This is a genomic window from Rhodomicrobium sp. R_RK_3, assembly GCF_002198715.1.
Taxonomy (GTDB): domain Bacteria; phylum Pseudomonadota; class Alphaproteobacteria; order Rhizobiales; family Rhodomicrobiaceae; genus R-RK-3.
Genome location: NZ_MWLK01000006.1, coordinates 1 through 112,605, shown reverse-complemented (window position 1 = coordinate 112,605; position 112,605 = coordinate 1). Strand labels below are relative to the sequence as shown.

Here is a 112,605-nt window from a genome sequence, read left to right as displayed (position 1 = left end):
AGGCGGTGGTCATCCATCAGGTGCTGCATTTCCTGGAGGAGCCGGCCAAGGCCGTGGCGGAGGCGGCGCGGCTGCTGAAGCCGGGCGGGCGGCTGCTGATCGTCGATTTCGCGCCGCATGACCTTGAGTCCATGCGCGAAGATTACGCCCATCGCCGCCTCGGCTTCGAGCGCGAACTGGTCGAGGACTGGCTGAAGCGCGAGGGGCTGACATCGGGCCATTACGAGGCGATCCGGCCCGCCAAGAAGGCGGAGGGCAAGCTGACGGTGTCGCTCTGGATGGCGGTCAAGCCGCCGGAGCGGTCGAGGAAAAAGCGCGAAGCGGCGGAAACGGTTTTGGAAGGCTAGAGCCTATGAACGGCGATGATGAAAAGGCTGAAGGCGCGGGCAGGAAAGCGGCGCCGATGCGGGTGTCCTTCGAATTCTTTCCGCCGAAGACGCCCAAGATGGAGGCCAGCCTCTGGGAGGCCGTGCGCCGCCTCGAGCCGCTAAACCCGGAATTCGTCTCGGTCACCTATGGCGCGGGCGGCTCGACCCGCGAGCGCACCCATGCGACCGTCGCCCGCCTCGCGCGGGAGACCGATCTGCGCCCGGCCGCCCATCTGACCTGCGTCGGGGCGACGCGCGCGGAGGTGGACGAGGTGGTGCGGTCCTATTCGGCCGCCGGCATCCGCCACATCGTCGCGCTGAGGGGCGATGCGGCCAGCGGCGCGGGCGAGCCCTATGCGCCGCATCCCGGCGGCTATGCCAATGCGGCGGCGCTGGTCGCGGGCATCGAGGCCATCGGCGGCTTCGAAATCTCCGTCGCCGCCTATCCGGAAAAGCATCCGGATTCGCCGAGCATCGCCGCCGACATTGCCATGCTGAAGGCCAAGGTCGATGCCGGCGCCAACCGGGCCATCACCCAGTTCTTCTTCGACAACGAGCATTTTTACCGCTATCTCGACGCCGTCCGCGCCGCCGGCATCGAGGTGCCGATCGTGCCCGGCATCATCCCGGTGCACAATTTCGCGCAGGTCGCGCGCTTCGCAGCCCAATGCGGCGCGACCATCCCGGCCCGCATGGCCGAGCGTTTTGAGGGGCTGGACCAGGACGCCGAGACCACCCATCTGATGGCCGCGACCGTCGCGGCGGAACAGGTTCTGGGCCTTGCCGAGCAGGGCGTGCGCGAATTCCACTTCTACACGCTGAACCGCGCCAATCTCGTCTACGCCATCTGCCATCTGCTCGGCATCCGGCCGGCGGGGGAGAACGGCTCGCATATCGCCGCTTCGATCAGCCCGGCGCTCGCATAGTTTGGAGACTATCATGACACGCGAAACCCGTATCGAGGCCCTGAAGGCCGCCGCCGCCGAGCGCATCCTGATCCTCGACGGCGCGATGGGCACCGAGATCCAGGGCTACCGGCTCGGCGAGGCCGATTATCGCGGCGCACGCTTCGCCGACTGGCCCTCCGACATCAAGGGCAATAACGATCTGCTGGTGCTGACCCAGCCGGAGATCATCCGTTCGATCCACGAGGCCTATCTGGAAGCCGGCGCCGACATCATCGAGACCAACACTTTTAATGCGCAGGCGATTTCCATGGCCGATTACGGCATGGAAAGCCTGAGCTACGAGATCAATCTGGAAGCGGCGAGGATCGCCCGCGCGGCGGCCGACGCCTGGACCGCCAAGACGCCCGACCGTCCGCGCTTCGTCGCCGGCGCCATCGGCCCGACCAACCGCACCGCATCGCTCTCGCCCGACGTCAACAATCCCGGCTTCCGCAACGTCACCTTCGACGCGCTGGTCGCCGCCTATTCCGAGCAGACCCGCGCGCTGATCGAGGGCGGGGTCGATGCCGTCATGATCGAGACGGTGTTCGACACGCTGAACGCCAAGGCGGCGGGCTTTGCCGTTCTGGAAACGTTCGAGGCGACCGGCGTGACGCTGCCGATCATGATCTCCGGCACGATCACGGATCTGTCCGGCCGCAACCTCTCCGGCCAGACGCCGGAAGCTTTCTGGTATTCGATGCGCCATCTGCGGCCGTTCTCGGTCGGGCTGAACTGCTCCTTCGGCGCGGAAGCCCTGCGCCCGGCCGTGGCCGAGATCGCGGCGGTGGCGAGCTGCTACGTCTCGGCCTATCCCAATGCCGGCCTGCCCAACGCCATGGGCGAGTACGACGAAACGCCCCACGAAATGGCCTGCAAGATGGAGGACTGGGCCCGCGACGGGTTGCTGAACATCGTCGGCGGCTGCTGCGGTTCGACGCCGGCGCACATCGCGCATATCCGCGAGCATGTGGAGAAATATGCCCCGCGCAAGCTGGCAAGAGTCGAGCCGAAAATGCGGCTGTCGGGGCTGGAGCCGTTCGTGCACGCCTGAGGCTCAGCCAAGTTGGGAGAGCGTTTCAGTGCATCGCTAATGTTTTGCCGCGAAGATCGAAGGCTTAGGGCCGTCTTCTTCGTGATGAGCAATGCGTACCCTTTGTTTTGTCCTCTTGTGTCTTTGCACGATCTCTGACGCGAATGCGGCGCGAAAGAAAATCGCCTATAGCGACATAGAGGGGACCTGGATTTACGTCGGACCAAACGTAAGGTCGATAAAAGCGCCCGCGCACGATGCGTGCAATGGTTTTGCCCGCAAAGGGGATGATTGGCAAATTGGTGAGGAGACCGGGATATTCATTAAAGGGCGCCGGCTAAGCGGGTATGAGTTTAGCTGCTATATCGATAGCGGTGTTATCCGGCGCGGAGAGAGCATCGTGTTGCGCACGAGTTGCGGCATTCAAGGCGATCAAATGCACCGAACCTACTCGTTTTCGCGCTTTGGAGATTTACTCGTTGCGGACGTCCGAGAGACATCTATGGCGCGCCCTCGGAAGAAGCCGACGCGCTTTACCGAGGTTTATCAAAGGATTGATTGTGCCCCTCAAATCCGCCAACAAAATATAGGCCAAGAAACCAAGTCGAAACTGCGTTGCGATTGGACAGCCGCATCATTTCGCTCAAGTGCTCATGAAGGTATGTACACGGAGGTGCAGTTCTCGGCGATTGACTCTCCCGATGGCGTAACCTTGCGCAGTTTCGGACGAGACGGGGCCTTGGAATGGACACATCAGGCGCAATTCACCTGCGGCAACGGCATAGCTCTTTGCTGGCTAATACATCCAAGAGCGAGCGGAGCAAATGCTTCAGATGAGGATGATTCTGCCCCGACCACCGAGATCATTCCAGTAAACATCGCCGCCGATGATACCGATCGAGGGCAGGCAACTATAATCGTGTTGGCTGGTATTCCACTCCTGTTCCGGGGGCCTATAGAAGGGATAACTGTGGATATTAAGTTTGCGGACCCGTTCGGCGCGCTTAACAGGACGGGTTATATCTACGTCCCGGAGATCTACTACTTCCATCGATGTAACTGAATTTAGACGTCGTTCCCTACGCCACCCATATTTTCACCGCAATCGCCGCCAGCGCCACCGCGCCAAGCCAGAGCGCCGCGCGGGCGGGCCAGCTTCCGGCGGTCTGCGCCGCAGCCATCCGCTCGACCGTCGAATCATCCAGCCGGAACCCCGTTTCGCCGGCCTCGGTCAGCGCCGCGCTCACGCGCCGGGCCTGCTCGGCCAGTTTCGGCGCCTCGGCGACCAGCCCGGCGAGCGCGCCGACCCCCTCGACCGCCTCGGCGATCCGCGCGCGCGGGCCGATCTGGTCCTCCATCCAGCCCTTCACCACCGGCTCGGCGGCGGTCCAGATGTTCAGCCGCGGGTCGAGCGAGCGGGCGACGCCCTCGACCACCACCATTGTCTTTTGCAAAAGCAGCAATTCCGGCCGCGTGCGCATGTCGAACAGCTCGGTCACTTCGAAGAGCTGCGACAAAAGCCGGGCCATCGAGATTTCCTCGGCGGTGCGGTCCATCAAAGGCTCGCCGATGGAGCGCAGCGCCTGGGCAAAGCTTTCGACGCTGTGATGCGGGGGCACGTAGCCGGCCTCCAGATGCATGCGCGCGGTGCGCCGGTAATCGCGGGTCAGGAAGCCGTAGAGGATCTCGGCGAGGAAGCGTTTTTCCGGCGGCCCGAGCCGTCCCATGATGCCGAAATCGACCGGCACCAGCGTGCCGTCCGGCTCGACGAAGAGATTGCCCTGATGCATGTCGGCGTGGAAGAAGCCGTCACGCATGGCGTGACGCAGGAAGGAGCGGATGACGTGATTGCCGAGCGTTTCGCGGTCGATGCCGGCGCGGTCGATGGCGGCGAGATCGGCGATCGGGATGGCGTTGACCCATTCGATGGTCATGACGCGGGCGGAGGTGCGGGTCCAGTCGACCTTGGGCACGCGAAAGCCCTTGTCGCCGGCGCGGGCGATGTTTTCGGCCATCTCCGACATGGCGGCCGCTTCCAGCCGCAAATCCATCTCGAGCCGCGTCCATTCCGCGAGCGTATCGACCACGGCGACCGGGCGCAGGCGGCGCGAGGGCGCATGGAAGCGCTCGATCAGCCGGGCGGCGAAATAGAAGCTGTCGAGGTCGCTGCGGAAGCGCCTTTCGATGCCCGGCCGCAGGATTTTGACCGCGACCGCGCGCGCGCTGCCGTCAGGCTGGCGGACGCTGGCCTTATGGACCTGGGCGATGGATGCGGCGGCGACCGGCGGTCCGAAAGTGGCGTAGAGCGTGCCGGCATCGGCGCCGAGCGAGTCGCGGATGGTCTGGCGCGCTTCTTCCATCGAGAAGGGCGGCAGCCGGTCCTGCAGGCTGGCGAGATCGCCGGCGAGTTCCGGGCCGATCACGTCGCGGCGCGTGGCGAGGAACTGGCCGAGCTTGATGTAGCTCGGCCCGAGCGTCGTCAGCGCCTTGGACAGCCGCGCCGATTTGCCCGCCCGCTTGTCGCGAAAGGGCGCCGTGAGCCGCTGCAGCAGGCGCGCGGGCGCCGGCGCGTCGATGCCCTCGGGCACCACATGCACGCCATGCCAGACGAGGACGGTGCCCGCACGCGCGAGCCTGAAGAGATTGACGAGGCCGTTTACCATGCGCGCTATATAGCAAGGCGCGCGTAAATAGAGAGCCTCATTCTTCGCCGAGGGCGAAACGCCACGGGATTTTATCCGGGTTGGATGGCCCTATCGGTGCCTCGCGGCTCCTCTTTCGTCGTCCCGGACGACGCGAAGCGGCGAGCCGGGATCCAATCATATATCCGCGAGCGCTGCGGCAAGGGGTGAAGCTAGTAGGCCCCGGCTCTTCGGCCGGGGCGACGAGGAATGTATGCGGTGTTTTGAAAAGCAGATTGCCCGCTGAAGCCGCCCCGTCCCGCTAAATCCGCCAGCCCGAATGCAGCGCGGCGATGCCGCCAGTGAGGTTGCGGTATTGCACCCGCTCGAAGCCTGCCGCCCGGATCATGCCGGCGAAGCGCTCCTGGTCGGGGAAGCGGCGGATGCTTTCGACCAGATAGCGATAGGCCTCGCCGTCCTTGGCAACGAGTTCGCCTAGGCGCGGGATGACGTGGAAGGAATAGCTGTCATAGACGCGGTCGAGCATCGGCGTCTGCACCTCGGAGAATTCCAGGCACAGGAAACGGCCGCCGCGCTTCAGCACGCGGAAGGCTTCGGCGAGCGCGGCCTCGATATGGGTGACGTTACGGATGCCGAAGGCGATGGTGTAGGCGTCGAAGCTGCGGTCGGGGAAGGGCAGGATCTCGGCATTGCCCTGAACGAAGCGCAGCCGCTGTCCGTAACGCGAGGCCAGTTTGCCGCGCCCGGCCTCGAGCATTTCGGCGCTGATATCGCAGATGGTCGCCGTCGATTGCGGGCCGGTTGCGTCGAGGAAGCGGCGGGCGATGTCGCCGGTGCCGCCGGCCACGTCCAGCAGCGCCAGCGGCGCGACCTTGGACGGCGCCAGCCAGTTGATCATGTCGCGCTTCCACAGCCGGTGCAGGCCGCCCGACATCAGATCGTTCATGACGTCATAGCGGTTGGCGACGCGCGAAAACACGTCGTTGACGAGGCTTTGCCGCTCGTTCTGGTCGATCTTGCGGAAACCGAAGCTGGTTTGTGGCGTGTCGTTCATGGCGCGAACCTATCGCGTTTGCATGACCGCCGCCATAAGCCTGTGGCCCTTTGCCAGCGCGACTATGGATTTAGCCGAGAGGAGCCGTCAGTTCACGGCGCCGGTTCGTCTTGGAGCCTTTGACAGCTCGCCGTGGTTCTGGGTCCGCAGGCACTGGATTTTAACATAATCATTCGCGCTTTGCGGCGCGATCGAGGTTTGGGCCAGATAGGCTTGGCCGTCGCGCCCGCACAGCATTTCATTGGCGACTACGGGGCCGCGAACCACGTCGAGCGCCGTGTCGGATTGGCAATCCGGCTGTGCGGTGCCTATAGAGCAAACAAGGATCAGAATCTGAAACACAATAAGTCTCCGCTTAATGGCGCGCAGGGGCAACGCGTCCACGCTAATCAAAGCAAGTGGCATGCCATTATGCGGCGGTGCAATATAAGCGCGACGTTATGCTGCAGCGCAGCATGTCTAAGGGTGGGCGACAGCCAAGTTTCGGTTTCGCGCGAGGGGGCAGGGGGCTATGGTCCGCCCGCATAGAGCGGATGATGAGTGCCGATGCCCGAATTGCCCGAAGTCGAAACCGTGCGGCGCGGCCTTGCGCCGGTGCTCGAAGGGGCAAGTTTTGCCCGCGTCGAGCAGCGCCGGGCCGATCTGCGCTTCCCGCTTCCGGCCAATTTCGCCAAGCGCCTCGAAGGCCGCCGAGTCGAGCACCTGACCCGCCGCGCCAAATATCTGCTCGCCGAGCTCGATGACGGGCAGATCCTGACCATGCATCTGGGCATGACCGGGCGCTTTCTGATCGGCGGTCTGGTCAAAACCGAAGCGGGCGGCAATGCCGTGGTCGGCGATTTCCTCCACGAAACCGGTGGCGACGACAAGCACGACCACGTCATCTTCGAGATGAGCAACCTCGCCGTCATCCGCTACAATGACGCGCGCCGCTTCGGCTACATGGCGCTGCTCGCGCCCGGCGAGATAGAGACCCATCCGCATTTCCGCGATCTGGGCCTGGAGCCGCTGGGGCCGGAGATGAACCCGGTCTTCCTCGCCGCCAAGGCCAAGGGGCGCAAGACGCCGCTGAAAGCCTTTCTGCTCGACCAGCATGTGATCGCCGGGCTCGGCAATATCTATGTCTGCGAAGCGCTCTACCGCGCCAAGCTCTTGCCCGACCGTCCCGCCTCCATCCTCACCTTGGCCAGCGGTGCGCCCTCGGCGGCGGCGAAACGGCTCGCGCCCGCCATCCGCGCCACGCTCGAAGACGCCATCGAGGCGGGCGGCTCATCGCTACGCGACTATCGCCAGGCGGACGGCTCGCTCGGCTATTTCCAGCACCGCTTCTGCGTCTATGGTCGCGAGGGCGAGCCTTGCCTCCGGGCCGGATGCAAGGGCATCATCGCCCGCAAGGTGCAAAGCGGCCGCTCGACATTTTTCTGTCCCGTCTGTCAGACATAAGCGGTCCATAAGGGAGAACCCCATGGCTTACGCCACCATCAACGTCGAAACGCGCGGCCGCGTCGGCCTCATCACGCTGAACCGGCCCGAGGCGCTGAACGCGCTGAACGCCGCGCTGGTCGCCGAGGTGAACGCCGCGCTGGACGGTTTCGAGGCCGATGAGGGCATCGGCTGTATCGTGCTGACCGGCTCCGACCGCGCCTTCGCCGCCGGCGCCGACATCAAGGAGATGGAGTCGAAAAGCTTCATCGACGTGACCAACAAAGATTTCATCGCCCCCTGGGAGCGGCTGAGCCGCTGCCGCAAGCCGGTCATTGCGGCAGTGCGCGGCTTTGCGCTCGGCGGCGGCTGCGAGATCGCCATGATGTGCGACATCATCCTAGCCGGCGAGAGCGCCAAATTCGGCCAGCCGGAGATCAAGCTCGGCGTCATCCCCGGCGCGGGCGGCACCCAGCGCCTGACCCGTGCCGTCGGCAAGGCCAAGGCGATGGATCTGGTGCTGACCGGCCGCATGATGGGCGCCGAAGAGGCCGAGCGCTGCGGTCTGGTCGCCCGCGTGCTGCCGGATGCCGAGGTTCTGCCCGAGGCGATGAAGGCGGCCGAGCAAATCGCCGGACTGTCGCTCCCCGCCGTGATGACCGCCAAGGAAGCCATCAACCGCGCCTTCGAGACGACGCTGGCGGAAGGCGTGCGCTTCGAGCGGCGCGTGTTCCAGTCGCTCTTCGCGACCGAAGACCAGAAAGAGGGCATGGCCGCCTTCGTCGCCAAGCGCCCGCCCAATTTCAAGCACCGCTAGGGTTTCATGGACGAAAAACGCAAAGAGTTGACGGCGCTCGCCTATGAGCTGGCGCGGGCCCGCCTCACCGCCGCCCGCGACCCGCGCGAATTGTGCCTGTTCACGGCGCAATGCTTCAGCCAGGGTCCGGAGGATGGCGTCATCGCCGAGATCTTCCGGCGCATCGGAGTGCGCGACCGCTTCTTCGTCGAGATCGGCGCGGGGGACGGGCGCGAGAACACCACGCGGCTGCTGCTGACGCTCGGCTGGTCCGGCATCTGGATCGAGGGCAGCCCGGCAAGCTGCACCGCCATCCGCCGCGATTTCGCCGGTCCGATCGCCGCGGGCCGGCTGCGGCTGATCGAGGCCATGGTGACGGCGGAAAATATCGAGGCGCTGCTGGTCGAGGCCGGCGCGCCGGAGCGCTTCGACTATCTCAGCATCGACCTCGACATGAACACATATTATGTCTGGCAGGCGCTCGGCCGCTACCGTGCGCGGACGGCCTGCATCGAATATAACGCCTCGATCCCGCCGAGTTGGGAGTTCGTCGTGCCCTATGACCCGTGGGCGGTCTGGGACGGCTCGACCTGGTATGGCGCGGGGCTGAAATCGCTGGAACTGCTGGGCAAGAGCCAGGGCTACGAACTGGTCGGCTGCGATTTCTACGGCGTGAACGCCTTCTTCGCCGCCGCCGACGAGCCGTTAACCGAGTTCGTCGCTCCCTTCACCGCCGAAAAGCACTACCAGCCCCCCAACTATTTCGCCCCCTTCCGCCACGGCCACTGGCCTGCATCGCCGAAGCTGACCAATCCGGCCGGGGCTTAAAAGCCTCGTCGTGCCGGACGCCGCGAAGCGGCGAGCCGGGACCCAATGGCCGATCCGCGAATGCTGCGGCAAGATGAGATGCGACTGGGCCCCGGCGCTTACGGCCGGGGCGACGGGGGGATACGAATTCCCTGCCCCGCCTCTCAGACTCCGTAATAGTCCCGATACCATTCCACGAATTTCCCGATGCCCTCTTCGATCGGCGTATTCGGGGCGAACCCTACGTCGCGGGCGAGATCGTCGACATCGGCATAGGTGGCCAGCACGTCGCCCGGCTGCATCGGCAAAAAGTTCTTCTCAGCCGTCCGCCCGGTCGCCTTTTCGATGGCGGCGATGAAGTCCAGCAGCGCCACCGGATTGTGATTGCCGATATTATAAAGCCGGTACGGTCCGGGCGAGGTCCCCGGATCGGGCGCCGCGCCGTCCCAGGCCGGGTTCGGCTCCGGCACGCGGTCGAGCACACGGACGATGCCCTCGACGATATCGTCGATATAGGTAAAATCGCGGGCGTGATTGCCCTGATTGAAGACGTCGATCGGCTCGCTGGCCAGGATGCGCTTGGTGAAGGTGAACAGCGCCATGTCCGGCCGGCCCCACGGACCATAGACCGTGAAGAAGCGGAGCCCCGTCACCGGCATCCGGTAGAGATGGGCGTAGCTATGCGCCATCAGCTCGTTGGACTTCTTGGTCGCCGCGTAAAGGCTCAAGGGGTGGTCGACATTTTGATGCACGCTGAACGGCATCGCGCTGTTGGCGCCGTAAACGGATGAGGACGAGGCGTAAACCAGGTGTTCGACGCCGTAATGGCGGCAGCCTTCGAGGATGTGCAGGAATCCGGTGATGTTCGACGCGATATAGGCGTGCGGATCGGTCAGCGAATAGCGCACGCCGGCCTGCGCGCCCAGATTGACGACGCGGTTTGGACGCTCGGCGGCGAACAGCGCCTCGATGGTGGCGCGGTCGGCGAGATCGGCTTCGATGAAGTGAAAGCCGTTGCGGCCCTGAAGCTGGGCGAGGCGGTCTTTCTTCAGCGACGGGTCGTAATAATGATTGAGATTATCGAGACCGACCACTTCGGCGCCGAGGTCGAGCAGCTTTTTCGCGGTAAAGAAGCCGATGAATCCGGCGGCGCCCGTCACCAGAACCTTCATGGGCGGGCTCCAAGATTTAGGCAGGAAGATGAGGGTGAGGCCATGGGGCCGGGCGCTCTCTGATTGACGTCTACCGCGACCGGGATTATACACGCGATCACGTTTCCAATCCCCCGCCGTAGCGCCGCTATCTTGTCGGGCACGCTTTCGCGGCCGGCACGGGACGAGCTGAAGATCCGTTTTTCTAAGGTTTTAGGGACAAATGGCCAATACCAAATCTGCCAAAAAGGCGGTTCGTGTGATCGAAAGACGCACCGCCATGAACAAGAACCGCCGCAGCCGCATGCGCACCTTCATCCGCAAGGTCGAGGAAGCGATTGCGACCGGCGACAAGTCCGCGGCCGCGACCGCTCTGCAGAACGCACAGCCCGAGATCATGCGCGGTGCGCAGAAGGGCATCATCCATAAGAACACCGCGAGCCGCAAAATCTCGCGTCTTTCGGCCCGGATTCGCGTCCTCGGGGCCTGACGCGCGGCCCAATCGCGACTCGCGCGCACGCTGTGATTTTTCTGCAACGCCCAGCATTTGCTGGGCGTTTTTCGTTTTTGCGCTTGCTTCTAACTTCGCGTTTTGAATCAAGGAATTAACGGTTCATTAACCGTTTTCAATCTATGGTTGCGACAGTTAAGATTGTGCAATCAAGTAAAAAATTGGGCATCAGCGCCGGATTCGTGTTGACCCCTACCCCAAGATTGCCGACTCACACTGTCGTTGTTTTGTAGAATGAAATCAAAGACTTACTTGTCAGTCGCTGAGTCGGATGCAATGGGCGCTCTCGCCGGGCAGCGTGGCCGATCGGCCCCTCTCCGGCCCCTTCCGCGGGCGGGCAGATTGCAAGCCATGGGCCGCGCGTGTATAGTTCTGGCTATCCGAACGGGGACAGTTTCCCCTCCTGATATATTCTTCCTTTGTAATGCGTACCGCCATTCTCAACGTTTGCAAAATGGCATTTGCGAGCGCGCGGAATGAATTTGTCGAAGGTTTTTGTGGTTCATAAGGAGACTGCTTTCACGCCTGGACTGAGCTTCGAATTGTGCGGCGTAAAATAAAGAAGCCATGAAGCGCGAATGCGGTCGGCGAGCAGGAGGTATTTATGTTTAGCGGGTTAGAGCGAGAGCGAGCGGCTTTGCGCCGTCAGCGAAGTGTCGCATGGGCCTGGATCAAGGCTCGCGGCATCATCAATAACCGGCCTACGCCCTCACATGCGAAGCTGACGACCAGCGTTCTATTAACGAGCGACTGCAGCTCGGGCGAAGAGACCGCCAATTGGCGGGACAGTTTGGCCGCAATCACCCACCGTGACCTGGCGCGACAAGTTTGCGACCAGTTCTACGACCTTTCCATCCTTTACGCCTGGCAAAGCCGGAGCGCGCAAGCCATTGCCGAGAGATCGGCGAGCCCGGCCTTGCCGTCCTATTGCACGGCGCAAGCCAAGGATGCAGGTCCGCCGCGGGTCGACAAAGCGCGGATTTTGAAAGCGATACTCGCGGATCAGCCCGAGCGTCGCAGCGCGGTCCTTCTCTCCATAAAGTCAAAGGCGGCCTAAGTCCGTCGACGCTGATTTCAAAGCATGCATGACGACCGTCCATCAGAGACGGCGTGAACGATTTCGCGCGGCTTCTAGCTGTCGCGGAGCTCAACAGCGGGGTATTCCAGTGACGACATTAGAACTGAGCGCCAATGCTATCGAAGGCAAGTGGCGGCGGGTCCAGGCGAGGCTGCGCGCCGAGCTGGGCGAAGACGTATTCACGAGTTGGTTCGGACGGGTGGAACTCGAAGCCTGCGATGACGGTCTCGTTCAGGTCTCCGTACCGACCAAATTCCTGCGCAATTGGCTGCAGTCGCATTATTCCGAGCGGCTTTTGGCCTGCTGCAGCGCCGAGCTGGCCGGGGTCGAGCGCCTGGAATTCCGGGTTCGCCAGCCGCATGACGCGGCGGTCGCCGAACGCCGCGCCGCCGAGCGGCCCGCGCCCAAGCTCGACGCGCCGAAACCGGGCTCGACGCGCCATGACGAACCCGCAAGCCGGGACAGCCGCACGGGCTGGGACGGGTTCGAAGGCTCGCCGCTCGAAGCGCGCTTCACCTTCTCGTCCTTCATCGTCGGCGCCTCGAACCGGCTCGCCCATGCGGCCGCGCTGCAAGTGACCGAGGCGGTCGCCGATCATCCGCTGCGCTACAACCCGCTCTATCTCCATGCCAAGGTCGGGCTCGGCAAGACCCATCTGCTGCATGCGATTGCCTGGGAAGTCCGGCGGCGCAAGCCGAAGGCCAAGCTGCTTTATTTGACGGCCGAGCGCTTCATGTACAGCTTCGCCGAGGCGCTGCAGACGCGTGACGCGGTGGCTTACAAGGACATGATCCGCGCCATCGACATCCTCTTGATCGACGACATCGAGTTTTTGCAGGGCCGCACCTTCCAGCAGGAATTCTGCCACACGCTGAACTCGCTGATCGACGGCGGCAAGCAGGTGGTCGTCGCCGCCGATTGCCCCCCCATGCAGCTCGAAAGCTTCGATGCGCGCATGCGGTCGCGGCTGTCCGGCGGTCTCGTCGCCGAAGTCGGCGCGCTGGATTATGATCTGCGCTGCAAGGTGCTGAAGCGGCGCGCGGCGGAAAAGGCCGAGCAGGAGCGCGGCTTCGGCATCCCCGAGCCGGTGATCGAATTCCTCGCCTCGCAGCTCACCGAGAGCGGGCGCGAGCTCGAAGGCGCCATCACCCGCATCCATGCGGCCTTCCAGCTCACCGCGCAGCCGATCACCGTCGAGAGCGCCGAGCAGATCATCGGCGATCTGATCCGCGGCAAGGAGCCGCGCCGGGTCAAGATCGACGACATCCTGCGCGTCGTCATGAAGCATTTCGGCGTCAATCGCGGCGATCTGCTGTCCTCGCGGCGCAACCGCTCGATCGTCCGGCCGCGCCAGATCGGCATGTATCTGGCCAAGTCCCTGACCGCGCGCTCGCTGCCCGAGATCGGCCGGCGCTTTGGCGGGCGGGACCACACCACGGTGCTGCACGCCATCCGCAAGATCGAGTCGCTGCTGGCCGCCGACGCCGTGCTGAAGGACGAGATCGAAGTCTTGAAGCGGCTTCTGAAAGAGTAGTCGCGTGCGGCGGCTTGTCGCCTCCGTGCCGCGAGCCGCCTTACGCCATGCCAGGTCCGGGCCAAATCGAGCCGGGCCTGGCATCTCCATTCAAGGCACTGGAATGGCAAGGAAAATGCGCGCCCGCTCCTGCGTGGGAGGAAGCGCTTGTCAAACGGGCTTCACCAAGCGAAATTGCCGGATTGCAAATTCGCCTTGCGTGTAAGGCCGAATCGGCTGCGATCAGCATATGACAAGCTTTTCACGCCCATCAGGGCATCGCAGCGGTCAGGGGCAGCGCAGTAAGGGGATGTACCGATGCGATTGTTGATCGAGAAAAGTGCCTTGCTCAAGGCATTGCAGCATGTGACCAGCGTGGTCGAGCGGCGCAACACCATACCGATCCTTGCCAATGTCTCGCTCCGTGCCGACGGCGAGAGCCTGCATCTGAAAGCCACCGACCTCGATATCGAAGTCACCGAGACCGCCAGGGCCGAGACCACGGCGCCCGGCGGCACCACCGTTCCGGCCCATACGCTGCACGATATCGTCCGTAAGCTGCCCGACGGCTCACAGATCGAGCTCGCCAGCAAGGGCGATGAGGGCCGGCTCGCCATCACCGCCGGGCCGTCGCGCTTCCTGCTGGCCTGCCTGCCGGCCGATGATTTCCCCGATCTCGGGCTCGACGGCATGTCGCACAGCTTCCAGCTTGCCTCGCGCGATCTCGCCCGGCTGATCGAAAAGACCCGTTTCGCCATCTCGACCGACGAAACCCGCTATTATCTCAATGGCATCTACCTGCACGCCACCGAAACCGACGAAGGCTGGCGCCTGCGTGCCGTCGCCACCGACGGCCACCGCCTCGCCCGCATGGATGTGGCGCTCCCCGATGGCGGCATGGGCATGCCCGGCATCATCCTGCCGCGCAAGACGGTGCAGGAAGTGGCCAAGCTTCTCGCCGACCATTCCGACGAGGTTTTTGTCCATCTCTCGCCCAACAAGATCCGGTTCACCGCCGGCAATGTCGTGCTGACGTCCAAGCTGATCGACGGCACCTTTCCCGACTATCAGCGCGTGGTTCCGCAAAACAACGACAAGAACATGCGCGTCGGCAATGCGGCATTCACGAAGGCCGTCGACCGCGTTTCGACCCTCTCAAGCGAAAAGGGCAGGGCGGTCAAACTGAATATTTCAGACGGCAAGCTGGTTTTGTCGGTCAACAACCCCGAATCGGGCTCGGCGACCGAGGAATTGGAGACGGAATATAGCGGCGAACCCCTGGAAATTGGCTTCAACGCTCGCTATCTATTGGATATCTCGGCGCATATCGAAGGGGACCGGTCGGTCTTCAGCCTCTCCGATCCCAGCGCGCCGACGGTGCTTCAAGACGAAAACGACGCTTCTGCCCTCTTCGTCCTGATGCCGATGCGTGTCTGAGCCGCGCCGCTTGGCCGGTTGCATGCATTGTCCGGCAAAGCGAGGCGCGCTTTGCCCTTGCGACACGAAATGAAGTGACGATCCGGAGCATGCGGGAACCGGCTTTTGGGTGACGGGAGATGCCTTGGCGGTTCTGAATACACATGGGCTTTGCGCCATCGACGGTGATTTGGCGGCCAGAAATGTCTGGCTCGCCCGGATTGCGCTGTCCAATTACCGTAATTATACGCAGGTCGCGCTGCCGCTCGATCAGCGGCCGGTGGTACTGACCGGGCACAATGGCTCCGGCAAGACCAATATTCTCGAGGCGGTTTCGCTGCTGACGCCGGGCCGCGGGTTGCGCGGCGCGCCTTTCGCGGAACTCGCCCGCATGAAGGGCGATGGTGGCTGGGCCGTCTCCGCTCGCGCCTCGATCGACGGCAATGAGATCGCCATTGGCACCGGCCAGCAGCCGCTCAGCTCGGGCGCTGTGTCGAACCGGGTCGTCAAGATCGACGGCGAGGATGCCGGCGGCTCCGGCGCGCTCGCCGAATATCTGCAAGTGGTCTGGCTGATCCCGGCCATGGACGGGCTGTACACCGGCCCGGCCTCCGATCGCCGCCGCTTTCTCGACCGCATGGTCGCCAGCTTCGACGGCGCCCATCGCGGTCGCCTCAATCATTTCGAGCGGGCCATGCGCCAGCGCAACCGCCTTTTGGACATGGGTGAGCGCTCCGCGCGGCTTTTCGACGCCGTCGAAAGCCAGATGGCCGAGACCGGCACCGCCATTGCCGCCGGCCGCATCGAAGCCGTCGACCGGCTCGCGAGCGCCGCCAGCCGTCCCGGTTCCGCCGAGACCGGCGCCTTTCCGCACGCCCTTCTTGCCTTGGAGGGCACGCTGGAAGCCGGGCTTCAGCACAAGCCGGCCGTCGATGTCGAGGACGACTTCCTGCGAGAGCTGGCCGTCACCCGGGACCGCGACCGCGCGGCGGGGCGCACGTTGTCGGGGCCGCATCGCAGCGACCTTCTCGTCAGGCATGGGCCGAAGGACATGCCGGCGGGCCTCTGTTCGACCGGTGAGCAGAAAGCTTTGCTGATCGGGCTCATCCTCGCCCACGCGAAAGCGGTGAAGGACGCACGCGGCGGACTTGCGCCGCTCCTTCTTTTAGACGAAATTGCGGCTCATCTGGACGAACCACGCCGCGAAGCGCTGTTCGTCGAAATTGAACGGCTGGGCGCGCAGGCCTGGCTCACGGGTACGGATAAAGACGTATTCGGGCCGCTTCAGCACAAGGCACAATTTTTTACGGTCGCTGACGGGTCACTAAGCCGTCAGGGCCATGACGACGGGCGGATCGATGCCCGGCAGATTAGAGTGAGTTAAGGATTTGGACCCGATGAGCGCCCATGCCGCCCGCAAAATAGCCAATGAAGACGAATACGGCGCCGATTCGATCAAGGTCTTAAAGGGCCTCGATGCGGTGCGCAAGCGTCCCGGCATGTATATCGGCGACACCGACGACGGCTCCGGCCTGCACCACATGGTCTATGAAGTCGTCGACAACGCCATCGACGAAGCCCTTGCCGGCTATTGCGACCGCGTGCTCGTGGCGCTGAACGCCGACGGCTCGGTGACGGTCGAGGACAACGGCCGCGGCATCCCCACCCAGATGCATGAGGAAGGCGTCTCCGCCGCCGAGGTCATCATGACCCAGCTCCATGCCGGCGGCAAATTCGACCAGAATTCCTATAAGGTCTCCGGCGGCCTGCACGGCGTCGGCGTGTCGGTGGTGAATGCCTTATCCTCCCGGCTCGACCTAACCATCTGGCGCGGCGGCAAGGAACACGCGCTCTCCTTCGAGCATGGCGTACCGACCGAGCCCTTGAAGATCGTCGGCGATGCGCCGGACCGCTCCGGCACCCGCGTCACCTTCACGCCCTCGACCGAGACCTTCACCCAGGTCGAATTCGACTACGCAACGCTGGAACACCGGCTGCGCGAACTCGCCTTCCTGAATTCCGGCGTGCGCATTGTGCTGAGCGACATGCGCGGCGTCGAGCCCAAGAGCGAAGAGCTGATGTACGAGGGCGGCCTCGAGGCCTTCGTTCGCTATCTCGACCGTGCCCGCACGCCGATTCTGAGCGCGCCGGTCACCATGAAGACGGAGCGCGACGATATCGTCGTCGAGGCAGCCTTGTGGTGGAACAACGGCTATCATGAGAGCGTGCTCTGCTTCACCAACAACATCCCGCAGCGCGACGGCGGCACGCATATGGCCGGCTTCCGCGCCGCGCTGACCCGCACCGTCAACACCTACGCCGCCGAATCCGGTATCGCGAAGAAGGAAAAGGTGCAGCTCACCGGCGATGACGCCCGCGAGGGGCTGACCTGCGTGTTGTCCGTGAAGGTGCCCGATCCGAAATTCTCCAGCCAGACCAAGGAAAAGCTCGTTTCATCGGAAGTGCGGCCCGTGGTCGAGAGCACCATGGTCGAGGCGCTCAGCACTTGGTTCGAGGAGCATCCGAGCGAGGCCAAGGCCATCGTGCAGAAGATCGCCGAGGCGGCGGTCGCGCGTGAAGCCGCCCGCAAGGCGCGCGAGCTGACCCGCCGCAAGGGCGCGCTCGATGTCGCCAACCTGCCCGGCAAGCTCGCCGACTGCCAGGAGCGCGATCCGGCCAAGTCCGAGCTGTTCATCGTCGAGGGCGACAGCGCAGGCGGCTCCGCCAAGCAGGGGCGCGACCGCGCCTTCCAGGCGGTGCTGCCGCTTCGCGGCAAGATCCTCAATGTCGAGCGCGCGCGCTTCGACAAGATGCTGTCCTCGGAGCAGATCGGCACGCTGATCACCGCGCTGGGCGCCGGCATCGGGCGCGACGAGTTCAATATTGAGAAGCTGCGCTACCACAAGATCATCATCATGACGGACGCCGATGTCGACGGCGCCCATATCCGCACGCTTTTGCTGACCTTCTTCTACCGGCAAATGCCGCTGCTCATCGAAGGCGGCTATCTCTATATCGCCCAGCCGCCGCTCTATAAGGTCAAGCGCGCCTCCTCCGAGCAATATTTGAAGGACCAGCGGGCCTTCGAGGATTACCTGATCGCCGGCGGCATCGACGATGCGCTGTTCGAGCTCGGCAATGGCGAAAGCGTTGCGGGCGAGGATCTGCGCCATATCGTCGAGAAGGCGCGCGCCGTGAACGGCTATCTGGATGGGCTGCACAGCCGCTATGCCCGCTTCGTCGTCGAGCAGGCCGCCATTGTCGGCGCGCTCGACCCGAAAGTCCTCGTCGAGGAAGGCGCGGCACGGGCGCTGGCCGAACGGGTCGCAGCGCGGCTCGACACGCTGTCGGAAGAGACCGAGCGCGACTGGACAGGGCAAGTCACCGATGAAGGCGGCCTGATCTTCATGCGCGAAGTGCGCGGCGTAACCGAAGCCCATGTCATCGACCGCGCGCTGATCGCCTCGGCCGATGCGCGGAAGCTCAACCAGTTCGCCGCGCATCTGGAGGAGATCTACACGACCAGCGGCATGCTGAAGCGCAAGGGCATGGAGACGCCGGTTTACGGACCGGCGAGCCTGCTCGACGCGGTTTACGCCGCCGGGCGCAAGGGTACTTCCATGCAGCGCTATAAAGGTCTCGGCGAAATGAACCCGGAACAGCTCTGGGAGACGACGCTCGACAAGAGCGTGCGCACGCTGATGCAGGTCAAGATCGGCGAGCTCGACGAGGCCGACGAGATCTTCTCCAAGCTGATGGGCGACATCGTCGAGCCGCGCCGCGAATTCATTCAGGAAAACGCGCTCGCCGTAGCCAATCTGGACGTTTAGCCTGCTCAGACTTTGTTCTTGGCTTCGATGGCCTTGCCGCCGGGCCGCGGCGCCTCCGCGATTTCCTGGCCCTCCCGCGTAAGCGGCGAGGGCCGCGTTTGCCGCGCCGAAAAAACTCCGATCCCGCACCGAAAGCCGGATTTCTCTTGCCAGACACGCCATTCCGAGGGCAAGCGAAAGGGCGTTGCGCAGCATTTCGCGGGTAGGGTGATGAGTAAGCACGATTTGGCGCCGGCGCGCGCCGAGGAGAGACCAGCGGGCGCCGGCCGGGACGCCGCGACGCCGATCTCCTGCTATATCCGCACGCTGAACGAGGAGCGCCGCATCGGCGAGGTGATCCGGGCCGCGCTGCAGGTGGCGGACGAAGTCGTGCTCATCGACAGCGGGTCGAAGGACGCAACGCTCGCCATCGCAGCGGCCGAGGGGGCGCGGGTGGTCCATCAGCCCTGGCTCGGCAATGGGCGGCAGAAGCGGGCCGGGGAAGACGCGGCGCGCCATGACTGGGTGCTCGACCTCGACGCCGATGAGGTGGTCAGCCCCGAGCTCGCCGCAGAAATTCGTGCGCTATTCGCCGCCGGTCCGCGCCACCGCATGTATGAGCTGACGCTGATCACGGTGCCGCCTTTCGGCGAGCCGTGGTGGAACTTCAAGCATGCCGAGCGCATCAAGCTCTACGACAAGCGCCATATCCGCATCCCCGATCATGCCGCCTACGACCAGTTCGAGATCCCGCCAGGCGAGCGCCCGGGCAAACTGCGCGGTCCGCTGATGCACTATGCCTTCACCGGCATCGAGCACGTGATGACGAAGCTCAACCGGGCCAGCTCGGTGCGGGCGCGGGAGCTCAAGCTGAAGCCGCTCTGGCTGGTGGTGCTGCGGATCCTGTTCGGCTTCCCGACCTATTTCTTCAAAGCCTATATCGTCAACGGCCTGATCCGGGGCGGCGTCTATGGCTTTGCCTATGCCTGCGCGCTCGCCTTCGGCCGCTGGCTCCGCGACGTCAAAATGTACGAGCGGCACATGCGCCGCTAGGCGCGGGTGACGTCAGGACGGGCGCGTTTCAAGGCCGGGCCAGTGCGGTGGGCATCGGCATTGCCGGCCTCGAGCATCTTGGCCACGCGGCTGGTGCGCATGAAGGCGTGGCAGAGCGAGAAATAATAGCCCTTCCAGCCCCCGGTCAGATGCCGCCGGAAGATGTAATATTTGAGGAAATTCAGCGGGAATTCGATGCCGAGGCGCGGCACCAAATAGGACGTCGCCCGGCTCTTGGAGTGGCGCGAGCGGAAGCTGCTGAACTGGTTGTTCTTCTCGATGATATGGGCGAAGGACAGGTAGGAATGATGGAACACCGGGCCGCGCAATTGCTTGGGGACCGTATGGTTGAGCACCACGCGATCGAAGACCGGATGATCGCGGTAGCTGCCGGCTGACCGGTGATAGAGCCGGACGATGTTGTAATCCTTGGCGAAGGGTCTGGGTTTTTCATCGCCCGGATAGACGGTGAGGATGCGCAGCCGGTAGGCGCCCGGCTCGGGTACGGTCCGGCCGCGGAACAGCGCGCGGATTTCGTCGGCCAGCTCGGGCGTCACCACCTCGTCGGCATCGACATTAAGCACCCAGTCGTTGCGGCATTGCTGCTCGGCAAAGCGCTTCTGGCCGCCGTAGCCCGACCAGTCCCGGTGCAACACGCGCGCGCCCATCGAGCGGGCGATGTCCACGGTCCGGTCGGTGCTGCCGCTGTCGACCACGACGATCTCGTCGACCCATGGCCTCAGCGCGGCGAGCGAGCGCGCAAGCCGCGCCTCTTCATTCTTGGTGATGATGAATGCCGAGATGGGTAGTGCCACCGGATGCTCCGCAATCTTTGCGCGTATCGCTCCTGGATACCCGCAAGGATTGCTGGGTGCAATGCGCGGCATGCACAACTTCCACAGGTAAGCATGGGAGCTAGGAATTTCCCGGAGCGGGTGTGGCTTGCGGATCGCCGCATTTTGGCAGCACTGTCCAAGCTTTGCTGCTAAGCAATTGTTTTTATTGGAAATTGCGTCCGTTAAAGAAAGCACGCTATAATCCCAGACGGTGCTTTCGTCAACGGAAGAGGTGTGGATGACGGACCAACATTTGCTGTCGCAATTGCGGGGCTACAGCCTGACGACCGCGGAAATTCTCTACCGCATGCCGGATCATCCCGGCCTCCTGCAAAGTTTCGTCTGGCAGGAATACGACCTCGCCCCCCGATTTCCCCGGCTTGAGGCGTTTCTCACATATTGGACCGATTATATCGAAGGGCCGCTCTACCGGGTGAGGGTCTCGCATAAGAAGCTGGTGGCGCCCGCCGAATTCCAATTCATCGACGGCAAGTTTGTGCTGCATTAAGCGGCTGGACGGATTAACGGTTTTGCGTCCGGCCGGATTTGCGCGCTTGATCCGGCGGCCGAAGGCTTATATTCCAGCGCTAGAGTTGGATGCGGCGCATCGGTGGTAGAAACCGGGGGGGCATGATCAAATATACCAAGCGGCTGACGCGGCCATATGTGAGGGCCGTCCAGGGCGGCTACCGTTCGATGCGGCATTCCATTTCGGAGAAATCTCCGCCCTGGCTGAGCCGCCGGCTCGATCCGATGCTCGATTACGTCGACCTCATCCTGGTCGATCACGGCATTTTCCGAATGATCTATCCCAACCGCCACCGGCTCGCGGCGCACGCCTGGCGGTCGAGCCAGCCATCGCCGCGCGATATCAGGCGGATGGCGCGGCGCGGCGGCCTCAAGACCATCGTCAATCTGCGCGGCGACCGCGATTGCGGCAGCTACCGGCTCGAGACCGAAGCCTGCCGCCGATATGGCGTCAAGCTGGTCGATTTCTCGGTCAAGTCGCGACAGGCGCCGGCGAAGGATACATTCCGCGCGGCCAAGGAGCTGTTCGACAGCGTCGAATACCCGATCCTGCTGCATTGCAAATCCGGCGCCGACCGCGTCGGGCTGATGAGCGTGCTTTACATGATCCTCAAGGAGGGGCGGCCGGTCGCGGAAGCGCGGCGCCAGCTCAGCCTGCGCTATGGGCATATCAGGCAGGCCGATACCGGCGTGCTCGATCTGGTGTTCGACAGCTATCTCGCCCATTCCAGCCGCGAGCCGATCGCTTTCCTGGATTGGGTCGACCGCCATTACGACGAGCGCATCATCGCGCAGCGGTTCCGGGCCGAGGGCTGGGCCAATCTGATGGTCAACCGCATCATCAATCGCGAATAGCCCACGCCGAGCCGCACGGCTGGGAAGCCCTGCCGCTCGGCGCGGTCCTTCAGAGCGCCTTCACGGCCGCCAGCACCTCATCCACATGGCCCGGAACCTTCACCCCGCGCCAGATGCGCGCGATGGTTCCGTCGTTGCCAATGAGGAAGGTCGAGCGGTCGACGCCCATATAGGCGCGGCCATACATTTTCTTCTCCGCCCAGACCCCGTAGGCCTGGATCGCGGTTTTCTCCTCATCCGCCAGCAGCGTGACCGTCAGCCCGTGCTTGTCGCGGAATTTGCCATGCGATTTAACACTATCAGGAGAGATACCGATCACCTGCGCGCCGGCCTCGCCGAACGCATCGAGCCGCTCCGTAAAGTCGAGCGCTTCCTTGGTACAGCCCGATGTATCGTCCTTCGGATAGAAAAAAATCACCACCGGACGGCCCTTGAAGCCGCTTAGTTTGACGCTCTCGCCGCCGGCCTGCGGCAGCTCGAAGTCCGGAGCCTTGTCACCTTCGCTCAGCATTGTCGCAACGGCCTTCCTTTTGTCGCTTTTCCGCATTGGAATGCGCGCACATAGTTAGGCGACGCGGCTTTATCATCAAGTCCAAAGTTTGAGCTGGTTTTCCTGGGGATTGTCGTGCAGAGCTGATGCCGCCGGGGCGGGCGGCGCGGCGTTTCGGGCACCGGTCCCCGGCCCGCCGGGGACGGCGCGTCAGCAAGGCGCAAGCTGGGCCTGCTAAAAGGTTTTTGGGGCTGAGGTCCCTGGCCGGCGGGTAGATTTTAGGGGGCGGGAGCCCGTCGATCCAAAACGCTGGTCGGGCGCGAGCCCACCCAAATCAAAACGCCGGCGGGACTGTCGGGCATCCGGTCCGCCCGGACCGGGAATGGGCCAATCAGGGAAGGCAAGGCGGTAAGCGCGGATCATGTCAGGCGGCAAAGCAATGAATTCGCGAGGACGGGCGCTCACATCCTCTCCGCCGCCCCGTCCCCCCGCCGGACAATCGAAGGCCCTTGTGCCGGTCGGTCGTCAGGGGCTGCGGCCCGAGGCGCTGCGGATCGGCGCGACCGTCACCCAGAAATGCGCGTCGATCATCACCCGGCTCGCCATTACGCTGGCGCTGATCGGGCTGATCGGCTTTGCCGCGCTCTATGCCCGCCTCGTCTACGCGCCGATGTCGATGAGCTTCCTGGTGCCGCCGATCGAGAAGGCGGTGAACCGGACCCTGACCGGCATGCATTTCGATATCGGCGACGCGGTGCTGCGCCGCGCCGATAGCGGCCTCGGCATCGAGTTCCGGCTGACCAAGGTCAGTCTCGTGGACGCTGGCAACAATCCGATCGTCGAATCGCCGCTCGCCTCCGCCAATGTCAGCTTGCGCGCCCTGATGTCGGGACGCCTGGCCGCCGGCGAGATCGACCTGATCGGCCCACGCTTGTTCCTGCAATATTCCGAGGATCGCGGCCTCTCGCTCTCCTTCGCCGATCCGCGCGACGCCAAGGGCGACAGCAGCCCGCCCAGGAAGGATGGCGCGCAGGGCTGGGCGGTGTCGCCCATCGAACCCGATCAGACCGCCAGCGCGGCCCCTGGCGCGAGCCCCGCCGAGCCCCTGTCGGAGGGCATGATCCGGCAGGCGCGCGGGCGGGCGGTGAACCTCACCCAGGCGTTCAAGGAGCTGTTCTCCGCCACGCGGCGCGGCGAGTCCGCCTATCTCACCAGCTTCGCCATTCGCGACGCCAGCGTCTATTTCGATCGCGGCGATCAGATCACCCGCTGGGCGGTGCCCTCGGTCGAGATCGACGTGGTGCATAGCGACGAGACCAGCTCGGTCGTCGGCAATGTCTCGGTGCAGTCGCCGGCCGACGCCTTTAGCTTCCAGTTCCGCGCCGGGCAGAATCGCGGCACCGGCCAGATCAGCCTCAGCGTCGGCATCGCCGACATCGTGCCCCGCGCCTTCAGCGACGAATTTCCCGCCTTCCAGCTCCCCAAGATGTGGGACATGCCGGTGACGCTCGCCGCCGACCTGCAACTGGCCGGCAATGGCGACATTCAGAGCGGCACCGTGCGCGCCTCGCTGAAGAAAGGCAATTTCTACGCGCCCTGGGAGCAGCGCTTCCCCGCCCAGATCGACAATGGCACCCTGCAGCTCACCTATTCGCGCGAGCAGGGCATCATCCGGCTGACGCAATCGGACATCGTCTGGGGCGAGAGCCGCATCAAGATGCGCGGGCTGATCGAGCGCCAGCGTGATACCGGCCATTGGGCGTTCCATTTCGGCGCCGACGAACTGGTTCTCGGCGCCGAGGAATTCGGCGTGCCCTCAATTCCGCTGGACGGCATGGTCGCCAAGGGCGAGTACAATCCGCGCCTCGGCGAGGTCCGGCTGGACCGCTTCTTCCTGCAGGCGGCGGATGCCCAGATCAGCCTGACCGGCGCCTTCACCCAGGGCCGCACCTCGCCCGCCATCAAGCTCACCGGCACCGTCAGCCCGATGCCGGTCGCCTTCTTCAAGCTGATTTGGCCGAAATTCATCGCCCATGGCGCCTGGGAATGGATCGGGCTGCGCATCCCGTCCGGACGCATTTCCGGCGGCACCGTCAATATCGACATCCCGACCGATCTCCTCGCCAGCCTGCATGACGGCGCGCATCTGCCGCCCGAAGCGGTGGATTTCCGGCTCGAGCTGGAAGATATGGAAATCCACTTCGTCAAGTCGCTGCCGCCCATCCGCACGCAAAAGGCGACCGCCGTCGTCGCCGGGCAGCGCTTCTTCCTGACCGTGCCGGAGAGCAAGATCGCGCTGCCATCGGGCGCCGCCGTGACCTTCACCGACGGCCAGTTCATCATCGGCGATCTGCGCCCGCGCGTGCCGACCGGCGAGGTGCATTTCAAGAGCACCGGCACCGCCGCCAGCGTCATGGAGCTGCTCGACCAGCCCTCGCTCGGCTATATCAGCGCGCTGGATATGAAAGTGCCTGAAGTCATCGGCACCACGACGACCAGCTTCAGCATCGGCCTGCCGCTGATCGCCGATCTGAAATTCAAGGACATGAAGCTGACCGGCCGCGCCACGCTCGCCGACATCAAGGCGAACGACCTGCCGGGCGGCGTCAGCGTCAAGGGCGGCTCGCTGGACTTCGACGTCTCCGAGAAGGCGCTCGAGGCGCGCGGCGAGCTTGTCGTCAACGGCGTGCCCGTGCTGCTCGGCTGGCAGCGCATCTTCGACGCCGCGCCGGATCGCCAGCCTCCCTTGCGGCTGCGCGCCATCATCGACGAGAACGCCCGCGCGGGCATGGGGCTCGACGTCAACCATCTGCTGCGCGGCGGCGTGCCCACCGAGCTGATGGTGACCTTCAACGGCAAGGCGACGCCCGGCCTGCATTTCGATGCCAATCTGACCGATGCCGACGTGCTGATGCCGAGCATGGGCTGGCGCAAGGCGCCCGGCCAGCGCGCCTCGCTCAGCCTCGATCTGGAGCCGTCCGACAGCGGGCTGGAGGTTAAGAACATCAACCTGACGGGCGATGATCTGGCGGTTCGCGGCAGCCTCAAGGTCAATGACAAGCACAAGCCCATCGCCTTCAGCCTGCCCCAGGTCATGCTCAACCAGCAGACCCAGCTCGAACTGAGCGGCGAGCTCGACCGCAGCAATGTCTGGCAGGTGCGGGTGAAGGGCAAGACCTTCGACGGGCGCCAGTTCTTCCGCTCGCTGTTCTCGGCCGGCCAGATCGCCGAGGACCAGCCCGAGCCGCCCAAGGACGCGCAAGGGCTCGACGCCCAGGTCGATATCGAGAACGTCATCGGCTTTTTCGACACCACGCTGAAGACCGTCTCGATTACGGCCAAGCGGCGCAACAACCGGCTGAGCTATCTCGACCTGCACGGCCAGCTCAACGGCAAGAGCCCGCTCGCGGCGCGCGTCGATGCCAAGAAGGGCCAGCCCCGCCAGATCCTCGCCGAGGCGACCGATGCCGGCGCCGCTTTCCGCCTCGTCGGCTTCTACCCGTCGGCGCGGGGCGGCGAGGTCTCGATCAAGGTCAATCTCGACGGCACCGGCGACACCCAGACGTCGGGCACGCTTTACGCGCGCAATTTCTCCATCGCCAACGACCAGGTGGTGGAGGAGGTGCTGTCCGGCCCCAAGGGCGGCGGCAAGCGCCCGCCCGCGGCGCAGCAGCAGCCTCCGGCCAATTTCTACGACCAGCTCCAATTCGACCGTCTGCGCGTCGCCTTCTCGGTCGGCAACGGCCAGTTCATCCTGCAGGACGCCGCCATCAACGGCCCGGTGCTCGGCGCGACTTTGCGCGGCAATATCGATTTCAAGCGCGAGCGGGTGAACGTGTCCGGCACCTATGTGCCCTTCTACGGCCTGAACGGCGCCATCGGCCTCGTGCCGATCCTCGGCGACCTCCTGGTCAGCCGCAATGGCGAGGGCCTGTTCGGCATCACCTTCGCGGTGAAGGGGGCAACGTCGAACCCGGACGTGCTGGTCAATCCAATGTCGATGGTGGCGCCGGGCTTCCTGCGCCAGCTCTTCGAATTCGACCAGACCGAGCCCCCGCGCGTCATCCCGCCGGAGCAAAAGCGCAGCGAAGGCCGCCCGAGCAGCGTGCCCCGGTAGTCGACGCCTCGCTGCGGCGCCTAGCGCACGGCCTCGGGTGGCTTCTGTGAACTCCAAGAATTCTCCGTCGCCCCGGCCGTCAGAGCCGGGGCCTACTCGCCTCTCCGCTTGCCGCAGTGCTTGCGGATCGATGATTGGGTCCCGGCTCACCGCTTCGCGGTGTCCGGGACGACGAAAGGAGAGGATCTGGGACCGTCAGCGCCAACCGGACGAAAAGCCCCTCAAAACCGCCAATAGCCGCCGTCGACGAGGATGCCCTGGCCGGTCAGGAAGGCTGAAGCGTCGCTCATCAGGTAGACCGCGAGCCCCGCGAAATCGGCGGGCTGGCCCCAGCGGCGCATCGGCGTGCGGGCCATGATCGCCGAGGCGAATTTCTCGTTCGCCATCGACGCTTGCGTCATCTCGGTCTCGATCCAGCCGGGCAGGATGGCGTTGGCGGTGACGCCAAAGCGGGCAAACTCCACCGCCAGCGCGTAGGTCATCGCGTTGAGCGCGCCCTTGGTCGCCCCATAATGCTCGTTGCGGGCCGCGCCCGAGATCGAGGCCAGACTCGAGATGCCGACCAGCCGTCCGCCCGGATCGCCGCGTCCCGCGCGCTCGACGATGTGGCGCAGCACGGCCTGATAGGTGTGGAAGATGCCGTCGAGATTGACCGACATGACTCGCCGCCATTCCTCCCGGGTGATGTCAAGAAACGACCGCTCGCCGCGCCCGATCACCCCGGCATTGGCGAAACAGCCATCGACGCGGCCGAAATCGGCGAGCGTCGCGGCGAACGTCTCATTCACCGCGTCCGCATCGGCGACATTGCAGAGATAAGCCTTCGCCTTTACGCCATGCGCGCCAAGTTGCGCTTCGGCAGCGGCGTTCTTGCCGGCATTGGTGCCCCAGATCGCAAGGCCCGCGCCTGCTTGCGCCATTGCGTCGGCCATGGCAAGGCCGATGCCGCCATTGCCGCCCGTCACCAGCACCACCTTGCCGCTCAGATCGAACATGCCGCCGGCCATCGTCATCCTCCCTGGTCGCATTGCTTTGCCGTCCAGCTTGCCCGATCGCGCGCGGGTTGGCGATGACGGAGATGTCAGTTCTTGCGCGCGGCGGGCGGAGCGGTTTCTCCCGCCAAAAGCTCGCCCATCAGCCGGCCGAGCGCGGCGAAATCCTGCTTGCGCGGCGAGCTGGCGCGCCAGGCAAGGCCCAGCGTCCGGCTCGGGGGCGGGTCGGGGAAGCGGATGATGCGGACTTCGCCGCCGCGCACTTCGGCGGGCAGGCAGATCTCCGGCAGCAAGGTCACGCCATGGCCGTTGGCGACCATGCGCACCAGGGTGGACAGGCTCGAGGCGCCGAACGTGTAGACGCCGTCGACCTGCTGCATCCGGCAGAAGCTGAGCGCCTGATCGCGCAGGCAATGGCCTTCCTCCAGCAGCAGAAGCCGCTCGCTAGCGATCAGATCTTCCGCGCGTGCGGCCTTGCCCCGGCGGCCGGTGCCGGGCGGGATGGCCAGCACGAAGCGGTCCTCGACCAGCGGCATGGTCTCGATCTCCGGCAGGCCCGCCGGCAGCGCCAAAAGCACCGCGTCGAGCGACTGGCCGGAGAGCTCGGCGAGCAGGCTCGAGGTCTGCGTCTCGCGCAGATGCAGCTCGAGATCAGGGAAATCCGCGCGCAGGCGCGGCAGCAGCAGCGGCAGCAGATAGGGCGCGACCGTCGGGATGACGCCGAGATGGAAGGGGCCGCTGAGCAGCCGGCTCTGGTGCCGGGTGTAATCCACAAGATCATGGACTTCGGAGAGGATGCGCGCCGCGCGCGCCGCCACCTCACGGCCCTGCTCGGTGAGCGTAACGCCGGAGTGCCGCCGCTCGATCAGCGCGGTGCCAAGCTCCCGCTCAAGATCTTGAATCTGCATGGAAAGCGCCGGTTGCGAGACGGCGCAAAGCTCCGCGGCACGGCCGAAATGCAGCTCGCGCGCAAGCGTATTGAAATAGCGCAATTGCTTCAAGGTGACGCGCATTATCAGTTTTGCTTATCACTCTTTCAGTTAATCGTCTTGGACCTTATCATGCTTTGCAAGGATCATGCTGCATCGGATTTCATACCATCGGGAGACAGCCATGACCGATAAGCCCAAATTGACCACGACGGCCGGCGCGCCCGTCCCGGACAATCAAAACTCCATCACCGCCGGCGAGCGCGGGCCGCTTTTGATCCAGGATTACCAGCTCATCGAGAAGCTGGCGCATCAAAACCGCGAGCGCATCCCGGAGCGCACCGTACACGCCAAAGGCTGGGGCGCGTTCGGCACCTTCACCGTCACCAAGGACATCAGCCAATATTCCAAGGCGAACATCTTCTCCGCCATCGGCAAGAAGACCGAAATGCTGGCCCGCTTCTCGACCGTCGCCGGCGAGATGGGCGCCGCCGACCATGAGCGCGACGTGCGCGGCTTCGCGCTGAAATTCTACACCGAAGACGGCAATTGGGACCTCGTCGGCAACAACACGCCGGTGTTCTTCGTCCGCGACCCCTATAAGTTCCCCGACTTCATCCACACCCAGAAGCGGCACCCGAAGACCAATATGCGCTCGACGACGGCGATGTGGGATTTCTGGTCGCTGAGCCCGGAAAGCCTGCATCAGGTCACCATTTTGATGAGCGATCGCGGCATCCCGACCAGCCCGCGCTTCATGCACGGCTTCGGCTCGCACACCTATTCGTTCCTGAACGCGGCGAACGAGCGCTTCTGGGTGAAATTCCATTTCCGCACCCAGCAGGGCATCGCCTACCACACCAACCGCGAATCCGAAGCCATCATCGGCAAGACGCGCGAATCCTATCAGGACGATCTGTTCGGCTCGATCGAGAGCGGCGATTTCCCGAAATGGACGGTGTTCGTGCAGGTGATGCCGGAGGCCGAGGCGGGCCAGCATTGGTACAATCCGTTCGACCTGACCAAGGTGTGGCCGCATGGCGATTATCCGCTGATCGAAGTCGGCGTGATGGAGCTGAACCGCAATCCGGACAATTATTTCGCCGAGATCGAGCAGGCGGCCTTCGCGCCGAAGAACATCGTGCCGGGCATCTCCTTCTCGCCCGACAAGATGCTGCAGGCCCGCATCTTCTCCTATGCCGATGCGCATCGCTACCGGCTCGGCACCCATTACGAGGCGCTGCCGGTGAACCGTGCCAAATGCCCGGTGCATCACTATCATAAGGACGGCTCAATGCGCTTCTTCGAGCCGCTGACCGGGAGCCTCGACGCCTATTACGAGCCGAATTCCTTCGGCGGGGCGGTGCAGGACCCGAGCGCGGCCGAACCGCCGCTGAAGATTTCCGGCGATGCCGACCGCTATAATCACCGGCTCGGCAATGACGATTACAAGCAGCCGGGCGACCTGTTCCGGCTGATGGCCCCCGATGCCAAGGAGCGGCTGATGGACAATATCGCCGAAGCCATGGCCGGCGTGCCGGTCGAGATCATCAAGCGGCAGGTGGCGCATTTCTACAAGGCCGACCCTGCCTATGGCGAAGGCGTGGCGAAGCGGACTGGCCTCAGCGCCGCCGATCTGCCGAGCGCGGTTGCCGCAGAGTAGTCGCGGAGGGGGCACCCTTCAGCAAGAAGCCGCCGCGCGGGACCTCCCCGCGCGGCGGCTTTTTTTCTCCCACAGGGGACCTCTGCAAAATTCAGCAATTTATTCCGTCGCCCCGGCCGTCAGAGCCGGGGCCCACTCGCTTCTCAGCAAGCACGGTGCTCGCTGTGCGGCGATGGATCCCGGTCGGCCCGACGGCCGCGCGGGACGACGGAGGGGAGCGGCCCGTGGCATACGCAACGATCTCCACAAGGGAGAGGGCTGGAAAGCGGTGGTCATTCGCCACTATCTGAAGTCTTTCCAGCGTGCGCGTTTGTTTTTTGCCCTCTCCCCTCGCGGGAGAGGGCGGGCGCGCGAGGGCCCGGGTGAGGGGGCTTTGCCACGCCCCGATGCATGAATGCAGTCCCGTGCGAACTTTCGCCATCATGGCGCGTTACACGCCAGATTGAACCCCTTCGATCTCCATCGCGACAGACGGAAACACTGCGCGAGCGGCGCGGTTTTTGCGGAGAATCAGCCATGCACGGTGCGAACGCAGTCTCCAGACGCCCGACCCTGCTGACCATCCCGGCCCTCGGCGAGGCCTCCGATCATGCCAGCGAGGCGCCCGCGAGCCCGGCGCCGGCCCAGCCGCTCGATTCCGGCAAGGGTGCGGCCGCCGCCTTCTACCTGATCCTGTTCTCGATCCTCGCCGCGCTCGTGCTCGGCATCTTCATCCCTGCCTAGCCCTCGATAGGGATGATCTCCGGCTTCAGCAGGCTGCCGGCGAGCCGCAGCCTGCCGACCGTTACCGGCAAGGAGAAACGGCGCGGTCCGGCGGCGCCCGGATTGAAATAGGCCACGCCGTTCTTCTCCGCAATGCCGGGCTTGTGGCTATGGCCGTAGATGACGGCCGCGAAACCCGCCGCGGCCGGGTCGAGAGCCAGATCGGCGAGAATGTGCAGCACGTAAATCCTGTGTCCGCCGAGCGAGACGATCGCGCTCATCGGCAAAGCGTCCGCTCCGTTCGGATCGACATTGCCGCGCACCGCGAGGACAGGCGCGATCGACCGCAGGCTGTCCAGCACATCGAGTTGGCCGACATCGCCCGCATGGATGATGAAATCGGAGCCCCGCAATGCCGCGAGCGCGGAAGGCCGCATCTGGCCATGCGTGTCGGAGATCACGCCGATGACGGCGTGCGCGTCCAGCTCTGTCATGCGGGGACTCAATAGGCGCTCGATCTGGCGAGGGCTTCCGCCCGGAAATCGGCGGCGCCGAATAGATGCCGGCACATCCGCGCCCGCTTCATGAAAAAGCCGCTGTCCAATTCATCGGTTGTGCCCATGCCGCCATCAGTCATTGCCGCGCCGTCCTAATCGATCGTCACCACGACCTTGCCCATCGCCTTGCGGTCGGTGAGCCAGGAAATCGCCTCGCCCGCCCGCTCCAGCGGGAAATGCGCCGAAACCGTCGGCTTGATCGCACCCTTGGCGTAAAACTCCAGCAGTTCGCGGATATTCTCCGCGTTCTGGCTCGGGAAGCGTCGCGTCCACTCACCCCAGAATACGCCAACCACCTGGCAGGATTTGAGCAGCGTCAGATTGAGCGGCAGTTTCGGAATGCCCGCCGGAAATCCGACCACCAGGAACCGCCCCTCCCAGGCAATCGCACGTAGCGCCGCCTCGGCATAATCGCCGCCGACCGGATCGTAGATCACATCGGCGCCGTCCTTGCCGCAGACGCCCTTGAACAGGTCGGCGAGCGCCTTCTGCCCCTCCTTGTCGAACGGGCCGGACGGATAGACGACACCGGCATCGGCCCCATGCGCCTCCGTCAGTGCCAGCTTCTCCTCCGACGACACCGCCGCGATCACCCGCGCCCCCATCGCCTTGCCCAGTTCCACCGCCGCCAACCCCACGCCGCCGGCCGCGCCGAGCACCAGCAGCGTCTCGCCCGGTTTCAGCGACGCCCGCTGCTTCAGCGCGTAATAGGAGGTGCCATAGGTCATGATGAAGGCCGCGGCCTGATCGAACGGCATCATGTCGGGGATCGGAATGCAGCGGTTCTCCGCCACCGCCAGCCTCTCCGCCATGCCGCCCCAGCCCACCGAGCCGATCACCCGGTCGCCCGCCTTCAGCCGCTTCACGCCCTCGCCCACGGCGGTGACCACCCCGCTGACTTCGCCACCCGGCGCGAACGGCCGCTCCGGCTTGTACTGATAGAGATCACGGATGATGAGGCTGTCGGGAAAATTCACGCCGCAGGCTTTGACGTCGAGCACGACTTCGCCCGGTGCCGGCAGCGGATCGGCGATCTCCTCCAGAACCAGCGTCTCCGGGCCGCCCGCAATCTTGCTCAACATCGCCTTCATCCACGCATCTCCGTATGGCCTGGCACCCCGCTGGGCGATTCGCGCATTGCGGGCATCAGGCCGGCCTTCGCGCGCCATGGAGCCTGTGGAAATCGCACCGAAACGGGGCACGATCCACTCCGCCCGCACGCTGCCCAAAGGCTCCGATTCGAGGTCATTCTTGCCCGCGAACCGGCCCCTGGCAAGCGCATTGCGCCCAATTCCGTCCCGCGAAACCGATGCCGTAAAGCCACGGCTGGGGTGAAAACTCTTGATAAAAGGTAAAAACAGCTTCTGCACGTTGAGCGATTATGAGATCAGGTAGCGCAACTGGTTGGTGCAATTTGTCGTTTAGCTACTGCGGAGTGTGTTTTGCTTGGGGCGTTGAAAATCGTTGCGATGGTGGCCGCCGTATCAGGTCTGGCCGCCTGCGGTGGGACGGCCGAGACCGGCGATACCACCACAACCTCCGCCCTTCCCGGCACCGCCTATGCGCTGGCGCCGGGTGACAGGCTGAAGATCAATGTCTTCGATGAGCCGAACCTCACAGGTGAATTCCAGATCGACGAGAACGGCAAGATCGCCTTCCCGCTGGTCGGTGAAATTCGCGCCGGCGGCTTCGGGCTCGACGATTTCCGGCTCAGCCTGATCGAGCACTTGAAGGGCGGTTATGTGCGCAATCCGCGCGTGACCATCGATATTCTGAACTACCGGCCGATCAATATTATCGGCGAGGTCAAGAATCCCGGACAATTCCCGTACCGGCCAGGCATTTCTGCGCAAGACATTGCCGCGATCGCAGGCGGATATACTTACAGAGCAAATGAATCGACGATTTATATCATTCGCAATTCCAGCAAAAATCCTATTCCGGTGAAAGTCGATGACGGTCATTTCCCAATCCTGCCCGGGGACAGCATCAAGATCCCTGAGCGTTTCTTTTGATGTCATCCCATCATTTCAAAATCTCCTGAGGCAAGACAATCAAGGCGCCGGGTGAACTGAGAGGATTGTCGGTGCTCATGCTTGCGGCGACAGGAATCGATCATTTTCCGCGACAGAGTACCGGACGATCGGGCCCGTGGGTCTGGATCTTTCCGCGAGAGGGAGTTTGTGTGTTGGTGCAATGTTCGAGTCACGGAGTGGAGGCGCAGTTCGCGCTCTTGCCGATCGGCATCGCGATGCTCCTGTTCAGCGCTCTCGGCTCTCACGCCAGCCTCGCGGGCGACAGCGTCCAGGACGAGGCGAACGTGCCGGTCCGGCAGCGCGCGCGCCCTTATCTGGCACCGGCCGGGCTCTATTACGACAACATCTTCTTCTATCCGCGCGTTACGGTCGGCGGTGCCTATGACAGCAACATCTTCGCCGCGCCGAACGACCCTGTCAGCGACATGGCCCTGGTCATCGCGCCCGAGCTGACCGTCAGCAGCGCAAGCGAGATTGTCCGCCATACTTTCGAGGCCGGCGCCCGCCATTTTCAATATGACCGCTTCGACAGCCAGGACCGGACCGAGGCCCATGCGAGCCTCGCCTCCGCGCGCCAGATCCGGAACGATCTGCAACTGGATACGCGTTTCGAGGCGGCGCGCCGCTTCGAGCTCCCCGGCGACGGCTTTTCTCCTGGGGACAGCCTGGGGCCGATTCCTTATGAGGACCTGACCGCCGAAGCCTATGTGACCAAGACGTTCAACCGGCTGGGCGTCACCGTCGGCGGCAGCATCCGCGACCTGACCTATCAGAATGGCGAGACCTTTTCCGGCGCGACCATCGAGCAATCCTTCCGCGACGGCACCATCGCGACCGCCAGCGTCAGGCCCTTCTACGACTTCTCGCCCGGTTACCGCGCCTTCACCCGCTTTCAGGTCAATCAGCGCGACTATGAAGGGACCGGCGACCTTAACCGCGATTCCGAGGGCTATGACGCACGGGCCGGGGTCGAATTCCTGCTGACACCGATGCTGTTCGGCTCGGTCGATGCCGGCATCCTCGAGCAGAGCTACACCAATCCGGAAATCCCGGAGACCAACGGGCTCGCGGCCAACGGGCAACTGACCTGGCTGATGACGCCCTTGATGACGGTGACGGCTTTCGGCTCGCGCTCCATCGCCGAGATGGCGGCGCAAAATCAGGATTCGCGCATCGATGTCACCGGCGGCCTGCGCCTCGACTATGAGATCCGCCGCGACCTCATCGCGACGTTGCGCGGCAGCTTCACCGACGAGGATTTCTCCGGCTCGGACCGGCGCGACGATGTCCTGCAGCTCGGCGCCGGGATCGATTACTCGCTCAACCGCAACCTCAATTTCGGGCTCGACTATTCCTATTACGACCGGGATTCGACCCTCTCCGAATTTTCCTTCAGCCGACATGTGGTGATGGTCAATGTTACAGCACAATATTGAGCGCGGCCGCCAGCCGGTCCGGGCGCTGCCCGGCGCGCAAGGCCCCGCCAAGACGCAAATGGACGCCGAGCGCGAGGCGCTGGGCGCGATCCTGCAAAGCCTTCGGCGCAATGTGCGGCTGATCGCGCTCACCACCCTGATCGGCACGGCAGGCGTCAGCGCCATCGTCGTGCTCGGCATGACGCCGCAATCGCGGGCGACGGCAACGCTGCTGGTGGACAGCCGGAAGACCCAGATCCTCAAGGATCAGGAGGTGATCGGCCGGCCCGGCACCGAGAACAGCGCCATCGAAAGCGAAGCGGAGATGATCAAATCGCCGGCCATCCTGCGCAAGGTCGCCGAGCAGCTTCATCTCGACCAGGATGCCGAATTCATGGGCTCGCCGAGCCTTGTCGGCTGGCTGAAGACCATGCTGATCGCGCCCTTCAGCGCGGTTTTCAACCCCTCCGAGGAGGCCGTGCCGGTCGACCGGCTGGCGCTGGCGGCGGAGGCGCTCAGCGGCAAGATCAACGCCGCGCGCCGCAATCTGACCTATGTCATCGAGCTCAGCGTCTGGTCGGAAAGCGCGCCGAAGGCGGCATTGCTGGCCAACAGCATCGCCGACGCCTATCTGGCCGACCAGATCGGCGCCAAGAACGCCGCCACGCGTCAGGCCACCGGCTGGCTGAATGACGAAGTGGAACGGCTGCGCACCAAGCTCCTCGCCGCCGAGAACACCTATGAATCCTTCAAGGCCGAGGCCGGGCTTTTCAATCCCGATGGGCAGAACCTCGCCGACCGTCAGATTTCCCAGCTCAACGAGCAGCTCGTCATGGCCCGCGCCCGCGCCGCCGAGGCCCAGTCGAAATTCGAGCAGCTGCGCGAGATCAACGCCGACAAGCTGCGCTCCGGTGCCGCCTCGCCCGACGTGCTGCAATCGGCCGTGCTCACCAATATGCGCAATCAATATGCCGATGTCGCCCGCAAGCAGGCCGAGCTGACCAGCCGCTACGGCGCCCGCCACCCGCAAGTCATCAGCGTCAATGCCGAGCTGATCAATCTGAGCAGCCAGATCCGCGACGAGCTGGACCGCATCGTCGCCAGCGCCCGCACCGAATATGAGATGGCCAAGAGCAATCATGCCTCGCTGAATGCCAGCCTCGAAGAGCTGAAGCTCAGCGCCGCGACCTTCAACCAGAAGGCGGTGAAGCTGCATGAATATGAGCGCGAGGCGCAGGCGAACCGGGCGCTTTTCGAGGCCTTTCTGGCCCGCGCCAAGGAAACCGCCGCCCAGCTCCATATGCAGCTCCCCGATTCCCGCATCCTCTCGGCCGCCACCGTGCCGCTCTCGCCGAGCTATCCGCGCAAGAGCCTGATGATCGGCCTTGGCTTTTTCGGCAGCCTCGCCGCCGGGCTGTTCCTGGCGCTGGCACGCGGCATGCTGAGCGAAGGCTTCCGCCGCGCGAGCGACCTGCAGAGCGCATTCGGCCTCAGGCCGCTGGCGACCATCCCGCTGGTCGAGCCCTTGAACGCGCGGCATGCCGGCGCGGCCCAGCCGGTGGCGCTGAGGGCCGGCGCGGCGCGGCTGGCCCGGCTGGTGCCCAATGATCCCGGGGCGGAGGAGCGGCGCCTCGCCGATCTCGTCATCCGCGAGCCGGATTCGCCCTTTGCCGAAAGCATTCATTCACTCCGCTTCACCCTGCGGCAGGCGGCGGCCGAGCGGCAGATTTCGGTGATCTTGATGACGTCGGCGCTGCCAAGCGAAGGCAAGTCGACGGTCGCGATCAATCTGGCTCGGGCCTGCGCCATGTATGGCGACCGCGTGCTGCTGATCGACGCCGATCTGCGCCGGCCAAGCGTCGCCGCGCGGCTCGAACTGGTGCCGTCGCCGGGGTTGATCGGCGTGGTGCGGGGCAATTGCGAATTCCAGGGCGCGATACTGCGCGATCAGGCCACCAACCTGCATGTCATGGCCGGGGCCAGCGCCGCCTCCGGCGCCGAGGCGCTCACGCTGCTCGCCTCCCGCGATCTCGGCCGGCTGATCGCCGATGTCCGCGCAATCTACGATCTGGTGCTGATCGATGCCTCGCCGCTGCTGCCTGTGGCGGATTCCCGCTTCCTGGTCAATCAGGCCGACGCCGTCGCCCTGGTCGTCGCCTCGGAGCGGACCGGCCGCAGCGCCGTCCGCGCCGCCTTGCAGGAAACGCCGGGGCTGGAGCCCAAGATTCTGGGCGCGGTGATGAACCGTGTCGTCGACGATTTTGCCCATAATTATTTGGAATATAAATCTTTTAACAAAGTTGCTTAGTCATGAAAAACCCCGTCAAGCAGAACCCGTCGCAATCGAAATTGTTGATCCCGGCCAGCGAACCGGCAAACAGCCGCGCCATGGCCGACGCCGCCGGAGCGCTCGGTGACGCCGCTCCGTCAAGCGTTGCGGCGCATAGCGCGGATATTCTGACCTATGGCCTGCCGGGCAAGGTCGCGGTCGCCAATTTTTCCAAGCGCCGGCGTCGGCTGGCGAGGATATTGAACGCGCGCACGGTTCCCATTATCGCCATCGCGCTCGAATTCATGCTGGTCGCGGCGGCGATCTTTGCGGCGGGCGATGCCTATCATATGGCGATCGTCGGCTACCTGCCGAACGCCAGCGAATATCTCGTTGCCACCTTACTGCTGGCCGCGATCTTCGTCGTTCCCTGCGGGCTGAACCGCGACTATTCCATCTCCCGCCTGCCGCAGGGCCGCGAGCAGCTGCGCTCGGTCTTCCTGCATTGGAACACCGCCTATCTACTCTTCGCCTTCACCCTCTTCATCAGCCACGCCACCGAATTCTATTCGCGCGGCTCGATCGTCGCGCAATATGTGGCGGGCATCCTGGCGGCGCTCGCCCTGCGCCTCGTGCTGGGGCGCCTCATCGCATGGGGCCTGCAGCGCGGCGCGCTCGGCGGCAAGCGGATCATCGTTGTCGGCGACGCGGCGAGCGTTGCCTATATCACCCGGCGGCTCCGTGTCGATGCGCGCGGCGTCGATGTGGTCGGCACCGTCAAACTGCCATCGGTCGAGCGCGGCACCCACGGCCGGGCGGGCGAGGCGGGGCAGGATCTGCAAGGCGCCCTCGCAGCCGTCGAAGAGATCGCGCGCGGCACCGAGCTCGACGAGGTCGTGCTGTCGCTGCCCTGGTCCGATCCGGCCCGCATCCGCACATTCGTCGAAGAATTATCCGTCGTCCCCGCGACCATCCATCTGGCGCCCGACGCCAGCGCCGCCTGGGCCCACCATCTCAGCTCCGCCGGCGTCGGATCGCTGCCGACGCTCAAACTGTCCCGCGCCCCGCTGACCCTGCGCGACCGTATCCTGAAGCGTATCTTCGACCTGGCGGTCGGCAGCGTCTTCCTGGCCGTTGCCCTGCCGATCTTCGTGGTCATCGGGCTGATGATCAAGCTCGATTCCAAAGGCCCTGTGTTTTTCCGTCAGCGCCGGCACGGCTTCAACCAGGGCGAATTCCGCATCTTCAAATTCCGCACCATGACCACCCTCGACGACGGTCATCTGGTCCGCCAGGCCACGCGCGACGACAAGCGCATCACCCGCGTCGGCCGCTTCCTTCGCCGCACCAATCTCGACGAGCTGCCCCAACTCATCAACGTCCTGACCGGTCAGATGTCGCTGGTCGGGCCTCGGCCCCACGCCGTCGCTCACAACCATGAGTTCGAGGAGAAGATCCGCCTCTATGCCAAGCGGCACAATGTCAAGCCCGGCATTTCCGGCTGGAGTCAGATCAACGGCTATCGCGGAGAGACGGAAAAGCTTGAAAAGATGCAAAAAAGAGTTGAGTTCGACGTTTATTACATCGATAATTGGTCTTTATTGTTCGATATTCTCATTTTATTCATGACAATATTCTCCCTTAAATCTTACAAGAATGCTTATTGATATGAAAATTGATCATTGCACCCCATTCGATTCGCGATCGATCCAGACTGTTCATTCAACCGGCTTTACCGAGGATCGCGACGCGCCAATCACACCACCCGGCCAGGCCGGCTCGGACTGGCAGACCATTTCATAGGGCACTGGGGAGCCGATCACTGCAACGGGCGTGGCTGACGCCATGCGCCGAAAGGATTTGTTTTTCGTCAAACAAGAACCGATCGGACTTCGAAAGCCCGACTGCCGCCCCGGCCGCTGCGCCGGATGGATGCGGCTGCGTGGGGTCGAGCGGTCGGTGCAAAAAATGGATAAAGTCTATGCGGCGAGAATTACTGGGCCTCCCTATCGACTGCCTGACATTTCAGGAAACGCGCGACCGCGCCATCGAGGCCATGCGCGAGAGGCGGCTGACACAGCATGTGGCCATCAACGCCGCCAAGCTGGTCAAGGCTAGGCACGATCCAGAGCTGCGGCGCGACATTGCCGGCAGCGATATTGTCGGCATCGATGGCATGGGCATCGTCTGGGCGGCGCGGCTGCTCGGCATCCGGGTTCCCGAACGGGTCGCGGGCGTCGATCTGATGCTCGCGCTGCTGCGGGAATGCGCCGACAAAGGCTACCGGCCCTATTTCCTCGGCGCCCGCCAGCCCGTTCTCGACCGCGCCGTCGCCGAGTCCAAGCGCCGCTGGCCGGGCCTCGTTATGGCCGGAACCCGCGACGGCTATTTCGGGCCGGAGGAGGAACGCGCCGTCGTCTCCGCCATCCGCGACAGCCGCGCCGATTGCCTGTTCATCGGCATGCCGACGCCGCAAAAGGAGCGCTTCCTGCACCGCCATCGCGACGCGCTGGACGTGCCCTTCATCATGGGCGTCGGCGGCGGCCTCGACGTGCTCGCCGGCCATGTCCGCCGCGCGCCCGCCTTGATGCAGCAATCCGGCCTCGAATGGCTCTACCGCATCTATCAGGAGCCCGGCCGCATGTGGTGGCGCTATGCCAGCACCAATGCCGTCTTCGCCGGGCTGGTGGCAAGGGCCGTCGCCGCGCGCGCCTTCTCTCCGCGCGCCGTGCCGAGCAAAATCCGGGCGGAGGGCTGAGCCATGAAAATCCTCGTCGTCTTCGGCACCCGCCCCGAAGCCATCAAGCTGTTTCCGGTCATCTACGCCCTCAGAACCGACCCGCTTTTCGACGTCAAGATTTGCGCCACGGCCCAGCATCGCCAGATGCTCGACCAGGTGCTCGACATCGCCGGGCTGACGGCGGATTACGACCTCGATCTGATGAAGCCCAACCAAAGCCTCACCGACGTCACCGCCCGCATCATCGGCGGCGTCGGCAAGGTCATCGACGATTGCCGGCCCGACCGGGTCATGGTCCAGGGCGACACCACCACCGCCATGGCGGGCGCCATGTCCGCCTTCTACCGGCGCATTCCCGTCGATCACGTCGAGGCCGGCTTGCGCTCGGGCGATATCTATTCCCCCTGGCCGGAGGAAATGAACCGCAAGGTGGTCGGCTCGATCGCTTCGCTGCATTTCGCCCCCACCCGCCGCGCCGCCGAGGCGCTGATGCGCGAGAACCTGCCGCGCGACCGCATCTTCGTCACCGGCAACACCGTCATCGACGCGCTGCTCGACGTCAAGCAGCGTACCGAGAGCTACGGCTGGGTGCATGACGCGATCGACGGGCCGCTGCTCGAGGCGGGCGACGACCGGCGCCTCATCCTCGTCACCTCGCATCGCCGCGAGAATTTCGACGGCGGCATCCAGCGCATCCTGACCGCCGTCAAGCAACTCGCGCAGCGGGAGGACTGCTTCATTTTTTTCCCCGTTCATCCGAACCCCAATGTGCAGGAACCGGTCCGGACCGCGCTCGGCCAGCATCCGCGCATCCGCCTGCTGCCGCCGCTCGATTACGTGCCTTTCGTGCGCGTGCTGTCGCGCTGCCATCTGGTGCTGACCGATAGCGGCGGCGTCCAGGAAGAGGCGCCCGCGCTCGGCAAGCCGGTGCTGGTCATGCGCGACACCACGGAGCGCCCGGAAGGCATCGACGCCGGCACGGCCATCCTTGTCGGCACCGACACCAAGAAGATCGTCCACGAGGCGACACGCCTGCTCGACAACCCGGCCCATTATCAGCGCATGAGCCGGGCCCATAATCCCTTCGGCGACGGCAAGGCCGCCTTGCGCATTCGCGACATCCTGAAAGCCGAAGCCAAATCCCTTTTATCAACGCCCATTGAGAGATTGCGCCATGCGTCCTGATTTCCCCAAAGTCTGCATTCTCGGCCTCGGCTATATCGGCCTGCCGACCGCCGCGCTGATCGCCGGCCGCGGCTTGAAAGTCACCGGTGTCGACGTCAACGCCGCCGTGGTGGCGACTGTCGGCGCCGGCAATATTCACATCGTCGAGACCGATCTTGCCGAGGAGGTCCGCCGCGCCGTGCAATCGGGCTGTCTCACCGCGCGCGAGACGCCGGAGCCCGCCGATGTCTTCATGATCGCGGTGCCGACCCCGCTTTCGAGCGGCAAGAAGCCCGTGCTCGACTATGTCTTTTCCGCCGCCCACGCCTTGGCGCCGCATCTGAAACCCGGCGACCTCGTCATTCTGGAATCGACCTCGCCGGTCGGCACCACCGAGCGCATCTGCCAGCTTCTCGCCGACCGCCGGCCGGACCTGACCTTTCCGCTCGGCGGCCGGCGGACGGGCGAAACCGATCTCGCCGTCGCCTATTGCCCCGAGCGCGTGCTGCCCGGCCGCATCCTTAAGGAACTGGTCGAAAACGACCGCTGCGTCGGCGGCATGAGTCCCAACTGCACCGCCAAGGCGCGGCGCTTCTACGAGCTGTTCGTGCGCGGCAATTGCATCGAGACCGGCGCCCGCACCGCCGAAATGGTCAAGCTCACCGAAAACGCCTTCCGCGACACCAACATCGCCTTCGCCAACGAGCTGTCGATGATTTGCGACCGGCTCGACATCAATGTCTGGGAGCTGATCGAACTCGCCAATCTGCATCCGCGCGTGGAGATCCTCAAGCCGGGTCCCGGCGTCGGCGGCCATTGCATCGCTGTCGATCCCTGGTTCATCGTCGACGCCTGTCCGGACGAAGCCCAGCTCATCCGCACGGCGCGCGAGGTCAATGACGACAAGGCCCATTACGTGCTGGAGAAGATCTGCACGCTGATCGAGGCGCATCCGGATCGCCCCGTCTCCTGTCTTGGCCTTGCCTTCAAGGCCAATGTCGACGACCTGCGCGAAAGTCCGGCCCTCTCCATCGTCGAGACGCTCGCCGAAATCCATGGCGACCGCATCGGCGTCGTCGAGCCCTTCATCGACCGCTTGCCGGACACGCTAACAGGCCTCGGCGTCCGGCTGCAGGAGCTGGACCAAGCGGTCGCGGCGAAGGGCCTGCTGATCCTGCTCGTCGATCATGAGGCCTTCCGTCAGGTCGATGAGAGCCGGCTCGCCGGCGCCGTGCTTTACGACACGCGCGGCATCTGGGACAGCCTGCCGCCGACCGCCGATCAGCCCGTGCGCGCCGAACGCTCCGCCCCGCCCCGCCGCAATGCCGCGACCATGCGGCTTCAGTAAACGTCCGGGGGACATCCATCATGCAGTCGCTCCTGCGCCTCCACAAACTCTCCCGCTGGCTGCTTCGGCATCGCCTCAAAATGCCCTCGCGCATCATCGACGGCGTGATCCGCGTGCTGTTCGCGGCACGCATTCCCGCCGAGGCCGACATCGATCCGAGCGTGCATTTCAGCCATAATGCGCTCGCGGTCGTCGTCACCAAGGAATCCGAAATCGGCGCCCGCTGCCTGATCGGCATGCATGTGCTGCTCGGCAGCCGCTGGCCGCTAGAAGGCGGTCCCGTGCTGGAGGAGGACGTCATCGTCCACGCCGGCGCCAAGATCATCGGCCCGGTCCGCATCGGACGCGGCAGTGTCATCGGCGCCAATGCCGTGGTGCTGCACGATGTGCCGCCATTTTCGCTCGCGGTCGGAGTTCCCGCCGTGATCAAGCGGAGCGGCATCCAGATCGACGCCTATCGCGGCGAGACACAGGCGGCGGCGGTGTGACTTAAGTCGGATCCGTCTCGCCGACCGGTCGCCGCATCCGGCACTCATGCCGGCCGCGCCACCAGGGCTCGGCCGGCGCGCAGGAGATTGAAGGCTAGAAAACCGGCCGGTCCCAGCACGAAGGTCAATGCGAGGCAGGGCAGCACGGCGAGGAACGGGATGTGCTCGGCGCGCGCGGTGCGTACCTCCCAGGCGCCGACCAGCATGTCGAAGGCGAGGTAATGCAGCCAGCCCGCCAGCACGACCTCTGGCCCTTGGAACAGGCGCATCAGATTGGGGAGCGTGTCGAAGCCGCCGTCGCTGGGTTGCCAGTACGCGATCAGCAGCGCGCCGTAGACCAGGGAAAGCAACAAAGGGAGCGCCAGTCCCGCGATGCGGTCGGCCGCAAGCGGAAACCAGGGCGAGGCAAGCAGCGCCAGCCGACGAGAGCGGTGAGATTGGCGGCCTGGAAAATCAAATCGGCGGTCATCGTCGCGCCTCTGGAATGATTCGATGGCTGAGGATAGCGGAAGGCCGGCCCCGTGACGACGAGCCGACAACGATGCGTCCGCGCAATCGCGAGCGTATATTCACGCCTTAACGGCGTGACCGGCCAAGCAAGAGACTGGCCTTTTTGATACGGCCCTGTGGGGCCGACGCACGCAACCGGTGTGACCGAGTTCCCGTGGTCGCAACCGCCGCTGTGATGCTTAAGGTATTCGATTCTCGGGTAGCGCTGAAGGCAGATTCAGGCCGCCTTCATGGCGACGCATATGATGATAACGCCAAGCCAATGCCCTCGAACCCGGTCCCATCGCAGTCCCCAGGCAATCTGCCGCTCCAACGCGCCGCAGTGAACGGATCGTCGACCTCCACCTGCTGCCGTGCGTTCTTACCGGGCCGCTTCCGGCCAATCGGTTTGACAACGGGCATGTTGCTGCTCATCCCGTGACATCGCATGTAGCGATCCGCCGCGATTGCCCCGTCATCACGCGGGACGCGGCAGGCGGAGGGGTGCCGATGCGGAAGCGGCAGAATAGATTAGCGTTGACTAATTCATTAGCGGGTGCTATTGGATCTTTCATGCCCGCTCCCATTCCCATCGACGCCGTCATCCAGGCGCTTGCCGTTCCGACACGGCGGGCCGTGTTCGAGCGGGTCATCCAGTCCGGCGAGATCACCGTGGTCGAGCTGACCCGGGGGAGCGGCGTGACTCAGGGAGCCATTTCGCAGCATCTGAAGTCGTTGAAACAGGCCGGTTTGGTTTCAGAACGCCCCGAGGGCCGCAAGGTCTATTACCGCGCCCGGCCCGAAGGTCTCGAACCTTTGGCGGACTGGATGGGTCATTACGGCGCCTTCTGGCGCGACCGGTTCGCCGGCCTCCGCGCCCTGCTCAAGGAGATCGATCCATGAAAGACGCCGCGTCCGGCACCAGGGAGATCGTGGTCGAGGAGGACTTCCCGCACGCGCCGGAGACGATCTGGAAGACGCTGACCACCGGCGAACTGATCGGCCGCTGGCTGATGGCGCCGGCGGGGTTCGAGGCGGTGCAGGGCAAGCGCTTCACCTTCCAGACCAAACCCGCCGGCGCCTGGGACGGCGTCATTCATTGCCAGGTGCTGGAGGTGATCCCGAATGAGCGCCTCGCCTATAGCTGGAAGGGCGGCCACGAGGGGAACACCGGCTACGGCTCGCTGCTGAATTCGGTGGTCACCTGGACGCTCGCCCGGACGGCGAACGGCACGCGGCTTCGCCTCGTGCATGCCGGCTTCGTGGTGCCGAGAAACCGGTCCGCTCTCGAGACCATGGGCAATGGCTGGAAGAAGATCATTCCGGGCATCGGCGCCATCGCCGGCGAGCAGGACTGACCGGGCACTCGGAGACGGACCCGATCGCCCCGGCCAGCAATCCGACCCACAGACGCTTCATCAAGGGAGAGTAGAATGAGCGATCCTTTTACCGGCGGCTGCGCCTGCGGCGCGATCCGCTATGAAATCGCCGCCGAGCCGATCTTCATGAACGACTGCCAGTGCCGCGACTGCCAGCGTGCCAGCGGCACCGGGCATGGATCCTACCTGACCTTCCCGTCGCGGGCGCAGGTGAAGGTCGCGGGCGAAGCGGCGCGCTGGGGCATGGTCGGCGACAGCGGCAATGTGAAGACGCGCGCTTTCTGTCCCGCCTGCGGGTCGCCCGTCTATTTGACCTTCGCGGCCATGCCCGATCTGTTCACCATCCACGCCGCGAGCCTCGACGATCCGAGCCGCTACGCGCCGCAAGCGGTGACTTACGGCGTGCGGGCCCACGCTTGGGACCATGTCGATCCGGCCCTGCCGAAATTCGAGACGATGCCGGCTTGAGGGCAGGCCGGCGGGTCCGTTCGCTCGACACCTATTGGCTCAAACCGCGCACTCTGGCGCTGCGCTTTGGCGACATGCGCGCAACGCCGCCGTTGGGGACAACGGCGGCGAGCGTCGAGCTCACGAATCGTGACGCAACTGAATGCGCCCGGCAAGACTCAGAACTCTAGTCTTCCGCGAGTGAAGATTTCCGCGGCCTTCATGGTGAGGCCCTCGGCGAGTATACCCCACTTGGTGGAGGGTGGGCCTTTGGCGTTCCTCTTCTCGGCAGCCTCTCCAAGGGTCCGGGACTCCTGAGCCCGACTGCGCTGGAATTCCCTTTTGTTATCTTCCGCAAAGCCGCACGCAATGACAGCGCATAGCGCCTTGGCGTCCTTCAGCGCCATGCTGATTCCTTGTCCGCCAGGTCCATAGGGATGGGCTGCGTCCCCGATCAAGATCATTCGGTCGCTGTACCACCGGCCGGGGGGCGTCCCATTGTAGATGGGACCGTAGGCCAGTATGGCTTCCGCATCCTTGGCGTACTGCCTGTATTTGCTTCCGAGCTCGGGACTCCATCGTTCTGCTCGTCTCGCCAGCTCTGCCTCGACGCTCGCCCGCGACGCCAGTTTCGCATCCGCTTCGGGCATGGCAATGTGCGTCCACATGAAGATGCTTTTCTTCCTCGCCGCCTCGTGCACTTTCCCGCAAGAGGCGATGCCCACCCGATGACCAGGATAATTGTGCAGCGTCATTTCGGTTTTGGTGTCGTCCCCGGTGATGAACCCCACGCCCAGATACCCGGCATAGGTCTTCGTTGAACCCTGCGCCGGGTTCAGCCTGTGTCGGAGCTTTGAGCCCACTCCATCAGCCCCGACGAGAACGGTTCCAGTCACCGTCTCACGCGAGTCCGATGTCACCTCGACTCGGTGGGCTGACTCACTCATGGCCGCAACGTTGAAGCCGGTCACCACGCGAATCCCCAGGGAGAGTGCCCGCTTCATCAGTTGCTCATGAAGCGCCAACCGTGTGACCACGATTGCCGTGGCGTCGCGCTGAGGGGCGGAAAAGCTGGCGGACAGAGTGCCAAAACGCAGGTCGAGTCTCTGCGTTTCCTCACCGATCGCATCCACCTTCATAAATCTCAGGAGCTTGACGCCTTCGGCGGATATCCGCACGCCGCTCGTCGGGCCATCGAAACGCTGCCTTGCTTCCAGAACCTGGCTTTCGATGTTCTGTTCCGCGAGCATGATGGCGAGGCTGAGCCCAGCCACACCTGCTCCAACGATGATGATTTTCTCGCTCATGGATATAACGCTGTATTTCCACATAACATCGTACGCATTCCATGCGTCGCTTGTCAACCATACGCACTGCGGTTAGCTTCGCTGCATGAGAAATCCCCGCAAATCAGCCGAAATCGCCGGAGTGCTTTGGGAGAGACCCGAGCCGAAAGGCCCCCTCTCTCCGCTGAGCCGCGAGATCATCACGAGGGGCTCGATCGCGCTCGCCGACAAGGAAGGACTGGCTGCCGTATCGCTGAGAAAGGTCGCGGCTTCCCTTGATGCGACCACGATGCGGCTCTACGGCTATCTATCCACCAAGGAGGATCTGCTGGAGCTGATGGTGGACGCCGTCTACGGAGAGATGCTGGCGGCCGGCGCGCTGGGACAACGGGGCTGGCGCGAGGCGCTCCGGACCATCGCCCGCCAGATGCGCCAAGCCACCCGGCAACACCCCTGGTTCATCGAACTGCTGGGCGGCAGGCCCCATTTCGGACCCAACGCGATTGCCTATCTCGAGGCGTCTTACGCGGCGCTCGCCGAAGCGCGCGTGTTCAAGGACATGGACGCCATCATGCAGGCCCTCGGCACCGTCAACGCCTATGTTCTCGGAGCTTTACGCAACGAAGCCAATGAGCTTCGGGCCCAAAGCGAGAGCGGCCTGGATCCGGCGGCGTGGCAGGCGGCCTTGTGGCCCTATCTGGAACGGCTGATCGCCACCGGCCGCTTTCCGATGATGGCAAGGATTGTCGGCGAGGCCACGCATCCGCCTCCCGAGATTGAGTTCGAACGCGGCCTCGACTGCGTTCTCGCCGGCATCGAACATGTTTTACTGGCGGGGCCCACAGCGAGATAGACGCTGGATGTCCCTTGCGTGGGCTGCCGCCGATCCGATCGCCGCGGACGGGTACCGGGTGGTCTTGCTGTCGCGTGGTCTCTGCCGCGTCATTCCCACTCGATCGTCCCCGGCGGCTTCGACGTTATGTCGTAGACGACGCGGTTGATGCCTTTGACCTCGTTGATGATGCGGGTGGCGGCGCGGCCGAGGAAATCGTGGCCGAAGCCGAAATAATCGGCGGTCATGCCGTCGGTCGAGGTGACGGCGCGCAGCGCGCAGACGAAATCATAGGTGCGCGCATCGCCCATCACGCCGACGGTGCGCACCGGCAGCAGCACGGCGAAAGCCTGCCAGATCGCGTCGTAGAGGCCCGCCTTGCGGATCTCGTCGAGATAGATGGCGTCGGCCTTGCGCAGGATGTCCAGGCGCTCGCGGGTGACTTCGCCGGGGATGCGGATGGCAAGGCCCGGGCCAGGGAAAGGATGGCGGCCGACGAAATGCTCGGGCAGGCCGAGTTCGCGGCCGAGCAGGCGGACCTCGTCCTTGAACAGCTCGCGCAAGGGCTCGAGCAGCTTCAGCTTCATCCGCTCGGGCAGGCCGCCGACATTGTGGTGCGACTTGATGGTGACCGATGGGCCGCCGGTGAAGGAGACGCTTTCGATGACGTCGGGATAAAGCGTGCCCTGGGCGAGGAAATCGGCGCCGCCGAGCTTAGAGGCTTCCTCGTCGAAGACGTCGATGAACAGGCCGCCGATGGTCTTGCGCTTCCGCTCGGGATCGGTGACGCCGGCGAGGGCGGCGAGAAAGCGCTCGGAAGCATCGACATGGACGAGCGGGATATTGTAGGCGCCGCGGAACAACGACACGACTTCATCGGCCTCGGCCTGCCGCAGCAGGCCATGATCGACGAAGATGCAGGTGAGCTGCTCGCCGATGGCCTCGTGGATGAGCACCGCCGCGACCGCTGAATCGACGCCGCCCGACAGGCCGCAAATCACCTTGGCGCCGCCGACTTGCTCGCGGATTTTCGCGATCATCGCCTCGCGGAAGCGGCCCATGGTCCAATCGCCTTCACAGCCGGCGATCTTGCGCACGAAATTGAACAGCAACTGACCGCCATCGGGCGTGTGCACCACTTCGGGATGGAACATCAGGCCGTAATAGCGGCGCGCATCGTCGGCGATGATGGCGAAGGGCGCGTTGCCGGAGACGCCGACCACCTCGAAACCTTCCGGGATTTGTGTGATGCGGTCGCCATGGCTCATCCACACCGGATGGTTCTCGCCCGGTCGCCATACGCCTTCGAAAAGTGGGCTGTCGCTTTGCACCGAGACATCGGCGCGGCCGAATTCGCGATGATGGCCGCCCTCGACCTGGCCGCCGAGCTGCGCCGCCATGAGCATCTGGCCGTAGCAGATGCCGAGCACCGGCACGCCCGCCTCGAAAATGGCTTGCGGCGCGCGCGGCGTGCCCTCCTCATGCACGGATTCCGGTCCGCCGGAGAGGATCACCGCTTTCGGCTTGAGCGCTGCAAAAGCCTTTTCCGCGTGCTGGAAGGGAACGATTTCGGAGTAGACCCCGGCCTCGCGCACGCGGCGCGCGATAAGCTGCGTCACCTGGCTGCCGAAATCGATGATGAGAATGCTGTCCGTCATGGCTGCCGGTAGCATCAGATCCGGCCTCCGTCAAGGCGGGGCGCGCGAAGCAAAGCAGAACCCGGGCGGATGCAGCGCTCGCGCCGCGCCCGCCTGGAAATTTACCGTGGGTTTACCGCTGTCCCGTAAGACAGGTCAGTTCCACGCGTCGGAGCAGCCGGTCGGGGCCTGCGCGGCGGCAACGCGGTTCTTCACCTCGTTGCAGGACCATTTGCGAAGCGGCTCTGGCAGACGGCTGTTCACTTCGACCCAGATCTTGTCGTCGCCCGAAGCGATCGTGTAGGTCGCATAGAGCCAATAACCAAAGACGATGATCGCCGCCAAAATGACGATCCCCAAAAGTGTCTTAATTGCACCCATATTCATTCTCGCTATTGATGAGGCCTGTGCGTCGCGGAACGCGAAACACCCGCAGGAAGCCGCGGAGCATAGGCAGAAACGTGTGACGCATGATTGACACTGCCGACTGGCATGGGTCTTTCACATCAGCCGCCCTATGTCCAGCGGCAGGGCCACACAACACAGACAGAACGGCGAGATTGGGGCGGAACCGCCCCAATTCTCAACAATGCGTGTCCGATTGACGCCCGAACTAAGCCCGCCGCTCTAAAACGCTGATATAGAAGCCATCGGTTCCATGGCTGGCCGGCGTCAATTGCAACGCCGCGCCGCTATTTCCGGCTACGGCGGGGGGCGGTGAGGGAAGCGGCGAGTCCTTCCAAACCTCCGTCCACGCCCGTTCGGCGAATTCGGGGAAATGCTCCAGGAACCAGCGCGTCTGCGCCCCGTTCTCGGCAGCGATCACCGAACAGGTGGCATAGACCAGCCGTCCGCCCGGCCGCACCAAGGGGGCGGCGCGTTCGAGCACCCGGCGCTGTTCCTCGATGCGCAGCGCCAGCGCCTCCGGAGTGAGCCGCCATTTCGCGTCGGGGCGGCGGCGCCAGACGCCGGAGCCGGAGCAGGGGGCGTCGGCGAAGACGACGTCCATCCGTCCGGTCAGCGCGTCGAGCGCGGCTTCCTCGCCCGCCGGGATCACCTGGACGTTGCGCGCGCCGGCCCGCTTCAGCCGCTCGAAGATCGGCCGCAGGCGAAGCTTGTCCGAGTCGAAGGCGTGGATCTGGCCGGTATTCTGCATCAGCGCCGCCATGCCGAGCGTCTTGCCGCCGGAACCGGCGCAGAGATCGAGCACCTGCAGGCGAGGCCCCGCGCCCGACAGCGCCACGGCGATCTGCGAGGCCTCGTCCTGGACCTCGAACCAGCCTTTGCCGTGCGCCGCTTCCGCCTCGACATTGGGGTTCTTTTCCTGCGAGCCGGGCGCGGCGATGCGGATGCCGAGCGGCGAGATCGGGGTGGCGGCGGGGCGGTATTTCTCGAGCGCCTTCAGCACGCGGGGCCGGTCGGCTTTCAGCGTGTTGGCGCGCAGGTCAATGGGCGCGCGTTCGGCGAGGCCCTGGCCTTCGGCGACGGCATTCGCCCCGAAAGCGGCCTCGAATTCGGGAAACAGCCATTCCGGCACGTCGGCGGCGATCCAGCCGGGCATGTCGCCAGCCGCCTCAGCATCGGCGCTCAGCCGATCCCTCTCCGCGTCGGACAAGGCGGCCGGCGCGTGCTCGGAGCCGTCGCACAGAGCGGCGATCTCTTCGGCGGGCAGGCCCCAGACATGGCGCAGCGCGCCAAGAACGAGGCCGCGCGGAGAATCGTCGCCCATACGCCAGCCGAGCGAGGCCCGCTTGCGCAGCGCGTCATAAACGAGGGTGCCGATGGCAGAGCGGTCGCCCGAGCCGGCGAAACGGTGGGCGCGGCCCCAATCGGCAAGCGCCATCGAGGCGGGGCGATGGCGCTCGAAACTGTCGGCGAGAACGTCGATGGCGGCGGAAATCCGCCCTGCGAGGCGCATGGAAATGTTGCCTTAAATGTTCGGGAAGAGGAGACGGAGCAGCAGGAGCGCGGTCATGGCGATGATGATGAAATAGCCGATGACGAAAGCGCCGCCGCGCCGCAGGACGATGTTGGTGGTGGTGTGGACATAGGCGTGCAGAACCCGCGAGATGACGAAAGCCCAGGCCAGCAGCACCATCAGGTAATCGGCATTGGCGGTGATCTGCGCGATCAGGCAGAGCACGTAGAAGATGACCGGCAGCTCGAACTGGTTGCTATAGCAATTGCCCAGCTTCCGGGCATCTTCCGGATAGAGCGAGGAATCGAGCGCGACGTCGGAGTGCTTGACCTGGCGCTCCCGGAACGCCGCCGAGCGCGCGCGGCCCATCGCCGTGAGCACCACCAGCGTCAGGATGATCTGCGCGAAGACCGGATAGAGAATTGCAATCTTCATGGCCCCTGTTCCCCCTGCGCCGGCTTTCGGGCGCGGGACAGAGATGATCCGGCCAGACGCCCGCCCGGCTGCTTAAAAGCATGATCGCCTTATACAGGATCGATCATGCTTTTGATTCTTGCATTCACGCACGAATTTTCCGGGAAACCGGCGCCCATCCGCTCCTTAGCTGCTCGTCGGATAGTTCGGGCTTTCCCTCGTGATGGTCACGTCGTGGCTGTGGCTCTCGCGCAGGCCCGCATTGGTGATCTGGATGAACTCGGCGCGCTCATGCAGTTCCTCGATGGTCGCCGAGCCGGTATAGCCCATCGCCGCCCGCAGGCCGCCGACGAGCTGATGCAGCACGCTGGCGACCGGCCCCTTATACGGCACCTGCCCCTCGATGCCCTCGGGCACCAGCTTCAGCGTGTCACGGACCTCCTGCTGGAAATAGCGGTCGGCCGAGCCGCGCGCCATGGCGCCGATCGAGCCCATGCCGCGATAGGATTTATAGGAGCGGCCCTGATAGAGATAGACCTCGCCGGGGCTCTCGTCGGTTCCGGCCAGCAGCGAACCGATCATGGCGCAGTTGGCGCCGGCCGCCAGCGCCTTGGCGAGGTCGCCGGAGAATTTGATGCCGCCATCGGCGATCGCCGGAACGCCGGCCTTCTGCGCTTCCTCGGCCGCTTCCATGATGGCGGTGAGCTGCGGCACGCCGACCCCGGCGACAATGCGCGTGGTGCAGATCGAGCCCGGCCCGATGCCGATCTTGACCGCGTCGGCCCCTGCATCAATCAGCGCCTTGGCGCCTTCGCCGGTCGCGACGTTGCCCGCCAGCACCTGCACCGAATTCGACAGCCGCTTGATGCGCGCGACCGCCTCCAGCACGCGGTTGGAATGGCCATGCGCGGTGTCGACCACCAGCATGTCGCAGCCGGCATCGATGAGCTGTTCGCTGCGCTCGAAACCGACATCGCCAACCGTCGTCGCGGCGGCGACCAGCAGGCGGCCCTGCTCGTCCTTGGAGGCGTTGGGATATTGCTGGGCCTTTGTGATGTCCTTCACAGTGATCAGGCCGATGCAGTGATAATCGGTATCGACCACGATCAGCTTCTCGATCCGGTGCTGATGCAGGAGCCGCATCGCCTCCTCGCCGGTCACGCCCTTAGTGACGGTGATGAGGTTGTCCTTGGTCATCAATTCGGAGACGGGCTGCTCCATATTGGTGGCGAAGCGCACGTCGCGATTGGTGAGAATGCCCACCAGCTTGCCCTCGCGCGAGCCGTTGACGGGCGGCTTGACGACGGGAATGCCGGAAATGCTGTGGCGGCTCATCAGGTCGAGCGCTTCGCGCAGCGTGGCGCGCGGCGCGATGGTGACCGGATCGACCACCATGCCGGATTCATATTTCTTTACGCGGCGGACATGCTCGGCCTGCTCGTCCGGCTCCAGATTGCGGTGGATGACGCCGATGCCGCCGGCCTGAGCCATGGCGATGGCGAGGCGGGCCTCGGTGACGGTATCCATGGCGGCGGAAATGATCGGAATATGCAGCTTGATGTTGCGCGAGACCCAGGACGACACGTCGACCGAGGTCGGCAGCACCTCCGAATGGGCCGGGCGCAGCAAAACGTCGTCAAAAGTCAGGGCGGTTCCCAGCCTGAGTTTTGCCATGTGCAGGTACTCTTTCTCGCGGGATTGCAAACGCCTAGAAAGGCGGCTTGCCGCGACTCTCTATCATTTCAGCGCCGCGCTGCATAGTCTGGGAGACTACCCCTCTCCGGTTGCGGCGGTTTTTCCTCTAAAACCCGTCGCCAGAACATAGAGTTCGGCGGAATCGGCGCGGCTCGCCTTCGGCTTGACATGGCGGACGGTGGCAAAATTCCGCTTCATGGTGTCGAGCAAATCCTGCGCCGTCCCGCCCTGCAGCACCTTGCATAGGAAGGTGCCGCCCGGCGCCAGCACCTCGACCGCGAAATCCAGCGCCGTTTCGCACAGACCCATGATGCGCAGATGATCGGTATGGCGATGGCCGGTCGCGGGCGCCGCCATGTCCGACAGCACCGATTGCGGCCGCCTGCCGCCGAGCGCGGCGATCAGGGCGCCGGGCGCGCCGTCATCCATGAAATCGGCATGGAGGAAGATGACGCCCGGAATGACGTCTATGTCGGTGACGTCGATGCCGACGACAAGCCCCTTGCCGTCCTCCGATTTGACCCGCGTCGCCGCGACCTGCGACCAACCGCCGGGCGCGGCGCCCAGGTCGACCACGGCGTCGCCGGGCTTGAGGATTTTATATTTGTCGTCGATCTCGATCAGCTTGTAGGCCGCGCGCGAGCGGAAGCCGTCGCGCTTGGCCGCCACGACATAGGGGTCGTTGAGCTGGCGCTGCAGCCAGCGCGTCGACGAGAGCGTGCGCTTGCGCGCCGTCAGGACGCGCACTTTCAATGCGCGATCGCTGCCGGCGGACGATTTTCCGCCCTTGCCGCCCGGTGATTTGGCCATGGGCCTCGCTATCACGCCCGCCGCCGCGAGGCAACGGGCGTCGGGGTTTATGATGTCCGACGGCCTTAAGATGGCGCGTGGGGCGGGGCGTGAAAAGTCCGAGCGCGAAACCCGCGTCAGCGCGGCCAGCCATTGCCGCTATTGCGGGCGTCCTCGGCCATCAGGCTGGTCAGGATGCCCTCGCGCAGGCCCCGGTCGGCGACCCGCAGACGGCGGCAGGGCCAGAGGCGCATGATCGCCTCCAGGATCGCGCAGCCCGCCAGGACCAGATCGGCGCGCTCGGGGCCGATGCAGGGCTGCAGCGAGCGGGCTTCGTAGCTGAGACCCAGAAGCTGGCCGCTGACCTTGCGGATTTCGCGGTCGCTCAGCCAGCAGCCGTCGACCTTGCTGCGGCTATAGGCGGGCAGCGCCAGATGCACGCCCGCGATCGTCGTCACCGTGCCCGAGGTGCCGAGCAGATGCGCGTTGCCCTTGGCTATGTCGCGCGCCAGGGCATATTCCGTCTCGAAGGGGGTGAATTTCTCCACCACCTCCTCGACCATCGCCTCGAAGATGCAGTGATCGACGATGCGGCCACCGAATTTTTCCGCCAGGGTGACCACGCCGACCTGCAGCGAGGTCCAGGCGGCGATCGCGGTGTGGACCTTGGCGCGGTCGCCGAAAGCCTGCCGGTTGCCCTTGCCGAGCCGGCCCAGATCCAGCCAGATCAGCTCCGTCGAGCCGCCGCCGATGTCGAAGACCAGCGCCCAGTCGCAATTGCGGTCGATCAGCGAGGCGCAGCCGGCGACCGCAAGCCGGGCCTCGGTCTCGCGGCCGATGACTTCGAGCTGAAGCCCGGTTTCATCCAGCACGCGGCGGACGAATTGCGGGCCGTTCTGCGCGGCGCGGCAGGCCTCGGTGGCGATCAGCCTTGACCGGCGGACATTGCGCCGATGCATCTTTTCCGAGCAAATTTTGAGCGCCTCGACCGTCCGCTCCATGGCCGCTTCGGAGAGCTGGCCGGTCTGGCTGACGCCCTCCCCGAGGCGGATGATGCGCGAAAATGCGTCAATAACCTGGAACCCTCGCCGCGACGGCCGGGCGACGAGCAGGCGGCAATTATTCGTGCCGAGGTCGAGCGCGCCGTAGACGAGCGCGGCACGTTCGGCCGCCGATGTGTGATTTACCACATGTGGTGGATCAGGACTCGGAGGGCTCAATCCGTGGGGCTGACCAAGGGTTTTGGCAATGAACGGTTCACCGGCCTGGCCGGAAAGGCCAGTTGCCGGTGTACTCGCGCTACCCAGCGCAGCACCGTCTTGCTCACTCCTCTGCGACACCCTAAGTCCTTCATACTCCCGGCGTAAGCCCGGTCAAAGCCCCGCTACTTTATCAGCCACAATGCTGCCGTAAAGCATTTCGAGTTGGCGGCCGGATTGTGGCGGCCGCCGATGCCGGAACTACGCGGCGACTCACTCATTTCGGATAGAGTGATTTTTGTCCCCGCCGGCGCGGCCTGCGGGGGGCTATCGATTGCGGCGGGCGCTGCCCGTCCGCACGGGGGAACGATGGGTCGCAAACGATGAATTCAGTCACGCCGAAAGCGTCCGCGCCGCGCAAGGCGCCTGCGGCCGCCGTCTCGCGCCGCGCCCGGATTCACAGGGTCGCGGCGGGGCTGACGCACGCGATGTTCGTGCTGCTGATCGCGCTGGCCTTCGTGAAGCAGGATGCGCCGCAACCTGCGCCGTCCGGCCCGGCGGTGACGGCGGCGCTGGGGCCGGAGCGGGTCGCCCCGGATCCGCCCGAGCGGGCGCCGCGCCCGGCCGCCGCGCCGAGCGTGCGGAAGAATTATGGGCGGCTGCCGAAAGAGGAGGTCCCCGAGGCCACCGAGACGTCCGAGCCGCAACCGGCGATTCCGGCGAGCCCCGCATTGCAGGAGCGCCGCCCCGAGCTCCAGGAGGCGAAGGCCAAGCCCGCCAAACAGCCGGTTCAGGAACCCGCGCCCGCACCGCCTGCCGAAAAGCCCGCTCCCCCCGCCGAGGCCGCGAAGGCCGCGCGCAACGCCCGCCTGCTCGACCGGCTCGTCGCCGCCTATCCGGACGCGCTGCAAGGCCATGACGGTGCCAGCCTGATCTGGCGCGACGGCACGCGCATGGTCTTCGACGACGGCCGCGAGAAATCCGCCGAGGAGCGCGTCACCGACGCCGACCTGGAGGATATGTTCGTGCCGCCCTATCCGTCCGGCGACACGCTGGAGGACCCGCGGGAGGATTTCGATCCCGGCCGGGCGCGTAACGAGGCCTTTTTGCGGAAGATGTATGGCGATTGCCGCAAGAAGGAGGTGCAGAAGAAGCTGGTGTCCGTCGCCTGGCTGCCGAAGAATGGCGGCAAGAGCGTGCAGATCACCTCGGCCAATGGCGTCGCCGAGAAGCTGAAGCAGGTCTCGGACGAACTCGACGCGTTGCCGAGCGAGATGATCAAATTTCTCAAGCCGGTCGCCGGCACCTTCAATTGCCGCGACATCGCCCGGACCAGCCGGTCAAGCGCCCACGCCTATGGTATCGCCATCGACATCAACGCCCGCTATGGCGATTACTGGCAATGGGGCAAGCCGAAACGGGCCGGCGCCTATGTCTACCGCAACCAGATCCCCTATGAGATCGCGGCCATCTTCGAGAAGCACGGCTTCGTCTGGGGCGCGAAATGGTATCATTTCGACACGATGCATTTCGAATACCGGCCGGAGCTGATCGGGGCGGACGACCAGATCGCCGATCCGTACGGCGCCTCGGTGCCGATGCCGGAGAAGCAGTGGCGCAACCTCAACTGAGCAGGCGCACCTGTGGCCGCCGCTGGCGCATCATCCCCCGCTTGAAGGTGAGGATGGTGAAGGCGAAGATGCTCATGCCGCAAACGGCGTAGGCGACGAGGGCGATGATGAAGGCGAGCTGGCCCTGCGCGCTGCCGGCCGGGACCGGCACGAGCGGCGAGCCCGCCGGCAGGAAGCTGACCGCCTGCATGCCGGCGAAATGCATTGAGGCCGCCGCGAGACCCAGTGCGATGGAAGCGACCGCCGTTTCCAACAGGCCGCGATTGCGGAAGGCGAACCACAGCACGAGGAACGCCACCTGGCCCGCGATGACGGTCGAGACCGCGATGGCGGGCCACCACAGGCTGAGCACGAAAGCGCCGCGCAACCCGCTGACGCCGACGATGTGCATCACCTCGAGGCCGGAGCCGAGGAAGATTACGCTCGCGGTCAGCGTATAGCGGCCGAACATGCGCTTTGCCATGACGGCGAGGGCGGCGGAGGTGAATAGCATCCCGATCAGAATCGAGAGCATGGCGATGCCGAGGGAATAGCCGGTCTCGACGGGGGCGATCACCGCGAGGATGCCGATCATCTGCATGGCCCAAAAGCCGCCGCCGAAGCTGAGGCCGCCCAGCCCGACCTGAAGCCGGGCGCCCGGACCCGTCGCTCCGCGCAAACCGCTGGTGACGATCAGCCCCGTGAAGGCGCCGAGAATGGCAATGGCAATGGACAGCGCGACGAGGCCGGAATCATGGGTAAAGCCCATGGGTTCACCCCATTTGATGAAAGCTGCCGGGACGGGCCGGAACGCACGCTCGCGACGCGGGAGCGGTGCTCAGGAAACGGTGACGCACCGCTTCAATGCCCCATAATGAGACAGAGTAACGGCAAAGTATGCATTCGTCAAATCTTGTGTAAACAAGCTAATATATCGTATTTTATTAAACTTATATCTAATACTACTCGGCGCGACGCTACAGTGAGTTGGGGCCGGAGTAAATCTCCGTATATTTACATACGGAAGACACCGAAGGGCGTATCGGGGATGGGCGCGTTCAGCGCGGCGGAGAAGGCCAGCGCCAGCACGCGGCGGCTCTCCATGGGGGTGATGATGCCGTCGTCCCAGAGCCGGGCGGTGGCGTAATAGGGGCTGCCCTCGCGGTCATACTGCTCGCGGATCGGCGCCTTGAACGCCTCCTCGTCCTCCGCCGCCCAAGCGCCGCCATCGGCCTCGATGCGCTCGCGCCGGACGGTCGCCAGCACGCTCGACGCCTGCTCGCCGCCCATCACCGAGATCCGCGCATTCGGCCAGGAGAACAGGAAACGCGGCGCATAGGCGCGTCCGCACATGGCGTAATTGCCAGCGCCGTAGGAGCCGCCGATGATGAGCGTTACTTTCGGCACATTCGCGCAGGCGACGGCCATCACCATCTTCGCGCCGTCCTTGGCGATGCCGCCCGCTTCATAGGAGCGGCCGACGATAAAGCCGGCGATGTTCTGCAAGAACAGGAGGGGGATACGCCGCTTGCAGCACAGCTCGATGAAATGCGCCGCCTTCAGCGCCGATTCCGAATAGAGGATGCCGTTATTGGCGATCACCCCGACGGGCATGCCTTCCAGATGCGCAAAGCCGGTGACGATGGTGGTGCCGTAATTGGCCTTGAACTCGTCAAGCTCGGAGCCGTCGACCAGCCGGGCGATCACCTCGCGCACGTCATATTGCACGGCGAGCCGCGCGGGGACGATGCCTTCCAGCTCGGCCATGTCATAGGCAGGCGGGCGCGGCTCGGCGAAAACGAGGTCGGTGGTCTTGCGCAGGTTGAGATGCGAGACGATACGCCGGGCGATGGCAAGCGCGTCCTCGTCATCCTCGGCATAATGGTCGGCGACGCCGGATTTGCGGGTGTGGACATCGGCGCCGCCCAGTTCCTCCGCCGTCACCGTCTCGCCCGTCGCGGTCTTCACCAGGGGCGGGCCGCCGAGGAAGATGGTGCCCTGGTTGCGCACGATCACTGTCTCGTCGGACATGGCCGGCACATAAGCGCCGCCCGCTGTGCAGGAGCCCATCACCACGGCGACCTGCGGGATGCCTGCGGCTGACATGCGCGCCTGATTGTAGAAGATGCGGCCGAAATGATCGCGGTCCGGAAAGACTTCGGTGTGATAGGGCAAATTCGCGCCGCCGCTGTCGACGAGATAGATGCAGGGCAGCCGGTTGGCCTCGGCGATCTCCTGGGCGCGCAGATGCTTCTTCACCGTCATCGGGTAATAGGTGCCGCCCTTGATCGTCGCATCATTGCAGACGATCACGCATTCGCGCCCCGAGACGCGGCCGACGCCGGTGATGAGGCCCGCGCCGGGCACATCCTCGCCGTAGAGCCCGTAGGCGGCGAGCGGCGACAATTCGAGGAAGGGCGAGCCGGGGTCGATGAGTTTCAGGACGCGCTGGCGCGGCAGGAGCTTTCCGCGCGCGGCATGACGTTCACGTGCGTTTTGGGAACCGCCTTCGGCCGCCGCCGCGAGCGCGGCGATCAGCTCCGCGTTCAGCGCCTGAAAAGCCGCGCGCTGGCTGATAAAATCATCGCTCGACGCCGAAATCCGGCTGTGAATCCTACCCATGCGCCGCTCCTTGCTTCTTCCGGCGGGCTGCCGCGCGCTGTCTTTTTCTGCGTCTCAGGCTTCCGCCGCAACCATCTCCACCGGACCATCCGCATCGCGCCAGGCCTTGAAGCCGCCCTTCATATGGGCGACGTTTTCTAGCCCCATGCGCTGCGCCGTCTGCGTCGACAGCGCCGAGCGCCAGTCCAGCGCGCAATGGAAGACGAAGCGCTTCTGCTCGCCGAAGACCGGCTTGAAATAGGGACTGCCCGGGTCGATCCAGAATTCCAGCATGCCGCGCGGGCAATGGAAGGAGCCGGGAATGCGCCCCTCGCGCTCGATCTCCCGGATGTCGCGCACGTCGATGATGACGATGCCGCCCCCGTCCATGGCGGCCATGACCTGCTCCGGTTCCAGCTCGGTGATCTCGCGTCTGGCGGCCTCGATCAGCGCGTCATAGCCGATTTTCATGGCTTTGGGCATGGGGGTGCTCGCTCTCATGGCCCGCGTGAAGCGGACAGTTTTTGGCCGGACTGTAAGAATTGCTTAAGTTTGCGGAAGTTTCGGCGGCAGTTCCTGCTTATTTTTCCATCGCTGCCAGAAGATGCGGAAACCTGAAACGAGTTCATCCGCGTCGGGCATGCGTTTGTGCTGTTCGAAGAAGCCGCGCAGATATTCGAGATAAGCCCGCCCGAGCCCATAGGTCAAGGCCGCAGCGGTTGTACCGGTGATGGCGGAGCCCGCAATGGTACCAAGACCGGGGATAAGTTTGGCGACCTGCCCGGCGATGAAGCGTCCGCCCGCCGTCAGCCCGAGCGCGCCGATCAGGGTCATCGCCATGGCCTGGAGGTCGGCGCGCTTCAGCTTCACGCCCATATTCAGGCTCACGGCGATGATCATGCCGACTTGGACGCCGAAAACACCGGCCGCGTCGGCCAGCGGGATCGGCGCGGCGCCCGCCGCCCCGGCCGCCGCCGCGGCGCGCCGGATGGTCACCTCGGAGCGCCGTAACATTTCGGTGAGGTTGCGCGAGGCGACATGCCAGGCGGCCTCGACCGAATCCGGGATGGCGGCTTCGGTCGCCTGCATCAGCTCCTCGATGCCCATCTGGGCAAAATTCTGCCCCTCCATGGCGATCGGCGCGGCGCGCACCCGCACGACGGCGACCGCGCCCGGCAGCAGCTTGCGCACCGTGTCCTTGAATTCGGGCGCCATGCCGGCCTTGGTCAGCACTACGACCACCGGGATGCCCTCGCGGCTCATCAGCTCGACCAGCGCCTCCTCGCCGGGCTGCACGGTGAGTGAAGGCTCATCGATGCAGAGCCAGGCGACATGGATGTGGTCGAAGGGGTCGCCCGAGGCATTGCGCTGCTCGATTTCGCGCTTCAGGCCGTCGAGCGTCTCCTTGTAGCGCTCCATTTCCAGCCCCTCGGTGTCGCAGAGACGCAGGATGTCGGCCTCGCCGGGGGTGAGCGGATACCAGATGCGCCCGCGCGTCCTCGGCCGGCCCATCAGCGTATTGCCGACCTCCTGGCCGAAGATGGAGCCGATCAGCGTCGTCTTGCCGACGCCGGTGCGGCCGGCGACGATGATGTTGAACCGGCCGATGGCTTTGCGCGCTTCGCTCAATTTGGCTTCCCATACCGACAGAGGCAGTCGCCCGGCCGCGCCCTGGATCATGTCCCAGAGCGCGTCGTCGTCGAAGGGCGAGGCGCCGGCCGCCTCATCGCCGCCGCGCCGGACCGGCAGCGGCTTTGCGGGACTCCGTGCGGCCGGCTGCGATGGCGGATGGCCGACCAGCCGGTCGAGCAGCGGACGCCACCAGCGCAGACGCCGCGCCTTCCTCTGTCTTAAATGCGCCAGTTTGATCGCGGTTTGCAGCAGATTCGAATCGCCGCCGCCCGGAAAGCGCAATTCCGCAGCCGCATCCGTCCCGCCGCCGCGCGACAAACGCAGGATTTCCCCGTCGGCCGCGCCGAGCGTGCGGGGGTCTTCGGCCGAGCCGAGACGCTGCGCGGCCCAGGCGGACAAGCGCAAAAGCGCCGGGCGGCCCGGGTTTTCCCCTGCCGCCAGGGCGGCAATCCGCTTCTCGATGGCCTGCGCCAGCTCGTCGACGGAGAGCCCGGCCGCCACATTCAGCGCCTCGCGCAAGGACGCCAGCTCAGCCTCGTTCGAGCCGAGCAGCAGCGAGCGCAGATCGTCCGGATCTTCGATGGCGACGGCTATGCGTTCATCTGTTCGCATTCGCCAAATACTTTCTCATATTATGGTCTCACGGGAGATGGAGAGCGGCGCCATGGTATTGAAGACCCTCGAGGAGTTGCGCGGCGGCTTGCGCGATGCGCTGTCGGCCGGAGAAAATGTCGTCGAGCGCCTCGCCATCGCCGAAGTCGATGCCGTCATCCAAACCCGCGTCGGGAGTATTTTGATCCCCTCGATCATCGTCGGGCTGCTGTTCGCGATTGCAGAACTGGCGGTCCTGTTGATCGGCGATCCGGAAACGCAGCGGCTGGCGGTCACTTCGATCCTGCTGGCGGCGGGCGTCTACGGCCTGTGGACGCTGGCGACGGGCATTATCGAGATCCTGCCGGTGATGGCGGTCTGGGCCTCGACCCGAGTGTCGCCGCACAAGCTTGCCCGGCTGCTGCTCTACCAGCTCATTCTCTCCCGCCTGCGCGACGCCTTCACCAATGCCGAAGGGCGTCCCTCCACTGCCGGGCATATTGCCCGCTACGCGCTCAAATTCTCCGGACGGCCGTCGAGCTGGGAAGGGCTCGCCTACCGCCTCGCCGACCAGATCGCGCCGCGCATGGTCCGCCATGCCGTGCTGCGGGTGGTGATGGTCATCATCCCCGTCGCCGCGGCCTGGGCCTATTACCGCTTCCAGATCTTCCCCGGCATCATCCGCTCCGAGACCGGCCTCGGCATCTGGAGCGCCTTCGCCTATCCGCTCGCCGCGCTTCTCGATGCCATCACGGGGACGGACCTGCGCGGCGCGCTGCTGCGGCCGTAAGAGCCAGATCATCCAATCCGCCTCGGGTCTTGCTCTATCCCCTTCATTCTAAGCCTTCATAGCCGCCTCGCACAGGCTAGGGGAAATTTTCGCTTGTCCCCCCTTTCGGGAGGTGCGACCCTGCCTCGGCTGGAGACGATCGCGGCACCGATCCTCCGGCGTCCTCGCGACCTGGCGAATGCGTTTTTCCCATGGCTGGCGGTTCAGGGGACTTTGGGCAACAGTCGCAGATCACTTCGATTCATGGGCTTCGCCGGAGCCCCCACGGCTCCTAAAGGGCATTGAAAAGCGTCTGGTGCCGACTTAGAACTGTGAGGCGCTGCCCCCCATCGGAATTTCGGAGAAGGTGCAGATGTTTACCAAAAAGCCAGAGAAGCCAGAAAAGCTAGAGAGCGAAATGAGTACTTTCGAGTCGCAGAAGCCGATTACCAAGACGACTAGCAAGGCTGTCGGTGGCCCCGCCCAACCGGCGAGCTCTGGCCCATTGTCTTCTCCCATGCCGGCGCAGCCGCCCGTGGGCGGCATGGCTCCGAGACCCGCCATGCAGCCGACCCCCGCCTACCGCGCCGACCGGATGGCCCCGTCGATCATCGGCGAGGATCTGACGGTCACCGGTAACGTGCTGTCCAAGGGCGAGGTCCAGGTCGACGGCCAGATCCAGGGCGATGTGCATTGCTCCTCGCTGATCGTCGGCGAAAAGGCGCAGATCACCGGCGGTATCGTCGCCGAGGACGTTGTCGTGCGCGGCCAGGTGATGGGCTCGATCCGCGGCGTTCGCGTGACCTTGCAATCCTCCTCGCATGTCGAAGGCGACATTTTCCACCAGTCGCTCGCCATCGAACAGGGCGCCTTCTTCGAAGGCAAGTCGCGCCGCACCGAGGACCCGATCGCGTCCGCGCCCAAGCTCGACATGCTGCAAGGCCAGGCGGCGGAGTAATTTTCCACGCGCCTCGCGTCGTTCTGATCCGTTTGGGGCAAGTCCAATCCGGGACTTCCTTCCGGGCGGGTGCGGGGCGAAGCTTTCAGCGTCTTGCCTGCCTATTCCGTCCGCGCTGACCGCCGCCTTCGCGCGGCGCGCTGGCGTTTTTCCATTTTTGCGAGCTATTGTGCAGCTGCGCGGCGCAAATGGCCTCGCCTCGACCTTCGCCGGAAGCTGCCGTCGCCCATGCCCGCCACATCCGACAGCGACAGCCAAGCGCCATCGACATCGATCGATGTCGCGGCGCTTGCGCAAGGGGTGGCGAGAGGCGAGCGGGCCGCGCTCGGCCGCGCCATTACCCTGGTCGAAAGCCTGCGCCCCGATCACCGGCGGCTGGCGGATGAGCTTTTGCAAAAGCTCCATGGCAGGACGGGCGCCGCCTACCGCATCGGCGTGACGGGACTGCCGGGCGTCGGCAAATCCACCTTCATCGACCAGTTCGGCACCAATCTGACGGCGGCAGGGCATCGCGTCGCGGTGCTGGCCGTCGATCCGACCTCGAACCGCACCGGCGGCTCGATTCTCGGCGACAAGACCCGCATGGCGCGGCTGGCGATCGATCCGAACGCCTTCGTCCGCCCGTCGCCCGCCGGCAAGACGCTCGGCGGGGTGACGCGCACCACGCGCGAGACGATGCTGCTCTGCGAGGCCGCCGGCTTCGACGTCGTGCTGGTCGAGACGGTCGGCGTCGGCCAGTCCGAGAGCGCGGTGGCGGGCATGGTGGATTTCTTCCTGGTGCTGCTGCTGCCGGGCGCCGGCGACGAATTGCAGGGCCTCAAGAAGGGTTTGATCGAACTCGCCGACATGATCGCCATCAACAAGGCGGATGGCGAGTTCGCGACACGCGCCAGCGCCACGGCCGCCGACTACCGCGCCGCGCTGCACATCCTGACCAGCCGCGATGGAGATTGGCAGCCGCAGGCCGTGACGATCTCGGGGCTTGAGAACAAGGGCCTCGACGAGCTGTGGGCCGCGATCGCCCGCCATCGCCAGATCATGCAGGGCTCGGGCGCCTTCGCGGCGAAGCGCCGGGAGCAGGCGGTGGCCTGGATGCATGACCTGATCCAGGACCGGCTGCGCGGCCTGATCCGGAGCGATGCCGGGATCAGGGGCCGGATGCAGGCGCTGGAGGCGGAGGTCCGGTCTGGGCAGAAATTGCCCGCTGCCGCAGCCGATGAAGTGCTCCGCCTCGCCGGCCTCGGCGACGCCGATATTTAGCGCGCCGATCCGGCCTAAGCGTTGGCGGCCTCGTGACGGCCCAGCTTAACTCCTAGCCCCGCCGCTCGAACTGGTCGACGTCGCGGGCGGCGCCTTCGGAGGCGGAGAGGGCGAAAGCCGCATAGGCCCGCAGCGCCGTTGAGACGAAGCGCTCGCGCTTCTCGGTCGGCTTCCAGGCCGCGGCGCCGCGCGCCTCCATCGCCGAGCGCCGTGCCGTAAGCGTCGCCTCGTCGACGGCCAGATGCAGCTTGCGGGTCGGGATGTCGATTTCGATGATGTCGCCTTCCTCGATGAGGCCGATGGTGCCGCCGGTCGCCGCCTCGGGCGAGATATGGCCGATGCTGAGGCCGGAGGAGCCACCGGAGAAGCGCCCGTCGGTGATCAGCGCGCATTTCTGGCCGAGGCCCATGCTCTTGATGTAGCTGGTGGGATAGAGCATTTCCTGCATCCCCGGCCCGCCGCGCGGCCCTTCATAGCGGATCACCACCACGTCCCCGGCCCGCACCTTCCTGCCCAAAATCGCCTTCACCGCCGAATCCTGGCTCTCGAAGATCCGCGCCGTCCCGTTGAATGTGAGGCAGTTCTCCGGCACGCCGGCCGTCTTCACGATGCAGCCCCCAGGGGCGATGTTGCCGTAAAGAACCGCAAGCCCACCATCCTGGCTATAGGCGTGGGCGCCGTCGCGGATGCAGCCGCCTTCGCGGTCTGTGTCGAGCGTGTCCCACAGGCGGTCGGTCGAGAAGGCTTCCGTCGTGCGCACGCCGCCCGGCGCGGCGCGGTAGAAGCGCTGCACATCGGCAGCGGGGGAGCGCATGATGTCCCAGCGGTCGATGGCATCGCCGATGGTTTGGGCATGAACGGTCGGGCGGTCGCGGTGGAGCAGGCCCAGGCGGTCGAGCTCGCCCATCAGCCCCATGATGCCGCCGGCCCGATGCACATCCTCCATGTGATAGACGGATGTCGAAGGGGCGAGCTTGGACAGATGCGGCACCTTGCGGCTGAGCCGGTCGATATCGGCCATGGTGAAGGGCACCTCGCCCTCGCGCGCCATCGCCAGCAGATGCAGCACCGTGTTGGTCGAGCCGCCCATGGCGATGTCGAGCGTCATGGCGTTCTCGAAGGTTCGGAAATCGGCGATGCCGCGCGGGGTGGCCGTCGCGTCGTCCTGCTCGTACCAGCGGCGCGCCAGATCGACGATGGTGCGGCCGGCCTCGAGGAACAGCTCCTTACGGAAGGCGTGCGTCGCCAGCACCGAGCCGTTGCCCGGCAGGGCGAGGCCCAGCGCCTCGGCGAGGCAGTTCATCGAATTGGCGGTGAACATGCCGGAGCAGGAGCCGCAGGTCGGGCAGGCGGATCGCTCGTATTTCGCCACGTCCTCGTCGGATGTGCTGGGATTGGCGGCCTGGACCATGGCGTCGATCAGGTCGGCCTTTTTTTGCGTCCCGTCCTCGAGGATGACCTTGCCGGCCTCCATCGGGCCGCCGGAGACGAAGATCGCCGGGATGTTGAGCCGCATCGCCGCCATCAACATGCCGGGGGTGATCTTGTCGCAATTGGAGATGCACACCATGGCGTCGGCGCAATGGGCGTTACACATATATTCGACCGCGTCGGCGATATGCTCGCGCGAGGGCAGCGAATAGAGCATCCCGTCATGGCCCATGGCGATGCCGTCATCGACCGCGATGGTGTTGAATTCCTTGGCCACGGCCCCCGCCCGCTCGACTTCACGCGCCACCATCTGGCCGAGGTTTTGCAGATGCACATGGCCGGGCACGAACTGGGTGAAGGAGTTGGCGATCGCGATGATCGGCTTGCCGAAATCGCCGTCCTTCATGCCCGTGGCGCGCCAGAGGCCGCGGGCGCCGGCCATGTTGCGGCCATGGGTGGAGGTGCGGGAGCGGTATTGCGGCATCGGGTTTCTCCTGTCGGCGGCGGGATCGGCGGCCTCGCCTCGTAAGCAGCGTGTTATCTTTGTCTCAAGGCGCCGGCGCGCAAGGTCGGCCCCGCGCGCGGCTTCAGGGCCGGCGAGGACCGCAGTCTGCGCCCGCTATACCGCAAGTCACTGCACCGGCGCAAATTTCGCTGAACCGGCTCGCGTCGATTCTGAGGCCGCCCGGCTCGTCGCGCCGGCCTAAAAGCGCAACCGGCTCGCCAGCATCACATTCGGCAGGCCGCGCACCGTCTCGAGCACCGCGTCGCTGATCTTTTCATCGACGCCCAGCAACGCAATCGCCTTGCCGCCCGCATCCTCGCGGCCGAGCGTGAAGGTCGCGATGTTGACGCCGGCCGCGCCAAGCACGGTGCCGATGGCGCCAATATAGCCCGGCTTGTCGGCGTTCTCGGTGTAGAGCATGTGCGGCGTGAGCTCGGCTTCCAGGTTGATGCCCTCGATCTGGATCAGGCGTGGGCGGTGATCGGAAAACACGGTGCCGGCGACCGAGCGCGCGCGGCCTTCGGTCTTCAGCGTGACGCGCATATAGGTCTCATAGGCGCCTTCCTGATCGCGGCGAACCTCCTCGACCATGATGCCGCGCTGGCGGGCGATCACCGGCGCGCTGACCATGTTCACGTCCTGCAGCAAGGGCTTCAGCACCCCGTTCAGCGCGGCGGCGGTCAGCGCCTTGGTGTTCATCTCGCCGATCTCGCCCGCATATTCGAGGCGGATCTGCTTCAGCCCGGACTCGGTGAGCTGCCCGGCGAAGGAGCCGAGCTGTTCGGCCAGCTTGACGAAGGGTTGCAGTCGCGGCGCTTCTTCGGCGGTGATCGAGGGGAAGTTGACCGCGTTGGAGATCGCCCCGTTCAGCAGGTAATCCGCCATCTGCTCGGCGACCTGCACCGCGACATTCTCCTGCGCCTCATTGGTCGATGCGCCCAGATGCGGCGTGCAGATGACGTTGGGCAGGCCGAACAGCGGGTTCTCCTTGGCCGGCTCGGTCTCGAATACGTCGAGCGCGGCCCCGGCGACGCGGCCCGACTTGATCGCCTCGGCCAGGTCGCCCTCGACCACCAGACCGCCGCGCGCGCAATTCAGGATGCGCACGCCCTTCTTCATCTTGGCGAAGGCGGCGGCGTTGATGATGCTTTTGGTCTTTTCCGTCATCGGCGTGTGCAGGGTGATGAAATCGGCGCGGCGGAACAGCTCGTCCAGCTCGACCTTTTCCACGCCCAGTTCGCTCGCCCGCTCCGGCGTCAGGAACGGATCGAAGGCGATGACCTTCATGGCAAGGCCGCGCGCGCGATTGGCCACGATCGAGCCGATATTGCCGCAGCCGATGACGCCGAGCGTTTTGGCCGTCACCTCGACGCCCATGAATCTGGTCTTCTCCCATTTGCCGGCTTGGGTGGAGCGGTCGGCCTCGGGGAGCTGGCGGGCGAGCGCCATCAGCAGCGCGATGGTGTGCTCGGCGGTGGTGATGGAATTGCCGAAGGGCGTGTTCATCACGATGATGCCCTTGGCGGTCGCGGCGGGCACGTCGATATTGTCGACGCCGATGCCCGCCCTTCCGATGACGCGCAGCCGGCCATTGGCCTTGCCGAGCACCTTTTCCGTCACCTTGGTCGCCGAGCGCACGGCGAGCCCGTCATAATCGCCGATGATGGCGGCGAGTTCGTCCTTGTCGAGGCCGGTCCTGGTTTCGGTCTCGATGCCGCGGTCGGCGAAAACCTGCTTGGCCAGCGGCGAAAGGCTGTCAGCGATGAGAACGCGAGGCGCCATGTCGATCTCCTGATCGAAAAATTCGTGGAATGGGCTGGATCGGCGGACGCAGGCAAAGGCGTCCGCCGCAGGATCAGCGGGCTCAGGCCGCTTTCAGCGCCGAGGCTTTGACATTGCTGAAGGCCCAGTCGAGCCAGGGCAGCAGCGCCTGGAGATCGGATGTCTCGACCGTGGCGCCAGCCCAGATGCGCAGACCCGCAGGCGCGTCGCGATAGGAGCCGATGTCATAGGCGACGCCCAGCTTGTCCAAGGTCGAGGCGATCTGCTTGGCGACGGCGGCCTGCGCTTCGGCCGGCGCGGAGGCAACTTGCGGATCGACGATCTTCAGGCAGACCGAGGTGTTGGAGCGGATGGCCGCCTTGTCGGCGAGGAAGGCGATCCAGGGGGTGCGCTCAACCCAGTCGGCGAGCACTTTGGCATTGGCGTCGGCGCGGGCGAACAAAGCCGGCAGGCCGCCGATGCTTTCGGCCCAGGAGAGCGCGTCGAGATAATCCTCCACGCAGAGCATGGACGGCGTGTTGATCGTGGCGCCCTCGAAGAACTCGCGGTCGATCTTGCCCTTCTTCACCAGACGGAAGAGTTTCGGCATTGGCCAGGCGGGCGTGTAGCTCTCGAGCCGTTCCACAGCGCGCGGGCTGAGCACGATCATGCCGTGCTGGGCCTCGCCGCCGAGTACCTTCTGCCAGGAGAAGGTAGTGACGTCGAGCTTGTCCCAGGCCAGATCCTGGGCGAAGGCGGCGGAGGTGGCGTCGCACAGCGTCAGCCCCTCGCGATTGGCGGGGATCCAGTCGCCGTTCGGCACGCGCACGCCGGAGGTGGTGCCGTTCCAGGTGAAGACGACGTCGCGGGCGAAATTGACCTGGGTCAGGTCGGGCAGCTCGCCATAGGACGCGGCGATCTTGCGGGCGTCCTCGAGCTTCAGCTCCTTCAGGACGTCGGAGACCCAGCCCTCGCCAAAACTTTCCCAGGCGAGCACGTCGACGCCGCGCGCGCCGAGTAGCGACCACATCGCCATCTCGAAAGCGCCGGTATCGGAGGCGGGGGTGATGCCGATCAGATAGTCCTGCGGGATGCCCAGGATCGCGCGTGTCTTGTCGATGGCGAGCTTGAGCTTGGCCTTGCCTTCCTTGGCGCGATGCGAGCGGCCGAGCACGGCGGTCTTAAGATTGTCGAGGGCGTAGCCCGGGCGCTTGGCGCAGGGGCCGGACGAGAAATGCGGCACGCGCGGGCGCGCGGCCGGCTCGGAAGTGGTCATGTGGATCTACCCTTTCAGATAGTTGCTCCTCGTTGGGGAGGAGTGGCCCAAGACGGGCGTACGCCTGGCCTGGGGCGAAGTCAAGCGGCGCTCGCGCGCTGGTTAGTTGCGGCGCGAGGATGTTGGAGTCATGCTCCAGTGGAACAGATTCGAGGTAAGCTAAATGCAAAATGCCGAAGACATAATTCGCCTTTTAGGACTTCAGCCGCATCCCGAGGGCGGCCATTTTCGCGAGACCTTTCGCGACACCCGCCAAGCCGAGGGGCGTTCGGTTTCGACGGCGATTTATTTTCTGCTGAGGAAGGGCGAGCGATCGCATTGGCACCGGGTCGACGCCACCGAGACCTGGCATTTCTACGCCGGCGCGCCACTGGAGCTGTCCATGCCGGGCGCGGAGCCTATCCGGCTCGGCAGTGATCTGGCGGCGGGCGAGCGTCCCCAGGCTGTCATACCTGAGGGCGTCTGGCAGAGTGCGCGGAGCCTCGGCGAGTGGACGCTGGTCGGCTGCACCGTGGCGCCTGGCTTCGAGTTCTCCGGCTTCGAAATGGCGCCCCCGGGCTGGTCGCCCGCATAGGCTCTTGCGAAATCAAGGTTTGCAGTCTGCCTTGAAGCGACAAAGCAGGGGCGCGCTATGGTTCAGGACGCCTTTATCCGTTTTCTTTTCACCGTCTCCCTGGCATTCCTTATCTTCTTCGGCCTGATGCAGGCCTATTGGCGGGCCGGGCTGCGCCGGGCCTCGAAAGGCCCCGCCGCTCTGCGGGAGGCGAATGGGCGTTCAACGGCAAGCTTTGCTCCATGCGCTCTCGCTGGTCGCCATCAGGAGGGCCATCACGGATCACGGTTACGATTGGAGCAACTCCGAGCTCTGGCGGGATTTCGCCATTGCGCTGCTTTTCGTCGTAACGATCACCTTTTCGCTTGGCTATATCGCGCGCCGGATTTGGCCGTCCTTCAGCAGCATCGACACGGCGCTCGCCGGGTTGAGCAAGACTGCAAAATGAGCCAAGTCATCACCCCGCTTTATTTTCCCGCCACGGAACGCTAAACGCAGGGCATCGTAATTCTGCGTGCAGTTTCGATGGGGGAAATGCCATGGCCGTACCGCGTGTGCTGCGCATCTTCAAGGTGCGCGAACAGGGCAATCTGGAATTCTGGGTGTCAAATGCCGTCATCGTGCTGTCGACGGTGCTCGGCGTCTATCTGGCCGCGCAGGCCGGCTACAAGACCGCACTCGATTTCGAGACCGTGCGCACCGAGCGCGAGAGCTATTTCATGCGCCGCGCGCTGCTCGACGAGCTGAAGGACAATCTCGCCCAGGCCGACGAAATCTCCAAGAACATGGCTGAGAACGGCTGGCGCTTCAAAAATTCGGACCCGGAAATCTTCAAGCTGCAGAGCTATGTCTGGGAGACGATGAAGGAGCAGAGCACCACCTTCCAGATCCCCTCCGAAGTGCTGACCGGCGTGCGGCGCTATTACGATAAGTCCGGCAATTATGCAAAGGCGCTGGCGATCGGGCAGGGGACGGCGATCGAGGCGGCCAGCAACTGGCTGAAGGACACGGCGGCACTACGCGAAAAGGTGCTGCCGGTGATAGAGAAGGATATTGCAGGCTTGCGCGAAAAGCTGGTCGGTCGGGGCATAGAGGTCAACTGAGTCATTTTCGTAACAGAATTAAGGAAATCCACAGGGGGTAAAGATTGCGGGTTGACTGTTGCTATTTCATGCCTCGTTCACGCGAATCGGTGTAGGCATGAATCATAAGAGGTAAAAAACCCGTTAACAGCGTCAGTAACAGTGGAGCGTCAAGTGGAGCACGAGTACCCGTCCGATTGGAAGCAATTGGGCAATCTGGCCAATGGGATCCTGCGGTCAGTTGCGGAAAAGCGAATGAAGCAGGCTGAATTCATGGCGACGGAATCCCTCAATTTCGACGCCGCATTGCATTCCCCGCGTGCGGAAAACCGTATTCAGCCCGAATTGCCGCTCTTCCGCGAGATCGCGCCACTGGCCGAAGTCAGGGCTGGCCGGTTCTAGCCGGCCGTCCCGCGAGCCCCCGAGTTGAGGCGTTGCGTTGTTGCGTAGAGTTGCGTTGGTTGAGTCGAGTGGCGTTCAGTTGCGTTTGTCGCGTTGCGTCGGTTGGTATTGCGTCGGTTGCGTAGCGTGGCGTCGAGTGGAGCGGCCGGTCTTGTAATGCGTGTTGCCGAGGAAATTTGCCGGGCGTTCGAAGAGTAGCGTATCGCCTGCCGCATCGGGTGTTTGCGATCGCGTAAAAATTCGAACGGGCGCTCCTGGTGGGCGCCCGTTTTTTTGTGCCGCCATACCGCCTTCGCGGGAATGACAAGAGAAAATAGTCCGTGGGAAGAGACTACGGCTCCAGCTCGGTGTCCCAATAGAGATAGTCCATCCAGCTTTCATGCAGATAGTTCGGCGGGAACAGCCGGCCATTGCGATGCAGCTCGTGGACGGTCGGGCGATAGGGCGTCTGATAGGGCCACATCTTCGCCTTTTTGGGCATGTCGCCGCCCTTCTTCAGATTGCATGGCGCGCAGGCCGTGACAACATTATCCCACCGGGTCAGTCCGCCGCGCGAGCGGGGGATGAGATGGTCGAAAGTGAGGTCATGCGGATCGCCGCAATATTGGCAGCTAAAGCGGTCGCGCAAGAACACGTTGAACCGCGTGAAGGCCGGATACAGCGCCGGTTTCACGAAGACCTTCAACGACACGACGCTCGGCAGCTTCATTTCGAAGGTCGGGCTGCGCACGGCCTTGTCGTAATGGGAAACGATGTTCACGCGGTCGAGAAACACCGCTTTGACGGTGTCCTGCCACCCCCAAAGCGAGAGCGGATAATAGCTGAGCGGCCGGTAATCGGCGTTGAGAACGAGCGCCGGAAACGCCTCCGGCGGAGAGGATGCGTGTGCTAGGGCGGTCACGTCTGCCTTTCCTGACGGTTGAACCCGTTGGCCTATGCAGAGACGCTCGCACGACGTCGTATGGTCTGGGATACTATATCTCTGTTGCGGTTCTGTGAAGGCCTCATCGGGTGTAACAGCGTGAAAGCTCGCGCTTCGCCGCCGGGCGCGTTGCTATGGCGGATCGGGCAGTCCCGCGCGATGTTGGCGCAGGCAATAGCGGCGCAGCCTTACGCGAGGCCTACGGAGACTGCATCGGAAATTCCGCGGCGGGCGTCTTTATCTCGGCCCATGGGCAGTATAAAAAGCGCAAGGAATTTGGGGTCCGGGCTCGGCAAGGGAGGTTTCCGATGAGCATCGACAATGCAGCGCAGCGCCGCCACGAGGAATTCGTCCGCCAGCAGCATGAGCGCAGCCTCGCCAACGCCGCGATGCAGACCAACAGTGCCGCCGCCGAACTGATCGCGGAGCGCATCGCCGCCAAGCTCGCCGAGCAGAACGATATTATCTATCAGATCGGGCAGAAGCAGGGGCGGACGAGCTTCGTCGCCTATCTGTCGCTGGTGATCGGCGGCGTCGCGGCGGTCGGCCAACTGTTCGGGCCGGTCTGGGAATGGCCAGTTTTCAAGGGTATTTTTGGGTAAAGCGTTCAGTTACAGAGGGGCACGGCATTGTCCTGCGACGCGCGCACATAATCGTAGAGCTGACGGTCGAGCTCGGTGAGCTGCATGATCCGGTCAATCTCGAGGCTCGACAGATCGTCAAGCTTGGGCCGCGATTGTGTCACGTTTGACGGCTTGCCGCGCGGGTCGATCTTAATGGCGAGTTTCCGGCGCAGGAGCTTGGCGAAGGCCGGAAAGTCCTCCGTGACGCCGACCGCCGCAAAATCCGCCAGATTCGCCTTCGCCCGCGCCAAAAGGCGGTCTCCCGGCATGTCGTGAAGGGCGGCGCGCGTCCTGTCATGATGGCTTGCCGCGATCTGCCAGGTCTGGGTGTTCTCGATTGCCTGGCGGATGGCCGGGTGGTCCGAGAAGATAAATTCGCGGAACGACAGGCCCTTGGCCAGCCCGTGGCCGCCCTGGGTGAGCGGAAATTCGCGCAGATAATAATAGACGGAGACCACCCGCTCCAGCGGATCGCGCAGGACGGTAATCATCGCCGCATCGATTCTCGAGGCGTAGGCATGGCCGAAATGGGCCTTGATCAGCCTGTAATTATCGAGCTTGCCGACATCATCGGGAAACTGCTCCTCCTGCTCCAGGGGACAGATTTCCGAGCGCCGGTAGCGGCGCTTGATCTGCCTGTGCACCCAGCTTCCCGCCGTCTTGCCGATATGCACGAAGACGATGCGCGGCGGTCGTCTCAATGGCCAGACCATGGGTGTGCGAGCTCCTGCGGGGGTTCGGGTGCCGGGGATGAAAACAGCCGGAGGTTGCACGCGATATACGGTGCTTCGGCCGCCCATCCAAGCGATCCCGGCGCACTTTCCGCCTTATAAACACCCGCACGGCCGGCAAGCCGAGCAACCGTGCTATGTCCAATTCTCCGCCAGCACGACTTCGCGCGCGCGGCCTATGTCCATGAAGAAATTGCGCAATTGCGGGCGGCGGTCGAGCTGGTAGCGGTAGATCTCGCCGACCGCGCTGGAAAACTGTCCTGGCCGGCCGAGCAGTTCCTCGCCCAGAGTGAGCATGCGCAGATTCGGCCAGGCCCGTTCGCGGATGCCGAGCACCTGATGCAGCACGTCGCGCGCGGAGGTTGCGGGCTGCGCCTCCGCAAGCAGCAAGGTCATGGCGGCGGTCGAGCGCGAAATGCCCATGTGGCAATGCACCAGCAAATGGCGCAGCGCTTCGGGGTCGCGCAGGATGTCGCGGCCGAAGGTCAGGACCTGCTCGACATGCTGGAGCTGCGGCGCATCGGCGCCGGGGAAATCCTCGATTTCGTCCTTGAAGCGCAACTCCAGCTTGGCGTGCTCGCCATAGGCGCCGAAGGCTTCGGGCTCGACATGATCCGGGTCGAGGATGGACAGCACGTGGCTGACCTTGCCTTCGGCGTGGCAGGAGAGCTCCTCGATCCCGCAAATGGTGATCTGGAAAGGCAATTTTGCGGCCGGCGCATGATCTTGCGGCGCGTTGTCTGGCATCGTTGAAAACCTTGTTTCCTCGATTATGACACAAGGACCAATGCGGGCGCATGTCAATATGCCAGGCGCCGCAGCGCCGCAGCTTGCGGAACTCGGCTTGGCCTGCCCGGTTTAACCTTCCAACACACGGAAACATGAGGACAAACGCACGGCATGTGCGGAATCTGCGGCGAGCTGAAATATTCCGGGGAGGAGGCCGATGCGGCGGCCATCGCCCGGATGATGCACGCCATGTCGCCGCGCGGGCCGGACGGGGCCGGAGAGATCATCCACAACGGCGTCGGCCTCGGCCACCGCAGGTTGAAAATCGTCGATCTCAGCGAGAAGGCCGCGCAGCCGATGTCCGACCCCGAGCTGGGCCTCGACATCGCCTTCAATGGCTGCATCTACAACTACCCGAAGCTGCGGCATGAGCTGATCGGCAAGGGCTACCGCTTCTTCTCCACCGGCGACACCGAGGTCATCCTCAAGGCCTATCACGCCTGGGGCCCGTCCTGCGTCGAGCGCTTCAACGGCATGTTCGCCTTCGCCATCCATGAGCGCGACACCGGCCGCGTCGTGCTCGCCCGCGACCGGTTCGGCATCAAGCCGCTCTATCTGTCCGAGACGCCCGGCCGGCTGCGCTTCGCCTCGACGCTTCCGGCGATCCTCGCGGCCGGTGACGTGGACACTTCGATCGATAGGGTCGCACTCGCTCATTACATGAGCTTCCACGCCGTCGTGCCGCCGCCACGCACCATTTTGAACGGCGTCCGCAAGCTACCCCCGGCGACGATCCGGGTCATCGAGCCGGATGGCTCCTCCAGCGAAACCCGTTTCTGGGAACTGCGCGCCGAGCGCCACGAAGGCGATCTCGAACGCAGCGCCGAGGAATGGCGCGACATGGTGCTGTCGGAGCTGCGCAAGGCCGTGGCGCGCCGGATGGTGGCCGATGTGCCGGTCGGCGTGCTGCTGTCGGGTGGCGTCGATTCCAGCCTGATCGTCGGATTGCTCGCCGAGATGGGGCAAACGGGCCTGATGACCTTCTCCGTCGGCTTCGAGGAGGCGCATGGCGAGAAGGGCGACGAATTCGTCTATTCCGACCTGATCGCCGAGCGCTTCGGCACCGACCATCACAAGATCTTCGTGCCCTCCGCGCGCCTGATCGGGGCGCTGCCCGGCGCCATCGCGGCGATGTCGGAGCCGATGGTCTCCTACGACAATGTCGGCTTCTACCTGCTGTCGCAGGAGGTCTCCAAGCATATCAAGGTGGTGCAGTCCGGCCAGGGCGCGGACGAGGTTTTTGGCGGCTATCACTGGTATCCGCCGCTGCTCGACTCGGCCGACCCCGCCGCCGATTACGCCCGCGTCTTCTGCGACCGCAATCTCGACCAGCTGCAATCCCACCTCGCCCCCGAATGGCACACCGGCCGCGACGAGGCCATGGCCTTCATCGCCGAGCAATTCGGGACGCCCGGCGCGGCGACGCCCGTCGACAAGGCGCTCCGGCTGGATGCGACGGTGATGCTGGTCGACGATCCCGTGAAGCGCGTCGACAACATGACCATGGCCTGGGGCCTGGAAGCGCGCGTGCCCTTCCTCGATTACGAGCTGGCGGAACTGGCCGCCCGCATCCCGCCCGGCCTCAAGCTGTCGCAAGGCGGCAAGGGCGTGCTGAAGGATGCCGCGCGCCTCGTCGTGCCCGCCGAAATCATCGACCGGCCGAAGGGCTATTTCCCGGTGCCCGCGCTGAAATATCTCGACGGCGCCTATCTCGAGATGGCGCGCGATGCGCTCTCATCCCCCGCCGCCCGCGCGCGCGGCCTGTTCAGCCCGGCCTATCTGGAAAAGCTGTTCGCCGCGCCGAAAGACCACCTCACGCCGTTACGCGGCTCCGAACTCTGGCAGGTCGCGCTTTTGGAAATGTGGCTGCAAGCCCATGGCATCTGAGCCGCCGCACCGACCTCGCGCCGCAATGGAGGCCCAATGCTGATGCGCAAGAAGTCCGCCAGCCGCCAGCGCGCCCGGCGCCTCCGCGCGCAATCGGTCCACGCCTACCGGCCATGGCGCCGCATCGTCGCGGAAGGCGCGGCCGGCAGGCCGAACGCCATGGTCGATTGCGGCTGGGGCCGCCTGCTGTTCGGCGAGACCTTCGCCGACCCCCGCGCCCTTTCCGACGCGCTCGGCGCCGAGGGCCCAGACCGCCGCGACATCGCCTTCCACATCAGCGACCCGCATGTGCTGCTCTCCGCCGCGCCGCGCGAGCTGTTCCTCGACCCCTCGCACACCTACCGGCTCGACCTGACGATGCAAATGGCGCCGATGCGGCGGCGCGAGCACGGCTTTTTCCTGCGCCGCCTCGTCTCTCAGGCCGATGCCGACGCGGTGAACCGCATCTATCTCGCCCGCAGCATGGTGCCGGTGCCGCCGGAATTCTTCTGGTCCAACCGGGGCAGCCGCGCGGTCACGGTGCTGGTCGCCGAGGATGAGCAAACCGGCCAGATCATCGGCACGGTAATGGGCGTCGACCATCACCGCGCCATGGACGACCCCGAATGCGGCTCGAGCCTGTGGTGCCTCGCCGTCGACCCGCAGGCGCAGCACGCCCGCATCGGCGAGGCCTTGGTCCGGCGCCTCGCCGACCATTTTCGCGCCCGCGCGGCGAGCTACATGGACCTGTCCGTGCTGCACGACAACAGCCAGGCCATCGCGCTCTATGAAAAGCTCGGCTTCCGCCGCGTGCCGCTGTTCTGCGTCAAGCGCAAGAACCCGATCAACGAGCGGCTGTTCATCGGCGCCTCGCCCGCCGAAAGCCTCAACCCTTATGCCACCATCATCGTCAACGAAGCGATGCGGCGCGGCATCCAGGTCGAAGTCACCGACGCCGAGGGCGGCTTCTTTCGGCTGGTGCATGGCAGCCGCAGCGTGCATTGCAGGGAAAGCCTGTCCGAGCTGACCAGCGGCGTCGCGGTCTCGATCTGCGACGACAAGACGGTGACGCGCCGGGTGGTCGCCCGCGCCGGCGTCCGCGTGCCTGAGCAGATGCAGATCGCGGCCGGCACCGAGACCGACGAAGAGATCGAGGCGTTCCTGCAAGCGCACCCGGCGGTGGTGGTGAAACCGGCGCGCGGCGAGCAGGGGCAGGGCGTCTCCGTCGGGCTGACGACGCTCGGCGAGGTGCGGCAGGCGGCCGAAGCCGCGCGCGCCTTCTCCAGCCGCATCATCATCGAGCAGATGGTGGAGGGCAGCGATCTGCGCCTCATCGTCATCGATTACCGCGTCGTCGCCGCCGCGATCCGCCGTCCGCCGCATATCGTCGGTGACGGTGCCGCCTCGATCCGCGCGCTGATCGAGGCGCAGAGCCGCCGCCGCTCCGCCGCCACGCAAGGCGAGTCGGCCATCCCCATCGATGCCGAGACCGAGCGCTGCATCGGCCGCGAAGGCTTTTCGCTCGACGATATCCTGCCCGCCGGGACCGAGCTGCAAACCCGCAAAACCGCCAATCTGCACACCGGCGGCACCATCCACGACGTCACCGACGAGTTGCACCCGAGGCTCGCCGAAGCGGCCATCGCGGCGGCGCGGGCCATCGACATCCCCGTCACCGGCATCGACTTCATCGTCGAGAACCCGCGCTTCGACCGTTACGCCTTCATCGAGGCCAATGAGCGCCCGGGCCTTGCCAATCACGAGCCGCAGCCGACCGCCGAACGCTTCATCGACCTGCTGTTCCCGCTCTCGATCCCCGCCCCCGTGCGCGCCGTCCGCCAGAACCAGGAGGCGCAACTCTAGCGAGCCCCATGTCCCGATTGCCCATCGACACCGACTATCTGCAAGCCTGCCTCCGGCGCTTCCTGGCCATTCCGAGCCCCACCGGCTACACCGACGTCATCGTGCGCGAATGCTGCGACGAGCTGGCCAAAATGGAGGTGCCGTTCGAGCTGACGCGGCGCGGCGCCATCCGCGCCGTGGTGAAGGGCCGCGACCATCGCGGCGCGCGGGCGGTGATTGCCCATCTCGATACGCTCGGCGCGCAGGTCAAGGCGGTGAAGGAGAACGGGCGGCTCGAAATCGTGCCGATCGGCACATGGTCCGCCCGCTTCGCCGAGGGCGCGCGCGTCACGGTGTTCACCGAGGCCGGCAGCTATCGCGGCACCATCCTGCCGCTGAAGGCGTCCGGCCACACTTTTGGCGACGAGGTCGATAGCGCGCCCATCGGCTGGGAGCATATCGAGCTGCGCGTCGATGCGCTCTCGCGCAACCGGCGCGAGGCGGGACGGCTCGGCATCGAGATCGGCGATTTCGTCGCCATCGACCCGCAGCCGGAATTTCTGGACAATGGCTTCATCATCTCGCGCCATCTCGACGACAAGGCCGGCGCTGCGGTGATGCTGGCGGCGCTGAAGGCCGTGACCGACGCCAAGCCGGATTTGCCGGTCGATGCGCATTGGCTGTTCACCATCGCCGAGGAGGTCGGCATCGGCGGCGCTTCGGTGGTGCATCAGGACGTGGCGTCCATCGTCGCGGTGGATAACGGCACGTCGGCCCCGGGGCAGAATTCATCGGAATTCGGCGTGACGCTCGCCATGGCTGACCGCGCCGGGCCGTTCGACTATCACCTGACCAAGAAGCTGGCCAAGCTCTGCGAGGAGCACGAAATCCGCTTCCAGAAGGATATTTTCCGCCATTACCGCTCCGACGCCGCCGCCGCTGAGGTCGCGGGGCATGATGTGCGCACCGCGCTGATCACCTTCGGCATCGACGCCTCGCACGGCTATGAGCGCATCCACATGCACGCGCTGCGCTCGCTCGCCGAGCTGCTGACGGCCTATATCATCAGCCCGCTCGACATCCGGCGCGACAAGCAGGAGCTGAGCGGCTTGCGCGGCTTCACCACCCAGCCGATGGACGAGGCGCCCGCAAAAGTGCCGGATAAGCTCGTCGAGGGGAAATAGGCGGTCGCTTGCACGACGAGAATCGTTGACTCAGTCAACTATCTCTCCGAGACTTCCCGGAAATAAGGGAGGCTCGCCATGCAGACTCAATCGCTCACCGCCGCTGCAGGGGCATTGCGGCATTTCAATCGCTTCTACACTGCGCAGATCGGCGTGCTCGACCGCGACTTGCTCGGCAGCGGGCGGTCGCTGTCGGAGGCGCGGGTGCTGTATGAACTGGCGACGCAGCAGGGGCTGACGGCGGGCGATCTGGTCAAATCTCTGGGGCTCGATGCGGGCTATCTCAGCCGGATGCTGGCGGGCTTCGAGAAGGACGCGCTGGTCGAGCGGCAGCGCTCGGCGCAGGACGGGCGGGTCAGCCATCTCGTGCTGACGGCGAAGGGCAGGGCGGCATTCGCGGCGCTGGACGGGCTGTCGCAGAAGGCGGCGGAGGGTCTGGTCGCGCGCCTGCCGGGAGAGTCGCGCGCCGAATTGCTGGGCGCGCTCGGCCGGGTCGAGGCGATGCTTCGGCCGGAGCAGCAGGCAGCGGAGGTCTCACTGCGGCCGCACCGGGTCGGCGACATGGGTTGGATTGTGCACCGGCAGGCGCTGCTTTACGCGCGCGACTATGGCTGGAACGGCGATTACGAGGCGCTGATCCTCGACATCACCTCGAAATTCCTGCGCGAGTTCAAGCCGGAGCGGGAGATGTGCCGGGTGGCGGAGCGGGGCGGCGAGATCGTCGGCTCGGTCTTCGTGGTCGAGGCGAGCGAGCAGGTCGCCAAGCTCCGGCTGCTCTATGTCGAGCCGTCCGCGCGCGGGGCAGGGCTGGGGCGACGGCTGGTCGATGAGTGCATCGGCTTTGCGCGCGAGAAGGGCTATGGGCGGTTGGAGCTTTGGACACAGGAAAGTCTCGGGGCAGCGCGCCGGATCTATGCCGAGGCCGGCTTCCGGCACATCGCCAGCACCCCGCATCACAGCTTCGGTCACGATCTCGTCGGCGAGACCTGGGCGCTCGATTTGCAGGCGGCCAATTAGGGGCCGCTCGAAATGACGCTGGCGGGAAGAGATGCATCGCGCCTATTCTGAGCCATGCGCCCTCAACCCCTCATCGCCGTCACCGATGTCGACGCCAGCGCCCGCTGGTATCAGGATCTGCTCGGGCTGGAGGGCGATCATGAAGGGCCCGAATATGCGCGCCTCACCGCCAATGGCGTGCTGGTGCTGCAGCTTCATCGCTTCGAGGTCGAACATCATCACGGGCCGATCGGCGACGTCAATGACAAGCCCTATGGCAACGGCTTGCTGCTCTGGTTCGAGGTCGACGATTTCGATGCCGCCATGGAGCGCGTCGCGGCGCTTAGGCCCGAGATCGTCATGCCCAGGCACCGCAATCCCGCCCCGAGCCATTGGGAATGCTGGCTGCGCGATCCCGACGGCTATGTCGTGGTGATCGCCAGCCCCGACGGCACCGCGCCGGGATAGACGGGGCGCCGCCGTTTTTCTGGGAGTTGGCGAGCCAATCCCGGTCAGCTCGCCGCGAGTGCCTGTTCCAGATCGCCGATGATGTCGGCCTTGTCTTCCAGGCCGACCGAGAGGCGCACAACGTCGTCGCCCGCGCCAGCCGCCGTCCGCTGCGCCGCGGTGAGCTGGCGGTGCGTGGTCGAGGCGGGGTGGATGATCAGGCTGCGGGTGTCGCCGATATTGGCCAGATGCGAGAACAGCCGCACATTCGAAACGAGCTTCACGCCCGCCTCGAAGCCGCCCTTCAGGCCGAAGGTGAACACCGCGCCCGCGCCCTTGGGGCAGATCTTCTGCGCCATGGCGTGGTACTTGTTCTCGGGCAGCCCGGCATAATTCACCCAAGCCACCTCCGGGCGGCTTTGCAGCCATTCCGCGACGGCGAGCGCGTTCGAGCAGTGCCGCTCCATGCGCAGCGGCAGCGTCTCGATGCCGGTCAGCACCAGGAACGCATTTAGCGGCGCGATGGCCGGGCCGAGATCGCGCAACGCCAGCACGCGGGCGGCGATGGCGAAAGCGAAATTGCCGAAAGTCTCGGCCATGACCATGCCGTTATAGGACGGCGAGGGCGCCGACAGCGCCGGATAGCGGCCCGAGGCCAGCCAATCGAAAGTGCCGCAATCGACCAGGATGCCGCCGACCGAATTGCCGTGGCCGCCGAGGAATTTGGTCAGCGAATGCACGATGATGTCTGCGCCGAGCTCCTTGGGGCGGCAGAGATAGGGCGTCGCCAGCGTGTTGTCGACGATGAGCGGCACGCCGGCCTTCTTCGCCACGGCGGCGATGGCGGGGATGTCGACGACGATGCCGCCGGGATTGGCGATTGATTCGATGAAGATGGCTTTGGTCTTCGGCGTCACGGCGCGCTCGAAGCTGGCCGGATCGGAGGCGTCGGCCCAGACGACGTTCCAGTCGAATTTCTTGAAGGCGTGGTTGAACTGGGTGATCGAGCCGCCATAGAGCTGGCGTGCGGAAATGAACTCGTCGCCCGCCTCCAAAAGCGTGTGGAAAATCAGCAGTTGAGCGCCATGGCCCGACGCCGCGGCGAGCGCCGCCGTGCCGCCTTCGAGCGCGGCGACACGCGCTTCCAGAACCGCCGCCGTGGGGTTCATGATGCGCGAATAGATATTGCCGAAGGTCTCCAGATTGAACAGAGCCGCCGCGTGATCGACGTCGTCGAACACATAGGAGGTGGTCTGGTAGATCGGCGTGATGCGGGCGCCGGTCGCGGGATCGGGCTGCGCCCCGGCGTGAATGGCGAGCGTGTCGAAGCCAGGCTGGCGCTCTTGCGTCATGGGGGTCCTCCGCAGTTAGGGAGGGAAGGAAACAACTTCTCCGCCAGGACGCAAGAGCTTTGTCGTCATAAGCAAATCATGAAATTTGCATTCGCAACCGATTAGCTGCCCAGGAACAGCGTGGCGGCGCGGATGGCGCGCTCGTCCTTCAGGATCGAGAGATGGCCCGCCTCCAGCTCCATCAGCCGGGCGCCGGGCCAGAGACGGGCAAGCTCCCGGCCTTCCGCGATAGGGCTAACGGGGTCGGCAAGGCCGTGCAGGATCAGCGCCGGCGCGGTCATCTTCGGCGCGCCGACGGCGGGGTGGATCTCGGTGAAGGGCACACCGAGCCGGCGCTCCGAACTGGCGAGCATGTGCTCCCATACGGCGTCGGATACGCCGAGGCTGCGGCGGAACAGCCCCCAGTAATCGTGGAATTGCGCGGGCGCGGCGATCAGCACCACGCGCCCCGGGGCAAGGCCGCCGAGAATGGCGCGGATCAGCCCGGCGCTGCCGAGCGAATGGGCGACGACGCCGTGCAGCGGGCCGAAGCGGTGCGCCGCGACGATGATCGCCGTGCCGAAATGCACGATCGAACTCAGCCGCCCGCCGGATGCGCCATGGGCGGGAAGGTCGATGGCGACGGCCCGATGACCCGCCGCGACGATGGGCGCGACGAATTCGGCCAGATGGCCGGCATGGCCGCCCCAGCCATGCACGAGCAGCACGGGCGGCCCGTCGCCCCAGCTATAGGCGGCGACCTTATGCCCTTCGGAGGTGAAATCATGCCGCTCCGCCCGGCTCAGGATTTCGCGCTGGGTTGGGCTGTAGCGGGGACGCGGCGGCGTGAAGAAGATCTGCCGGCCGAATTCGGCGCCCAGCTTTGGCGAAATCGCGCTCGCCGCGCGGAAGGCGAGGCGCAGAAAACCCGGGATCGGGACGGTAACAGCATGACCGCTCGTGCTTTTTATCGGGCGCGAAGGGGACAGGCTGACACGCGGTATCGCCATGGCTGGCTCCTATTCGGTCGAAGAGGGAGAGGTCGGCACCCGGCTGCGCGCGATCAGGCCATTGAAGGCTGCGCGCGCATAATCGTGGGCCTCGGGCAATCGCAGGAATTTCGACCTGTGCTGATAGGCCATTTCGATGCCGAGAAATTCGAAGACGAAAGCGCGCGGATCGAGGTCGGCGCGGAAATGGCCTTCGTCCATGGCGGCGCGGACCAGCCGCTCGAGCGTCGCCGAAAATTCGAGCTGGCCGGCGACCAGCTTGTCGCGCACCGCGCCGGGACGGTCGTCATATTCATGGCAGAGCGCCATGTAGATGCAGCCGCCGCCAGGGCGGCCATTGGCGATCCACTCGATATAGCGCTCGAAAAAGGCGCGCACGCGCGGTTCGCCGCGCGGCTCGGCCAGGGCAGGGCGGATGATGATCTCGGAGACCCGCTCCCCGATATCGTCGATGACGGCGAGCTGCAGCGCTTCCTTGGATTTGAAATGGGCGAACAGGCCGCTTTTCGACAGCCCGGCCTCGGAGGCCAGCGCGCCCAGCGACAGACCCTCCAGGCCGATATCGCCGGCCAGCAGGAAGGCTTTGTCGATGATGTCCTTGCGCGTGCGCTCGCCCTTGCCCATCCCACATTAATAGCACGACCGGTCGCTTTTAATCAAGCGGCCTCGCGGACGGCTATTTCTTGCCGATGGAGAGCTTCTGAAACCCTGCCGGCCCGAGGATCGGGCGCTGGCTCGACAGCATCCGCGTATTGACCCCCGCCCAGGCGATCTCGCCGGACATGCGGCCATATTCGATCTTCGGGCAGCGGTTCATGACCACCTTTAGCCCGGCCTCCTCGGCAAGCCGCGCCGCTTCGTCATTGCGCACGCCGAGCTGCATCCAGACCACTTTCGCGCCGATGGCGATGGCGTCCTTGGTGATCTCCAGCGCCACCTCCGAATTGCGGAAGATGTCGACGACATCGACCGGCTCGGGGATGTCGCGCAGGGTCGGATAGGCTTTCTGGCCGAGAATTTCGGCATGGCCCGGATTGACCGGGATCACGCGAAAGCCCTTGGCGAGCAGATATTTCATGGCGAAATAGCTCGGCCGCACCTGGTTCGGGCTGGCGCCGACCATGGCGAAGGTTTTGCAGTCCCGCAGAATGGAGCGGATATAGGCGTCGGAATAGCTGTCGTGGTTCATCAGGCGTCGATCCTGGGCTGGCGAAGCGCGCCCGATGCTTACAGATGGGGATCGCCGCGCGCAATCCCAGCTTTCGGCGAGGCGAGACCGTTATTTCTCATCCGGCCAGCGCGGCTGGCGCTTTTCGAGGAACGCGCCGATGCCTTCCTCGGCATCTGCGCGCAGCAGATTCTCCACCATGATGCGCGAGCCATATTCATAGGCGTCGGCGACGGGCATTTCGAGCTGGCGGTAGAACGCCTCCTTGCCGGTCCGCAGCGTCATCGGCGATTTCGAGGCAATGACATTGGCCATCTCCATCGCCACCGGCAACACCCGCTCGCGCGGCACCACGCGGTTGACGAGCCCCATCTCGGCAGCCCGCTGCGCCCCGATCATCTCGCCGAGCAGCAGCATTTCCATGGCGTGCTTGCGGCCGATATTGCGCGACAGGGCGACCATCGGCGTCGAGCAGAACAGGCCGATATTGACGCCCGGCGTGGCAAATTGCGACTCCTCGGAGGCAACCGCCAGATCGCAGCTCGCCACCAGTTGGCAGCCCGCCGCCATGGCAATGCCGTCGATGGCGGCGATGACGGGTTTGGGCGACATCATCACGAATTGCATGACGCCGGAGCAGAGCCGCATCAGCCCGTCGAAAAACGCCTGGCCGCCATCGGCGTCGGCCCGGTGCGCGGTGATCTCGCGCAGATCGTGCCCGGCGCAGAAAGCGGGCGGCGCCCCGGTCAGCACCACGGCATGCACCGATTTGGACTCGTCGATCTCGGCGAGCGCCGCGCCGAGCGCGGTCAACAGCTCGCCGGACAGGGCGTTGCGGCTCTGCGGGCGGTTGAGGGTGAGCAGCGCGACGGCACCGCGATCCTCGCGCAGGAGGCAAGGCTGGGACGGCGCGGCGTTGATTGTTTGGGCTTCGGCGCTCATGCGTTGAACCTGTGGTTGTTCCCCGCGGGCGACTCTAGCGCAAAACCCTGCTTACTTCATCACCGCATCGAGCTGGGCGACCATCGGCCGGACGGCTTCGATATTTTCGGCCGGCGGCGGCTCGGTGGCGGCGCCCGCGCCCTTGCGCAATTGCTTGATCAGCTTCTGCTTATGCTCGTCGCTGAGGAAATCGGCTTTTTCGATCTTGGCTAGCGCCTTGTCGAGTTTCTTCTGCTTCTTGTCGTCGCCGCCGCCGGTCTTCAGATGCGCATAGGCCCGGCTGACGCTCTCGGCGACGGCGAGCCATTCCTTGGCGCCGGAAAAGCCGTGCGGCTTGACGGCCTTGTCGATGCGGCCCTTGACCTTGTCGTCCGAAGCGACCTCGATCAGGCCGGCCAGCACATCCTTATTGCCGGCGACGCGGGCGGCCTTCTCGGCGCCGTCGCTGACGATCACGGCCTTCACGTCGGGATAGCTGGCGATGAACTGGCGGACGGATTTCTCGTCGAGAATTTTCGCCTTGGCCTCGGCCACACCGGAAAAGGCGCTCGCCGCGAGCATCGCTACCGCAAAGATCAGCCAGCCGGCATCGAAAATGCGCGGCGCGGCGCGTATCGTAAGTCCTCTCATACCACCCTCTTTCTGTTGGAGACGTTGTAGCACGACCCTTTTCAGTTCCCTCCATCGTTTGAACGCGTAAAAATGGTGAAATCGTGAGGTTTGCGGCAACCCGGGAGATTAAAGGCATGACCGAGCCCCTGATCGCGAGAATGACGGCAGAGGAACTCGGCAGGTTTCTGGAGGATCACTTTCCGGGAATGAACAGCCGTGAGAGCCGCTTCACCGTCGAGGCGGTGAACGGGCGCTCGGTCCGCCTGCGCATGAGCTATCATGACCGCATGCTGCGGCCGGGCGGCACCATCTCCGGCCCGGCGATGTTCGCGCTCGCCGATATTTCCATGTACGCCGCCGTGCTGGCGCTGGTCGGCCCGCGCCTGCTCGCGGTGACGACCAGCCTCAACATCAATTTCCTGCGCAAGCCCGGCCCCGCCGACATGCTCGGCGAGGCGACGATTTTGAAGCTGGGCAAGCGGCTGGCGGTCGGCGAGATCGGCCTGCGCTCGGTCGGCGAGGACGAACTGGTCGCCCACGCGACGGCGACCTATGCGATTCCGGCGGAGTGATTGCTCACCTCTGTCCAATTCCAATTGCCAGAAATGCGCGAATATGTGTGGTAATATATTACCGTTCACGCTAAGTGATTGTAATTAAACAATATACGAAAAAATCCAGCACTTGCCGTTGCACAGGCAATCGGATAGAACGTGCACAGTTTGGTGCACACGTCGCCATCCTCACCTTTCAAATTGATGCCGAGGCGCGCCCCTTCCCATCGGCGGGCGGTCGCAACCGGCGGTGGATTGGACAATGAAAACTTTTTCGGCAAAACCCTCCGATATCGAGAAGAAATGGGTGCTGATCGACGCGGAGGGTCTGGTCGTCGGCCGCCTCGCCTCGCTCATCGCCATGCGCCTTCGCGGCAAGCACAAGCCCTCCTTCACCCCGCATATGGATTGCGGCGACAATGTCATTGTCGTCAACGCCAAGCATGTGAAGTTCACCGGCAATAAGCGCACCGACAAGGTCTATCACTGGCATACGGGCTATCCGGGCGGCATCAAGACCCGCACCGCGGACAAGATTTTGGACGGCCGTTTCCCCGAGCGCGTGCTGGAGAAGGCCGTGCAGCGGATGCTGGCGGGCGGACCGCTGTCGCGCCGGCAGATGAAGAATTTGAAGGTCTATGCCGGAGCCGAGCATCCTCACGAGGCGCAGCAGCCGACCAAGCTCGACATTGCCTCGCTGAACAAAAAGAACACCGGAAGGGATGACTGATGGCCACGACCGAAATCCGATCCTTGAGCGATCTTGGCAGCGATCAGGCCGTTGCCGCACCTGAAGCCCCCGTGCATGTGCAGAAGCTCGACGAGCACGGCCGCGCCTATGCCACCGGCAAGCGCAAGAACGCCGTCGCGCGCGTCTGGGTGAAGCCCGGGCCCGGCAAGATCACGGTCAACGGCAAGGAGCACAACGTGTTCTTCGCCCGCCCCGTGCTGCAGATGATTTTGAAGCAGCCGCTGGTTCTGGTGAACCGCGCCAGCCAGTATGACGTCATCTGCACGGTGTCGGGCGGGGGCCTGTCCGGTCAGGCGGGCGCTGTGCGTCACGGCCTGTCGCGCGCGCTGACCTATTACGAGCCCGAGCTGCGCACGGCGCTGAAGAAGGCCGGGTTCCTCACCCGCGACAGCCGCGTCGTCGAGCGCAAGAAGTTCGGCAAGGCCAAGGCCCGCCGCAGCTTCCAGTTCTCGAAGCGCTAACATGGCGAGCGGGGCCGGCATCAGGATCGGGGTTTTGGGCGCGTCCGGTTACACGGGCGCCGACCTCATCCGCTTGGCCGCCTGCCACCCGAATATGGAGATCGGCGTTCTCGCCGCCTCCTCCCATGCGGGAAAGCCCCTGGCCGGGGTTTTTCCGCATTTCGCTTTTCTCAAAGCGCCCGATCTGGTCAAGGCGGAAGACGCCGACTGGTCCGGCTGCGACGCCGTCTTCTCCGGCCTGCCGCACGGCACCGCGCAGGATCTCATCAAGCACCTGCCCGGCCATGTGAAGATCATCGACATGTCGGCCGATTTCCGGCTGCGCGATGTCGATGTCTATGCGCAGTGGTATGGCCGCTCGCATGACGCGCAGGATCTCCTGGCCGAAGCCGCCTACGGGCTGACCGAGCACAATGCCGAAGCCATCGCCGCCGCGCGGCTGGTCGCCTGCCCGGGCTGCTATCCGACGGCCGCGCTGCTGAGCTTGCTGCCGCCGGTCGCCGCTGGAATGATCGACGCCGGCGATCTCATCATCGACGCCAAGTCGGGCGTCACCGGCGCGGGCCGTTCGCTGAAGCAGAACCTTCTGATGGCCGAGGCCGGCGAGGGCCTGTCGCCCTATGGCATCGGCACCCACCGTCACGCGCCCGAGATCGAGCAGGAAATCGGCAAGGTGGCGGGACGCGCGGTGGTGGTGAATTTCACCCCGCATCTGATCCCGATGAGCCGGGGCGAACTGGTGACGTGCTATGTCCGGCTGCAAGGCGGCGCCACGGCCGACGACCTCCGCGCCTCGCTGAGCGCGGCCTATGCGGAAAAGCCCTTCGTCCATGTCGCCGCCAAGGGCGTCATCCCGGCGACGCAGAATGTGCGCGGCTCCAACTATTGCCAGATCGGCGTCTTCGCCGACCGGGTTCCCGGCCGCGCCATCATCATCGGCGTCATCGACAATCTGGTGAAGGGCTCGGCCGGCCAGGCGATCCAGAATTTCAACCTGATGTTCGGCCTGCCCGAAACCGCCGGCTTGCAGCAATTGCCGCTGTTCCCCTGACGCAAACGGCCAGAGCGCCGCGTTCCTCAGCCTCTAAATCCCTCGCAGCCCAGCCCTCTCCCATGGGGAGAGGGCGGCGCGCGTTAGCGTGCCGGGTGAGGGGTTAATGCCTCTCCGTGTGGCGATGTCTTGCCTTACCGATAGGGATTACCCCCTCACCCTAACCCTCTCCCCATGGGAGAGGGAATTTGGCTGCGGATTGCTTACAGCCGTCGGTTTTCCGCCCCGACCGATGCCCCTAAAACAGCTCCCTCAGCATCTGCTGTTCCTGTTCGGCGAGCGCGCTTCGATAATTCGCGGCCATCGCCGTGATCTCCGGGATATGCCGGTCGCGGTCGCGCATGAGCTGCTCGAATTGCAGCTTTAGCGCGTCGACATCCAGCCGCTCGATATGCTGGCAGAAATCGGCAAGGCCAGCCTCGGCCAGCAGCACGTCGTTCTTCCTGGCATAGCCGATGGAGATCACCGGCTTGCCGACCATCAGCCCGCAGACGACATTGTGGAAGCGCGTCGCGACCAGCAGCTCGGTCTCGGCGATCTGGCGCATCACGTCGGTCAGCGACTCCGCCGGCTCGGCGATGACGTCGCCCGCCGCGGTGCCCGGCCGCTTCGCCAGCGCCGCGCCGACATCGAGCACCGCCTGCCGGTCGCCCTTGTCGCCGACGATCAGCCGCACGCCGTAACCGCCATCCAGCAGCCATTTGCCGAATGCCGCCATCTTGGCGATATAGGCCCGGTAAATCGCCTCGCCATCGGCCTGGGCGTGTTTCCAGCCGCTATAGCCCATCATGCCGAGCCCGATCATCGGTTTCGCCGACGCCGCATTGCGCTTCTCGGGCAGCGGCAGCCGGAAGGCCAGATCCGGCGTCACCCGGTCGCCCGGCCGGTCGAGGCCGATGCCGGCCATATAGCGCTTGGATTGCTCGTCGCGATAGGAGCGATAGTGGGCCATGCGCGCCGCCGATTTCATCAGCCAGCGGCTGAAGGGATGCACGATCGGCCCGGCGCCGATGCTGACGAAGGCGAAAGGCGTCCCCGCGAGGCGGCAGGCGAGCGTCCAGTTGAACAGAATATAGGGCATGTCCTTCCAGCGCTCGCCGAAATCGTCGAGAATGCCGGTGCCGGGCACGAGGATGACGTCGAAGCCGCGCGCGATGCGAACCGCCCGGATCAGGTCGAGCAGCCGGTTGGGCGCGCCGAGCAGCAGCTTGTTGACGCCGCGGAACAGCGGGCTGCCGGGCAGTTGCGGCCGGATCGGCACGGTCGGGATGCTGAAGCGCTCGCCGATCAGCTCGGGCGTGTGGCAGATCGACACGAGCTCCGCGCCCGGACGGTCGGCGCGCAGGAAGCCGAGGAAGCTCTCCATCGAACCGTCATTGCCGAGATTGCCGCTGCCGAACTGGCCGAAAATGCCGATCCGCGTCGAAACCGGCTTGCCGCCGCCGCCGCCGGTGCCCGCGCCCGGCCGTCCCTTCGCGCGGGAAGGCGAGGAGCGCCGGGAGGCTGGGAGAAACCGCAGATTGCGCTGACTGGACGTGCTCACACTCTTCCCTCGGCAATTGGCCCGGCTGGTCTGGCGATCAACGAATCTTCGCTCAAACTATGCAAGGCTGAATTTTCCGTATGAATCGGAAAACTGCAATCAGCCTTAACGCGGGCGACGCCCGGCAACCTGTATTCTCCCGCATGGGCCGGCGGGGCAAGTTGTGGGCTGCGCCACTGCTTTTCCTGCGCAATCATGGTCTTTTCGGCTGGTTCGCGACACCCATGCGCCGATTGTCGCGGCCGCCTTGCCTCGCATACCGCTTTGGCGGTAGATCACGGAAGATTGCGGTGAGACGTTAACAGCCTGTCAATGTCGGCGCGATAAAACAACGCAATAGAAAGCGCCATGATCTCAGTTGTTTGGGGGGCGGCGCCAGACGACAACCTGCCTCGCTTCGAAGGCTGGCGCACCGCGTCCGCGGGCGTTTCTCCGTCGCTGTGTCCGGCAAGCTTCACACCAAAGGCAGATCTGCTATTGTCACGCCAAAGGAAAGCCACGCGCGCCCCGAGCGCTCGCGTCTTGAAGGGCCGCAGCGCTCCGCTTGAGCCTGGCCCCGTGCACCGTTTCGGAGCCCTGATGGACGATTTCGTAAACAGGCCGGCGCAGCAATATTCCTCCGACCGCCAACCGGGCGAGGTGGATCTGTCGCTGAGCGACATCGTGGCCTTCCTCTGGGGCTACCGCTTCCTGATCGGCGCCTGTGTCACTGTCGGCGCGGTGCTCTCCTTCCTCTACGTGCTGACCGCGACGCCGATCTACACGGCTAAGGCGCAGGTGCTGATCGAGAGCCGGCTGCCGCAGAATTTCCGCGAGCAGGTCTCCGAAAGCATCGCCACGCTCGACACGCCGGCAGTGGAAAGCCAGATCGCCATCATCATGTCGGAGAAGATCGCCGAGAAGGTGGTGAAGAACGCCGGCTTCCTCGACGCCCAGCCCGAGCCGCCGGGCGGCGTCTCGCTCAACCCGCTAAGCTGGCTGCGCACGCTGCTCTCCGCCTTCCGTTCGGCCGAAAGCAACGACGCGGCGGCCCAGAAGAGCCGCCTGCGGGACGCCATGGAATATCTTTGGACGGGCATGGGCGTCGGCCGGCTCGGCCTGTCTCATGTGATCGAGATTTCCTACAGCGCGCCGGACCGCGATCAGGCCGCCCGCGTCGCCAACGCCATCGCCGACAGCTATATCGAGGACCAGCTCGAAACCCGCGCCGAGGCCGCCCGCCAGGGCAGCATCTGGCTGGAGAAGCGTATCGATTCCCTGCGCCAGCAGATGAACGAGGCGGCCTTGCGGGTAAAGGAATTCAAAGCTCGCCGCGACTATCGCTTCCCCAGCAGCACCAGCGCCGAGCCGGCCGGCGAGGCGGCCAACGGCGCCGCGGCAGCCGGGGCCGACGAGCCTCCCGTCACCTACAGCCTCGAGGATCTGGAATCGCAGGCGACGACCTACCGCAAGATCTATGAGAGCTACCTTCAGGCCTATACCGAAACGGTGCAGACCCAGAGCTACCCCGTCACCAATACCCGCGTCATCACCCGCGCGACCCGCCCGAATGCGCGCAGCTCGCCGCGCGGCATGAAGGTGCTGGCGATCGCGGTCGCCCTCGGCATCATGGCCGGCGTCGGCCTGGCGCTGATCCACCACAGTTTTATGCGCGCCAGGGGCCGGGTGGAAGAAAGCTAGACCGCTATCGGTCCGGTTTGAGACCGCTCACGAATACGAAACATCTTCGCGCGCAGCGCGAAGCCCCTTCGGTTTCTTGGCTAGCGCTGCGACCGCCGGAATTGGCTCGGAGACAAGCCGAAGACGTCGCGGAAGCAGCGTGAAAAATGGCTTTGGTCCGCAAAGCCGGCGGCAATGGCGATCTCCGCCAGCGGCATCTCGGTTTCCGCCAGCAGGGCCCGCGCCTTTTCCAGCCTTCGGGACATCACGTAGCGGTGCGGCGTCTCCCCGAGCGATCGCTTGAAGGCGTAGGCGAAGTGGCAGCGGGACAGGTTGGCGATCTCGGCGAGCTCGGCAAGTTCGATGCGGGCTTCCAGGTTTGCATCGATATGCTCGCAGACCCGGCGCTGGATGGACGGCGGGAGCCCTCCGCTGGCCCGTGGTGGCGTCGGCTGAAGCGCGGTGGTGACGATGGCGCCGAGCCTTGCCCGCGCGTGCTGGCTGCGGTCGGCGCTGCGCCAGGATGGGCTCGACGATTCCGGCGGCGTCAGCAGCGCGGGCCAGGCTTGCCCGCTCCCAACCGGGACCAGCTCCGTGCCGATGTCGCCGGGATCCTTCGGGCGGAGCAGCGCCGGATTTTTCTCGAACAGGGCCCACAGGCTGATGCCAGTTGTGCGCGACGCCAATTCGGAAAAGCGCTCGGCCAGCATGGCGCGGCCATGGCGGTCCGCCGCGATGATCGTCTGGCAGCGGTCCACGACGAACAGCATCGTCTGGTGCGGGGCATGGCTCGGGCTGACGGCGAGGATATATTCGCCGCGATAACGCTCCCGGAACGCGCGCTCCTCGATGGCGCGGGCGGTCGTCGCCAGGATGGCGCGGGTCAGTGCGTCGGGCTTCTCATGAGCATTACGGTCGAATGGGCGGACATCCAGCCTGCCGACCAGATTGCCGTCCGCGTCATGAAGGGGCGCCGCGGCATCCGTCAGGCTGACCTGGCGTCGCCGGAGGGCTTTGCCAAAATCGACTGGCACGACATTGGGCTCGGGCACGGCGCCGGCCGTCTCGAATGCGGGCTGGAGCGTTTCTCGGCCGCCGATGTCCTGCGCATCGCAGACGACAAGCTCGCACCCCGCCTGCCGGGCGATGTGGTACAGCCGGTAAAGTTCGTCCCGCCCCTCCGCCAGCAGGCGTCGCAACCGGTCGGGCGCGCGCTCATTGGGAAGGCCGTCGGCGTCGATAAGGGCGATGGCGGCGGTCGGATTGTTCAGCATGTCATCTCTCCGGTTCGGAGCGATCATGCCGGCGGGCGGCCGCAGCTTCGAGTTAGCGGATGCAAAAGCTTGCAGCACTCGTCTTAGCGCGATTTGCGCGCAAAACCGTTGGCCGGCAACGGCTTGTAAGCGGGCGGGCGCCCCCGCCGGGCGCCCGCTTAACACCGCTTAACATCGGCTGTCGGGGAGAGGGCCGGCTCAGGAGAGCGACCGGCGGAGAGCGGCGGCATCCCTGACATCGGGCGTCGCGGCTGCGTCTCGCAGCCTGTCGAGAATCCCGAGCAGGCCGGCGGCTTCGTCGCACCGTCCCTGGGCGGCCCATAAGCGCGCCAGGGAGGCCGAGCTGCGCAGTTCCCAGGCCAGTGCGTCGTCCCGCCGGGCCAGCTCGATGGAGCGCCGCAGCAGCGTGTCCGCCAGGGCCGGATCGGCGCCCGCCACGCGGATCGCGCGCAGCCTCAGCAATTCCGGCAGGCACCAATCCGCCTTGCCGGCGTCGGCGCGCGCGAATGCGGTGTCCGACGCAAGATCGGGATCGAGCGTGGCGATAAGGTCGGCGAGATGCGGTGTGAGCTCGGCCGCGGCGACGTGGGCGGACAGATCGCTTCCCGCGCCGTCATCACGCCGGCTCGCCAACAGAAGCTGGTAGATCGTGCCATAGTCCCGCCAGGCGCTGAGCGAGTGCTCGGCCGTATGCCGCAGCAGGAGGGCGGTCCGCTCGGCCGCCAATCCGGCCTCGCCGTTCCAGATCGCGACCGGGCAGGCGCAGAAGGCGAGCGCGAAGGCCAGTGCGATGCTTTCCCCTTCGCGCCGGGCGATCTCGACCGTCTCGCCCGCCACCCGCTCGGCAGGCCCGGCATGGCCTTGCAGCCACAGCACGCGGCCGAGGATCGCACCCATCGAAACGCGGCGGTCGATCTGGGAGCCGGACAGAAAGGACGGACGGATCATCGGCGCCTGCAGGCTGCGCTCGGCGCACTCGCGCGCGGCGCGCTGCTTGCCAAGGAAATGCAGCGCCGGCGCTTTCATCCGGTCATACATCAACGACGGGGCGGCATCCGCATCTCGCCGCGTCCGGTCCTCGAACAGGCGCGCGAAGCGCATCATTTCCGCCGGCTCGCCGACAATGTAGCTGCCCATCCAATTGGTGCTGTAGGCCATGGCGAGCATGGCGGGGTCGTCCGCCTCATCCGCAAGCTGCAGCGCGCGCCGGAAGGTGGCGGCGGATTCGGGACAGGGCCCGCGCGTATGGAACAGGACGTGGCCGAAGACGATGTTGAGTTCGAATTCCAGGTTCGGCGGCACGGCGCGCAACCGGGCGGCTGCCTGCAGCGCCTTTTCCGCGTGCTGTCGACATTCATCCGCGAAGGAGAGGTGGAACAGCAACGGGGCCGCCTTGGTGGTGAGCTCGATGCCCAGCGCGGCGTCGCCTTCGGGCGAAAACGCCCAGGCCAAAGCCACGCGCACATCGTCGACCAGCCGGCCGAAAGCGGCAAGCCATCGCGCGGTGGTCGCGGCGGGCCATTCCGCTTCGGCGCGTCTCAACAGCTCGAGACAGTGCTCGGCATGGCGCCGGCCGAGCGCTGCCGCCTCGGCGGAATGCTCGATCTTTTCGCGGGCATAAGCGCGCGTCGTCTCCAGCAGGCGGAAGAAGGTCTCCTCGCGGCTGACATCGGCGGTCAGCAGCGAGCGGGCGACGAGGTCGGAGACGGCGTCGATGATGGCGGCGGAGCTCAGGCCGCCCCAGGCTGCGAGGGCGCAGGCCGATTCCAGCGTGAACTCGCCGGCGAAGACCGCCAGCCGCTGCAGCACGGCGGCGTCGCGCTCCGAGAGCAGGTTGAAGCTCCAGTCGAGCGTGGCGCGCAGGGTCCGGTGGCGCGGCAGGGCGGTGCGGCGGCCCTTGGTCAGCAGCGCGAAACGGTCGTTGAGCGCGGCGGCCAGCTCGCCGACGGTGAGCGTATCGACGCGCGCCGCCGCCATTTCCAGCGCAAGGGGAATGCCGTCGAGGCGGCGGCAGATGTCGATGATCGCGGGCACGTCCTCGTCGCGCAGGGCGAATGTGCCGGAACAGGCGACCGCGCGCTCGGCGAACAGCTCGATGGCGGAAAAAGCCAGCGCCTCGCCTGCCGTAGAGGTCGCGGCGGCGGGGATGGTCAAGGGCTGCAGGTGCTGCACCCATTCGCCTTCGGCGCGCAGCGGCTCGCGGCTGGTGGCGAGGATGTGGACCTTCGGCGCGCCGCGCAAGATCGCCTCGGACACGTCCGCGACGGCGGAGACGACATGCTCGCAATTGTCAAACAGGATCAAAAGCGCCTTGTCGTGCAGGAAGGCGAGCAGGCTCGGCAGCGCATCGGCGACGACGGCGGCAAGGCCGAGCGTCGAAGCAAGCGCGCTCGCCACCAGCCTCGGATCGGACACGGTGGCGAGGTCGACGAAATGCACATGGCTCCATTGCGCCTGCTCCGGATGCTCCATCAGGCTCGCGGCGACGGTGACGGCGAGCGTCGTCTTGCCGATGCCGCCGGCGCCGACCACCGTCACCAGCCGCCGCCTGGCGACCTGTTCGGTGAGCGTCTGGAAGGCATGGGCGCGTCCGATGACGCGGTGCAGCGCGGCGGGCAGCGAGCGCGGGACGGGCGGGGCGGGAGCGGCAGGCGCGGCGGCGGGTTCGGCGGGCGCCTCGGCCGGCCCGCGCTGGATGGGCGCGATGAAGCCATAGCCGCGATTGGGCACGGTGACGATGTAGCGCAGGCCTCCCCGGCCGTCGCCGAGCGCCTTGCGCAGCCCGGCGACATGCACCCGCAGATTGCCGTCGACCACATAGGTGTCCGGCCATACTCTCGCGACGATCTCGTCCTTGCTGAGCAGCTCGCCGGGCCGCTCGGTCAGCAGACAGAGGATGTCAAGCGCGCGGCTGCCGAGCTGGACCGGGCTGTTTCCGGCCAGCAGCACGCGCTGCGCCGGATGCAGCACGAAGGGGCCGAAGCGCAGCGATCCGTCCATGGCGGGCTGGTCCGTCATTTGTGATGTCATGCAGGAACGATCGGCTGGCGCATTGCGTCTCACGGTCTCGGCTTGAAGGGCGCAGGCGGCAGGTTACGGAGTTGCCGCCGGTCTCGCAGTCTCAGGGTTGCGAAACCCGTCGCCATCTTGCGATAGTCATGGCGCCTCCCAATTATTCGCCGCATGAAACGAAGGCGGGCTCCGTAAGCTCCCGCAAACATTGATTGTTCCCGTTCCGCCCGCAAAGCCTTCAGACCGGAACGGATCCGAGGAGACCGCATTTTGCCGACAGATTTGAATGACGAACCGGATGAGCAAACCATCATCGGAGAGTTCCGCTGCCTGATGGATGTCGCCCCGCCGCTCGCTCCCGAGAGCCTCGGCGGCGATACGCGGCTGACGCCGCGCTGGACGCTCGGCGCGGTCGACCATTACGTGCCGGGCATGTCGGCGCATGTCGTCAAGACCTATTACGGCGCCGAACGCGAGACGGTCTGGCGGCGCGGCGGCGTCACCCTCTCCGGCCTGACCCGGCCGGGCACCATCACCCTGATCCCCAAGGGGCATGACGGACATTGGTATGTCGGCGGGCAGAGCGAGATGTCGCACATTTTCCTGACCGAGCGGCGCCTGCGCTCCTGGGCGGATCAGATCGCCGGGGGGCGGCGCGTGGAGCTGGTCGACCGGCTCGCCTTCGAGGACGGGGCGGCGGCCCGCATCCTGGAACTGCTCGCCCGGGAAGCGGCGCAGAGCGACCCCGCCGCGCGCCTGTTCGTGGAGCAGGCCATCGATCTCCTCTGCACCCAGCTCATCCGGCGCCATTGCGTATCGTCGGGGCTCGGCGCGCCGGCTCCGAACCGCGGCGGCCTTGCCGACTGGCAGGTGAAGCGCGTGACCGCCTATATGATTGAGCATCTCGACAAGACCATCGGCCTCGACGAGCTCGCCGGGCTGGTCAAGCTGAGCCGCTTCCATTTCTGCACGTCGTTCCGGGTCGCGACCGGGCGCACGCCGCATGAATGGCTGACGCAGCAGCGCATGGACCGCGCCCGAGGGCTGCTGGCCGATGCGTCGCTGCGCATTACCGATGTGGCGCTGGCGGTGGGATATCAGACGCCCTCCGCCTTCACGGCAAGTTTCCGCAAATTCACGGGCGTGACGCCGTCCGAATACCGGCGGCGCCAGCTCTGACCGTCATCCCCGCTCGCGCGGGGATGACTTTTATTGGCCCACTAGACGTCCAGCAGGTTCTCGATCCGGATCGGCAGTTCGCGCACCCGTTTTCCGGTCGCATGGAACACGGCGTTGGCGATCGCGGGCGCCATGCCGACCAGCGCGACCTCGCCCAGGCCCTTGACGCCGAGCGGATTGACATGCGGGTCCTGCTCCTCGACGAAATGCGCCTCCAGATGCGGCACGTCGAGATTCACCGGCACGAGATAATCCCCCATATGCGCGTTGACCGGGCGGCCGTCGCGCGGGTCGAGGGCGGTGCGCTCCATCAATGCCATGCCGAGGCCGCCGACCATGCCGCCGATGCACTGGCTCGTCGCCAGCTTCGGATTGACGATGCGTCCGGCCCCGTAGGCACCGACCGCCCGGCGCAGGCGGACGAGACCCAGATCGGGATCGACGGAGACTTCGACGAAGACCGCGCCGAAAGCGTGCATGGAATATTGCTTGGCGATCGCGGCATCGCGCGCGGCGGACGCGCCCGCTTCGACCGGCGAGCCGCCGGCGCCCGTCACCAGCTCGCTATAGGATGGCCCGGCGGCAGCATCGCCCTTGCGGCTCAGGCGCCCTTCCCGCCATTCGACGCTATCGATGGAGGCGCCGAAAAGCTGTGATCGCCGGTCCGCGACCGCCCGCTTCGCCAGCTCCGCCTGCACGGCGAGGCACGCCGCGCGCACCGCCGACCCGACCGAGGACATGGTCTGCGAACCGCCATGCGACGGCGTCGCCGGGAAATCGGACCGGCCGAGGCTGAAGCGCACCTTGTCCAGAGGCAGGCTGAGCGTCTCCGCCGCGACTTGGGTCATGGACGTATAGGTGCCGGGGCCCATGTCGCTTGACGCCGCCTCGACCTCGGCGGACCCATCGGCGAGGAGGCGGACGCGGGCGCTGGCCGGCGAGAAGAAGCACGGATAGGACGCCGAGGCGACGCCCCAGCCGATCAGCAGCCGCCCGTCGCGCATGGCGCGCGGCCGCGGATCGCGGCTCGCCCAGCCGAAGCGTTCGGCGCCAAGTGCGTAGCATTGCATGAGCGAGCGGCTCGAGAACGGGAGCTTTTCGGCCTCGTCGATCGCGGGCTCGTTGCGCCGCCGCAGCTCGACGGGGTCGATGCCGAGCTTGTAGCTCAATTCGTCGATGGCGGATTCGACCGCGTACATGCCGCTCGCCTCGCCCGGCCCGCGCATAAAGGTGGGCGTGCCGGTATCCATCGGCAGCAGCCGGTAGCGGGTCCGCACATTCGGGCAGGAATACATGAAGCCGGAAGTCGAGGTGAGCGCTTCGACGAACTGCTCGTAGCGGCTGGTCTCGCCGCTGCCCTCATGGATCAGGCTGGTGAGCCGCCCGTCCGTGGTCGCGCCGAGCGCGACGCGCTGCAGCGTTCGCGGCCGATGGCCGGTGGTGTGGAACATCTGCCGCCGGGTGAGCACCAGCTTGACCGGACGCCCGACCTGCCGCGCCGCGATGGCCGCGAGCGTCACATGCGGCCAGGTCCGCAGCGAGGTGCCGAAACCGCCCCCGACGAACGGGCAGATCACCTGGACATTCGCCGCCGGCATGCCGAAAATGGCGGCGATCTCGGCCTGCTCGTTGACGACGAACTGGCTCTTGCTCCACAAGGTCAGGCGGTCGCCCGACCAGGCGGCGATGGTCGCATGGGGCTCCATCGGCGTGTGGTTCTCCCGGGCCATGTCGAAGCTGGCCTCGACGGTGACGGGCGCGGCGGCGAAGGCGGCATCGGCATCGCCGCGCGATCTGTCGGCCCCGGCGCGGCCAGCCTGAGGGGCGACCGGCTGCACCTTGGCATCAAGCGGGTCGACGACCGGGGTTTCGCCCGCGTAGCTCACCGCCAGGGCGGCGGCGGCGCGTTCGGCATGGTCGAGGCTGTCCGCGACGATCACGGCGACCGGCTGGCCGTAGAACCGCACCTGATCGTCCTGCAGCACATGCAGCCGCTCGCCGTTGGCGGGATCGGTGCCGCCCTTATGCGGCTGATAGGCGAGGCGCGGCGCGTTGAGATGGCTGATCACCGCCCGCACGCCGGGCATTTGCGCGACCGCCCCGGCGTCGATGCGCAGGATGCGGCCGAGGCCGACCGTGCTGCCGACGACCACGGCGTAGAGCTGGTCCGGCTGGTTGAACTCGGCGGCGTAGCGCGCTCCGCCGGTGACTTTCGCGCGGCCGTCGACGCGCGAATGCGGCTTGCCGATTGCTTGCATGGTCATGCGACCTCTCCCGCCATTTCGAGCGCCCGGACGATGGTCCGCGGCAACAGTTCGACCTTGTAGTGATTGCCGGATAGCGGCTTGACGCCCTCCGTTGCCTGGCGGGCCGCAGCCTCGAAGGCGGCCCGATCCGGCGCCTTGCCGATCAGCGCGCGCTCGACGGCCCGCATCCGCCAGGGCCTGGTGCCGACGCCGCCGCAGGCGATCCGGGCATCGCGGACGATCCCGCCTTCGACATGGAGCGCCGCCGCGGCGGAGACGACCGCGAACTCATAGGAGGAGCGGTCGCGCACCTTCAGGTAGCGCGCGCGCCGGGCGTGGGGGCCGCCCGGCACGCGGATTTCGGCGATCAGCTCGCCCGGCCGCAGCGTGTGTTCCAGATGCGGCGTCGTGCCGGGAAGCCGGAACAGCTCGTCCACCGGGAACGACCGCTCATAGCCGGGGCCGGTCACGCGCATCGTCGCGTCGAGCGCGATCAGCGCCACCGCGAGGTCGGAGGGATGGGTCGCCGCGCATTGGTCGCTGGTGCCGAGGATGGCATGGCCGCCGTTGAGGCCCTCGATGGCCGAGCAGCCGGTCCCGGGCGCGCGCTTGTTGCAGCCGGCGTCGAGCATCCGGAAAAAGGGGCATCGGCAGCGCTGCAGGAGATTGCCGCCGATGGAGGCGACATTGCGCAATTGCGGCGAGGCGCCCTCGACCAGCGTTTCGGCGATCAGCGGCTGCAAGCGCTGCGTCTCCGGGTGCGCCGCAACTTCCGACATGCGGGCCAGCGCGCCGATGACGAGATCGCCGCCCTCGGCGCGGATGTGCTTGATCGGCAGCGCGTTGATGTCGACGAGCTTTTCCGGCCGCTCGACCTCCTCGCGCATCAGGTCGATCAGCGTCGTCCCGCCAGCGATGTAGCGGCCTCCCTGTCCGGCGGCGGCAATCGCCTCGGCCTCCGTCAGGACTTTCTGCAAGGTGAACGGGATCATGAGCGCACCGCCTTGTTCGCCTGGGCGATCGCGGCGACGATGCCGGGATAGGCGCCGCAGCGGCAGATATTGCCGCTCATCCACGCCTTGATCTCGGCCGGCGAGCCCGCATGGCCTTCCGCGATGCAGCCGAGGCCGGACATGATCTGGCCGCCGGTGCAATAGCCGCATTGGAAGCCGTCATGTTCGATGAAGGCGGCCTGCAGCGGATGCAGCGCCTCGCCTTGCGCCACCCCTTCGATGGTGGTGATCTCGGCGCCGTCATGCATGGCGGCGAGCGTCAGACAGGCATTGACCCGCTGGCCGTTGAGAAGAATGGTGCACGCCCCGCAGGCGCCCTGATTGCAGCCCTTCTTCGTGCCCGTCAGGTTCAGCCTTTCGCGCAGCACGTCGAGGATCGACTGGCGCGGGTCGATGGCCAGCTCATGCGCGTGGCCGTTGACGGTGATGCGCAAACTGTGCCCGGCTGCCGCCCCGGCCTCCGCCGCCGCTGCTGAATCCGCCGCCCCGCCGGGCAAGGCGGCGAGCGCCACCGCGCCTGCCGTCGCCTGGAGCACCTCGCGGCGCGATACGGGGGGAAACGCCGCCGCGGCGGGCGGGATATGTGAAGTCTCCTCTGGCATCGACGCTCTTCCTTTCGGGTCAGATTCAAATCCAAGGCTTGGCCAAGAAGGTAATGGGCGGCCCGGCCCGCTGCTGTTCGGATGTTTCGGCGAATGTCGCAGCATTTCGGAGATCGCGGGCGCGGCCGCTACAGACGCCTCCGGTATTCCGTCGGGGTCACGCCCGTCAGTCTGCGGAAGCGCGCGGAAAAGGCGGAGGGCGTCTGATAGCCGACCGCCAGCGCGACATCGGTGATGCGCAGCGAGGGATCGGCCAGCAGCTCCCGACCTTGCGCGATGCGCTCCTCGATCAGCCATGCATGCGGCGTGCGGCCGGTCGCCTGCCGGAAGGCGGTGCAGAAATAGAAGCGGCTCAGCTTGATCAGCGCGGCGAGCTCGTCCAGATTGATCTCCTCGGCCAGATGCTCGCGCATATAGGCGGTCACGCGCTTGACCTGCCAGCCGGCGAGCCCGCGATACGATCCCGGCGCGCCGGGCGGTGTCTCGCGGCGCGCGAGCGGGGCTTCGAGCAGTTCGACAGCCCGCTCGATGAAGCGGCGGGAGGACGGGTCGCTCTGCGCCGCCTCGCGGCCGAGCACGTCCAGGATGCGGGCGATCTCCCCGAGCGGGTCGCCAAGCCCGCCGCCGGGTGGGGTCCCACCGCCGCTTCCTAATATTGATTCAGCCCCGTCGGGGATCCGCCAATCGGCCAATGTTCGCTCCATTCCAAAGCGTTAGTCCGCTCAAGCTCCCAGCTCAGGGCGTTGCAACGCAATGAAAGTCGGTGCACGGCCGGCGTGCAGAAATGTTTAGCGGCTCGCGCGGCGCCAGCACCGATATGCCGGCTGTGGCCCGCGAGGCCGGTCGTCCACGGATTAAAAAAAACACCAAAACCCCATGACAGCCGGCGGCCGCGGCCGGGCCTAGGATCCCGCCATCGCCTGAAGCCACGGGAGAAAGACATAGAAATGACGGCGCGGAATGGAAAAACAGCAATCGTCACCGGTGCGTCGCGCGGCATCGGTGCGGCCGTCGCCGAACGGCTGGCGGCGGATGGCTTCGCCGTCATCGTCAATTTCGCGGCCAATGCCGACGATGCCGAGGAACAGGTCGCGCGCATCCTCAAGCGGGGCGGCCAGGCGAGCGCCGTCCGGGCCGATGTCAGCGATCCCCGCGCGATGCAGGCAATGTTCGACAGCGCCGAGCGCATCTATGGCGGCGTCAACGTGCTGGTCAACAATGCGGGCATCGCGCAGCTCGCGACCGTCGCCGAAACCGACGACGCGCTGTTCGACCGCCATGTCGCGATCAACCTCAAAGGCGTCTTCAACGGCCTGCGGGAGGCGGCAAGGCGCCTGCGGCCGGGCGGGCGGATCATCAGCTTTTCCTCGAGCGCCGTCGGACTCTACCAGCCGACCTATGCCGCCTACGCCGCGACCAAGGCGGGCGTCGAGGCGATGACCCATGTGCTGGTCAAGGAATTGCGCGGCCGCAACATCACCGTGAACGCCATCGCGCCCGGACCGACCGCCACCGAGCTGTTCCTGCATGGCAAGCCGCAGGAGGTGGTCGACCATCTCGGCTCGCTGCCGCCGCTCGAACGGCTCGGCCTGCCGGCCGACATCGCGGCGGCCGTCGCCTTCCTCGCCGGACCGGACGGCGGCTGGATCAACGGCCAGGTGCTGCGCGCCAATGGCGGCATCATCTGAGCCCCCTACCGGCCTCAACCTTTCAAATCAACCTCTCGATGGAGCTGCCAATGTCGATGCCGACCAAATTCCCCAACGCCAAGACCGAAAGCCCCTTCACGTCGATGCGCGGCGACCATGCCGGCATCCGCGTGCCCGATTTCGATGCCGCCATCGCCTGGTACACCGAGAAGCTGGATTTCCGCGTCATCCATACCTGGCCCTATGGCGACCTGAAGCTGGCCTATGTCGCCCCGGCGGTCGATTCCGGCTTCAAGATCGAGATCCTGGCCGGCGCGGGCGCGGCCGGCCGGCCCTCCTACAAGGATCTCGGCGACAGCCTCAACCTCGCCGGCTGGCATCACATCTGCATCGGCGTCGACGATGCCGACGCAACCGTCGCCGAGTTGCGCCGCCGCGGCGTCACCATCGTCACCGAGCCTTTCGACCTTCCCGTCATCAGCCGCCGGCTCGCCTTCTTCGCCGACCCCTGGGGCAATCTGTTCGAACTGACCCAGGTGCTTGCCTGACGGGCATCGAGGGGGCGGCGCGCGTGCGGCGCGGCTCCCCCCGGGAGGCCGGTAAGCGGGTCATTTCGCGAGCCGGCCGATGATGAGATCCAGAAGCGCCCGCAGCCGCATCAGCCGCCGCAGGTCGCGGTGATAGCCCAGATAGGCGTCCCGGCCGGGCGGCTCTTCGCCGATATCCAGGCGGACGATGCCCGGCACGACGTCGCCGAGCGGGCAGGGGAGCACGGCGAGCCCGGCGCCTCTGGCGCACAGCGCCGCCTGCACGTCGCGATTGTTGCTGCGGCAGGCGGCATGGGCCCCCGGCAGCGCGCGCCGCAGCCAGATCGCATCCGGCATCTCGGCGAGCGCCAAGTCCATGGTGATGACGCGGGCGCCGTAACCGTCGCCCAGCCTTGGCGGCTCCGTGCCGGCCGGGCCGTACAGCGCGTAGGGCAGGTGCAGCAGCCGCCGCGAAACCACTTCCGGATCCTCGAACGGCCGGATGCGGAATGCCAGATCGGCCTCGCGGCGGGGCAGGCTGTAGTGGCGCGAATCCGCCAGCAATTCGACCCGCACCTTCGGATGCAGCTCCCCGAATTCGGCGAGCACCGGGGCCAGGATATGAATGCCGAACCAGTCGGGCGCGGTCAGCCGCAACATGCCCTCGAGCTGGGTGTCACGGCCGGCGAGCTGGCGCTGGAAGGCGAGCGCCTCCTCCTCCATGCGCTCGGCATGGACGAGCACCGAGTTGCCTTCGTCGGTCAGGAAAAATCCCTCGGTGGTGCGCTGGAACAGCGTGTGGCCGACGGCGCCTTCGAGCGCGCGCAGGCGGCGTCCCATGGTTGGCTGGGTCTGGCCGAGCTTGCGGGCGGCGGCGCTGAGCGTGCCCTCGCGCGCAATGGCGAGGAAGACGCGCAGGTCGCTCCACTCCACGCCGCTGTTCGAGCCCCAAAAAAATTGCATAGCCGAAGGACACTTATCGATTGTCTCCGCCGTCATGGCGGGTTCATCCGCAAAGATAGGAAGGAACCGGCAGCGGCGAGAGGGAGAATGCCGGGCGGCATCGTTGACTAAAAGGCAACATGCGGGCATTGCTTTTTGCATGGACAAGCTCCCGCCCCTCAATCCCTTGCGCGCTTTCGAAGCCGCTGGCAGGCTGCAGAGCATCCGCCGGGCGGCGGAGGAGCTGTCCGTCACGCCCGGCGCGATCAGCCGCCAGGTGCGCAGCCTCGAAACCCATCTGGGCATCCGCCTCTTCCGCCGCGCCCCGCGCGAGATCGTGCTGACCAACGAAGGCGAGCATTATCTCGCCGCCATCACGCAGCATCTCGACGGCATCCGCGAGGCCACCGAAAAGCTTACCGGCAGGCGGGCCAGGGACGTGCTGCGCGTCCGCGCCTATACGACCTTCGCCATGAAATGGCTGATCCCGCGCCTCGGCAGCTTCCACGCCGCCAACCAGACCACCGAGGTCCGCCTCACCACCTCGAACGAGACCGTCGATTTCGGCCGCGAGAGCGTCGACGGCGCGATCCGGCTCGGCGACGGCAATTGGCCGGGCGTCGAGACCGACCGGCTCCTGCCGAACGAACTGGTGCCGCTCTGCACGCCGGCCTTTCAGCGGGCGCATGGGCTGACGAGCGTCAACGATCTGGCCAAGGTGGTGCTGCTGCACTCGATCGTGCGGATGGATGATTGGCGCTACTGGCTGCGGGCCGCCGGCGCGCCGCATATCGACGCCTATGCCGGGGACAAATATGCCAGCTCGACGCTCGCCTATCAGGCGGTGCTGCAGGGGCTCGGCATCATGATGGCGCAGAAGGCATTCTTCCTCGACGATCTGCGCGAGGGGCGCCTGATCCAGCCTTTCGGCCCGGCGCTGGACCGCGGCAGCTTCACCTATTACTTCATCTTCCCCAAGGACCGGCTGCGCAACCCGGCCTTCCGGCGTTTTCGTGCCTGGCTCATCGAGCAGGCCCAGGCCGAGGCCGCCGCGAGCGCTGCCCAGGCGCCGTCCTCCTCCTAGAGGCGAGATCAATTCGGGAACGCCTGGCCTCACGGCACCAGAGCGCTGCTTGTCGTCTCCAAGGTCGCCGGCGACCTGCCGCGCGGGTGGCGCAAGCGCGTCGCAAACCATAGCCGCGCCTGCCGCTCCTCTGTTCCGTTCTTGCTGGAATGCGCCGCGATTGCGGCAACCTTGCCGCCGTCCTCGCGAGGAGACCGCATTTCCAGCCGCACGGTTTCATTTGCAATGCCCTGGTAATGCGCGTGCAGCGTGACTGACGTTTTTTCAGGAGGCCCGCGCGTATTCACCCGCGTCCGGCAAACTGCGCGTGCCGGGAATTGCATCCCGCGGCGCATGGATCTTGATTGTTCATCACTGACAGGAGGCCCCAATGCGGGCAATCGGCTTCAATCATCTTTCCGTCGCGGCGACGGATCTTGAAGCGTCATTGCGCTTTTACGAGACGGTGTTCGGAATGGAGCGCATCCCGACTTACAATTTCGGTTTCCCCGCGCAATGGCTGCGCTGCGGGACGCTGCAGCTCCATCTGTTCCAGCTTAAGGACGCGTTGGCGCGCTACCAGCATTTCGCGCTCGACGTGACCGACTTCCATGCGGTCTATGAGGCTGCGAAGGAGCTCGGAGCGCTCGATGAGACGACCTTCAGCAATTCGATCAATGAATTGCCCGGCGGCAGCGTTCAAATGTATCTGCGCGATCCCGGCGGCAATCTTCTGGAGGTCGACTGGCCCGATGTGACAACGCTCGACCGGTCGCGCATTCCCGAAATGAAGAAGCTCGCCGATTCCTTCACCCAGACGGGTGAGGCCCTGGCTGCCTCGCTCTATTTCGACCGGTCCGGCTTCGATCCTGCTTCATACCGATAGCAAGGCGGGGGGCAAGCGGCAGGCAGAAGCAAGCTGCCGCTGCCCCCTCCGGTGCGCGGGAAGTCCGGTTGCAAAATCAACGAATTGCCTTAGCGCGACTTGCCCACATCCCCCTCGGGGGTGCCGGCGGAGGCAAGGCCGCCGGTCCGGGGGCGGCCCTCGGGCGCGGCGCTGAGCTCGGAGCCGCGGCGCTTGCCTTTGGGAGCCTCGACCTTGATCGTGTCGCCTGGCAGCACAGGCGTGTTCTCGCCCGCCACGAATTCGACGGTCTTGCCGCCGGTATTGCGGACGATCTTGTAGACCATCTGCGCCGCGTCGCCCGTGTCGTCGTCGAGCAGCAGGCCCGGCGCGATGACTTCCGAATCATAGACGAGCTTGGCGGCGGTGTTGCGTTTGCTCTGGACCTGTTCGAGCAGGCGCTTGGTCTCGCGCAGATCGACGGTGACATCGGATTTGCGCTTGTTCTGCAATTCAAGAATGGCGATGTCGGTGCGGGAGATGTCCTGCTTGGCCTTGATGGCGCTGCCGTCGAGCCGCAAACCGTCGCCCTCGAGCTGGGCCGAGAGCCGCTCCAGTTCGAGCTGGCGCGTGCCGGTGGTCAGGCCCTTGCTGGCGAGCCCGCGCACCTTTTCCAGTTCCTCGGTCACCAGCCGCTGCTGGGTATTGTGGACATCGCGCTGGTTCTTCAGCGATTGGACTTCCTGCTCGAGAAAGACCTTGAGCTGCTTGGTCGCGCTCAACTGCGTCGCATAGGCGAAATTGCGGGCCTCGAAAATCAGCTTCTCCTGCTCCATCAGCCGCATGACATGCGGCTGGTCCTTCTGGTCGGCGAGGGCGGGCGGGAAGGTGATCTCGGTGGCGCCGGCCAGTTCGGCTTCGAGCCGGGCATTGCGCGCGATCAGACCGTCGAGCTCGCTGAGCAGAACATCGAGTTCGCCGCGCGAGGTGATGGCCTCGCGCTGCAGCCGCGGGTCGCGGGTACGCACCAGTCCGCTTGCCACGCTGACGGCGCGCAGCACCGTCATGCCCGGCTGATAGGGATATTGGCCGGGCTTTTCCACCTGCCCGAACAGGTACATCGGCCGGTATTCGACGATCTCGACGGTCGCATCCGGCGGTGCGGCGAGCCGCATCCGGTCCTTCAATTGCTCGGAAATCCGCTGCGCCAAATCGCCCGTGGTCAGCCCCAGCACCGGGATCTCGCCGACCAGCGGCAAGGCGAGCTGCCCGGCCGGCCCGATGGTATATTTGTCGTTAAGCGCTTCCCAGGCATAGATCTGATCGATGGACGGCCGCCATTCGACGACCTTGACGCTGATGACGTCCTGAGGTCCGAGCCGGTAGGGCGCGGATGCGGTCTGCTCCTCGGCAACGGGCATCTGGGCCGGCTTCATTTCCGCTGCCATAACAGGCCCAGAGCCAAGCACCAGGCCACCAATCGCGCAGCAGGCGAAACGCCGAAAACCCATATCCATCGTCGATACCCTCGAAGGTGAACCCCTTGGCGGGGCGCTCCCAGCCGGACGTTCATCGCATAAGTTGCCAATGCAACGTCTCGGTTTGCTTTCCAACACCGTAACACGTGACGCGGGCTGCGCCAGTTTGATCTGGCAACGCACTTAACCGGGGGCCGGCCCGGGCCGGTTGCGGAGCCCTCCGGCCTCGGTCGCGGGCGGCAGCAGCAGGCGCCAGAGGAAGCCATAGGCCCAGCTCAGATGCATCACCATCGCCGCCGGTCCGCTGAGCGCCGTGCAGACATTGCCCGCCTTGAGCGCCAGGGCGAGGCCCCAGCCGCAGCACAGGCCGGCATAGAGCAGAGGCACGAGCAGAAATTCCGGAACCAGCGGTGCGAGCAGCAGCGCTCCCGCATTGCCGACGAAAATCACCACCGGCAGGATCTGGCGCGGACGCGGGATCGCCCTGTGCTTCATCAGCGTATTGGCGCGGCCCCAGCCATAATTGCGGTATTGGCGGCCCAGCGCGCTGAAATCGGCACGCGGGAAATAGTCGATGGCGAGATCGCCGATCAGCCAGATGCGCCGGCCCGAGCGGAGGACGCGCTGGTCATATTCGGCGTCCTCATTATGGCGGAAGCTTTCGTCATAGCCGCCGAGCGCCAGATAGGCCTCGCGGTCGAAGGCGGCGTGATGGCCATGGTCGACATAGCAGGAGGCGCCCGCGCGGCGATGGGCCGAGCCGCCATTGCCGAGCCGGCTGTTGGACGCCGCCGCAATCGCCTTCTGCAGGCAGCCGCGCCCGACGCTGCGCATCGTCACCACCACCGAAGCGGCGCCCTTTTCCCTCAGCGCCGCGACGCAGCGCTCGGCAAAGCCTTCCGGATAATGCGAATGGCAATCGGCACGCAGCAGATATTGCGCCTGCGGCGAGGCGTCGCGCGCGGCGATGTTCATGGCGGCGGACTGGATCTTGCGCGGATTGGCCAGGAGCTTGATGCGGCCGTTCTCCTCGCCGAGCCGTTCGACGATCTCCGCCGTGCGGTCGGTGCTGCCGCCATCCATCACCAGCAGCTCGTAATCGATGCCGCCGTCATCCTCCGGCGTCACCGAGGCGATCGCGGCTTCGATATAGCCTTCCTCGTTCAGCGCGGGCATGATGATGGCGACGAAGGGCTTGGCATCCGCGCTCATCGGCTGCCGGCCTTGTCGCTAACGGGACCGCTCATGCCGCTCTCCCTTCCTGTCGATTGCTCCCGCGATCTGACGATGAAAGCCTTGATAAAGGTTCAAGCGGGCGCGAATACGCGTTCGCGTGGGGCCGCGTCCGTGCTCATTTGGCATAAACCGGATGGCGTGAACTGGGCAGACACTCTTTCGAGAGATGATTAATCATAAGGGGTATCCCCCGGCGATACCGAACCGGAACACATGCTAAAGAGGGAGGCCTTCGGCTTTTCCATTGTGAGTATCACGGCTTGGCAGATGAAATTTGACATCGTTTATTAGGGGCCGCGATTTGACGTGCTGGCTGCCTGCCTCGACGCGGGCGGCCAACAAGAAGGGTTCCGGCGCATGCAGTCCCTGATACGCGATCATCCGGCGCGAGCCGAGACGACCGGCGCGGCAGCCATGCCCGGCGCGGAACCGGGACCGCTGATCGCCTTTTTCGGACATGATTCGGCGGAGAGCACGGTCATCAAGCGGGCGCGCGGCTTTCAGGCGAGCGGCGCGCGCGTGATGGGCTTCATGTTCCGGCGCGAGCGCGAAGGACGCGACGCGGCGCCCGAATGGGACAATGTCGACCTCGGAACCACCGTCGATCGCAACTATCTGGAGCGACTGCCGAAATTGCTGCTGGGCGTGATCCGCGCGGTGCGCCGGCGGGCGCTTCTGCGCCAGTGCGACGCCATCTATGCCCGCAATCTCGACATGCTGCTGGTCGCGGTGCTGGCGAAGGCCCTCACCGGCGCCAAGGCGCCGATCGCCTATGAGGTGCTCGACGTGCGCCGGGTGTTTCTGGGCGACGGGCTCGCCAGCCGGCTGTTCCGCTGGGCCGAGCGCCGGCTGATGGCGGGCTCGAGCCTGCTGGTGGTCAGCGCGCCCGACTATATCCGCCATTATTTCGAGCCTCGTCAGAATTACACCGGCCGCTGGTTCCTGCTCGAAAACAAGCTTCCCGCCGCCGCCTTCCCGGAGGGCGGCGCTTTGCCGCAAGGCGGGCTGCCGCCCGGGCCGCCATGGGTGATCGGCATGTTCGGGGTGCTGAAATGCGCCCGCAGCATGGCCATCCTCACCCATCTGGCGGAGCGCCTCGGCGACAAGGTCGCCATCACGCTGCGCGGCATCCCGTCCGAAACCGATATTCCGGCCGAAACCATCCGCGCCGCCGCCGCCCGCCTTCCGAACCTGACTTTCGAAGGCCCTTACGTCAATCCGCGCGACCTGGCCGAGATCTACAGCAAGGTCCATTTCATCTGGACCGCCGATTTTCTCGATCCCGGCGGCAATTCCGAATGGTGCCTCGCCAACCGGCTCTACGAGGGCGGGCTGATGGGCGCCGTGATGATCGCCGCGAGCGGCAATGCCACGGGCGACATGGTCGAGCGTGAACATCTTGGCTTCACGCTCGCGGAACCACTGGAGGAGGAGGCCGTTAGGTTCTTAGAAACACTGACTGAAGACGAATATACCGCCGCCCGCCATTCCGTGCGCCACGCCGATCCGGCGCTTTTCATCGACACGACCGACACGGCCCGGCTGGTCCGGGCCGTTTGCAAACCCTGACCTTTTCGATCTCCATATGATTTTTCGACTGCGTTTTTCCGTTGCCGCGCATTGAGCCGTTTGTCTTTAAACCAAACTTTAGGTATTGCCATGAGCTTGCGCATTTTAGCACCGACGCGCTACCCCTGGTTGTTCAATGGTCCCCGCTATTCCGCCAATCGAGTCGACCGGCGCGGCTTCGTCCCCGTCAACCGGCTCTGGAAGCGTTTTGAAGCCGTGACCGTCTTCAACCCGCTGCCGCTGCAGGGGTTCGACCTGATCCATGCCTTCAACCGCATCCCGATCGAGCCGCTGCCCTTCATCATCGGTTTTGAATCGCATCTGCCGCGCGCCTACGGCCTTGAACACACCGGCTATTTCCAGAAGGTCAGCCAGTTGCTCGCCGGGCCGCGATGCAGGCGCATCATCGCCATCTCTGAGCACGCCCGGCGCACCTTCCGCGCCGTCCACCGGCAGAGCGGCCTGCTCGACCGGCTGGAGCCCAAGCTCGGCGTGCGCTATCCCAATATCGACATCCCCGACATCCCCGATCAGATGGCGGGCGAGGCGATCGAGCCTTTCATCATCACCTTCGTCGGCAATCATTTCGGGCGCAAGGGCGGCTGCGTGGCGGTGCGCCTCGCCCAGATCGCGCTGGAGCGCGGGCTGAACCTCCAGGTCAACATCGTCTCGACCCTGGAGGCTGGCGCGAGTGTGTGGACCGACCCGCTCCGGCCGGGCTTCTTCGAGCCCTATTTCGAGCTGTTGAATCTGCCCAATGTGCGTCACCGGTCCGGTTTGCCGAATGATGCGGTGCAGCGGCTGCTGCGCCGGTCGCATCTGTCGCTGCTGACCACCTTCTCCGACACGTTCGGCTACAGCATCATCGAATCCATGGCCAATTGGACCCCCGTCCTGGCGACCCGGCAAAGCGCGGTGCCCGAGTTCATCAATGCGGGGGAGAACGGCCTGCTGCTCGACCTGGAGACCAACGAGCTCGGCGACTGGGTGCATTCCGGCATGGCCGGGCGGGGCGAGCCCGGTTTCGAGGCGATCTATGCGGGCGAGATCGAACGGCTGGCGCAGGCGAGCGTCCAGGCCGTTACCGATTTGATACGCGACCCGGCCCGGCTGGCCGCCATGCGGAAGGCCGCGCGCGCAAAATCGGTAACGCTGTTCGATTCTCGCAAAGCCAACGTCTATTGGGATAGGCTATACCGACTTGTCGCGGAAGGACAGGAAGGTTGGCCAAAGGATGACGATTGAGCTAAGAAGCGGGCCGGTATTTGGCGTTATGTTGTTGAGTTTGCTCGCTGCGACTGCTTTTCCCGCCGGCGCGCAGGACGCCGAAGCGGGCGCCGGCGCCTCGTTCGTCGACGAATTCGACCGTATCGATCCGGCACGCTGGTACAAGTCGGATGGCTGGGCCAACGGCACGCACCAGAATTGCACCTGGTCCAAGAAGAACGTGCATATTGTCGACGGCACGCTGGAACTGGTGCTGGAGCCGGAGGATGCCGGCGCGGCCACCGAGGGCCGGCCCTATAGCTGCGCGGAGATGCAGACCCACGATTCCTATGGCTACGGCACCTATGAAGTGCGGATGCGCCCGGCGGCGGCGTCCGGGCTGGTCAGCGCCTTCTTCACCTATATCGGGCCGAGGCCGGATGCGCCGAACCCGCATGACGAGATCGATATCGAGTTCCTGGGCAAGGACCGGCACGCCGTCCAGCTCAACTATTTCGGCGAGGCCAAGGGCGGCCACGAATATATGGCGCCCTTGCCGTTCGATGCCTCGCAGACCATGGCCGATTACGCCTTCGAATGGGCGCCCGATGCCATCCGCTGGTACCTCAACGGCGAGCTGATGCACGAGGAGAAGCGCCAGGAGGGCACGCCCTTCCCGAACACGCCGGGCAAGATCATGCTCAGCATCTGGGGCGGCGTCGACCTGGATGGCTGGCTCGGCAAGTTTGACTATCCCGGCCAGCCCCTCATCGCCCGCTACGACCGCATCGCCTTCACCAAGGCCGGCGAAAAATGCCAGTTCCCGGAATCGATCGTCTGCCGCCGCCACGGCAAGAGCGCGCGGAATTAGAGCGCGGCCCGTCCGGCACATGCCCGAGCCCATGCCGCAGCCAACCCCCTCTCCCATGGGAGACCTTTGCGTATCGAAGGTCCTCTCCCCGTCGTCCCGGACGGCCGTCAGGCCGAGCCGGGACCCAATCATATTTCCGCTATTGCTGCGGCAAGTGGAGAGGCGAG

103 protein-coding genes (1 of these 103 only partly in view) are annotated in these 112,605 nt (G+C 65.3%); 58 read left to right on the top strand and 45 right to left on the bottom strand.

The genetic code is table 11. The annotated features are described in order from the left end of the window. The 4 genes from BLEFHOIH_RS02540 to BLEFHOIH_RS26040 form a co-directional block, all read left to right on the top strand. Nucleotides 1-347, top strand: partial view of a metalloregulator ArsR/SmtB family transcription factor gene (locus BLEFHOIH_RS02540; protein WP_088342933.1) — the final stretch only. Its footprint begins 664 nt before the window's first position; 347 of the gene's 1,011 nt are visible here — the last part of the coding sequence; the start codon falls outside the window, past its left edge; it ends in the stop codon at nt 345-347. Nucleotides 348-352: 5 nt separating this feature from the next. Next, nucleotides 353-1,294: a methylenetetrahydrofolate reductase [NAD(P)H] gene (gene metF / locus BLEFHOIH_RS02535; protein ID WP_245296841.1), complete on the top strand. Its 942-nt coding sequence runs from the start codon at nt 353-355 to the stop codon at nt 1,292-1,294. 13 nt (nt 1,295-1,307) lie between these two features. Next, nucleotides 1,308-2,369 (top strand): homocysteine S-methyltransferase family protein, encoded by a 1,062-nt coding sequence (locus BLEFHOIH_RS02530; RefSeq protein WP_088343128.1) that lies wholly within the window; start codon nt 1,308-1,310, stop codon nt 2,367-2,369. Between the two features lie 91 nt (nt 2,370-2,460). Continuing rightward, nucleotides 2,461-3,411 (top strand): hypothetical protein, encoded by a 951-nt coding sequence (locus BLEFHOIH_RS26040; RefSeq protein WP_125461549.1) that lies wholly within the window; start codon nt 2,461-2,463, stop codon nt 3,409-3,411. 16 nt (nt 3,412-3,427) lie between these two features. On the opposite strand, the gene ubiB is transcribed toward BLEFHOIH_RS26040, so the two are convergent. The 3 genes from ubiB to BLEFHOIH_RS02510 form a co-directional block, all read right to left on the bottom strand. Further along, nucleotides 3,428-5,011: a 2-polyprenylphenol 6-hydroxylase gene (gene ubiB / locus BLEFHOIH_RS02520; protein WP_088342931.1), complete on the bottom strand. Its 1,584-nt coding sequence runs from the start codon at nt 5,009-5,011 to the stop codon at nt 3,428-3,430. Nucleotides 5,012-5,291: 280 nt separating this feature from the next. After that, nucleotides 5,292-6,044 carry a bifunctional demethylmenaquinone methyltransferase/2-methoxy-6-polyprenyl-1,4-benzoquinol methylase UbiE gene (gene ubiE, locus BLEFHOIH_RS02515; protein ID WP_088342930.1) on the bottom strand — a complete coding sequence of 251 codons (753 nt, stop codon included), beginning with the start codon at nt 6,042-6,044 and terminating at the stop codon, nt 5,292-5,294. 87 nt (nt 6,045-6,131) lie between these two features. Next, complete coding sequence (locus tag BLEFHOIH_RS02510) at nt 6,132-6,386, bottom strand: hypothetical protein (RefSeq protein ID WP_176427208.1); 255 nt, start codon at nt 6,384-6,386, stop codon at nt 6,132-6,134. A gap of 204 nt (nt 6,387-6,590) precedes the next feature. Here BLEFHOIH_RS02510 and mutM point away from each other — a divergent pair, with 204 nt between their 5' ends. The 3 genes from mutM to BLEFHOIH_RS02495 are packed head-to-tail and all read left to right on the top strand — an operon-like array spanning nt 6,591 to nt 9,090. Then, nucleotides 6,591-7,487 carry a bifunctional DNA-formamidopyrimidine glycosylase/DNA-(apurinic or apyrimidinic site) lyase gene (gene mutM, locus BLEFHOIH_RS02505; RefSeq protein ID WP_088342929.1) on the top strand — a complete coding sequence of 299 codons (897 nt, stop codon included), beginning with the start codon at nt 6,591-6,593 and terminating at the stop codon, nt 7,485-7,487. Between the two features lie 22 nt (nt 7,488-7,509). Then, nucleotides 7,510-8,283, top strand: coding sequence for an enoyl-CoA hydratase (locus tag BLEFHOIH_RS02500; RefSeq protein WP_088342928.1), 774 nt, complete (start codon nt 7,510-7,512; stop codon nt 8,281-8,283). Nucleotides 8,284-8,289: 6 nt separating this feature from the next. Further along, nucleotides 8,290-9,090 carry a hypothetical protein gene (locus BLEFHOIH_RS02495; RefSeq protein WP_088342927.1) on the top strand — a complete coding sequence of 267 codons (801 nt, stop codon included), beginning with the start codon at nt 8,290-8,292 and terminating at the stop codon, nt 9,088-9,090. A gap of 143 nt (nt 9,091-9,233) precedes the next feature. Here BLEFHOIH_RS02495 and BLEFHOIH_RS02490 read toward each other — a convergent pair whose 3' ends face one another. Then, the gene (locus BLEFHOIH_RS02490; RefSeq protein ID WP_088342926.1) at nt 9,234-10,241 is read right to left on the bottom strand and encodes an NAD-dependent epimerase; all 1,008 of its coding nucleotides are present in this window, start codon (nt 10,239-10,241) and stop codon (nt 9,234-9,236) included. A 202-nt stretch (nt 10,242-10,443) separates the two neighbouring features. On the opposite strand from BLEFHOIH_RS02490, the gene rpsT reads away from it, so the two are divergent. The 7 genes from rpsT (at nt 10,444) to BLEFHOIH_RS02455 (ending at nt 19,600) form a co-directional block, all read left to right on the top strand. Further along, entirely contained in the window at nt 10,444-10,710 is a 267-nt protein-coding gene (gene rpsT, locus BLEFHOIH_RS02485) for a 30S ribosomal protein S20 (RefSeq protein WP_088342925.1), read from the top strand. Between the two features lie 625 nt (nt 10,711-11,335). Then, on the top strand, nt 11,336-11,788 hold the full coding sequence (locus tag BLEFHOIH_RS02480) for a hypothetical protein (RefSeq protein ID WP_088342924.1): 453 nt from the start codon (nt 11,336-11,338) through the stop codon (nt 11,786-11,788). Nucleotides 11,789-11,897: 109 nt separating this feature from the next. Beyond that, nucleotides 11,898-13,343: a chromosomal replication initiator protein DnaA gene (gene dnaA / locus BLEFHOIH_RS02475; RefSeq protein ID WP_245296840.1), complete on the top strand. Its 1,446-nt coding sequence runs from the start codon at nt 11,898-11,900 to the stop codon at nt 13,341-13,343. Nucleotides 13,344-13,640: 297 nt separating this feature from the next. Further along, nucleotides 13,641-14,759, top strand: a complete 1,119-nt coding sequence (dnaN, locus tag BLEFHOIH_RS02470) for a DNA polymerase III subunit beta (RefSeq protein ID WP_088342922.1) — start codon at nt 13,641-13,643, stop codon at nt 14,757-14,759. A 133-nt stretch (nt 14,760-14,892) separates the two neighbouring features. After that, nucleotides 14,893-16,122, top strand: coding sequence for a DNA replication/repair protein RecF (recF, locus tag BLEFHOIH_RS02465; RefSeq protein WP_245296855.1), 1,230 nt, complete (start codon nt 14,893-14,895; stop codon nt 16,120-16,122). 13 nt (nt 16,123-16,135) lie between these two features. After that, a complete protein-coding gene (gene gyrB, locus BLEFHOIH_RS02460; protein ID WP_088342920.1) occupies nt 16,136-18,568 on the top strand; it encodes a DNA topoisomerase (ATP-hydrolyzing) subunit B in 2,433 nt (810 codons plus the stop codon). Between the two features lie 210 nt (nt 18,569-18,778). Further along, nucleotides 18,779-19,600 carry a glycosyltransferase family 2 protein gene (locus tag BLEFHOIH_RS02455; protein WP_170936953.1) on the top strand — a complete coding sequence of 274 codons (822 nt, stop codon included), beginning with the start codon at nt 18,779-18,781 and terminating at the stop codon, nt 19,598-19,600. Here BLEFHOIH_RS02455 and BLEFHOIH_RS02450 read toward each other — a convergent pair. Then, nucleotides 19,597-20,415 carry a glycosyltransferase family 2 protein gene (locus BLEFHOIH_RS02450; protein ID WP_210191659.1) on the bottom strand — a complete coding sequence of 273 codons (819 nt, stop codon included), beginning with the start codon at nt 20,413-20,415 and terminating at the stop codon, nt 19,597-19,599. The two genes, BLEFHOIH_RS02455 and BLEFHOIH_RS02450, sit on opposite strands and share 4 nt — an antisense overlap. Before the next feature lie 259 nt (nt 20,416-20,674). On the opposite strand from BLEFHOIH_RS02450, the gene BLEFHOIH_RS02445 reads away from it, so the two are divergent. Both BLEFHOIH_RS02445 and BLEFHOIH_RS02440 read left to right on the top strand, forming a co-directional pair. Then, nucleotides 20,675-20,944 (top strand): aspartate-semialdehyde dehydrogenase, encoded by a 270-nt coding sequence (locus tag BLEFHOIH_RS02445; RefSeq protein WP_088342917.1) that lies wholly within the window; start codon nt 20,675-20,677, stop codon nt 20,942-20,944. 122 nt (nt 20,945-21,066) lie between these two features. Beyond that, nucleotides 21,067-21,819 carry a sulfur transferase domain-containing protein gene (locus tag BLEFHOIH_RS02440; RefSeq protein WP_088342916.1) on the top strand — a complete coding sequence of 251 codons (753 nt, stop codon included), beginning with the start codon at nt 21,067-21,069 and terminating at the stop codon, nt 21,817-21,819. A gap of 49 nt (nt 21,820-21,868) precedes the next feature. Here BLEFHOIH_RS02440 and BLEFHOIH_RS02435 read toward each other — a convergent pair whose 3' ends face one another. Then, the gene (locus tag BLEFHOIH_RS02435; RefSeq protein ID WP_088342915.1) at nt 21,869-22,330 is read right to left on the bottom strand and encodes a peroxiredoxin; all 462 of its coding nucleotides are present in this window, start codon (nt 22,328-22,330) and stop codon (nt 21,869-21,871) included. A gap of 490 nt (nt 22,331-22,820) precedes the next feature. On the opposite strand from BLEFHOIH_RS02435, the gene BLEFHOIH_RS02430 reads away from it, so the two are divergent. Further along, nucleotides 22,821-26,426: an AsmA-like C-terminal region-containing protein gene (locus tag BLEFHOIH_RS02430; protein ID WP_170936952.1), complete on the top strand. Its 3,606-nt coding sequence runs from the start codon at nt 22,821-22,823 to the stop codon at nt 26,424-26,426. 221 nt (nt 26,427-26,647) lie between these two features. Here BLEFHOIH_RS02430 and BLEFHOIH_RS02425 read toward each other — a convergent pair whose 3' ends face one another. Together BLEFHOIH_RS02425 and BLEFHOIH_RS02420 are read right to left on the bottom strand one after the other, a co-directional pair. Further along, the gene (locus BLEFHOIH_RS02425) at nt 26,648-27,433 is read right to left on the bottom strand and encodes an SDR family NAD(P)-dependent oxidoreductase (protein ID WP_245296839.1); all 786 of its coding nucleotides are present in this window, start codon (nt 27,431-27,433) and stop codon (nt 26,648-26,650) included. A 74-nt stretch (nt 27,434-27,507) separates the two neighbouring features. Next, nucleotides 27,508-28,431 (bottom strand): LysR substrate-binding domain-containing protein, encoded by a 924-nt coding sequence (locus BLEFHOIH_RS02420; RefSeq protein ID WP_088342913.1) that lies wholly within the window; start codon nt 28,429-28,431, stop codon nt 27,508-27,510. Nucleotides 28,432-28,531: 100 nt separating this feature from the next. On the opposite strand from BLEFHOIH_RS02420, the gene BLEFHOIH_RS02415 reads away from it, so the two are divergent. Together BLEFHOIH_RS02415 and BLEFHOIH_RS02410 are read left to right on the top strand one after the other, a co-directional pair. Next, nucleotides 28,532-30,010, top strand: a complete 1,479-nt coding sequence (locus BLEFHOIH_RS02415) for a catalase (RefSeq protein WP_088342912.1) — start codon at nt 28,532-28,534, stop codon at nt 30,008-30,010. A gap of 516 nt (nt 30,011-30,526) precedes the next feature. Next, entirely contained in the window at nt 30,527-30,733 is a 207-nt protein-coding gene (locus tag BLEFHOIH_RS02410) for a hypothetical protein (RefSeq protein ID WP_088342911.1), read from the top strand. Here BLEFHOIH_RS02410 and BLEFHOIH_RS02405 read toward each other — a convergent pair. Next, on the bottom strand, nt 30,730-31,206 hold the full coding sequence (locus tag BLEFHOIH_RS02405; RefSeq protein ID WP_088342910.1) for a metallophosphoesterase family protein: 477 nt from the start codon (nt 31,204-31,206) through the stop codon (nt 30,730-30,732). The genes BLEFHOIH_RS02410 and BLEFHOIH_RS02405 overlap by 4 nt on opposite strands. A gap of 155 nt (nt 31,207-31,361) precedes the next feature. Beyond that, complete coding sequence (locus BLEFHOIH_RS02400) at nt 31,362-32,360, bottom strand: NADPH:quinone oxidoreductase family protein (RefSeq protein WP_088342909.1); 999 nt, start codon at nt 32,358-32,360, stop codon at nt 31,362-31,364. Between the two features lie 351 nt (nt 32,361-32,711). Between BLEFHOIH_RS02400 and BLEFHOIH_RS02395 the strand changes: the two genes are divergently transcribed. From BLEFHOIH_RS02395 to BLEFHOIH_RS02360, 8 genes are all read left to right on the top strand, one after another. Continuing rightward, nucleotides 32,712-33,284: a polysaccharide biosynthesis/export family protein gene (locus BLEFHOIH_RS02395; RefSeq protein WP_125461548.1), complete on the top strand. Its 573-nt coding sequence runs from the start codon at nt 32,712-32,714 to the stop codon at nt 33,282-33,284. A 197-nt stretch (nt 33,285-33,481) separates the two neighbouring features. Then, entirely contained in the window at nt 33,482-34,741 is a 1,260-nt protein-coding gene (locus tag BLEFHOIH_RS02390) for an outer membrane beta-barrel protein (RefSeq protein WP_170936951.1), read from the top strand. Then, nucleotides 34,722-37,028, top strand: a complete 2,307-nt coding sequence (locus tag BLEFHOIH_RS02385; protein ID WP_088342906.1) for an AAA family ATPase — start codon at nt 34,722-34,724, stop codon at nt 37,026-37,028. The genes BLEFHOIH_RS02390 and BLEFHOIH_RS02385 overlap by 20 nt, the downstream gene beginning before the upstream one ends. Before the next feature lie 2 nt (nt 37,029-37,030). Further along, nucleotides 37,031-38,656 carry an undecaprenyl-phosphate glucose phosphotransferase gene (locus tag BLEFHOIH_RS02380; protein ID WP_088342905.1) on the top strand — a complete coding sequence of 542 codons (1,626 nt, stop codon included), beginning with the start codon at nt 37,031-37,033 and terminating at the stop codon, nt 38,654-38,656. Between the two features lie 314 nt (nt 38,657-38,970). After that, complete coding sequence (locus BLEFHOIH_RS02375) at nt 38,971-39,747, top strand: WecB/TagA/CpsF family glycosyltransferase (RefSeq protein WP_088342904.1); 777 nt, start codon at nt 38,971-38,973, stop codon at nt 39,745-39,747. A 3-nt stretch (nt 39,748-39,750) separates the two neighbouring features. Next, nucleotides 39,751-40,914, top strand: a complete 1,164-nt coding sequence (wecB, locus tag BLEFHOIH_RS02370) for a UDP-N-acetylglucosamine 2-epimerase (non-hydrolyzing) (RefSeq protein ID WP_088342903.1) — start codon at nt 39,751-39,753, stop codon at nt 40,912-40,914. Next, nucleotides 40,904-42,241 (top strand): UDP-N-acetyl-D-mannosamine dehydrogenase, encoded by a 1,338-nt coding sequence (wecC, locus tag BLEFHOIH_RS02365; protein ID WP_088342902.1) that lies wholly within the window; start codon nt 40,904-40,906, stop codon nt 42,239-42,241. The genes wecB and wecC overlap by 11 nt, the downstream gene beginning before the upstream one ends. Before the next feature lie 20 nt (nt 42,242-42,261). Then, nucleotides 42,262-42,729 carry a serine acetyltransferase gene (locus tag BLEFHOIH_RS02360; RefSeq protein WP_088342901.1) on the top strand — a complete coding sequence of 156 codons (468 nt, stop codon included), beginning with the start codon at nt 42,262-42,264 and terminating at the stop codon, nt 42,727-42,729. Nucleotides 42,730-42,773: 44 nt separating this feature from the next. On the opposite strand, the gene BLEFHOIH_RS02355 is transcribed toward BLEFHOIH_RS02360, so the two are convergent. Next, the gene (locus BLEFHOIH_RS02355) at nt 42,774-43,268 is read right to left on the bottom strand and encodes an abscisic acid-deficient protein Aba4 family protein (RefSeq protein ID WP_170936950.1); all 495 of its coding nucleotides are present in this window, start codon (nt 43,266-43,268) and stop codon (nt 42,774-42,776) included. 523 nt (nt 43,269-43,791) lie between these two features. Here BLEFHOIH_RS02355 and BLEFHOIH_RS02350 point away from each other — a divergent pair. The 3 genes from BLEFHOIH_RS02350 (at nt 43,792) to BLEFHOIH_RS02340 (ending at nt 45,065) form a co-directional block, all read left to right on the top strand. Further along, entirely contained in the window at nt 43,792-44,121 is a 330-nt protein-coding gene (locus tag BLEFHOIH_RS02350) for a metalloregulator ArsR/SmtB family transcription factor (protein WP_088342899.1), read from the top strand. Continuing rightward, the gene (locus BLEFHOIH_RS02345) at nt 44,118-44,576 is read left to right on the top strand and encodes an SRPBCC domain-containing protein (RefSeq protein WP_088342898.1); all 459 of its coding nucleotides are present in this window, start codon (nt 44,118-44,120) and stop codon (nt 44,574-44,576) included. Before BLEFHOIH_RS02350 ends, BLEFHOIH_RS02345 begins: the two co-directional genes overlap by 4 nt. Before the next feature lie 75 nt (nt 44,577-44,651). Continuing rightward, nucleotides 44,652-45,065, top strand: a complete 414-nt coding sequence (locus BLEFHOIH_RS02340; protein WP_088342897.1) for a GFA family protein — start codon at nt 44,652-44,654, stop codon at nt 45,063-45,065. A gap of 158 nt (nt 45,066-45,223) precedes the next feature. Here BLEFHOIH_RS02340 and BLEFHOIH_RS02335 read toward each other — a convergent pair whose 3' ends face one another. Then, a complete protein-coding gene (locus BLEFHOIH_RS02335) occupies nt 45,224-46,351 on the bottom strand; it encodes an NAD(P)/FAD-dependent oxidoreductase (protein WP_088343126.1) in 1,128 nt (375 codons plus the stop codon). An 85-nt stretch (nt 46,352-46,436) separates the two neighbouring features. Here BLEFHOIH_RS02335 and BLEFHOIH_RS02330 point away from each other — a divergent pair, with 85 nt between their 5' ends. Continuing rightward, a complete protein-coding gene (locus BLEFHOIH_RS02330; RefSeq protein WP_088342896.1) occupies nt 46,437-47,183 on the top strand; it encodes a TetR/AcrR family transcriptional regulator C-terminal domain-containing protein in 747 nt (248 codons plus the stop codon). Between the two features lie 89 nt (nt 47,184-47,272). On the opposite strand, the gene guaA is transcribed toward BLEFHOIH_RS02330, so the two are convergent. From guaA to BLEFHOIH_RS02295, 7 genes are all read right to left on the bottom strand, one after another. Continuing rightward, the gene (gene guaA / locus BLEFHOIH_RS02325) at nt 47,273-48,835 is read right to left on the bottom strand and encodes a glutamine-hydrolyzing GMP synthase (protein WP_088342895.1); all 1,563 of its coding nucleotides are present in this window, start codon (nt 48,833-48,835) and stop codon (nt 47,273-47,275) included. 120 nt (nt 48,836-48,955) lie between these two features. Further along, nucleotides 48,956-49,144, bottom strand: a complete 189-nt coding sequence (locus BLEFHOIH_RS02320; protein WP_125461546.1) for a hypothetical protein — start codon at nt 49,142-49,144, stop codon at nt 48,956-48,958. A 268-nt stretch (nt 49,145-49,412) separates the two neighbouring features. Next, entirely contained in the window at nt 49,413-50,717 is a 1,305-nt protein-coding gene (locus tag BLEFHOIH_RS02315) for an RsmB/NOP family class I SAM-dependent RNA methyltransferase (RefSeq protein WP_088342893.1), read from the bottom strand. Nucleotides 50,718-50,729: 12 nt separating this feature from the next. Beyond that, nucleotides 50,730-51,152 (bottom strand): MAPEG family protein, encoded by a 423-nt coding sequence (locus BLEFHOIH_RS02310; RefSeq protein WP_088342892.1) that lies wholly within the window; start codon nt 51,150-51,152, stop codon nt 50,730-50,732. A 165-nt stretch (nt 51,153-51,317) separates the two neighbouring features. Continuing rightward, entirely contained in the window at nt 51,318-52,805 is a 1,488-nt protein-coding gene (gene guaB, locus BLEFHOIH_RS02305) for an IMP dehydrogenase (protein WP_088342891.1), read from the bottom strand. A 96-nt stretch (nt 52,806-52,901) separates the two neighbouring features. Beyond that, a complete protein-coding gene (locus BLEFHOIH_RS02300) occupies nt 52,902-53,636 on the bottom strand; it encodes an RlmE family RNA methyltransferase (RefSeq protein WP_088342890.1) in 735 nt (244 codons plus the stop codon). 116 nt (nt 53,637-53,752) lie between these two features. Continuing rightward, nucleotides 53,753-54,805, bottom strand: coding sequence for a Ppx/GppA phosphatase family protein (locus BLEFHOIH_RS02295; protein WP_245296838.1), 1,053 nt, complete (start codon nt 54,803-54,805; stop codon nt 53,753-53,755). Between the two features lie 392 nt (nt 54,806-55,197). Here BLEFHOIH_RS02295 and BLEFHOIH_RS02290 point away from each other — a divergent pair, with 392 nt between their 5' ends. Beyond that, a complete protein-coding gene (locus BLEFHOIH_RS02290) occupies nt 55,198-56,445 on the top strand; it encodes a M15 family metallopeptidase (RefSeq protein WP_088342888.1) in 1,248 nt (415 codons plus the stop codon). On the opposite strand, the gene BLEFHOIH_RS02285 is transcribed toward BLEFHOIH_RS02290, so the two are convergent. The 4 genes from BLEFHOIH_RS02285 to BLEFHOIH_RS02270 form a co-directional block, all read right to left on the bottom strand. Next, a complete protein-coding gene (locus BLEFHOIH_RS02285) occupies nt 56,438-57,193 on the bottom strand; it encodes an MHYT domain-containing protein (RefSeq protein WP_088342887.1) in 756 nt (251 codons plus the stop codon). The genes BLEFHOIH_RS02290 and BLEFHOIH_RS02285 overlap by 8 nt on opposite strands. A gap of 245 nt (nt 57,194-57,438) precedes the next feature. Continuing rightward, nucleotides 57,439-59,046 (bottom strand): carboxyl transferase domain-containing protein, encoded by a 1,608-nt coding sequence (locus tag BLEFHOIH_RS02280; RefSeq protein ID WP_088342886.1) that lies wholly within the window; start codon nt 59,044-59,046, stop codon nt 57,439-57,441. A gap of 54 nt (nt 59,047-59,100) precedes the next feature. After that, nucleotides 59,101-59,508, bottom strand: coding sequence for a rhodanese-like domain-containing protein (locus tag BLEFHOIH_RS02275; RefSeq protein WP_088342885.1), 408 nt, complete (start codon nt 59,506-59,508; stop codon nt 59,101-59,103). 63 nt (nt 59,509-59,571) lie between these two features. Beyond that, nucleotides 59,572-61,269, bottom strand: a complete 1,698-nt coding sequence (locus BLEFHOIH_RS02270) for a DUF697 domain-containing protein (protein ID WP_088342884.1) — start codon at nt 61,267-61,269, stop codon at nt 59,572-59,574. A gap of 52 nt (nt 61,270-61,321) precedes the next feature. Between BLEFHOIH_RS02270 and BLEFHOIH_RS02265 the strand changes: the two genes are divergently transcribed. From BLEFHOIH_RS02265 to meaB, 3 genes are all read left to right on the top strand, one after another. Beyond that, a complete protein-coding gene (locus BLEFHOIH_RS02265; protein WP_125461545.1) occupies nt 61,322-62,038 on the top strand; it encodes a hypothetical protein in 717 nt (238 codons plus the stop codon). Nucleotides 62,039-62,579: 541 nt separating this feature from the next. Then, nucleotides 62,580-62,975, top strand: coding sequence for a polymer-forming cytoskeletal protein (locus tag BLEFHOIH_RS02260; RefSeq protein ID WP_245296837.1), 396 nt, complete (start codon nt 62,580-62,582; stop codon nt 62,973-62,975). A 228-nt stretch (nt 62,976-63,203) separates the two neighbouring features. Continuing rightward, nucleotides 63,204-64,235, top strand: a complete 1,032-nt coding sequence (gene meaB / locus BLEFHOIH_RS02255; RefSeq protein ID WP_088343125.1) for a methylmalonyl Co-A mutase-associated GTPase MeaB — start codon at nt 63,204-63,206, stop codon at nt 64,233-64,235. A 52-nt stretch (nt 64,236-64,287) separates the two neighbouring features. Here the strand turns inward: meaB and ilvD are convergent, their stop codons facing one another. From ilvD to BLEFHOIH_RS02240, 3 genes are all read right to left on the bottom strand, one after another. Then, a complete protein-coding gene (gene ilvD / locus BLEFHOIH_RS02250) occupies nt 64,288-66,150 on the bottom strand; it encodes a dihydroxy-acid dehydratase (protein ID WP_088342881.1) in 1,863 nt (620 codons plus the stop codon). A gap of 219 nt (nt 66,151-66,369) precedes the next feature. Further along, nucleotides 66,370-67,953, bottom strand: coding sequence for a phosphoglycerate dehydrogenase (gene serA / locus BLEFHOIH_RS02245; RefSeq protein ID WP_088342880.1), 1,584 nt, complete (start codon nt 67,951-67,953; stop codon nt 66,370-66,372). An 82-nt stretch (nt 67,954-68,035) separates the two neighbouring features. Then, nucleotides 68,036-69,208, bottom strand: a complete 1,173-nt coding sequence (locus BLEFHOIH_RS02240) for a phosphoserine transaminase (RefSeq protein ID WP_088342879.1) — start codon at nt 69,206-69,208, stop codon at nt 68,036-68,038. A 163-nt stretch (nt 69,209-69,371) separates the two neighbouring features. Between BLEFHOIH_RS02240 and BLEFHOIH_RS02235 the strand changes: the two genes are divergently transcribed. The 4 genes from BLEFHOIH_RS02235 to BLEFHOIH_RS26030 all read left to right on the top strand — a co-directional run bounded on the left by BLEFHOIH_RS02235 (nt 69,372) and on the right by BLEFHOIH_RS26030 (nt 71,245). Then, on the top strand, nt 69,372-69,782 hold the full coding sequence (locus tag BLEFHOIH_RS02235; protein WP_088342878.1) for a cupin domain-containing protein: 411 nt from the start codon (nt 69,372-69,374) through the stop codon (nt 69,780-69,782). A 57-nt stretch (nt 69,783-69,839) separates the two neighbouring features. Continuing rightward, nucleotides 69,840-70,253, top strand: a complete 414-nt coding sequence (locus tag BLEFHOIH_RS26035; RefSeq protein ID WP_125461544.1) for a hypothetical protein — start codon at nt 69,840-69,842, stop codon at nt 70,251-70,253. Nucleotides 70,254-70,300: 47 nt separating this feature from the next. Continuing rightward, entirely contained in the window at nt 70,301-70,864 is a 564-nt protein-coding gene (locus tag BLEFHOIH_RS02225) for a hypothetical protein (RefSeq protein WP_088342876.1), read from the top strand. Between the two features lie 153 nt (nt 70,865-71,017). After that, nucleotides 71,018-71,245: a hypothetical protein gene (locus BLEFHOIH_RS26030; protein WP_125461543.1), complete on the top strand. Its 228-nt coding sequence runs from the start codon at nt 71,018-71,020 to the stop codon at nt 71,243-71,245. Between the two features lie 331 nt (nt 71,246-71,576). Here BLEFHOIH_RS26030 and BLEFHOIH_RS02220 read toward each other — a convergent pair whose 3' ends face one another. Next, complete coding sequence (locus BLEFHOIH_RS02220; protein WP_088342875.1) at nt 71,577-72,146, bottom strand: HNH endonuclease; 570 nt, start codon at nt 72,144-72,146, stop codon at nt 71,577-71,579. 329 nt (nt 72,147-72,475) lie between these two features. On the opposite strand from BLEFHOIH_RS02220, the gene BLEFHOIH_RS02215 reads away from it, so the two are divergent. Then, nucleotides 72,476-72,769 (top strand): hypothetical protein, encoded by a 294-nt coding sequence (locus BLEFHOIH_RS02215; protein ID WP_088342874.1) that lies wholly within the window; start codon nt 72,476-72,478, stop codon nt 72,767-72,769. A 5-nt stretch (nt 72,770-72,774) separates the two neighbouring features. Here the strand turns inward: BLEFHOIH_RS02215 and BLEFHOIH_RS02210 are convergent, their stop codons facing one another. Both BLEFHOIH_RS02210 and BLEFHOIH_RS02205 read right to left on the bottom strand, forming a co-directional pair. Next, nucleotides 72,775-73,503, bottom strand: a complete 729-nt coding sequence (locus tag BLEFHOIH_RS02210) for a sulfotransferase family 2 domain-containing protein (RefSeq protein WP_170936949.1) — start codon at nt 73,501-73,503, stop codon at nt 72,775-72,777. Nucleotides 73,504-73,656: 153 nt separating this feature from the next. After that, nucleotides 73,657-74,268 (bottom strand): protein-tyrosine-phosphatase, encoded by a 612-nt coding sequence (locus BLEFHOIH_RS02205; protein ID WP_088342872.1) that lies wholly within the window; start codon nt 74,266-74,268, stop codon nt 73,657-73,659. Nucleotides 74,269-74,421: 153 nt separating this feature from the next. Here BLEFHOIH_RS02205 and BLEFHOIH_RS02200 point away from each other — a divergent pair, with 153 nt between their 5' ends. The 5 genes from BLEFHOIH_RS02200 (at nt 74,422) to BLEFHOIH_RS02180 (ending at nt 80,666) form a co-directional block, all read left to right on the top strand. Then, nucleotides 74,422-76,197 (top strand): N-acetylglutaminylglutamine amidotransferase, encoded by a 1,776-nt coding sequence (locus tag BLEFHOIH_RS02200; protein ID WP_088342871.1) that lies wholly within the window; start codon nt 74,422-74,424, stop codon nt 76,195-76,197. A gap of 42 nt (nt 76,198-76,239) precedes the next feature. Then, nucleotides 76,240-78,039 carry an N-acetylglutaminylglutamine synthetase gene (ngg, locus tag BLEFHOIH_RS02195; RefSeq protein WP_088343124.1) on the top strand — a complete coding sequence of 600 codons (1,800 nt, stop codon included), beginning with the start codon at nt 76,240-76,242 and terminating at the stop codon, nt 78,037-78,039. A gap of 8 nt (nt 78,040-78,047) precedes the next feature. Further along, nucleotides 78,048-79,202 carry an osmoprotectant NAGGN system M42 family peptidase gene (locus BLEFHOIH_RS02190; RefSeq protein ID WP_088342870.1) on the top strand — a complete coding sequence of 385 codons (1,155 nt, stop codon included), beginning with the start codon at nt 78,048-78,050 and terminating at the stop codon, nt 79,200-79,202. Nucleotides 79,203-79,280: 78 nt separating this feature from the next. Next, nucleotides 79,281-80,219 (top strand): helix-turn-helix domain-containing GNAT family N-acetyltransferase, encoded by a 939-nt coding sequence (locus BLEFHOIH_RS02185; RefSeq protein WP_088342869.1) that lies wholly within the window; start codon nt 79,281-79,283, stop codon nt 80,217-80,219. Between the two features lie 54 nt (nt 80,220-80,273). Then, nucleotides 80,274-80,666 (top strand): VOC family protein, encoded by a 393-nt coding sequence (locus BLEFHOIH_RS02180; protein WP_088342868.1) that lies wholly within the window; start codon nt 80,274-80,276, stop codon nt 80,664-80,666. A 44-nt stretch (nt 80,667-80,710) separates the two neighbouring features. Here the strand turns inward: BLEFHOIH_RS02180 and BLEFHOIH_RS02175 are convergent, their stop codons facing one another. From BLEFHOIH_RS02175 to BLEFHOIH_RS02150, 6 genes are all read right to left on the bottom strand, one after another. Next, complete coding sequence (locus tag BLEFHOIH_RS02175; RefSeq protein WP_088342867.1) at nt 80,711-81,997, bottom strand: O-acetylhomoserine aminocarboxypropyltransferase; 1,287 nt, start codon at nt 81,995-81,997, stop codon at nt 80,711-80,713. Between the two features lie 101 nt (nt 81,998-82,098). After that, a complete protein-coding gene (locus tag BLEFHOIH_RS02170; protein ID WP_088342866.1) occupies nt 82,099-82,986 on the bottom strand; it encodes an alpha/beta fold hydrolase in 888 nt (295 codons plus the stop codon). A gap of 9 nt (nt 82,987-82,995) precedes the next feature. Further along, nucleotides 82,996-83,610, bottom strand: coding sequence for a TetR/AcrR family transcriptional regulator (locus tag BLEFHOIH_RS02165; RefSeq protein WP_088342865.1), 615 nt, complete (start codon nt 83,608-83,610; stop codon nt 82,996-82,998). 52 nt (nt 83,611-83,662) lie between these two features. After that, nucleotides 83,663-84,175: a CoA-binding protein gene (locus tag BLEFHOIH_RS02160; RefSeq protein WP_088342864.1), complete on the bottom strand. Its 513-nt coding sequence runs from the start codon at nt 84,173-84,175 to the stop codon at nt 83,663-83,665. A 90-nt stretch (nt 84,176-84,265) separates the two neighbouring features. Further along, on the bottom strand, nt 84,266-85,096 hold the full coding sequence (locus BLEFHOIH_RS02155) for an enoyl-CoA hydratase (protein ID WP_088342863.1): 831 nt from the start codon (nt 85,094-85,096) through the stop codon (nt 84,266-84,268). Between the two features lie 51 nt (nt 85,097-85,147). Continuing rightward, complete coding sequence (locus BLEFHOIH_RS02150; RefSeq protein ID WP_088342862.1) at nt 85,148-85,726, bottom strand: hypothetical protein; 579 nt, start codon at nt 85,724-85,726, stop codon at nt 85,148-85,150. Nucleotides 85,727-85,842: 116 nt separating this feature from the next. On the opposite strand from BLEFHOIH_RS02150, the gene BLEFHOIH_RS02145 reads away from it, so the two are divergent. The 4 genes from BLEFHOIH_RS02145 to argC all read left to right on the top strand — a co-directional run bounded on the left by BLEFHOIH_RS02145 (nt 85,843) and on the right by argC (nt 88,525). Next, nucleotides 85,843-86,280, top strand: a complete 438-nt coding sequence (locus BLEFHOIH_RS02145; protein WP_245296836.1) for a PaaI family thioesterase — start codon at nt 85,843-85,845, stop codon at nt 86,278-86,280. A 244-nt stretch (nt 86,281-86,524) separates the two neighbouring features. After that, a complete protein-coding gene (rplM, locus tag BLEFHOIH_RS02140) occupies nt 86,525-86,992 on the top strand; it encodes a 50S ribosomal protein L13 (protein WP_088342861.1) in 468 nt (155 codons plus the stop codon). Then, on the top strand, nt 86,992-87,474 hold the full coding sequence (rpsI, locus tag BLEFHOIH_RS02135; RefSeq protein ID WP_088342860.1) for a 30S ribosomal protein S9: 483 nt from the start codon (nt 86,992-86,994) through the stop codon (nt 87,472-87,474). The genes rplM and rpsI overlap by 1 nt, the downstream gene beginning before the upstream one ends. A gap of 1 nt (nt 87,475) precedes the next feature. Further along, nucleotides 87,476-88,525: an N-acetyl-gamma-glutamyl-phosphate reductase gene (gene argC, locus BLEFHOIH_RS02130; RefSeq protein WP_088342859.1), complete on the top strand. Its 1,050-nt coding sequence runs from the start codon at nt 87,476-87,478 to the stop codon at nt 88,523-88,525. A gap of 238 nt (nt 88,526-88,763) precedes the next feature. Here the strand turns inward: argC and BLEFHOIH_RS02125 are convergent, their stop codons facing one another. After that, nucleotides 88,764-90,068 carry a polysaccharide pyruvyl transferase family protein gene (locus BLEFHOIH_RS02125; protein ID WP_088342858.1) on the bottom strand — a complete coding sequence of 435 codons (1,305 nt, stop codon included), beginning with the start codon at nt 90,066-90,068 and terminating at the stop codon, nt 88,764-88,766. A 579-nt stretch (nt 90,069-90,647) separates the two neighbouring features. On the opposite strand from BLEFHOIH_RS02125, the gene BLEFHOIH_RS02120 reads away from it, so the two are divergent. Continuing rightward, complete coding sequence (locus BLEFHOIH_RS02120) at nt 90,648-91,748, top strand: GumC family protein (protein ID WP_170936948.1); 1,101 nt, start codon at nt 90,648-90,650, stop codon at nt 91,746-91,748. An 80-nt stretch (nt 91,749-91,828) separates the two neighbouring features. Here BLEFHOIH_RS02120 and BLEFHOIH_RS02115 read toward each other — a convergent pair whose 3' ends face one another. Next, complete coding sequence (locus tag BLEFHOIH_RS02115) at nt 91,829-93,001, bottom strand: helix-turn-helix domain-containing protein (RefSeq protein WP_170936947.1); 1,173 nt, start codon at nt 92,999-93,001, stop codon at nt 91,829-91,831. 198 nt (nt 93,002-93,199) lie between these two features. Then, nucleotides 93,200-96,019: a winged helix-turn-helix domain-containing protein gene (locus BLEFHOIH_RS02110; protein ID WP_170936946.1), complete on the bottom strand. Its 2,820-nt coding sequence runs from the start codon at nt 96,017-96,019 to the stop codon at nt 93,200-93,202. Between the two features lie 264 nt (nt 96,020-96,283). Between BLEFHOIH_RS02110 and BLEFHOIH_RS02105 the strand changes: the two genes are divergently transcribed. Next, nucleotides 96,284-97,192, top strand: coding sequence for an AraC family transcriptional regulator (locus tag BLEFHOIH_RS02105; protein WP_245296835.1), 909 nt, complete (start codon nt 96,284-96,286; stop codon nt 97,190-97,192). A 41-nt stretch (nt 97,193-97,233) separates the two neighbouring features. Here the strand turns inward: BLEFHOIH_RS02105 and BLEFHOIH_RS02100 are convergent, their stop codons facing one another. From BLEFHOIH_RS02100 to BLEFHOIH_RS02085, 4 genes are all read right to left on the bottom strand, one after another. Further along, on the bottom strand, nt 97,234-99,456 hold the full coding sequence (locus BLEFHOIH_RS02100; protein WP_088342854.1) for a xanthine dehydrogenase family protein molybdopterin-binding subunit: 2,223 nt from the start codon (nt 99,454-99,456) through the stop codon (nt 97,234-97,236). Next, a complete protein-coding gene (locus tag BLEFHOIH_RS02095) occupies nt 99,453-100,430 on the bottom strand; it encodes a xanthine dehydrogenase family protein subunit M (protein ID WP_088342853.1) in 978 nt (325 codons plus the stop codon). Before BLEFHOIH_RS02095 ends, BLEFHOIH_RS02100 begins: the two co-directional genes overlap by 4 nt. Next, nucleotides 100,427-101,053, bottom strand: a complete 627-nt coding sequence (locus BLEFHOIH_RS02090) for a (2Fe-2S)-binding protein (RefSeq protein ID WP_088342852.1) — start codon at nt 101,051-101,053, stop codon at nt 100,427-100,429. The genes BLEFHOIH_RS02095 and BLEFHOIH_RS02090 overlap by 4 nt, the downstream gene beginning before the upstream one ends. Before the next feature lie 128 nt (nt 101,054-101,181). Next, nucleotides 101,182-101,745 carry an AraC family transcriptional regulator gene (locus tag BLEFHOIH_RS02085; RefSeq protein ID WP_245296834.1) on the bottom strand — a complete coding sequence of 188 codons (564 nt, stop codon included), beginning with the start codon at nt 101,743-101,745 and terminating at the stop codon, nt 101,182-101,184. 255 nt (nt 101,746-102,000) lie between these two features. On the opposite strand from BLEFHOIH_RS02085, the gene BLEFHOIH_RS02080 reads away from it, so the two are divergent. After that, on the top strand, nt 102,001-102,741 hold the full coding sequence (locus BLEFHOIH_RS02080) for an SDR family oxidoreductase (RefSeq protein WP_088342850.1): 741 nt from the start codon (nt 102,001-102,003) through the stop codon (nt 102,739-102,741). 50 nt (nt 102,742-102,791) lie between these two features. After that, nucleotides 102,792-103,250, top strand: coding sequence for a VOC family protein (locus BLEFHOIH_RS02075; protein ID WP_245296833.1), 459 nt, complete (start codon nt 102,792-102,794; stop codon nt 103,248-103,250). Nucleotides 103,251-103,310: 60 nt separating this feature from the next. Here BLEFHOIH_RS02075 and BLEFHOIH_RS02070 read toward each other — a convergent pair whose 3' ends face one another. Continuing rightward, nucleotides 103,311-104,192, bottom strand: a complete 882-nt coding sequence (locus tag BLEFHOIH_RS02070; RefSeq protein WP_245296832.1) for a LysR family transcriptional regulator — start codon at nt 104,190-104,192, stop codon at nt 103,311-103,313. A 139-nt stretch (nt 104,193-104,331) separates the two neighbouring features. Here BLEFHOIH_RS02070 and gcvA point away from each other — a divergent pair, with 139 nt between their 5' ends. Next, nucleotides 104,332-105,255 (top strand): transcriptional regulator GcvA, encoded by a 924-nt coding sequence (gene gcvA / locus BLEFHOIH_RS02065; protein ID WP_088342849.1) that lies wholly within the window; start codon nt 104,332-104,334, stop codon nt 105,253-105,255. A 370-nt stretch (nt 105,256-105,625) separates the two neighbouring features. Further along, nucleotides 105,626-106,120 (top strand): VOC family protein, encoded by a 495-nt coding sequence (locus BLEFHOIH_RS02060; protein WP_088342848.1) that lies wholly within the window; start codon nt 105,626-105,628, stop codon nt 106,118-106,120. Between the two features lie 89 nt (nt 106,121-106,209). On the opposite strand, the gene BLEFHOIH_RS02055 is transcribed toward BLEFHOIH_RS02060, so the two are convergent. Next, nucleotides 106,210-107,514 carry a polysaccharide biosynthesis/export family protein gene (locus tag BLEFHOIH_RS02055; RefSeq protein WP_170936945.1) on the bottom strand — a complete coding sequence of 435 codons (1,305 nt, stop codon included), beginning with the start codon at nt 107,512-107,514 and terminating at the stop codon, nt 106,210-106,212. A gap of 225 nt (nt 107,515-107,739) precedes the next feature. Beyond that, nucleotides 107,740-108,768: a glycosyltransferase family 2 protein gene (locus tag BLEFHOIH_RS02050; protein WP_088342846.1), complete on the bottom strand. Its 1,029-nt coding sequence runs from the start codon at nt 108,766-108,768 to the stop codon at nt 107,740-107,742. A 381-nt stretch (nt 108,769-109,149) separates the two neighbouring features. On the opposite strand from BLEFHOIH_RS02050, the gene BLEFHOIH_RS02045 reads away from it, so the two are divergent. The 3 genes from BLEFHOIH_RS02045 (at nt 109,150) to BLEFHOIH_RS02035 (ending at nt 112,438) form a co-directional block, all read left to right on the top strand. Next, complete coding sequence (locus tag BLEFHOIH_RS02045; RefSeq protein WP_125461542.1) at nt 109,150-110,361, top strand: glycosyltransferase; 1,212 nt, start codon at nt 109,150-109,152, stop codon at nt 110,359-110,361. Between the two features lie 90 nt (nt 110,362-110,451). Continuing rightward, on the top strand, nt 110,452-111,606 hold the full coding sequence (locus BLEFHOIH_RS02040) for a glycosyltransferase (protein ID WP_088342844.1): 1,155 nt from the start codon (nt 110,452-110,454) through the stop codon (nt 111,604-111,606). Nucleotides 111,607-111,634: 28 nt separating this feature from the next. Beyond that, nucleotides 111,635-112,438: a glycoside hydrolase family 16 protein gene (locus BLEFHOIH_RS02035; protein ID WP_245296831.1), complete on the top strand. Its 804-nt coding sequence runs from the start codon at nt 111,635-111,637 to the stop codon at nt 112,436-112,438. Nucleotides 112,439-112,605 lie beyond the last annotated feature (167 nt).

Coding starts and splice junctions, on each gene's coding strand:
- metF (WP_245296841.1), top strand. CDS start 353: ATGAACGGCGATGATGAAAAGGCTGAAGGCGCGGGCAGGAAAGCGGCG.
- BLEFHOIH_RS02530 (WP_088343128.1), top strand. CDS start 1,308: ATGACACGCGAAACCCGTATCGAGGCCCTGAAGGCCGCCGCCGCCGAG.
- BLEFHOIH_RS26040 (WP_125461549.1), top strand. CDS start 2,461: ATGCGTACCCTTTGTTTTGTCCTCTTGTGTCTTTGCACGATCTCTGAC.
- ubiB (WP_088342931.1), bottom strand. CDS start 5,011: ATGGTAAACGGCCTCGTCAATCTCTTCAGGCTCGCGCGTGCGGGCACC.
- ubiE (WP_088342930.1), bottom strand. CDS start 6,044: ATGAACGACACGCCACAAACCAGCTTCGGTTTCCGCAAGATCGACCAG.
- mutM (WP_088342929.1), top strand. CDS start 6,591: ATGCCCGAATTGCCCGAAGTCGAAACCGTGCGGCGCGGCCTTGCGCCG.
- BLEFHOIH_RS02500 (WP_088342928.1), top strand. CDS start 7,510: ATGGCTTACGCCACCATCAACGTCGAAACGCGCGGCCGCGTCGGCCTC.
- BLEFHOIH_RS02495 (WP_088342927.1), top strand. CDS start 8,290: ATGGACGAAAAACGCAAAGAGTTGACGGCGCTCGCCTATGAGCTGGCG.
- BLEFHOIH_RS02490 (WP_088342926.1), bottom strand. CDS start 10,241: ATGAAGGTTCTGGTGACGGGCGCCGCCGGATTCATCGGCTTCTTTACC.
- rpsT (WP_088342925.1), top strand. CDS start 10,444: ATGGCCAATACCAAATCTGCCAAAAAGGCGGTTCGTGTGATCGAAAGA.
- BLEFHOIH_RS02480 (WP_088342924.1), top strand. CDS start 11,336: ATGTTTAGCGGGTTAGAGCGAGAGCGAGCGGCTTTGCGCCGTCAGCGA.
- dnaN (WP_088342922.1), top strand. CDS start 13,641: ATGCGATTGTTGATCGAGAAAAGTGCCTTGCTCAAGGCATTGCAGCAT.
- gyrB (WP_088342920.1), top strand. CDS start 16,136: ATGAGCGCCCATGCCGCCCGCAAAATAGCCAATGAAGACGAATACGGC.
- BLEFHOIH_RS02455 (WP_170936953.1), top strand. CDS start 18,779: ATGAGTAAGCACGATTTGGCGCCGGCGCGCGCCGAGGAGAGACCAGCG.
- BLEFHOIH_RS02445 (WP_088342917.1), top strand. CDS start 20,675: ATGACGGACCAACATTTGCTGTCGCAATTGCGGGGCTACAGCCTGACG.
- BLEFHOIH_RS02440 (WP_088342916.1), top strand. CDS start 21,067: ATGATCAAATATACCAAGCGGCTGACGCGGCCATATGTGAGGGCCGTC.
- BLEFHOIH_RS02435 (WP_088342915.1), bottom strand. CDS start 22,330: ATGCTGAGCGAAGGTGACAAGGCTCCGGACTTCGAGCTGCCGCAGGCC.
- BLEFHOIH_RS02425 (WP_245296839.1), bottom strand. CDS start 27,433: ATGGCCGGCGGCATGTTCGATCTGAGCGGCAAGGTGGTGCTGGTGACG.
- BLEFHOIH_RS02420 (WP_088342913.1), bottom strand. CDS start 28,431: ATGCGCGTCACCTTGAAGCAATTGCGCTATTTCAATACGCTTGCGCGC.
- BLEFHOIH_RS02415 (WP_088342912.1), top strand. CDS start 28,532: ATGACCGATAAGCCCAAATTGACCACGACGGCCGGCGCGCCCGTCCCG.
- BLEFHOIH_RS02410 (WP_088342911.1), top strand. CDS start 30,527: ATGCACGGTGCGAACGCAGTCTCCAGACGCCCGACCCTGCTGACCATC.
- BLEFHOIH_RS02405 (WP_088342910.1), bottom strand. CDS start 31,206: ATGACAGAGCTGGACGCGCACGCCGTCATCGGCGTGATCTCCGACACG.
- BLEFHOIH_RS02400 (WP_088342909.1), bottom strand. CDS start 32,360: ATGAAGGCGATGTTGAGCAAGATTGCGGGCGGCCCGGAGACGCTGGTT.
- BLEFHOIH_RS02385 (WP_088342906.1), top strand. CDS start 34,722: ATGTTACAGCACAATATTGAGCGCGGCCGCCAGCCGGTCCGGGCGCTG.
- BLEFHOIH_RS02380 (WP_088342905.1), top strand. CDS start 37,031: ATGAAAAACCCCGTCAAGCAGAACCCGTCGCAATCGAAATTGTTGATC.
- BLEFHOIH_RS02375 (WP_088342904.1), top strand. CDS start 38,971: ATGCGGCGAGAATTACTGGGCCTCCCTATCGACTGCCTGACATTTCAG.
- wecB (WP_088342903.1), top strand. CDS start 39,751: ATGAAAATCCTCGTCGTCTTCGGCACCCGCCCCGAAGCCATCAAGCTG.
- wecC (WP_088342902.1), top strand. CDS start 40,904: ATGCGTCCTGATTTCCCCAAAGTCTGCATTCTCGGCCTCGGCTATATC.
- BLEFHOIH_RS02360 (WP_088342901.1), top strand. CDS start 42,262: ATGCAGTCGCTCCTGCGCCTCCACAAACTCTCCCGCTGGCTGCTTCGG.
- BLEFHOIH_RS02350 (WP_088342899.1), top strand. CDS start 43,792: ATGCCCGCTCCCATTCCCATCGACGCCGTCATCCAGGCGCTTGCCGTT.
- BLEFHOIH_RS02345 (WP_088342898.1), top strand. CDS start 44,118: ATGAAAGACGCCGCGTCCGGCACCAGGGAGATCGTGGTCGAGGAGGAC.
- BLEFHOIH_RS02340 (WP_088342897.1), top strand. CDS start 44,652: ATGAGCGATCCTTTTACCGGCGGCTGCGCCTGCGGCGCGATCCGCTAT.
- BLEFHOIH_RS02335 (WP_088343126.1), bottom strand. CDS start 46,351: ATGAGCGAGAAAATCATCATCGTTGGAGCAGGTGTGGCTGGGCTCAGC.
- BLEFHOIH_RS02330 (WP_088342896.1), top strand. CDS start 46,437: ATGAGAAATCCCCGCAAATCAGCCGAAATCGCCGGAGTGCTTTGGGAG.
- guaA (WP_088342895.1), bottom strand. CDS start 48,835: ATGCTACCGGCAGCCATGACGGACAGCATTCTCATCATCGATTTCGGC.
- BLEFHOIH_RS02315 (WP_088342893.1), bottom strand. CDS start 50,717: ATGCGCCTCGCAGGGCGGATTTCCGCCGCCATCGACGTTCTCGCCGAC.
- BLEFHOIH_RS02310 (WP_088342892.1), bottom strand. CDS start 51,152: ATGAAGATTGCAATTCTCTATCCGGTCTTCGCGCAGATCATCCTGACG.
- guaB (WP_088342891.1), bottom strand. CDS start 52,805: ATGGCAAAACTCAGGCTGGGAACCGCCCTGACTTTTGACGACGTTTTG.
- BLEFHOIH_RS02300 (WP_088342890.1), bottom strand. CDS start 53,636: ATGGCCAAATCACCGGGCGGCAAGGGCGGAAAATCGTCCGCCGGCAGC.
- BLEFHOIH_RS02290 (WP_088342888.1), top strand. CDS start 55,198: ATGAATTCAGTCACGCCGAAAGCGTCCGCGCCGCGCAAGGCGCCTGCG.
- BLEFHOIH_RS02285 (WP_088342887.1), bottom strand. CDS start 57,193: ATGGGCTTTACCCATGATTCCGGCCTCGTCGCGCTGTCCATTGCCATT.
- BLEFHOIH_RS02280 (WP_088342886.1), bottom strand. CDS start 59,046: ATGGGTAGGATTCACAGCCGGATTTCGGCGTCGAGCGATGATTTTATC.
- BLEFHOIH_RS02275 (WP_088342885.1), bottom strand. CDS start 59,508: ATGCCCAAAGCCATGAAAATCGGCTATGACGCGCTGATCGAGGCCGCC.
- BLEFHOIH_RS02270 (WP_088342884.1), bottom strand. CDS start 61,269: ATGCGAACAGATGAACGCATAGCCGTCGCCATCGAAGATCCGGACGAT.
- BLEFHOIH_RS02265 (WP_125461545.1), top strand. CDS start 61,322: ATGGTATTGAAGACCCTCGAGGAGTTGCGCGGCGGCTTGCGCGATGCG.
- BLEFHOIH_RS02260 (WP_245296837.1), top strand. CDS start 62,580: ATGCAGCCGACCCCCGCCTACCGCGCCGACCGGATGGCCCCGTCGATC.
- meaB (WP_088343125.1), top strand. CDS start 63,204: ATGCCCGCCACATCCGACAGCGACAGCCAAGCGCCATCGACATCGATC.
- ilvD (WP_088342881.1), bottom strand. CDS start 66,150: ATGCCGCAATACCGCTCCCGCACCTCCACCCATGGCCGCAACATGGCC.
- serA (WP_088342880.1), bottom strand. CDS start 67,953: ATGGCGCCTCGCGTTCTCATCGCTGACAGCCTTTCGCCGCTGGCCAAG.
- BLEFHOIH_RS02240 (WP_088342879.1), bottom strand. CDS start 69,208: ATGACCACTTCCGAGCCGGCCGCGCGCCCGCGCGTGCCGCATTTCTCG.
- BLEFHOIH_RS02235 (WP_088342878.1), top strand. CDS start 69,372: ATGCAAAATGCCGAAGACATAATTCGCCTTTTAGGACTTCAGCCGCAT.
- BLEFHOIH_RS26035 (WP_125461544.1), top strand. CDS start 69,840: ATGGTTCAGGACGCCTTTATCCGTTTTCTTTTCACCGTCTCCCTGGCA.
- BLEFHOIH_RS02225 (WP_088342876.1), top strand. CDS start 70,301: ATGGCCGTACCGCGTGTGCTGCGCATCTTCAAGGTGCGCGAACAGGGC.
- BLEFHOIH_RS02215 (WP_088342874.1), top strand. CDS start 72,476: ATGAGCATCGACAATGCAGCGCAGCGCCGCCACGAGGAATTCGTCCGC.
- BLEFHOIH_RS02210 (WP_170936949.1), bottom strand. CDS start 73,503: ATGGTCTGGCCATTGAGACGACCGCCGCGCATCGTCTTCGTGCATATC.
- BLEFHOIH_RS02205 (WP_088342872.1), bottom strand. CDS start 74,268: ATGCCAGACAACGCGCCGCAAGATCATGCGCCGGCCGCAAAATTGCCT.
- BLEFHOIH_RS02200 (WP_088342871.1), top strand. CDS start 74,422: ATGTGCGGAATCTGCGGCGAGCTGAAATATTCCGGGGAGGAGGCCGAT.
- ngg (WP_088343124.1), top strand. CDS start 76,240: ATGCGCAAGAAGTCCGCCAGCCGCCAGCGCGCCCGGCGCCTCCGCGCG.
- BLEFHOIH_RS02190 (WP_088342870.1), top strand. CDS start 78,048: ATGTCCCGATTGCCCATCGACACCGACTATCTGCAAGCCTGCCTCCGG.
- BLEFHOIH_RS02185 (WP_088342869.1), top strand. CDS start 79,281: ATGCAGACTCAATCGCTCACCGCCGCTGCAGGGGCATTGCGGCATTTC.
- BLEFHOIH_RS02180 (WP_088342868.1), top strand. CDS start 80,274: ATGCGCCCTCAACCCCTCATCGCCGTCACCGATGTCGACGCCAGCGCC.
- BLEFHOIH_RS02175 (WP_088342867.1), bottom strand. CDS start 81,997: ATGACGCAAGAGCGCCAGCCTGGCTTCGACACGCTCGCCATTCACGCC.
- BLEFHOIH_RS02170 (WP_088342866.1), bottom strand. CDS start 82,986: ATGGCGATACCGCGTGTCAGCCTGTCCCCTTCGCGCCCGATAAAAAGC.
- BLEFHOIH_RS02165 (WP_088342865.1), bottom strand. CDS start 83,610: ATGGGCAAGGGCGAGCGCACGCGCAAGGACATCATCGACAAAGCCTTC.
- BLEFHOIH_RS02160 (WP_088342864.1), bottom strand. CDS start 84,175: ATGAACCACGACAGCTATTCCGACGCCTATATCCGCTCCATTCTGCGG.
- BLEFHOIH_RS02155 (WP_088342863.1), bottom strand. CDS start 85,096: ATGAGCGCCGAAGCCCAAACAATCAACGCCGCGCCGTCCCAGCCTTGC.
- BLEFHOIH_RS02150 (WP_088342862.1), bottom strand. CDS start 85,726: ATGAGAGGACTTACGATACGCGCCGCGCCGCGCATTTTCGATGCCGGC.
- BLEFHOIH_RS02145 (WP_245296836.1), top strand. CDS start 85,843: ATGACCGAGCCCCTGATCGCGAGAATGACGGCAGAGGAACTCGGCAGG.
- rplM (WP_088342861.1), top strand. CDS start 86,525: ATGAAAACTTTTTCGGCAAAACCCTCCGATATCGAGAAGAAATGGGTG.
- rpsI (WP_088342860.1), top strand. CDS start 86,992: ATGGCCACGACCGAAATCCGATCCTTGAGCGATCTTGGCAGCGATCAG.
- argC (WP_088342859.1), top strand. CDS start 87,476: ATGGCGAGCGGGGCCGGCATCAGGATCGGGGTTTTGGGCGCGTCCGGT.
- BLEFHOIH_RS02120 (WP_170936948.1), top strand. CDS start 90,648: ATGGACGATTTCGTAAACAGGCCGGCGCAGCAATATTCCTCCGACCGC.
- BLEFHOIH_RS02115 (WP_170936947.1), bottom strand. CDS start 93,001: ATGCTGAACAATCCGACCGCCGCCATCGCCCTTATCGACGCCGACGGC.
- BLEFHOIH_RS02110 (WP_170936946.1), bottom strand. CDS start 96,019: ATGACGGACCAGCCCGCCATGGACGGATCGCTGCGCTTCGGCCCCTTC.
- BLEFHOIH_RS02100 (WP_088342854.1), bottom strand. CDS start 99,456: ATGACCATGCAAGCAATCGGCAAGCCGCATTCGCGCGTCGACGGCCGC.
- BLEFHOIH_RS02095 (WP_088342853.1), bottom strand. CDS start 100,430: ATGATCCCGTTCACCTTGCAGAAAGTCCTGACGGAGGCCGAGGCGATT.
- BLEFHOIH_RS02090 (WP_088342852.1), bottom strand. CDS start 101,053: ATGCCAGAGGAGACTTCACATATCCCGCCCGCCGCGGCGGCGTTTCCC.
- BLEFHOIH_RS02080 (WP_088342850.1), top strand. CDS start 102,001: ATGACGGCGCGGAATGGAAAAACAGCAATCGTCACCGGTGCGTCGCGC.
- BLEFHOIH_RS02075 (WP_245296833.1), top strand. CDS start 102,792: ATGTCGATGCCGACCAAATTCCCCAACGCCAAGACCGAAAGCCCCTTC.
- BLEFHOIH_RS02070 (WP_245296832.1), bottom strand. CDS start 104,192: ATGCAATTTTTTTGGGGCTCGAACAGCGGCGTGGAGTGGAGCGACCTG.
- gcvA (WP_088342849.1), top strand. CDS start 104,332: ATGGACAAGCTCCCGCCCCTCAATCCCTTGCGCGCTTTCGAAGCCGCT.
- BLEFHOIH_RS02060 (WP_088342848.1), top strand. CDS start 105,626: ATGCGGGCAATCGGCTTCAATCATCTTTCCGTCGCGGCGACGGATCTT.
- BLEFHOIH_RS02055 (WP_170936945.1), bottom strand. CDS start 107,514: ATGAAGCCGGCCCAGATGCCCGTTGCCGAGGAGCAGACCGCATCCGCG.
- BLEFHOIH_RS02050 (WP_088342846.1), bottom strand. CDS start 108,768: ATGAGCGCGGATGCCAAGCCCTTCGTCGCCATCATCATGCCCGCGCTG.
- BLEFHOIH_RS02045 (WP_125461542.1), top strand. CDS start 109,150: ATGCAGTCCCTGATACGCGATCATCCGGCGCGAGCCGAGACGACCGGC.
- BLEFHOIH_RS02040 (WP_088342844.1), top strand. CDS start 110,452: ATGAGCTTGCGCATTTTAGCACCGACGCGCTACCCCTGGTTGTTCAAT.
- BLEFHOIH_RS02035 (WP_245296831.1), top strand. CDS start 111,635: ATGTTGTTGAGTTTGCTCGCTGCGACTGCTTTTCCCGCCGGCGCGCAG.